Origin of the sequence: Streptomyces sp. NPDC015532 (assembly GCF_043078065.1) — a bacterium.
GTDB lineage: Bacteria > Actinomycetota > Actinomycetes > Streptomycetales > Streptomycetaceae > Streptomyces.
Genome location: NZ_JBIBSY010000024.1, coordinates 1 through 111,855, shown reverse-complemented (window position 1 = coordinate 111,855; position 111,855 = coordinate 1). Strand labels below are relative to the sequence as shown.

The window sequence follows — 111,855 nt, the reverse complement described above, 5'->3', positions numbered from 1 at the left end:
GCGTCGGTGGCGACGGGCATCGATGTACCGGCACGGCCCCTCGCGTCGGATCCCGGGTGCGGGTGCGTTGTGGTGGCCGGTTCGGATTTCAGCCCCGGGAGGGGGAGTTTCAGCCTCTCCGGCGTTTGATGAGCTGGGTCTGGGGCGGAGCCCCGGGTGTGGGACGGGTAGGGGCGGAGGGGGCGAAAGAGTGCCTGTGGCCAGGGGGCGGAGAAAACTTCGGGTTTGGGGGATTGAGTTGGTTCTGCGGGGGCAGGCGATCCCTACCCCCACGGGATCCGGTGCTGTCGGGAAGGGGGGAGATCCCTTCCCGGAGTGCCCGGTAACCCCTTTGGCGGTCGCCGAGTTCACCCTCTCCCGAGCTCGGCGACCGCCTGCCCGGGGGATCCACGGGCCATCTGTGGGGTGGGCCACACGGACCCTGACGTCCGGCGTCCCGGATGCGCGATAGCCTGGCGGCGGATCTCTCTTGACGCCGAGAGATCGATCATCGGGACCTTTGATCGATCATTGCGGTGGTTGCAGGGGACGATCCTGCACCCGGGGCAGGGACGCCCCACCGCCAGCTGTCATACGGAGAACGCCATGACTCGCACTCCCGTGAACGTCACCGTCACCGGCGCGGCCGGCCAGATCGGTTACGCCCTGCTCTTCCGCATCGCCTCCGGCCAGTTGCTCGGCGCGGACGTGCCGGTCAAGCTGCGCCTCCTGGAGATCACGCCGGCGCTGAAGGCCGCCGAGGGCACCGCCATGGAGCTCGACGACTGCGCCTTCCCGCTTCTTCAGGGCATCGACATCACGGACGACCCGAACGTCGCCTTCGACGGCGCCAACGTCGGTCTCCTCGTCGGCGCCCGCCCCCGTACCAAGGGCATGGAGCGCGGCGACCTGCTCTCCGCCAACGGTGGCATCTTCAAGCCGCAGGGCAAGGCCATCAACGACAACGCCGCGGACGACGTCAAGATCCTGGTCGTCGGCAACCCGGCGAACACCAACGCGCTGATCGCCCAGGCCGCCGCTCCGGACGTACCCGCCGAGCGCTTCACCGCCATGACCCGTCTGGACCACAACCGCGCGCTGACCCAGCTCGCGAAGAAGACGGGCACCACGGTCGCCGACATCAAGCGACTGACCATCTGGGGCAACCACTCCGCCACCCAGTACCCCGACATCTTCCACGCCTCGGTCGACGGCAAGAACGCCGCCGAGGTCGTCAACGACGAGAAGTGGCTGGCGGAGGAGTTCATCCCGACCGTCGCCAAGCGCGGTGCGGCGATCATCGAGGCCCGTGGCGCGTCCTCGGCCGCCTCGGCCGCGAACGCCGCCATCGACCACGTGTACACCTGGGTCAACGGCACCGCCGAGGGCGACTGGACCTCCATGGGTATCCCGTCGGACGGTTCGTACGGCGTGCCGGAGGGTCTCATCTCCTCCTTCCCCGTCACCACGAAGGACGGCCGCTACGAGATCGTCCAGGGCCTGGACATCAACGAGTTCTCCCGCACCCGCATCGACGCCTCCGTCAAGGAGCTCGAGGAGGAGCGCGAGGCGGTCCGTTCCCTCGGCCTGATCTGATCCGGCGCGAACCGAGCCGAGCCTGACCGGTAGGGGTCCGGCCCGGCGGTGTTCGCTCCACCGCGACACGCGCGATGCCCGGGTGGTGAATCACCATCCGGGCATCGGTGTGTCCGGATCCGGTCGTTCCGCCGTCCGGGGGCGTCCGGGTCGTCGCGCAGGGGTGTTCGGGCGTACGGAAAGTACGTATCGAACGTATGTGCTTTGTCGGCATAAAAAGGGGTGCTGACGGCGGAAACCTCACTATCGTCGTTACGTACGGTCCGCCGGGGGGCATGGGCGCGGCAGAGGTTCGGCGGGAAGCGCGCCGAGATCGGGCCGTCGGGTGGGGCCGACGGGGAGCGGGGGGTGACGGGATGGCGCAGCGATGGGACGCGGACCGTCGGCAATGGGTCGACGACGGTACGGGCGGGACCGACGGTGGGGTCCAGGACGGTGTGGACGCCGGCGGAGCGCCGCCGGCCGGGGATCAGTGGTGGGCGGCGGCCACGCAGGCGGGTCCGCTGCGGCCTGATTCCTATCCGCCTGCGGGTTCCATGCCGCCACAGCCGCCCCAGCCGTCGCCGCAGCAGCAACAGCAGCAGCAACAACAACAGCAGCAATGGGCCCAGGCCCAGGCTGCCTGGTCGCACCAGCAGTCACAGCCGCAGACGTGGCCCGGTGGCGTTGTGCCGCCCGGGGGCGGCGGCCCGCGGGGCTCCGGTGACTCGCGGCGGCTGCTCCTGGTGATCGTGGCCGTGGCCGTGCTGGCGGGCGGTGTGGGCGGCGGGCTGTGGGCGTTGACCCGGAGCGACTCGGCGAGGCATCAGGGCGCGCACCCCTCCACTCCCTCGGTCACCGTCACGGCGCCGCAGCCCGGCGCGACCCCGGGCACCTCGAACAACTCCGGCGGCGAGGGCGTGTACACCGCCCCGGCCGTGACCACCGCCCCGGCACCGGCTCCCGGTTACAGCCGCTCGGTCGATCCGGTCGGCTACACCGTGGACGTGCCGGACGGCTGGGCGCGCGAGGAGAAGCAGGGCAAGCTGGCGCCCGTCGTCACCTACACGGCACCTGACGGAAGCCGCAGGCTCCTGGTGTTCGAGATCATGGAGCCCTCGGCGGCGGAGTCCTCGGCGCAGGCCGAGAGCATCGCGAAGGGGGCCAAGGACTACCAGTACCTGGACCGGCGGACCGGCACCGGCTGGACGGAGTTCAGCTACAGCTACTACGACAAGCGGTACGGGGCCACCCAGACCATCGACCACCGTTTCCAGGCCGCCGACGGCACGCCGTACGCCATCGTCGCGAGCGGTCCGCCGGGCACGGACATGACCGGGCAGCTCACGACGGCCGTGAACTCCTTCTGCCCGACCGGGTCCGCCTGCGCGAACCTCGCCTGACGCCGACCGGCCGACCGGTCGCCCCTGGCGCGGGATGTCGGCCGCGTATGCGTCGAGGCAGGCGCGGGTGTCGGGAGAGACGCCGTCGGCCTTGTCTCCTTTCGGGGGGTTTTTCCGTGATCCGGCGCACTTCGGATGCCCGATCGCGCATGCGGCCGGGGCCGAGGGGCAGGTGCTCACAGCTCACGGGGGCGACACCCACGTGACGCAGGGGGACCGCACAGGAACGGAAGGCAACACCGACCATGGCCGGACTGCAGGCAGAACAGACCATCCACGTGGGCGGCGAGTGGCGCGCGGCGCTCTCCGGCGCGACGCGCGAGATCCTCGACCCAGCCGATGCCGAGCCGTTCGCCGTGGTCGCGGAAGGGGACGAGAAGGACGCGGACCTCGCGGTCGCCGCCGCGCGCAGCGCCTTCGACGAGGGGCCCTGGCCGCACACCCCCGTCACCGAGCGCGCCGCCCTGCTGCGCCGCGTCGCCGGCCTCCTCGTCCGCGACCGCGAGGAACTCGGCCTGCTGGAGAGCCGGGACGCGGGCAAGACCCTGGAAGAGGGGCGCGTCGACATCGACTGCGTCGCCGACGCCTTCCGCTACTTCGCCGACCTCGTGGTGGGGGAGGGCGGCGGCCGCGTGGTGGACGCCGGTTCGTCCGACGTCCACAGCGTCGTCGTGCACGAGCCCGTCGGTGTGTGCGCGCTGATCACGCCGTGGAACTATCCGCTGCTGCAAGCCAGTTGGAAGATCGCTCCGGCCCTCGCCGCCGGCAACACCTTCGTGGTCAAGCCCAGCGAGATCACCCCGCTGACGACCGTCGCCCTGCTCCGGCTGCTGGCCGAGGCGGGCCTCCCCGACGGTGTCGCCGGTCTCGTCACCGGCCCCGGACACTCCGTCGGCGCCCGTCTCGCCGAGCACCCCGACGTCGACCTCGTCTCCTTCACCGGAGGCCTCGCCAGCGGTACGAAGGTGGCGCGCGCCGCCGCCGACACGGTCAAGAAGGTCGCGCTCGAACTCGGCGGCAAGAACCCCAACGTCGTCTTCGCCGACGCCTGTTCCACCGAGAAGGGATTCGACACCGCCGTCGACCAGGCCCTCAACGCCGCCTTCATCCACAGCGGTCAGGTGTGCTCGGCCGGTTCGCGGCTCATCGTCGAGGAGACCCTGCGCGAGCGTTTCGTCGCCGAACTCGCCCGCAGGGCAAGCGCGATCAGGCTCGGCCGCGGCACCGAGGACGGTGTCGAGTGCGGCCCGCTGGTCTCCGAGCAGCAGCGCGCGAAGACCGAGGCGTACGTCGCCTCCGCGCTGGCCGAGGGCGCGGTGCTGCGCGCCGGCGGCAAGCGGCCCGAGCCGTCCGACGTCCGGCCCGCCACCGGCTGGTTCTACGAGCCGACCGTGCTCGACCAGTGCCACCGCGGCATGCGCGTCGTCCGCGAGGAGGTCTTCGGGCCCGTCCTGACCGTGGAGACGTTCACCACCGAGGACGAGGCCGTCGCGCTCGCCAACGACACCGAGTACGGCCTCGCGGGCGCTGTGTGGACCGCCGACGCCGGCCGCGCCCGCCGTGTCGCGGGGCGGCTGCGGCACGGCACCGTCTGGATCAACGACTTCCACCCCTACCTCCCGCAGGCGGAGTGGGGAGGCTTCGGCCGCAGCGGCGTCGGGCGCGAACTCGGTCCCGCCGGACTCGCCGAGTACCGGGAGACCAAGCACGTCTACCAGAACCTCGCGCCCGCGCCCGTCCGCTGGTTCGCCGGCTGACTCCGGCACCCGGCAAGCCCCCCACCTTCACGGCCTTTTGGAGTACCCCTTCATGTCCCAGCACGAGAACACGTACGACTACGTCGTCATCGGCGGCGGTACGGCGGGCTCCGTGATCGCGTCCCGCCTCACCGAGAACCCGGATGTCAGCGTCGCCGTCATCGAGGGCGGCCCCAGCGACGTGGGACGCGAGGACGTCCTCACCCTGCGCCGCTGGATGGGCCTGCTCGGCGGGGAACTCGACTACGACTACCCGACCACCGAACAGCCGCGCGGCAACTCGCACATCCGGCACAGCCGCGCCCGGGTGCTCGGCGGCTGCTCGTCGCACAACACGCTGATCGCGTTCAAGCCGCTGCCGTCCGACTGGGACGAGTGGGAGGCGGCCGGCGCCAAGGGCTGGGGCGCGGCGCCGATGGAGGCGTACTGGACGCGGCTCCTGAACAACATCGTCCCGGTCGACGCGAAGGACCGGAACGCCATCGCGCGGGACTTCGTGGACGCCGCGCGGTCCGCTCTCGGTGTGCCGCTGGTCGAGGGCTTCAACCGGCAGCCGTTCACCGAGGGCGCCGGCTTCTTCGACCTCGCGTACCACCCGGAGGACAACAAGCGGTCGAGCGCCTCCGTGGCGTATCTGCACCCCGTGATGGACGAGCGGCCCAACCTGACGCTCCTGCTGGAGACCTGGGCGTACAAGCTGGAACTGGACGGGAAGCGCGTCACGGGCGTGCACGTCCGCACGAAGGACGACGAGGAGGTTCTCGTCCGCGCCCGCCACGAGGTCCTGCTCTGCGCGGGCGCCGTCGACTCGCCGAGGCTGCTGCTGCACTCCGGCATCGGGCCCGCCGGTGATCTGGAGGAGCTGGACATCCCCGTCGTCCACGATCTGCCGGGCGTCGGCGAGAACCTGCTCGACCACCCCGAGTCGGTGATCGTCTGGGAGACGAACGGGCCGATCCCGGAGAACTCGGCGATGGACTCCGACGCGGGTCTGTTCGTGCGCCGTGACCCCGAACAGCCGGGCCCCGACCTGATGTTCCACTTCTACCAGATCCCCTTCACGGACAACCCGGAGCGCATCGGCTACGAACGTCCCGCGCACGGCGTCTCGATGACGCCCAACATCCCCAAGCCACGCAGCCGCGGCCGTCTTTACCTCACCAGCGCCGACCCGACCGTCAAACCCGCCCTCGACTTCCGGTACTTCACGGACGAGGACGACTACGACGGCCGCACCCTCGTCGACGGCATCCGGATCGCCCGTGAGATCGCCGCGGCCGAACCGCTCGCCGGCTGGCTCAAGCGGGAGGTGTGCCCCGGACCCGACGTCACCGGTGACGAGGAACTGAGCGCGTACGCACGCCAGGTCGCGCACACCGTGTACCACCCGGCGGGCACCTGCCGGATGGGCGGGCTCGGTGACGAACTCGCCGTCGTGGACCCCGAACTGCGCGTCCACGGCCTCGACGGCATCCGGATCGCCGATGCCTCGGTGTTCCCGGCCATGCCCGCCGTGAACCCGATGGTCGGGGTGCTCATGGTCGGGGAGAAAGCCGCCGACCTGATCGGAGGTGGCGCGCGATGAACACGCCCACCGGCGCCCAGGGCGCCACCACCGCCGACCGCCCTGTCTTCTCCGTACGCGGCCTGTGGAAAGTGTTCGGCCCGAAGGCCGACCGTGTCCCCGGCGACCCCGCACTCGCCTCCCTCGACGCCGCCGCCCTGCGGGCCGCCACCGGCTGCACCGCCGCCGTCCGTGACGTCGGCTTCGACGTGCGCAAGGGCGAGGTCTTCGTCGTGATGGGCCTGTCCGGTTCCGGCAAGTCCACCCTGGTGCGCTGTCTCACCCGGCTGATCGAACCCACCTCGGGAAGCCTCGCGATCGACGGCGAGGACGTCCTCGCGATGGACAAGGGCCGGCTGCGCGAACTGCGCCGCCACCGCGCCGCGATGGTCTTCCAGCACTTCGGCCTGCTGCCGCACCGCACCGTCCTCGACAACGTCGCCTACGGCCTGGAGATCCAGGGCGTCTCGCGCGAGGAACGCCGGGCGAGGGCCGCCGAGGTCGTCGCCAAGGTCGGCCTGGAAGGCCTGGAGCAGCGCAGACCGGGCGAGCTGTCCGGCGGTCAGCAGCAGCGTGTCGGGCTGGCCCGCGCGCTCGCCGTCGACCCCGAGGTCCTGCTCTTCGACGAGCCGTTCAGCGCGCTCGACCCGATGATCCGGCGTGACATGCAGGAGGAGGTCGTCCGGCTGCACCGCGAGGAGGGCCGCACGATGGTCTTCATCACCCACGACCTGACCGAGGCCCTGCGTCTCGGCGACCGCATCGCACTGATGCGCGACGGGCGGATCGTCCAGCTCGGCACCCCCGAGGAGATCGTCGGCTCCCCGGCCGACGCCTACGTCCGCGAGTTCGTCCGGGACGTGCCCCGCGAGCAGGTCATGACCGTCGGCACGGCGCTGCGGGCAGGGGACTGCGGCGGGCCGGACCACCCCGGCGCGCTCACGCCCGGCACCTTGGTCGCCGAGGCCATCAAGACCGTGTCCGGCAGCGGGCGCGCCGCCTGCGTGGTCCAGGACGGCCGCTGCCTCGGCGTCGTCGACCACGAGCGGCTGCTCGCCGTCGTCGCCGGAACGGACCTGCGCGCCGAAGCGAGGACACACGCCGAAGCGGACCTGCGTGCCGACGCGGGCCTGGGTGCCGGAGCGGAGCCAAGCGCCGGGGCCGACCTGGGTGCCGGAGCGGACCCACGTGCCGGGGCGGGTCCGCGGACGGAGGCGGTGTGATGGCCACAGTCACCGCGTCCGCTCCCCGTACCGTCCTGCCCGCCCGTCTGCGGCACCCCGCCGTCGGCAAGCTCGTGCTGCTCACCGTCCTCGCGGCGGTGCTCGTGCCCCTCGCCGACGCCCGCTGGTCCAGCGGAAGCTGGCCGCACGCCCTGACCGTCGACCTGACCGGACCGCTCGGCAGGGCCGGCGACTGGATCATCGACAACCGCGACAGCCACCCGCTGTTCCTGTACTTCTTCGGCTACGTCAGCAACGCCGTCGTCCTCTCCGTACGCGCCGTCTATCTGCTGCTCCTCGCGGGCGGCTGGGCCGGGGTGACCGCTCTGGCCGCCCTCGTGGCCTGGCGGGCCGCCGGAGTGCGGCAGGCCCTCGGCACCGGTGCCGCGTTCCTCGTCTGCGGACTGCTCGGCATGTGGGTGCCCACCATGCAGACGCTGGCGGTCATGGTCGTCGCCGTGCTCGCCTCCGTCGCGCTGGGCGTGCTGCTCGGCCTCGCCGCCGGGCTCTCCGACCGCACCCACCGCGCACTGCGCCCCGTCCTCGACACCATGCAGGTGCTTCCGGCGTTCGCGTATCTGCTGCCCGTCGTGCTGGTCTTCGGCATCGGTGTTCCGGCGGCCGTGCTCGCCACCGTCGTCTACGCCGCCCCGCCCATGGCCCGTCTCACCGCGCTCGGCCTGCGCGACGCGGACGAGGGCGTGATGGAGGCCGTCGCCTCGCTCGGGGCCACGGCCCGCCAGCGTCTGTTCACCGCCCGCCTTCCACTGGCCCGCAGGGAACTCCTCCTCGGCCTCAACCAGACGATCATGATGGCGCTGTCCATGGCCGTCATCGCGTCCGTGATCGGTGCCGGTGGCCTCGGCGACCGCGTCTACCAGGCCCTCGCCTCCGTCGACGTGGGCGCCGCACTCGCCGCCGGCATCCCGATCGTCCTGCTCGCCGTCGTCCTCGACCGGGTCACGGCCGCGGCGGGTGAGCGGCTCGGGGCGGCCCGCGAGAACACCTCCCGGCTGTACGGGGCGCTCGCCGCCGTGGCCGTCCTCGCCGTCGTGCTCACCGGCCGCCTCGCGGGCCGGACGGAATGGCCCGACGCGTGGGCGGTGAACATCGCCGAGCCGGTGAACCACGCCGTCGACTGGATGACCGGCCACCTGTACTCGGGCGTCCCGTACGTCGGCGGCACCGCCGACTGGGCGGGCCACTTCACCACCTGGGTCCTCGACCCGCTCCGGGACGGACTCCAGTGGCTGCCGTGGTGGGCCGTCCTGCTGACCGTCGCCGCCCTGGCCTGGCTGATCGGCACCTGGCGCACCGCCCTGACCGCCGTCCTCGCGATGGCCGCGATCGGCGTGCTCGGCGCCTGGAAGCCGTCCCTCGACACGCTGTCGCAGGTCCTCGCGGCCGTCGCCGTGACCCTCGTGATCGGCTTCGCCGTCGGCGTCGCGGCAGCCCGCAGCGAACGGTTCGAGCGCCTGCTGCGGCCGGTCCTCGACGTCTGCCAGACCATGCCGCAGTTCGTCTACCTCATCCCCGTGGTCGCGCTGTTCGGCATCGGTCGCGCCCCCGCCGTCGCCGCCGCGGTCGTCTACGCGCTGCCCGCCGTGGTCCGCATCACCACCCAGGGGCTGCGCGCCGTCGACCCGGCCGCCCTGGAGGCCGCCCGCTCGCTCGGCGCGACCCCCGCGCAGCAGCTGCGGCAGGTCCAGCTTCCGCTGGCGCGGCCCGCGCTGCTGCTCGCCGTCAACCAGGGCGTCGTCCTGGTCCTCGCCGTCGTCATCATCGGCGGTCTGGTCGGTGGTGGCGCGCTCGGCTACGACGTCGTGTTCGGTCTGGCCCAGGGCGACCTGGCCACCGGACTGGTCGCGGGCGCCGCGATCGTCTGCCTCGGCCTGATGCTCGACCGGGTGACCCAGCCGACCGGACGCCGCGCGAAGAAGGGAGCCTGACATGCGAGTTCGTACGACATCCGCGGTGGCCGGCGCCTCGGCCCTGCTGCTGCTCACCGGCTGTGGCGCCGCCGACATGACCAAGCAGGCCTCGCCCTTCGCGAACGCCCGGGGCGCGAAGACGGTGACCCTGTCCGTGCAGTCCTGGGTCGGCGCCCAGGCCAACGTGGGCGTGGCGCGGTACGTGCTCGAACACGAGCTGGGCTACCGCGTCGACACCGTCCAGGTCGACGAGGTGCCGGCCTGGGACGCGCTCAGCCAGGGCCGCGTCGACGCCATCCTGGAGGACTGGGGCCACCCGGACCAGGAGAAGCGCTACGTCACCGACAAGAAGACGATCGCGCCCGGCGGCGACCTCGGAGTGACCGGGCACATCGGCTGGTACGTCCCGACGTACTTCGCGAAGCAGCACCCGGACGTGACCGACTGGAAGAACCTCGACAAGTACGCCGACCGGATGCGCACACCCGAGAGCGGCGGCAAGGGACAGCTCCTCGACGGCTCCCCGTCGTACGTCACCAACGACAAGGCGCTGGTGACCAACCTGAAGCTGAACTACCAGGTGGTGTTCGCCGGTTCCGAGGCCGCGCAGATTACGCAGATGAAGCAGTTCGCGAAGGAGAAGAAGCCCTTCCTCACGTACTGGTACTCCCCGCAGTGGCTGTTCGAGAAGGTGCCCATGACCGAGGTGAAGCTGCCCGCCTACAAGGAGGGCTGCGACGCCGACGCGGCGAAGGTCGCCTGCGCCTACCCGCACACCCCGCTGCAGAAGTACCTGAACGCCGACTTCGCGAGGACCGGTGGCAGGGCGGCCGCCTTCCTGAAGAACTTCAAGTGGACCACCGAGGACCAGAACGAGGTCTCCCTGATGATCGCCAACGACAGGCTGACGCCCGAGGAGGCGGCGAGGAAGTGGGCGGACCGCCACCGGTCGACCTGGCGGGCGTGGCTGCGCCCGTGACGGCCGCCGCGACCTGAGGCGAGCCGCCGCGCGGCCAGGACCTGTCCGACAGCCCTAGCGCAGCTTCGCCGCGATGTCTTCGAGCGCCTCGGTCGCCCGGCGTTGCAGACCGGGGCCGAACGTGACCCGTGTGGCGCCCAGTTCACCCAGTTCGGCGGGAGAGGTCCCGTCGAGCCGGGCGAACGCGTTCAGGGGGCCCTGGACACCGGACCGCAGCAGCGGGAGCACCTGGGCCGGGGCCCCGATCGGATACACGCAGTCCGCTCCCGCGGCGACGTAGAGCGCGGCCCGCTCGATGGCCCGCTCGGGATCCCCGTCCCCGTACGCGAAGACATCGATACGGGCGTTCACGAACAGCAGGTCCGCCGCCGCGCTCCGCACCTCGGCCAGCCAGTCGGCGTGCCGGGCCGCGTCCTTGAGGACCCCGCCCTCGGAGTCCTCAAGGTTGCAGCCGACGGCCCCCGCCTCCAGCAGCCGCTCCACCAGCTCTCGGGGCGCCAGCCCGTAGCCGCCCTCGACGTCCGCCGACACCGGCACGTCGACCGCGCGGGCGATCCGCGCGACGGCCGCGAACATCTCGGCGGCGGGCGTCTCCCCGTCCGCGTACCCCAGCGACGCGGCCACCCCGGCGCTGGGTGTGGCGAGCGCGGGGAACCCCGCGTCCGCGAACACCCGGGCGCTCGCCGCGTCCCAGGGCCCGGGCAGCACCAGCGGATCACCCGGCACGCGTCCGTGGTGCAGCGCCCGGAACCGCCCGGCCCCGCCCGCCACTGGGTGTTCCCCGGCCTGCCGGGCCGTCACTTGTGCCCGCCCGGCCGGTAGTGGCCGGGCACCATGCGGCAGGTCACGGCGAACCGGTTCCAGGCGTTGATCATCGTGATCGAGGCGATCAGCTGGACCAGGTCGGCCTCCTCGAAGTGCCGGGCCGCGCGCTCGTACACCTCGTCCGGCACGAAGCCGTCCGTCAGGACCGTGACGGCCTCGGTCAGCTCGATCGCCGCGAGCTCCTTCTCCGTGTAGAAGTGCCGCGACTCCTCCCACGCGCCGAGCTGCACGATCCGCTCCACACTCTCGCCCGCCGCGAGCGCGTCCTTGGTGTGCATGTCCAGGCAGAACGCGCAGTGGTTGAGCTGCGAGGCGCGGATCTTCACCAGTTCGAGGAGCGTGGGGTCCACCCCGCGCCGGGCCGCCGCGTCGAGCCTGACCATCGCCTTGTAGACCTCGGGGGCGAGCTCGGCCCAGGCCAGCCGGGGGGCGTGCTCGGGCGCGTACGGCGCGGTGGCGGCGGGCGCCGCGGAGGCGGTGGGAGGGGAGCCGGCGTCGGTCGCGGGGGCTGTCGGGGTGGGCTGGGTAGTCATGTCCTGCGTCGTCATGCCATCGACCCTACGAGGGGAGTAGCCCAGGGGTATGGTCCATTCCCATGGGGAAAACATGGGCCACTCTGGGTGTCGACCTCCATGTCGAGCCGACCGGGTCCGGTATCCGCAAGGGGCTGACGGAGGCGCTGCGCGAGGCCGTCCGCAGCGGCCGGCTGGCCCCCGGGACCCGTCTCCCGTCCTCCCGCTCCCTCGCCGTCGACCTCGGCGTCGCCCGCAACACGGTCGCCGAGTCCTACGCCGACCTCGTCGCCGAGGGCTGGCTCACCGCCCGCCAGGGCTCGGGCACCCGGGTCGCCGAGCGGAGCGTCGTACGGCCGGCGCCCCAGGCCGCGCCGCGCCGCCGCGAACAGGCCCGTCCCGCCTACGACCTCGTCCCCGGCCGACCCGATCTCGCGTCCTTTCCGCGCGCCGCCTGGCTCAAGGCGGCCCGCCGCGCCCTGACCCGCGCCCCGCACGAGGCCCTCGGCTACGGCGATCCACGCGGCCGTCCCGAGCTGCGCACCGCCCTCGCGGGCTATCTCTCCCGCGCCCGGGGCGTCCGCGCCGACCCGGAGCGCATCGTGATCTGCTCCGGCTTCTCGGACGGCCTCACCCTGCTCGGCGCGGTCCTGCGCCGCCGGGGGCTCCGCTCGATCGCCGTGGAGTCGTACGGGCTGGACGTGCACTGGACGCTCCTGCACCGGTCGGGGCTGCGTACGGTCCCCCTGCCGTTCGACGAACTGGGCACCGACACCCGGGACATGACGGGTGCGCGGGCCGTACTCCTCACCCCCGCCCACCAGTTCCCGATGGGCGTGCCGCTGCACCCGGACCGCCGGGCCGCCGTCATCGCCTGGGCCCGCCGCACCGGCGGGCTCGTCCTGGACGACGACTACGACGGCGAGTTCCGCTACGACCGGCAGCCCGTCGGCGCGTTGCAGGGACTGGATCCCGGCCACGTGGTCCACCTGGGCACCGCCAGCAAGTCCCTGGCCCCCGCGCTGCGCCTCGGCTGGCTCGTCCTGCCGCCCTCGCTCGTGGACGAGGTGGTCTCCCTGAAGGGGGAGGGAGGCTGGTCCACCGGGGCACTGGACCAGCTGACCCTGGCGGAGTTCATCACCTCCGGCGCCTACGACCGGCACGTCCGCGCCGCCCGCCTGCGCTACCGGCGCCGCCGCGACGCCCTCGTCACGGCGCTCGCCACCCACGCCCCGGAGGTGCGCGCCACCGGTATCGCCGCCGGACTGCACGCGGTGCTCCGGCTCCCGCCCGGCACCGAGGGGCCGGTCGTCCAGGCCGCCGCCTTTCAGGGCCTGGCCGTCCACGGCCTCTCCCACCACCGCCATCCGCAAGCGGTCGTCCCGCACCGGGACGCCCTGGTCGTCGGCTACGGGACCCCGCCGGATCACGCCTGGTCGGGCGCCCTGGACGCCCTGTGCCGGGCCCTTCCCTGAAGACGCGCTCCCTGAAGACGCGCTCCCTGAAGACGCGCTCCCTGAAGACGCGCTTCCTGAAGACGCGCTCCCCGAAGACTCACGGCACCGGCACGGACGGCTTCGTGGCCGGCGCCTCGCCGAACCGCGCGAGCGCCAGGGCCCCCGCCACCGCCACCGCGAAACCGAGGACCGCCAGCCAGGTGAACCCCTCGCGGGTACGGTCGCCCAGCCACACCACGCCCACCAGCGCGGGCCCGATGGTCTCCCCGATGACCAGCCCGGCGGTGGCCGTCGTCACCGAGCCCCGTTCCAGGGCCGTGGTGAGCAGCAGGAACGCCGCACCGCCGCCGACCAGCAGCGCGTACGTCGCCGGATTGGCCAGCAGCGTCACCGGATCGAGGTCGGCGATCAGCCGTACCGCCACCTCCACCACCCCGAACCCGAACCCCGAGCCGAGTCCCAGCGCGAGCGCCCGCCCCCGGTCGGGCAGCCGTCCGCCGACGAGCGCCAGCACCAGGACGGCCACGGACGTCCCCAGCATCGCGTACTTCAACGCCAGGGACCCCGTCCGGTCGCCCTCCGCGCCGGACGCCAGACCCAGCATCGCGAGACCGGCGCACACCACCGCCACCGCGCCCCACTCGACCCCGCTCAGCCGCACGTGCAGCAGTCGCGAGGCGACCACCGCCGTGACGGCCAGGCTCGCCGCGAGGGCCGCGCCGACCGCGTAGATCGGAATCGCCCGCAGCGCGACGATCTGGAGCAGGAACCCGACCCCGTCGAGGCCCAGTCCCGCCAGATAGCGCCACTGCCGCAGCGCCCGCAGCAGCAGGACCGCCGCGCCGCCGGCTCCGCCGTCCGTCCCGCCCTCGCCCGCGGCCCGCGCGGCCATCGCCTGGAGAACCGTGGCCGTACCGAAACACACCGAGGCACCAAGGGCGCACATCATTCCAAAGAGCACGAAGCGACTGTAGGGGACGGCGCATCGCCGGGGGCCGCCGTGGACGCACCGAGTGGGATCTCTAATCTGTCCACCTCAATCAAAAGCGATCGGCTTGGATCAAACGGGGGAACGAACATGGCAGACGTACGGCGCCAACTGCGCTCGGGCACGGTCGTCCTCGGCGGCATGGGACTTCTCGCGGCGACGCTCACCGCCTGCTCCTCGGAGCCCGACAAGCGGTGCGTCGACCGTGACAGCTACCGCCGCGGCAAGGGCTACGAGGTCGTCGCCGACAAGTACTGCAAGTCCTCCACGAGCACGCACCACGTCGGCTGGTACTACGGCGGCGACAAGAAGAGCAGCCGGGTCCGGGACGGTTCCTTCGTCAAGCCCAGCGGCTCCGGGAGCTCCGGCGGTTCGGGCGGCGGCGTCCACCGGGGCGGCTTCGGCGGCGGCAAGGGCGGCTCCGGCGGCTGACCCGCGGTCCTGGGGCCGGAGCGCGTGCTCGGGCCCCCGACCGGACGCCGAGACGGAGAACCCACCCGCCCGCCGAGACGGAGAACCCCGCGCCCCATGGAACGCCGCACCATCACCCCCCGCCCCGGCTGGCAGCAGACCGTCGAGCGGCAGGGACTGATCTACCCGCTCACCCGCCACCCCGACGACTCACTGCGCCCCTACTGGGACGAGAGCGCCTACTACGCCTTCTCGCTGCCCGAGGTGGAGGCACTGGAGGAGGTCGTCGAGGAACTGCACGTCATGTGCCTGACGGCGGCCGGTCACATCGTCGAGCGGGGCCGCTTCACCGACCTCGGCATCGACGATCCCCGGGTCGCGGCGGCCGTCGCCGAGGCCTGGCACCGGCGCGGCGAACTCCCCTCCGTCTACGGCCGTTTCGACCTCCGCTACGACGGAACGGGCCCGGCGAAACTCCTTGAGTACAACGCCGACACGCCGACCTCCCTGGTGGAGGCCGCCGGCCCGCAGTGGTTCTGGATGGAGGACCGCTTCCCCGGCGCCGACCAGTGGAACTCCCTCCACGAACGCCTCGTGGCGGCCTGGAGGAAGCAGGCCGCCCTCCTCCCGCCGGGCAGCCCGCTGCACTTCGCGCACTCCGCCGAGGACGAACTCGGCGAGGACCTGATGACGGTCGCCTACCTGAAGGAGACCGCCGAGCAGGCGGGACTCGACACGGACTGGATCTCCATGGAGGAGATCGGCTGGGACCCGCTCTCCGGCCGCTTCGTCGACAACCGGCTCGGGTTCATCCGCGCCTGCTTCAAGCTCTACCCCTGGGAGTGGCTCACCACCGACGCGTTCGCCGGCCACGTCCTGGACACCCTCGACAACGGCGGCGGCACCGGTACGACCCTGTGGATCGAGCCCGCCTGGAAGATGCTCCTCTCCAACAAGGCCCTCCTCGCCGTCCTCTGGGAGCTCTACCCTGGCCACCCGAACCTCCTGCCCGCCTATCTCGACGGCCCCCGCGAGCTGGCCCGTACGAACGGCTACGTCGCCAAGCCCCTGCTCGGCCGCGAGGGCGCCGGTGTGACGATCCACGAACCCGGCGCCGCCCCCGCCGTACGCGAAGAGGCCTGCTGCTACCAGGAACTGGCGCCTCTCCCGTCCTTCGACGGCAACCGTGTCGTCCTCGGCGCCTGGGTCGTCGAGGACGAGTCGGCGGGCCTCGGCATCCGGGAGTCCTCCGGCCCGATCACGGACGAGTACGCCCGCTTCCTGCCCCACGTGATCCTCTAGGGGCGCCGTTCGGGGCGCCGCTCGAAGCGTTCCGGGTCCGGGCGGGCGCCCGTGACGGGACCTAGGCCCCCAGCACCGCCCGCAGCTGGGTCAGGCCCCAGGCCAGGTCCTCCTCGGTGATGACCAGCGGCGGGGCGATCCGGACGGTGACGCCGTGGGTGTCCTTGACCAGGACACCCCGGTCCATCAGCTTCTCGGAGATCTCCCGGCCCGTGCCGTGCTCCGGGGCGATGTCGACGCCCGCCCACAGCCCGCGCCCGCGCACCGCGGTGACATGACCGGAGTCCTTCAACAGGCCCAGTTCACGGTGCAGATGCTCACCGAGCTCGGCCGCCCGCCGCTGGTACTCGCCCGACCGCAGCATCGCGATCACCTCCAGCGCCACCGCGCAGGCCAGCGGATTCCCGCCGAAGGTCGACCCGTGCTCGCCGGGCCGGAACACCCCCAGCACGTCCGCACTCGACACCACCGCCGACACCGGCACCACTCCGCCGCCGAGCGCCTTCCCGAGGACGTACATGTCCGGCACGACACCCTCGTGCTCGCACGCGAACGTCCGGCCCGTGCGCCCCAGTCCCGACTGGATCTCGTCCGCGACGAACAGCACGTCGCGCTCCAGCGTCAGCTCCCGCACGGCCGGCAGATAGCCGGCCGGCGGCACCAGCACCCCCGCCTCCCCCTGGATCGGTTCCAGCAGCACGGCCACCGTGTTCTCCGTGACCGCCGCCCGCAGGGCCGTCAGGTCCCCGTACGGCACGATCTCGAATCCCGGTGTGTACGGGCCGAAGTCGGCCCGGGCCTCCGGATCCGTCGAGAAACTGATGATCGTCGTCGTACGCCCGTGGAAGTTGTTGCCCGCGACCACGATCTTCGCCATCTCGGCCGGGACGCCCTTGACCCGGTACCCCCACTTCCGGGCCGTCTTCACCGCCGTCTCCACCGCCTCCGCCCCGGTGTTCATCGGCAGCACCATCTCCATGCCGCACAGCGAGGCCAACTCCCGGCAGAAGTCCGCGAACCGGTCGTGGTGGAACGCCCGCGACGTCAGCGTCACCCGGTCGAGCTGCGCCTTGGCCGCCTCGATCAGCCGCCGGTTGCCGTGGCCGAAATTCAGCGCCGAGTATCCGGCCAGCATGTCGAGGAAGCGGCGCCCCTCGACGTCCGTCATCCAGGCCCCGTCCGCCGTCGCCACGACGACCGGCAGCGGGTGGTAGTTGTGCGCGCTGTGCGCGTCGGCCGAGGCGATGTACGCCTCCGTCGTCTCCCTGGCATCCATGGTGGTCACGGGATCTCCGTTCTCTGTCGAGCGGCACCGGGGGAGCGGCGCGGTCCTCCCCGGCGCGCCGCACGGCGCGTTCTCCCCGGGCCCGGACTCGTGCCGCCCGCGCGCAGGTGGGCTTCCGGCCTCCTTCCTATCGTCGCTCGCATGGTGGACCGGGGACCCCGGTGATCCGGCGCGCCCGGTAGGCTGACCGGCGGGGCCGTGACTGGCGCGCTGGGATGGGACCGACCATCGGGGAGCGGCACCCGCGCTGTGGCTTCCCCGGGGTGATCCCGGACCTCTGGACGGAGAGGCAGGCCGTCGTGAGGGGCCCGGAGTGTCCGGGCGAGGAGTCGTGGCAACCGAGTGCCGTGCGCCTGGGCCGACCCGTGAACGCTGAAAGCAACGTCCGGAGGCCGTCATGCCTGAGCCCCTTTCCACCGAGTCCACCGCCTTCCGCAGCGCCCTCGACGTGATCCGGGCCGTGGAGCCCCGCGTCGCCGACGCGATCAGCCAGGAAGTCGCCGACCAGCGCGACATGCTGAAACTGATCGCCTCCGAGAACTACGCCTCCCCGGCCACCCTGCTGGCCATGGGCAACTGGTTCAGCGACAAGTACGCCGAGGGCACCGTCGGCCGCCGCTTCTACGCCGGCTGTCGCAACGTCGACACCGTCGAGGCCCTCGCCGCCGAGCACGCCCGCGAACTCTTCGGCGCCGAGCACGCCTACGCCCAGCCGCACTCCGGCATCGACGCCAACCTCGTCGCCTTCTGGGCCGTCCTCGCCGCCCGCGTGGAGGTCCCGGCTCTCGCCAAGGCCGGCGTCCGCAACGTCAACGACCTCTCCGAGGCCGACTGGGCCGAACTGCGCCAGGCCTTCGGCAACCAGCGCATGCTCGGCATGTCCCTGGACGCCGGCGGCCACCTCACCCACGGCTTCCGCCCGAACATCTCGGGCAAGATGTTCGACCAGCGCTCCTACGGCACCGACCCCGCCACCGGTCTCATCGACTACGAGGCCCTGCGCGCCTCCGCCCGCGAGTTCAAGCCGCTGATCATCGTCGCCGGGTACTCCGCCTACCCCCGCCTGGTGAACTTCCGCGTCATGCGCGAGATCGCCGACGAGGTCGGTGCCACCCTCATGGTCGACATGGCGCACTTCGCCGGCCTGGTCGCGGGCAAGGTCCTGACCGGCGACTTCGACCCGGTCCCGCACGCCCAGATCGTCACCACCACCACGCACAAGTCGCTCCGCGGCCCGCGCGGCGGCATGGTCCTGTGCGACGAGACCCTCGCCGAGCAGGTCGACCGCGGCTGCCCGATGGTCCTCGGCGGCCCGCTTCCCCACGTCATGGCCGCCAAGGCCGTCGCGCTCGCCGAGGCCCGCCGCCCCGAGTTCCGCGGCTACGCCCAGGCCGTCGTCGACAACTCCCGTGCCCTGGCCGAGGGCCTGATGCGCCGCGGCGCCACCCTGGTCACCGGCGGCACCGACAACCACCTCAACCTCATCGACGTGGCCTCCTCCTACGGCCTGACCGGCCGCCAGGCCGAGTCCGCCCTGCTCGACTCGGGCATCGTCACCAACCGCAACGCGATCCCCGCCGACCCGAACGGCGCCTGGTACACCTCCGGCATCCGCATCGGCACCCCCGCGCTGACCACCCGCGGTCTCGGCGCGACCGAGATGGACGAGATCGCCGGGCTGATCGACCGGGTCCTCACCGCCGCCGAGGCCGGCACCACCGCCAAGGGCGCCCCGTCCAAGGCGCAGCACGTCCTGGACGCGAAGATCTCCGACGAGATCGCCCACCGCGCGAGCGACCTGCTCACCGGCTTCCCGCTCTACCCGGAGATCGACCTCGGCTGACGCACCGCACCGGGGCCGGATTTCTCCGGCCCCGGACTGCGGACACGGCCTAGACCTCGACCAGTTCCTGGCGTGGTTCCCGCAGCGGTTCGGCGTCCCCGGCGTCCCCGGCGTCCCCGGTGTCCCCGGTGTCCCCGGTGTCCCCGGCGTTCACCTGCCGGACCTTCGCGCGGCGGATGAACCACGTGGCCCCGGCGCCGAGGGCCAGGCCCGCCGCGAGTCCGGGTACCGCCCATACCGCCGGGTCCGGCTCCACCCGGACGGCGGACGCGGCCGGCCCGGAGCCGAACAGTCTTCCCCCCTGCGTGAGCTGGTCGAACACCGAGAGCGGCGCCCGGTGCCAGCGGAAGTCGCCGCCCACGAGGTCGGGAGCCAGATCCGACCGCACCCACGGCGCGCCGTCCGCGGTGAGGAACACCTGGTCCTGGCGTTCGATGGCGACGTCACCCCCGGCACCCGTGACTCCCCAGATCACCGTGACCTCAGGAACGGGAAGGCGGCCGTCCGCCCACTCGCCGGGCGTCTTCTTCGGCCCCGTGTACCGGGGGGACAGCAGCCGCCACAGCCGTCCGAAATCCGGATCGCCGCTGTGCAGGGTGGTCGTCCGTCCCGTGTCACCGGCGACGGTCAGGACGATGTCCGGGCTGTCGCCCGAGGAGCCCTGCGCGGCGTACTCCGCGCTCTCCCGGACCGCCGACGCGACCATCGGTGTGTTCGCCGGGGGGCCGGCCAGGGCGGACGGTGCCGCCGACACCACCGCCGCGGCGGTCGCCCCCAACGCCCCCATCACCGTGACCAGTTCACGAAGCCCGCGCATGGAACCCCCAAACGGCCGACGCAGAGCCGGCCCGCACACCGTTGTGCCAATTTCTGGGTGCGCCGAAGGACCCGCCGGGGGTTCCCCTCGACGGCGACGTCCGAGCAGCGCTCCACCCTGCCGAATACGGCTACCTGGGCGGACCGGCATTGTTAAGCGCCCGTGACGCCGAAAGCACCCCCTCCAGGCAGAACGTCATCTCACCGTTGCACTTCCATGACGGCGAGTGTCCGAAAGCCGCTCAGGTGAGCGAAACGGTCACCGTCTGTGCTGCCGGGTCGGGGCTCGGGAGGGCACGGTTCCCCCGGAACCGCGGCGCCGACGCACCCGGGTCACGTCTCTTTCCGGCCAGTTCCGGAGCGGGCCCCGGTACCTGAGAGAATGGTGAACATGGCCTCTGACAGTCCTCGCGTGCTCTCCGGAATCCAGCCCACGGCAGGCTCGTTCCACCTCGGCAACTACCTCGGCGCCGTCCGTCAGTGGGTGGCGCTCCAGGAGTCCCACGACGCGTTCTACATGGTCGTCGACCTGCACGCGATCACGATTCCCCAGGACCCCGCGGACCTGCGTGCCAACACCCGGCTCGCGGCGGCGCAGCTCCTCGCCGCGGGACTCGACCCCGAGCGCTGCACGCTCTTCGTCCAGAGCCATGTCCCCGAGCACGCGCAGCTCGCCTGGGTGATGAACTGCCTCACCGGCTTCGGCGAGGCCTCCCGCATGACCCAGTTCAAGGACAAGTCCGCCAAGCAGGGCGCCGACCGCGCGAGCGTGGGCCTCTTCACGTACCCGGTCCTCCAGGTGGCGGACATCCTGCTGTACCAGGCCCACGAGGTCCCGGTCGGTGAGGACCAGCGTCAGCACATCGAGCTGACCCGCGACCTCGCGGAGCGCTTCAACGGGCGCTTCGGCGACACCTTCCGGATTCCCAAGCCGTACATCCTCAAGGAGACGGCGAAGATCTTCGATCTCCAGGACCCGTCGATCAAGATGAGCAAGTCGGCGTCGACGCCGAAGGGCCTCATCAACCTGCTCGACGACCCGAAGGTGACCGCCAAGAAGGTCAAGAGCGCGGTCACCGACACGGACACCGTCATCAGGTACGACGCGAGCGCCAAGCCGGGTGTCAGCAACCTGCTGACCATCTACTCGACGCTCACCGGCACGGGAATCGGCGAACTGGAGGAGAAGTACGTCGGCAAGGGCTACGGTGCGCTGAAAACGGACCTCGCCGAGGTCATGGTCGACTTCGTGACGCCGTTCCGGGAGCGCACCCAGCAGTATCTGGACGACCCCGAGACGCTCGACTCGATTCTGGCCAAGGGCGCGGAGAAGGCGCGCGCCGTCGCCGCCGAGACGCTCGCCCAGGCGTACGACCGGGTCGGATTCCTGCCCGCCAAGCACTGACGGCCGAGGCCACCGCCGTGCGCGGGGCCGCGCCCCGGCCCTCCGGCGGCGGCACGGCCCCTACCACACCACCTTCGGCAGTCAGTACGAGACGAGCGCGACACTCCTACACACGCCGATTGCGGGTCATACCGCCGTACAGTCGAAAGCCGGGGGCGGGCCGAGCGATCGTCCCCTCCCGCGCAGCACCACCGAACAGCCCTGACCATCGACAACGACAGGAGACGACGTGGGGACCGTAACGATCGGTGTGTCGATCGCGGTCCCGGAGCCTCACGGCAGCCTGCTCCAGGAGCGGCGCGCGGGCTTCGGCGACCCCGCGGCTTGCTGCATTCCCACGCACGTCACGCTGCTGCCGCCGACCGAGGTCGAGGAATCGGCGCTGCCCGCGATCGAGGCGCACCTCGTCGAGGTCGCCGCCGCCGGGCGCCCGTTCCCGATGCGGCTGTCCGGCACCGGCACCTTCCGCCCCCTGTCACCGGTCGTGTACGTCCGCGTCGCCGAGGGCGCCGAGGCCTGCACCTGGCTCCAGAAGCAGGTCCGGGACGCCTCGGGCCCCGTCGCCCGCGAGCTCCAGTTCCCGTACCACCCGCACGTCACCGTGGCGCACGGCATCGACGACGAGGCGATGGACCACGCCTTCGAGGCCCTCTCCGGGTACGACGCCGGGTGGCCCTGCACCGGATTCGCCCTCTACGAGCAGGGCGCCGACGGTGTGTGGCGCAAGCTCCGCGAGTTCGCCTTCGGCGGCGCGGTGGTGCCCCCGCAGGCCACCTCGCCCGAGCGGGACACCACACTGCCGGCGCTCTGAGGTCCCCGGAACGTCAGAGCGGCAGCCGCCTGAAGACCGCGCGCGGCGTGTGCCGCAGCGCGGACATGACCATCCTCAGGGCCCCCGGCACCCACACCGTCTCGGAGCGGCGCCGCAGCCCCAGTTCGATCGCCGCGGCCACCGCCTCCGGAGTGGTCGACAGCGGCACCTCGGGCAGATGGGCCGTCATCCGCGTACGGACGAACCCGGGGCGTACGACCATGACATGCGCGCCGGTTCCGTGGAGGGCGTCGCCCAGGCCCTGCGCGAAGGCGTCCAGGCCCGCTTTGCTGGAGCCGTAGATGAAGTTCGAGCGGCGGGCGCGTTCGCCCGCGACAGAGGACAGCACCACCAGGGAGCCGTGCCCCTGCGTCTGCAGCGCCCGCGCGCACACCAGGCCCGAGGACACCGCGCCCGTGTAGTTGGTCTGCGCGACCCGGACCGCCGCGACCGGTTCCTTCTCGTCCAGAGCCTGGTCGCCGAGCACCCCGAAGGCCATCAGCACCACGTCGATGTCGCCCTCGGCGAAGACCTTGCCGAGCACGGCCTCGTGGGACTCGGGATCGAGGGCGTCGAAGGCGAGGGTACGGACGTCCGCGCCGAGCCCGCGCAGCCGCTCGGCGGCCTCCTCCAGGGCGGGGGCCGGCCGTCCGGCGAGCCACACCGTGCGGGTCCGCCGGGTGATCAGCCGGCGCGCCGTGGCCAGCGCGATCTCGGACGTGCCGCCGAGGACCAGCAGGGACTGGGGGATACCGAAGGCGTCCTTCATGACAGCGAGCTCCTAGAGACGGGGAACCGGAGGGGCGGGCGGGAACGGGCGCTCTGCGGGCCGGGAACGGCGCCGGGGCCCTCTACAGGCCGAGCCGGCGGGACAGGTCGGAGGTGAAGACCCCCCGTGGGTCCAGCTCCTGGCGCAGCGACCGGAACGCGCCGAGCCGCGGGTACATGACGTCCAGCAGTTCGGGCCGCAGCCGCGCGTCCTTGGCGAGGTACACGCGTCCGCCGGCCTCCGCCACCTCCTCGTCCAGCTCGTCGAGGAAGGCGCCGAGGCCCGGCAGGCCCGCCGGGATGTCCAGGGCCAGGGTCCAGCCGGGCACGGGGAAGGACAGCCAGCCCGGATCGCCCTCGCCGAAGCGCTTCAGGACGGCGAGGAAGGACGGGCAGCGGCGTTCGGAGATGCGCCGCACGATCCGTCGCAGGGTCTCCTCCCGGCCGTGTCCGACGACGAACTGGTACTGGACGAAGCCGCCGCGCCCGTAGACGCGGTTCCAGTGCGGCACCCCGTCCAGGGGGTGGAAGAAGGCCGGGATCGGCTGGAGTTCACCGGTCCGCAGCCGGGGCGCCTTGCGGTACCAGAGTTCGTTGAAGAGGCCCACCGTCGTCCGCCCGAGGAGTCCTTCGGGTACGAAGGCGGGGGCCGCAGGCAGGCGCGAGGGGCGGAACGCCAGCGGGTGTCTGCGGGCCCGCGGGGGCAGCGCGTCCAGCGGCGCGTGCTCGCCGCGGGTCAGGACCGCGCGCCCCGTCCCGGCCCCGCGCGCGAGGAGGTCGATCCAGGCCACCGAGTAGCGGTACCGGTGGTCGGTGGCGGTGAGGCGGGCCATCAGGTCGTCCAGGTCCGCCGCGCGTTCGGTGTCGACGGACATCAGGGCGGTCTCCACCGGCTGGAGGCGGACGGTCGCCGTCAGGATCACGCCGGTCAGACCCATGCCGCCCGCCGTGGCGTCGAACAGCGGGGTGCCGGGCCCGACCGTCCGGATCTCGCCGTCCGCCGTCAGCAGCTCGAAGGACAGGACGTGACGGGCGAAGGAGCCCGACACATGGTGGTTCTTGCCGTGGATGTCCGCGCCGATCGCGCCGCCCACGGTCACGTAGCGGGTCCCCGGCGTCACCGGCACGAACCAGCCGAGGGGGAGCAGGACCTCCATGAGCCGGTGCAGGGACACCCCCGCGTCGCACAGGACCGTGCCGCCGCCCACGTCGATGGCGTGGATCCGGTCCAGGCCCGTCATGTCGAGCACCGCCCCGCCCGCGTTCTGCGCGGCGTCTCCGTAGGCCCGTCCGAGCCCCCGGGCGATCCCGCCCCGGGCCCCGCACTCCCGGACGGCGGCCGCCGCCTCCCCGTAGGTGCGCGGGCGGACCAGACGGGCGGTGGTCGGGGCGGTGCGGCCCCAACCCGTGACGGAGACGGAGTCGGCAGGCATGACCGTGACCGTAGCGCCGCCGAGGGTGCGCAACGGGGCAATCTACCCAGCGCTCCCGGCTCCTCACCGAAATGGGTGATTAATGGGATGTCGTCCAAGATTGCCGTAGTTCTGCGACCGCTCCCTAGAAGAGTGGGATCGCATGGACGACCTTGACGACCGTGACGAGATGGATCGGCGGCCTGACGGCATGGACCGTCCACCGCACGACATGGACCGCCGGGTGCTGTCCGTGCTCCACGCGTACGGCGGGGACCCGCGGGTCGCGGCCGTCGCGCGCGCTCTGTCCTGGAGCGGGGAGCACGGCGCCCTGTGGCTCGCCGCGGGGCTCGCCGGGGCGGCCGCCGACCGGGGGCGGCGCGGCGCGTGGCTGCGCGCGACGGCGCTCACCGCCGGCGCGCACCTCGCGAGCATGGGGGTGAAACGGATCGTGCGCCGCCCGCGTCCCACGCACGTGGCGCCCCGGGTGGGAACGGCGGGACGGCATTCCTTCCCCAGCTCGCACGCGGCCTCCGCGACCGCCGCGGCGGTCGCGTACGGCGCGCTCGGCGCGTACGCGGTCCCGCCGCTCGCCGCCGCGATGTGCCTCTCGCGCCTCGTCGTCGGCGTGCACTACCCCACGGATGTCGCCGCCGGCGCGGCCCTGGGCGCCGCGGCGGCCGGACTGGGCGCCCGCTGGATCGGGACGGGCCATGGCTGAGCACACGGCGCTTCTGGAGCGCACCCCGGCCCTCGCCCCGCCGCCGCGGAGCCTGACCGGGCTGCTGCGGGGCCTCGTCAGGACCGCGCGGCCCCGCCAGTGGGTGAAGAACGTGCTCGTCGTGGCCGCCCCGGCCGCCGCCGGCCGGCTCTTCTCGCTGCACGCGTTCAGCCAACTCGCGCTGGTCTTCCTGCTGTTCACGGCCTGTGCCGCCGCCGTGTATCTGATCAACGACGCCCGGGACGCCGACGCCGACCGCGCCCACCCGGTCAAGCGCCACCGTCCGGTCGCCGCGGGCCAGGTCCCCGTCCCGGCCGCGTACGCCGTCGGCGGCACCCTCGGGGTCCTCGCGCCCGCGGCCGCCGCCTGGTTCTGCTCGCCGGCCGTCTGCGCGCTGCTGACCGCGTACATCGGCATGCAGCTCGCGTACTGCGTGAGCCTGAAGCACGTGCTCGTCGTCGACCTCGTCGTCGTCACGACCGGGTTCCTGATGCGGGCCATGATCGGCGGCCTGGCCCTCGGCATCCCGCTCTCGCGCTGGTTCCTGATCACCACCGGCTTCGGGGCGCTGTTCATGGTCTCGGCGAAGCGTTACTCCGAGGCCGTGCAGATGGCGGGCACGGCGGGCGCCACGCGCGCGCTGCTCACCGAGTACACGACCGGCTACCTGCGTTTCGTGTGGCAGCTCGCCGCCGGGGTCTCCGTCCTCGGCTACTGCCTGTGGGCCCTGGAGGAGGGCGGAGTGCCGAGCACCGGACTGCTGCCGTGGCGTCAGCTGTCCGTGGTCGCCTTCATCCTGGCCGTCCTGCGCTACGCGGTCTTCGCCGACCGGGGCACGGCGGGCGAGCCGGAGGACGTGGTCCTGCGCGACCGTCCGCTCGCCCTCATCGGCCTGGTGTGGCTGGCCATGTACGGACTGGCCGTGGCGAACTGGTGAGCGTCACCGAGGACCGGCCCGGTCGCGGTCTCCTCGCCGGCCGCGGGACGGACCCCGGGGCGACCGCCGCCCCGGGGTCCGCGGTCACGGAACCGTCGGAGGCCCCCGGACGGACCCGTCCCCGGAAGCCGTTCCTGCGCGAGCTCCTCGGGTTCGCGGCGGTCGGCGCCCTCGCCTACGCGGCCGACCTCGGCCTCTTCGTCTGGCTGCGCGGCCCGGCGGGTCTTGACCCCCTGACGGCCAAGTCGCTGTCCTTCGTCGCGGGCTGCTCGGTGGCGTACGCAGGGAACGCGCTCGGCACCTACCGGCACACGGCGGCCCGGGGCCCGCGCCCCTGCCTGGTCTTCTTCGCGGTGAACATCGCGGGCGCGCTCGTGCAGTTGCTGTGCATCGCCGTCAGCCACTACGGGCTCGGGTTCACCTCCCCGCGCGCGGACACCGTCTCGGGCGCGGGAGTCGGTATGGCGCTGGCCACTGTCCTGCGTTTCTGGGGTACCCGGTCACTGGTTTTCCGAGGCGAGGGCAGAGTCGGATCATGGACTGGCTGAAAAAGATTCCCGGCGTGGGGCCCCTGGTCGTACGCCTGATGGCCACGCACGCGTGGCGGTCGTACGAGCGACTGGACCGCGTCAAGTGGACGCGGCTCGCCGCGGCGATGACGTTCATCAGCTTCGTGGCGCTGTTTCCGCTGCTGACCGTGGCCGCGGCGATCGGGGCGGCCACGCTGAGCGCTCAGCAGCAGAAGGACCTCCAGGACAAGCTCGCCGAACAGGTGCCGGGCATCTCCGACCAGCTCGACATCAACGGCCTCGTCCAGAACGCCGGCACCATCGGGCTCGTCGCCGGCGCTCTGCTGCTGGTCACCGGCATCGGCTGGGTCGGCTCGATGCGGGAGTGCCTGCGCGCGGTCTGGGAGCTGCCCGACAGCGAGGAGAACCCGTTCCTGCGCAAGCTCAAGGACGGCGGAGTCCTCGTCGGCCTCGGCGGCGCCGTGCTCGCGACCATCGTGGTCTCCACCCTCGCCTCCACGGCGATGGGCTGGTCGGCACGGCACCTGGGCCTCGACGAGAACGGCTGGGGAAGCACCCTGCTCCAGGTCGTCGCCTTCGCGGTGGCCGTGCTCGCCGACTTCCTCGTCCTGCTGTACGTCCTCACGCTGCTGCCCGGTGTCGAGCCGCCGCGCCGCCGGCTGATCGTCGCCGCGCTGATCGGCGCCGTCGGGTTCGAGCTGCTCAAGCTGCTGCTCAGCGGCTACATGCGGGGCGTGGCGTCCAAGAGCATGTACGGCGCCTTCGGGGTGCCGATCGCGCTGCTCCTGTGGATCAACTTCACCTCGAAACTGCTCCTGTACGCGGCCGCCTGGACGGCGACACCGAGCGAGGGGCAGGACCGGGAAGCGGCGGGCGACGACGCGCCGGCGGGTCCGGACGGGCCGGCCGGCGGACGGGAACCGGCCGGCCCGCGGGACCGGAGGGACCCGGGGGCTCCGAAGAACGCGAAGGAGAACCCCGGGACCCGCGGGGTCAGCGGCGACGGCGCATCAGGTCCGGCAGCGGCCAGCGGCGGTTGACCAGGAAGACGCCCGCCCCGAGCAGGGCGAGACAGCCGCCCGCCACGCCGAGCGCGATACCGATGCCGCTCGAACCGCCCTTCGCGGGGGTGGAGGCCGCCACCGGCTTCGTGGAGGCGTGCGCGGTGCCCGTGCCGGAACCCGTGCCCGGGCTCGCCCCGCCCGAGGCGTTCGCGCCCGGCTGAGCCGTGGTGTCGACACCCTTGGGCGCGACCAGTTCGCCGACCGGCTCGACCTTGTCCGCGGACTGGAATCCCCAGTCGAGGAGCTGCGCGGCCTCCTTGTAGACCTCGTTGTGCTCCTTCTTCTCCGGGTTCATGACCGTGACGAGCAGGACCTTGCCGGCGCGCTCGGCGACACCGGTGAACGTGGCGCCCGCGTTGGTGGTGTTGCCGTTCTTCACCCCCGCGATGCCCTGGTACGCGGTGATGTCGCTGTCACCGGTCAGCAGCCGGTTGGTGTTCTTGATCTCGGAGGACGCGCGCCCGGCCGTGCCCTTCTTGTTCTTGGCCGTCGCGCCGGGGAACGTGGCCCGCACCGTGGAGCAGTACTCCCGGAAGTCCTTCTTCTGGAGCCCCGAACGGGCGAACAGCGTCAGGTCGTAGGCCGATGACACCTGGCCCCTGGCGTCGTAGCCGTCCGGGCTCACCACGTGCGTGTCGAGGGCCTGGAGGTCGTCGGCGTGCGCCTGCATGTCCTTGACCGTCTCGCGGACGCCGCCGTTCATCGCGGACAGCACGTGCACGGCGTCGTTGCCGGACTTCAGGAAGACACCGAGCCACAGGTCGTGCACGGTGTACGTCTCGTTCTCCTTTATGCCCACCACGCTGGAGCCCGCTCCGATGCCCGCCAGGTCGGCGGGGGCCACCTTGTACGAGGTGGTCCTCGGGAACTTGGGCAGCACCGTGTCGGCGAACAGCATCTTCAGGGTGCTCGCCGGGGGCAGCCGCCAGTGCGCGTTGTGCGCGGCCAGGACGTCACCGGACTCGGCGTCGGCGACGATCCAGGAACGCGCTGTGATGTCCGGGGGCAGGACGGGAGCGCCGCTGCCGAGGTTCACCTGGTTGCCGGGCCGGGCGAGCCGCTCGCCGCCGAGGCTCGACATGGTGGCCGGGGGTGTAGCCGACGGGGAGTCCGTGGGGCCTTCCGCCGGACTCGCCTCGGGGCTCGCGGTGGGGCTCGCGTCGGCGGTGACGGCGAACACGGGCGCAGCGGAGGAAAGGGTCAACAAGGTGGCGGAAGCGATCAACAAGGATCGCTGAATGGTCTTTTTCGAGACGGGCACGATCGAGAAAGTACAGGGGTTGTGACCGGAATTCCCGTCACCGTTCAGGGGAGCCGCTTCGCCCTCTCCACCCCGGCGCCGGATCACGGTGGGCGACGGCGATACTGAACGCATGAAGCTCAGCCGCCCCGTGTCCTGGTTCCTGCTCGCCTTCGGGGTATGGAGTTGGGTCATTTGGGTCACTTTCGCTAAGAATCTCTGGGAAGACGCCAGTGGGCTCGCGTTCGACGACGCGGGCGATCCGACGGCGTACTTCTGGGTGCACCTGACGCTCGCCGTCGTGTCGTTTGTCCTTGGGACGGTCGTCGGGGCCATCGGGTTGCGCGGCGTACGCGCTTTGCGCCAGACGTCATAACGGGGGATACGGCGTCATGGTCATCTTGTTCGTGTTGGTGGGTCTGACCGTGCTGGCCGTGCTCGGCGGACTGCACTGGTACGCCTGGCGCCGGCTGGTGCGGGACACCACGAGCGGCCCCGGACCGGTCCGCCGGCTGGGCACCGCGCTCTTCGTCGCCGGACCGCTGCTGATGGTCGGTGCCATCGTGAGCGAGCGGGCGGGGGCTCCCTTCCTGCTCCAGCAGACGCTGTCCTGGCCCGGGTTCCTGTGGATGCCGCTGGGCCTCTACCTCGTACTGGCGCTGCTGGCCGGGGAGTTCGTACGCCCGGTCCTGCGATGGGCCCTGGAGCGCCGGTCCGCCCGACGGTCGGAGAGCGACGGAGCGGCGCCCCCCGGCGCGCCCGACCCCGTGGCGTCACCGGAACCGGCCGGATGGGTGGCGTCGCCGGAGCCGGGCGAACCGGTGGCGTCGCCGGAGCCGGGCGAACCGGCGAGGTCCGCGAAACCAGCGGGATCGGTGGGGCCCGCGGAAACGGTGGGACCTGCGGGACCGGCGGGATCGGTGAGGTCCGTGGAGTCGGCGGGAGCCGTCCGGGCGCCGTCGCGGCGGCTGTTCGTCTCCCGGGTCGTGGGTGGCACCGCCGCGGCCGTCGCCGTGGGGACCGTGGCGCACGGGACGTACGGCGTGCTGCGCGGGCCCAGGGTGAAGCGGGTCACCGTGCCGCTCGCCAAACTGCCCCGGTCCGCCCACGGATTCCGGATCGCCGTCGTGAGCGACATCCACCTCGGGCCGTTGCTCGGACGCGGATTCGCCCAGCAGGTCGTCGACACGATCAACGCCACACAGCCCGATCTGATCGCCGTCGTCGGTGACCTGGTCGACGGCAGCGTGAAGAACCTCGGCCCCGCCGCGGCGCCCCTCGCCCGGCTGCGCGCCCGGCACGGCTCCTACTTCGTCACCGGGAACCACGAGTACTTCTCCGGAGCCGAGCAGTGGATCCGGGAGGTCCGGGAGCTGGGGATCCATCCCCTGGAGAACGCGCGCACCGAACTGGCCGGGTTCGACCTCGCCGGCGTGAACGACGTCCAGGGCGAGAGCGAGGGGCAGGGACCCGACTTCGGCAAGGCGCTCGGAGACCGCGACACGACACGAGCCTGTGTGCTGCTCGCACATCAGCCGGTACAGATCCATGATGCGGTACGCCACGGCGTCGACCTCCAGCTGTCCGGACACACCCACGGCGGACAGCTGTGGCCGGGCAACCTCATCGCGGCCGCCGCCAATCCGACGGTCGCCGGCCTGGAGCGCTACGGCGACACACAGCTCTATGTCTCCCGGGGCGCGGGAGCCTGGGGGCCGCCGACCCGCGTCGGCGCGCCCTCCGACATCACGGTCGTCGAGCTGGCCTCGCGCGAAGCCTGAGAATTCCCTGTGAAGAGAGGCGGAAAAGATCATTTTCGCCGGTCCTGAGCACTCTTCCCGATTCCCTTCCCCCGGCCGAAACTCCTGTGGTTAGGTGATCCGCGTCACTAGGGGAGTGGCGTGCGGGGCGCCTGGGGAGGGCACCGATGCGATCGGTTCGCTTATGGATACTGGCGGCACTGCTCGTCCTGGCGGGCGCCGGTGTGGCCGGCTGGCAGCTCCTGCCGACGAAGGGGAACGACGACCGCACCATCACGGTGGGCACCACGGACGCCGTCACCTCACTCGACCCGGCCGGCGCCTACGACGCCGGATCCTGGGCTTTGTTCAGCAATGTCTTCCAGTCGCTGCTCACCTTCGAGCCCGGCGGCGCCAAGCCCGTTCCGGACGCCGCCAGGAGCTGCGCGTTCGTGGGCACGGGACTGCGCGTCTACCGCTGCACACTCCGTGACGACCTGACGTTCCCGAGCGGGCGCGCCGTGACCGCGGCGGACGTGAAGTTCTCCTTCGACCGGGTCAAGCGCATCAACGACGAGGTCGGGCCCGCCTCCCTCCTCTCCACCCTGGGCAGCGTGGACGCGAGCGGCCGGACCGTCACCTTCCGGCTCTCCTCGCCCGACGCGACCTTCCCGTTCAAGCTGGCGACCGGCGCCGGGTCGATCGTCGACAGCACCCGCTATCCCCGGCGCAGCCTGCGCACCGGTACCGGCGCCGACGGCACGGGGCCCTACGTCCTGAAGGCGTACACGCAGGGCGCGAAGGCCGTCCTCGCCCCCAACCCCGGCTACAAGGGCGCCGTCGATGACCTCGGCAAGCCCGTCGTGCTGCGCTACTACGCCAACTCGGCGGCGCTCCAGGTGGCCTGGAAGGCGAAGGAGCTCGACACCGTGGCCCGTCAGCTCCCGCCCGCCGTGCTCGCCAAGCTCTCGCCGAGCGACCCCGCGCAACGCGTCACCGAGGCCGACGGCGCCGAGACCCGCAACCTCGTCCTCAACGTGCGCGAAGGGTCTCCGCTGCACGACCGGCGGGTCCGCCAGGCCCTCGCCTCGCTGGTCGACCGCGAGACGCTGGTCGACCGGACGTACCGGGGGACCACCGACCCGCTGTACGGGCTGATACCGGCGGGGATCACGGGGCACGCGACCTCGTTCTTCGACACCTACCCGAAACCCGACCCCAAGAAGGCGCGGGCCCTGCTGACCGAGGCCGGGGTCTCCTTGCCCGTGCGCTTCACCTACGGGTTCGCCGAGGGGCGGGGTGCCGCGGGTGAGGAGGCGACCGAGCTCAAGCGGCAGGTGGAGGCGGACGGGCTGTTCAAGGTCACGACCGAGGGGTTCGAGTGGACCGAGTTCCAGAAGAAGTACGCGGAGGGCGGGCTCGACGCCTGGGCGGTCGGCTGGGTCGCCGACTATCCCGACGCGGACACCTTCGGCGCGCCGCTCGTCGGCACCGGCAACAGCATGAAGAACGGCTACGTCAACAAGGATGTCGACCGTCTGATCAAGGAGACCCAGCGGGACGCCGACCGAAGCCGTACGGCGGAGGCGTTCCGGCGGGTTCAGGCGCAGGTCGCCCAGGACGTCCCGCTGATCCCGCTGTGGCAGCGCAGGGACTACGTCATCAGCAGTGAGGACATCAGCGGCGGCGAGTACCTGTCCGACGGGACCGGCGTCTTCCGCCTCTGGCAGCTGAGCTGGCTGTGACGAGCGCCCCGGTGTCCGGGGCGCTCGGGGCCGGTCCTGTCAGGGGTGCGGAGTGGATCCGTACGCCGTCAGGAAGCGGTCGCGGAACGAGCTCATCTTCCACACCGGGGCGTCGTGCTCGGGCCGAAGACCGTCCGTCCAGCCCCAGTCGGTGATCCTGTCGAGCACCTTCGGGTCCTTGGCGACGATCGAGACGGGCACGTCACGGCTGGCGTGGTCGCCGCTGACCCGGGCGATCGGCTGGTGGTCGCCGAGGAAGATCAGGACGGTGTTCTTGTTGCCGTACTTCACCAGGTAGTCGATGAGGCTCGTCACCGAGTACTGGATGGACTTGCCGTACTCCTCCTTCGACTTCTGCGAGCTGGTGATGATGTCGCCGGGCTGCTTGCCGGCCTTCTGGATGGCGTCGTAGACCGAGCCGTCGCCGACCTGGTCCTGGGGGACCGTCCTGGGGATGGGCGCCCAGGGCTGGTGGCTGGAGGTCAGGATGATCGTCGACATCAGCGGCTTGTCGTGCTTCTTGCTGTGCACCAGGCGCTCGAACGCGGTCAGGGCGTACTGGTCGGGCATGGTCGACCAGCTGAACTTCGGCCCCTTGTAGCCGAGATGCTGGGCGTCGTAGAGCTTGTCGATGCCGTAGAAGTTCTGCTCGGGCCAGCCCTTCTGGATGCCCGGCATGACACCCACGGTGTCGTAGTCGCCGGTCTTCTTGAAGGCGCTGATCAGGGTGAGGTGGTCGCCTGCGGTCACGGTGCGGTAGCGCTGCTGGTTGTTGATCCACAGACCCGACAGGAACGTCGAGTGGCCGAGCCAGCTGCTGCCGCCGTAGGTCGCCGAGGTGAGCCAGCCGCTCTTCGCCGCGAAACCGGCCTGGGTCAGCTTCTCGTTCTCCGCGGTCAGGGTCGCGTCGACGCCCGGCGCCATGACCGGGTCCTCGATGGCGCTGCGGCCGTAGCTCTCGATGAACGTGATGATCATGTCTTTGCCGCGCAGGTCCGTGAGCAGCTGACCGGGCGGCGTGTTCGCGAAGGCGTCCTTCTTGGCGATCTTGGCGAACGCGGCCTCGTCCCGCAGTGTCTGCCGCACGCGCGCCGCCCGCTGCTGGACGACCAGGGCGACGTGCTCGGAGGCGATGGGCACCCCGGTGACCTGCACGCCGAGCGCCGCGCAGGTCACCCAGGTTATGGCCAGCACCAGGGTCGTGCGGGTCGCCGTCTCGGTGTTCCTGGCCACCAGGTTGCCCAGCCGGACGACGGAGAGCGTCATGAGGGCCGGCACGGCGATCACGAGCCCCACGGCCAGTGCCGCGATGCCGAGCGCGCCGCCGTGGCCGAACGTGTCCTGGAGATAGGCGTGGGCGTCGCTGAAGAGCGACCAGTCGAGGACGACGTTGAAGCCGCGCCCGAGGTATTCGTTGAAGCCGATGTCGAGGACGTTCAGGATGGTCAGCACGCCGAGGCCCACCCCGGCGGCCACCGACAGCGCGATCCGCGGCCGGCGGGGCAGGACGATCAGCAGCGCGGCGCCGAAGATCGCCTCCACCGGGAGACGCAGGAACTCGGCTGGCCGGAACTCGGCCGCCTCGCTCGGCATGAGCAGCGCGAACAGGACGAACACGGCGGCGACGAGGGTCGTCGTCCAGGCGAGGACGCGGGCGACGACGGGATGCCGGTCCCGCCACCCGCGCCACCGGCCGCGCACCGGGGGCTCGTCTGCGGGAGGCTCCTCCCCGCCACCGGCCCCGTCGGCGGACGTCTCGCCGTCGGTCACCGCGGGGTCCGCCTCTTCACCGGGGACGGCTTCCGCCGGAGTCTCCCGCGATTCCCCGGAGCCGATCGAGGTGGCCCCCTCGGTCGCGGGGGCCTCGGGGGCCGCCCCGGCCGCTGCCTCTCCCTCACCCGAGGCGGCGGCGTCCTCGTCCGCGTCCGTCTCTGTGCCGGTGCCTGTGCCGGTGTCCGCGTCGGCGGCCGTGTCCGCGAGCGGCTCCGGCGTCGGCTCGTCGCGCGGAGGCGCCGCGTCCGTGTTCGGCACCTGTCGAGAGCTCGTGTTGAACGACAACCCGGCGGTCCTTCCGTGCGATGCGCGGTGGTGGCGTGGCGGGTCGGCCCGAAGCGACCGACGCGCCCTCGTCGTGGTGTACGGGGCCGCGGCGGCCCGTGTTCAACCGCCTCGGTCAGCTTCTGCCCAAGTCTGTTTCCGCAGGTCACAGCGCTGTATGCGGAGGGTTCCCGACCGGCACGGCAGGCTCCGGAGCGACACCGGTCCCGCCCGGCCACACCCACCCCGCCCGCGCTGCCGATCCCACCGCGCCGGAGCCGCACCCACACCCTTGCCGCCGCCGGAGAGCCGCCCGCCCGCGCGCTGCCGCCCGCGTGTCGCCCCTGTACCCCGCCCGCACCCCTCCGGTGCGCTGCCGATCCCACCGCGCCGGAGCCGCACCCACACCCTTGCCGCCGCCGGAGAGCCGCCCGCCCGCGCGCTGCCCCCGCGCCGCCGCCCGCGCGTCGGCCCCGGGTCCCGTCCGCGCGTCGCCGCCGCGCCCCGTCCGCGTCAGCGCACCGGCAGGGTCACCGTCACCGCCAGACCCTCGCCCGGGGCCGTCCGTACCGCGACGCTCCCGCCGTGCGCTCTCACCACGCCCTCCACGATCGCCATGCCGAGCCCGCTGCCCGCACCGCGGCCGGCCCGGAAGAAGCGGTCGAAGACGCGCGCCGCGTCCTCCTCCGCGAGCCCGGGCCCCTTGTCGGCGACACACAGCCGCAGTACGCCGTCCGAGCGCTCCAGGGCGAGCCGCACGGGCACGTCGTCGGGTGTGTGGGTGCGTACGTTGCCCACGAGATTGCCCAGCACCTGCCGCAGCCCCGACTCGTCGGCCCGCACGAGCAGCGTGCCGTCGGCGGCCACGGTCACCGGGCGGCCGGGCTGCTGGGCGCGCAGATCCGCGGCCGCGTCCCGCACGAGCCGGCTCAGGTCGACGTTCCTGAAGCGCAGTTCGGGCCGCTGGTCGAGGCGGGCCAGGATGAGCAGCTCGTCGACCAGCCGACCCATGCGGTCGGTCTCCGCGTTCATCCGGTCCCAGGCCCGTCTGCGCTCGACGGGATCGGTCAGCATCCCCTTCTCGTAGAGCTGGAGGTAGCCGCGGATCGCCGCCAGCGGGGTGCGCAGCTCGTGCGAGGCGTCCCCGACGAACCGGCGGAGCTGGGCGGCGCTGTCCTCGCGTGTCCGGTAGGCCGACTCGACCTGGTGCAGCATGGAGTTGAGCGCTAGCCGGAGCTGTTCGACCTCCTGGGTCGGATGATGACTGGAGGGGACGCGCCGGGTCAGATCGCCCTCGGCGATGGCGGACGAGGTCTCCACCATGGCCTCCAGCGGCAGCATCCGGCGGCGCACGCTGAACATCGTCAGACACGCGAGGAGCGCCAACAGCAGGGTTCCCACGGTCAGATCGAGCTTGAGCGCCTTGGCGATGCCCTTGTGCAGTCCGTCGGTCGAGGTGGCGAACAGGACGTAGGTCCCGTCGGCGAGACGGGCCCCGGTCGCCCGGTAGGCGGCGCCGCGCACGGTGATGTCCCGCGGGTCGCCGCCGCCGGCGAGCGCGGCGGGGTCGTCCACGGCGGCCGCGAACGCGCGCTGTGTCTCACTGGGCTGGAAGCCGGCCACCTCGACGGCCTTGCCGTGCCGGTCGACGGCCGCGAAGACCGAGTCCGGGTTCGCCGAGTCGTCCACCGCGGGGCCGATCCGGTCGTGCACGAACGCGAGGGCGCTCAGTGAGTCGATCTGGCGCATGGTGAGCTGCGAGACGCCCAGTGAGTCCCGGGTCTTGAGGAGCTGGGCGTCCACCTGGTCGAGCAGATAGTGCCGCATGCCCATCAGGCTCACGGCGGTCGCCACCACGATGCCCAGCGCCAGCAGCCCCACGTTCGCGATCGTCAGCTGGCCGCGCAGCGAGTGGATGCCGTGCCGGCGGCGGTGGGGGCGGCAGCCGGGCCGGGCGGGCAGGTTCACGCGAGCCCGTATCCGACGCCCCGGCGGGTCTGGATCACCGGAGGGCCCAGCGGTTCGAGCTTGCGCCGCAGGTAGCTGATGTACGTCTCGACGACCGTCGATTCGGCCGGGTGCTCGTACTGCCAGACATGGCGCAGGAGTTGCTCCTTGGGCACGATCCGGCCGCCGTTGCGGACGAGGAAGCGCAGCAGCGCGTACTCGGTGGGGGTGAGCTCGACCGTGGTGCCCGCGCGGTGGACGCGGTACGTCGTCTCGTCCAGCTCCAGGTCGCCGTAGCGCAGGGGCGGGCGCTGCGGCAGGACGTCCTCGGACCGGGTGCGGCGCAGGACGGCGGTGATGCGGGCGACGACCTCGTCGATGTTGAACGGCTTGGTGATGTAGTCGTCGCCGAAGCCGAGCGCGCCGACGATCTCGGCGGGCGCGTCCCGCGCGGTGAGGAAGACGACGGCCAGGTCCGGCTGCCGCAGGCGCAGTTCACGGCCGAGCGCCCGGCCGTCGCCGTCCGGGAGCATCACGTCGAGCAGGGCCGCGTCGGGGCGGGTGCGCTCGGCGAGGGCGAGCGCCTCGCGGACGCATCCCGCGGTCATCACCTCGAAGCGGTGGTAGCGCAGCGCGATGGTGAGGACGTCCGCGATGCTCGGCTCGTCCTCGACGACGAGGACGGTGGCTCCCTCGTGAGCGGTCATGTCCCCAGTATCGGACGGGCTGTTGATGGTGGGGGCCGTTCGCGCCTTGGAGTTCCTTGAGAGTCATGGGCGGGTCGTGTCCACCCGCGCGCGGGGCCGCCGATCCTGGTGCCAGGACCTGGGGGACCGACCGACTAAGGAGCGTTGAAGTGGCGGTATTGGCACGGTGGTGCTATCGGCACCGGCTGGTGGTCCTGTTGCTGTGGGTGGGTGCGCTGTTCGGTCTCGGCTTCGCGGCGACCACCGCGGGCACGGACTACGCGAACGTGTTCTCCCTTCCGAACACGGACTCCAAGCGTGCGTACGACCAGATGGAGAAGGCCTTCCCGGACAGCGCGGGGGACACCGACACGGTGGTGTGGAAGGTCGCGGACGGCACGGTCAGGGACGCCTCCGTGCGCGACCGGATCCAGCCCGTCCTGGACGAGATCGCCGGCATGAAGGGCGTGGGCCAGGTCGCGGGTCCCTACCGGGGTGAGCGGGGCGCCGCCCAGATCAGTCGCGACGGCACGATCGCGTACGCCCAGGTCACCTTCACCGAACAGGCGAACGCCGTCCCCAAGGAACTGGTGCAGGAGGTCGTCGACACCGCGCAGGGCGTCGAACGGGCGGGACTCCAGGTGGAGTTGGGCGGACAGGCGATCCAGCGGGTCCAGGAGCCGCCCACCGGGCTCGCCGAGATGGTCGGCATCCTGGCCGCGGCCGTCGTCCTCTTCCTCGCCTTCGGTTCCCTCTTCGCCATGCTGCTGCCGATCGGCATCGCGGTCTTCGGGGTCGGTACGGGGCTGTTCTCCACGCAGTTGCTCAGCCACACCACGGACATCCCGGACCTGGCCCCGCTGCTGGCCACCCTGATCGGCCTCGGCGTCGGCATCGACTACGCGCTGTTCATCGTCACCCGGCACCGGCGCGGTCTCCTGCGGGGCCTGGAATCCGAGGAGTCGGCGGTCGTCGCCCTCAACACCTCGGGCCGGGCGGTGCTGTTCGCGGGCGGCACGGTGTGCATCGCGCTCGCGGGCATGCTCGTGACCAACCTGCGTTTCCTGGACGGTGTGGTCATCGGCACGTCCCTGACCGTCGTGTTCAGCGTGCTCGCCGCCACCACGCTGCTGCCCGCGCTCCTCGGACTGCTCGGCACCCGGGTGCTCAGCCGCCGCCAGCGGCGCAAACTGGCGGAGCGGGGCCCGGAGCCGGAGCGGGCGAGCGGTGCCGCGGCACGCTGGTCGGTGAGCGTGCAGCGTCGCCCCCGTACGATCGCGGTCATCGCGCTGGCCGTGATGGCGGTCCTCGCCCTCCCCGTCCTGTCGCTGCACCTCGGCGCAACCGACCAGGGCAACGACGACGGCACGACGACGACCAGGCAGGCGTACGACCTGCTCGCCGAGGGCTTCGGACCCGGTTTCAACGGCCCCTTGCAGGTGGTCGTGACCGGCGGGGACACGGACGCCCTGGCGAAGAGCATCGGCGGCACCCCCGGGGTGGCCGCGGTCGCCGCGCTGCCGCCCGCCAACGGCGTGACGGTGATCCAGGTGGTGCCGACGACCTCACCGCAGTCGGTGAGGACCGACGACCTCATCGACACCCTGCGGGACCGGGTGATCCCGGACGCCGGGGCGAGCGCCCACGTCGGCGGCGTGACCGCCGTGTCGAAGGACTTCGCCACGATCACCGGCGACCGGCTGCCCTGGTTCGTCGCCACGATCATCGGCCTCGGCTTCCTGCTCCTGCTGATCGCCTTCCGCTCTCTGGTGGTCCCGCTGACGGCCGCCCTGATGAACCTGATCGCGGCCGCCGCGTCCTTCGGCGTCCTGGTCGCGATCTTCCAGTGGGGCTGGGGCCTGGAACTGCTGGGCCTCGGCAAGGAGGGTCCGATCAACGCCTTCCTGCCCGTCATCATGCTCTCGCTGCTGTTCGGCCTCTCCATGGACTACCAGGTGTTCCTGGTGAGCCGCATGCACGAGGAATGGGTGCACACGAAGGACAACGCGCGCGCGGTGCGCGTCGGGTTGGCCGAGACCGGCCGGGTCATCAACTCGGCCGCCCTGATCATGGTGTGCGTCTTCCTCGCCTTCGTCCTCAGCGGTGACGCGGGAGCGGCGATGGCGGGTGTCGGGCTCGCGGCCGCGGTCGCCCTGGACGCCTTCATCCTCCGTACGGCCCTGGTCCCCGCGGCGATGCATCTGCTCGGCAACTCCAACTGGTGGCTGCCCGCTGCCCTGGACAGGCGGCTGCCGCATCTGGCGGTGGAGCCCGCCGAGGGGCCGTCCGGTGACGCCGCGGCTCCGGTCCGGGGCGGAGCCTCGGCCGTGCACGGCTTCGTCCGTGACGCGGAGGGCGAGGCGGTCGACGGGGCCGTGCTCACGCTGCTGTCGAAGGGAGGCCGTCAGCTGGACCGGGTGAGCTCGCTGGCCGACGGTTCCTACATCGTCTCGGTCCCGGCCCCGGGGACGTATCTGCTGTCGGCGACGGCCCGTTCGTACGGCGCGCGGGCGCACCACGTCGTCGTCACGGACGAGCCGCTGGTGCACGACGTGGAGCTGGTCCAGGGAGAGGTGGACGCCGACGCGGTCAACTGAGGCCGCCGGACGCCGGATCTTCCCGGCGCGGGGGGCGTCCGCCTCGGCGGGCGCCCCTCAGTCCGTTTCCCCCGCCGGGCCGGCCGGCCCTCGGTCCGTCTTCTTCGCCGGGTCGGGCAGTGCCTTCGTCATCCCCGGCAGGAAGTCCGTGAACAGCTCGTGCACCTCGTGGACGAGGGGCCGCAGCAGACGGAAGCGGGCCAGTGAGACGCCGCGCGCCGTCAGACGCGCGCCGCGCTCGGCGAGCCGGTAGCTGCGCTCGCGGCTCTCGGTACGGTCGAAGACCCAGTACAGGACGAGCCCCATCTGGGAGAGCCACATCAGCTCGGGCAGCACCTCGCGCAGTTCCTCCGGCACCTTGGTCTTCGCCCCGGCGAGCACTTCCTTGTGGACGCTGATGGCCTCCGCGCGCGCGTGCTCCGACTCGGGGGAGAAGGGGCTGAGCGGACTGTCCGGATCGGCGGCGTTCTTGAAGAACTGCACGGCGAACTCGTGGTACGGCGTGGCGATGTCCAGCCACACCTTCAGGACACCGCCGAGGCGGGCCTCCAGGTCCGTCTCGCGGTCCAGCACCCCCCGGACCGCCTCCCGGTGTTCGGCGGCGATCCGGTCGTAGAAGCCCTGGATCAGGTGTTCCTTGCCGCCGAAGTAGTAGTACGCGTTTCCGACGGAGACCCCGGCCTCCTGGGCGATGGCGCGCATCGTCGTCTTGTCGTACCCCCGTTCCTGGAAGAGCCGCATCGCGGTCTCCAGGATCAGGGCCCGGGTCTGTTCGCTTTTCGCCGGGCTCTTCGCCTCCTTGCCCGGGGACTTGGCGGGCTCGGAGGCCGCGGTGGGCTCGGAGGAGCCGACGGGGCCGGGGCTGTCTGTCGGTGCTGGCACGGGACGAGCCTAACGACCGGGAACCGTCGCGCATGCGCCGCTGTCGCAGGCGGGCGGCTCGAAGGTCCATCCGGCGGTCGGGTCGTAGCTCCATCCGTCGCCCCACTGGTACGCGCCGCCGCCCCATCGCCGCTGGGACGTCCGGAACGCCTGCGCCTCGCGCCACTTGGCGGCGGCGAGGGTCGCGCCCCTGGCCAGCCTCGCCCCCGTGGGCGTGCTCAGCCGGTGGGCCAGCGCCCGGTACTCGCGCAGCGCCCACAGGGTGACGATCCAGGCGGCGGTTCCCTGGTAGACCTGCCCGGCGTCCCCCACGACGGTGATCTCGTCCAGGGTGGCGCGGTGGTCGAGCCGTGGATAACTCCGGGCGGCCTCCTCCGAACCGGCCGGCACGAACCGCAGCGGTACGAGCTGCGCCTGCCCGGCGAGCCACTTCTTCAGGAAGGCGCACAGCGAGCAGCGCGCGTCGTAGAGGACGGTGAGCCCGAGGACCGGGACGCGCGCCGCGTCCCGGTCACGGGTGGCCGGTGCGCCGGTCACCTGTCTCACGCCCCGGTCGCGGGGGCGACCCAGTCCGTCGGCCGGACCGGCGGAGTCTGCTCGCGCTCCATGACACCCCGCCGCCGGATCCTGTTGAGGGCGTAGACGTTGCCCAGGTGCATGACGCCGAGCACCAGCAGGACGACACCCAGCTTGGTCGACAGGGCCTCGAAGATCTCGCGGGCGTCGGTGATCTCGTCGCTCTGGTGCAGATAGAGGGCGACGAAGCCCAGGTTGACGAGGTAGAAGCCCACCACCAGCAGGTGGTTGACGGCGTCGGCGAGCTTCTCGTCGCCGTGCAGGACGTCCGACAGGAAGATCCGTCCGTTGTGGCTCAGCGTGCGCGCCACCCAGACCGTCAGCGCGATGCTGACCAGCAGATAGATGACGTAAGCGACGACCGTGAGGTCCATGTCCCCACCCCTTCTTGAACGCGTTCAAAACGCTGTCTGGGATGAATGTAGACCTCCTTTTGAACATGTTCAAGTCGGATCGGGAGGGGGTGCAGGAAGGGCTCGGACCGCACGGCGGCCGCGCGGCGGCCGGGGGTGGGACGCGAGGGACCGCCCCGCCTATCGCAGGGCCTCGCGGGCGAGTTCGGGCCGCTTGGTGTAGTCCGTCAGTCCGATGACGTTGCCCCAGGGGTCCGCGATCTCGACCGTCCAGCCGGTGGCTCCGGAGAAGGGCCGGTCGAGGGTGGCGATGCCCGCGGCGGCCAGCGAGCGGGCCGCGGCGCGGGCGTCCGGCACCTCCAGCCACAGCCGCGGCGACGCCCACGGCGGAGGGCGGTGGCTCAGCTCCTCGTCCAGCCGCAGCAGCACCCCGGGCGTCTCCTTGCCCACCTTCAGCACCGCGATCCCGGCCTCGTCCAGCCGGAACGCCGGCGGAAACCCGGCGCGCTCGTAGAAACCCACGGCCTCGCCGATATCCCCGACGGGAAGCAGCACGTTGTCGAGCCCGAGCAGCTCGAACATCTCCTGTGACGCGTCATCTGACATGCCATCAGACTAGGAGTGCGGGGCGCCGGGACGCCGAAGGGCCGACCGCGGGCCGAACATGTGATCACCCGTTGAGGCGAAGCGCTCTCCGTGCCCCGGGCCGCCGGATCGGGGCTGGTGACCGATTGTCAGTGGCGGCTCGTACTGTCGTCCGCATGGGAATGGTGATGTTCGTCGACGAGACGACCAGTGGGGGCCGGGGCGCGGGCTGGGGGCTCGCGATCGCCGAGGAGCGGCTCTCGGTGCGCGAGTTGATCCGGCGGCGGGTCTTCCAGGAGGCCGCCGAGTACAACGCGGACATGCCGGAGGTGTTCCAGGGTCTCGTGCAGCCCGAGAACGCCGAGCGCGTGCTGAACGGCTACGCGCTGCGCACGCCCCGCCTGATCGACCCGGAGGCACAGACCGAGCTGGCGCTCCGGGCCTTCGCGGGGAACGGCTTCCTGGTGCTCGTCGGGGAGCGTCAGGTGACCGACCTCGACGAGGAGATCGAGCTGGCCCAGGGCACCGAGGTCACCTTCCTCAAGCTCGTCGCGCTGGTGGGGGGATGACGATGGGCGGGACCGGACGGTGGGGGCAGCGGATCCGTGAGCGGGTGGCCGAGGGCAACATGGGGGAGCTCACCACCGAGCTCCTCAAGATCGCCGTGGCCAACAGGAATCACTGGGGCGGGGGCTGGGACGAGGTTCTCGACGCGCTGCGGCCCCTGTCCGCCGAGCAGCGGACCAGGCTGTCCGGCGCGCTGGTGGAGCGCTATCACTCGGTCGGCAGGAAATCCGCCGCGCAGATCAACGTGCTGACCCTCGTCGGCGTCGTCTCCCGCGGTCTTCCCGAGGACCCGCTCGCCGCCGAGCGGTCGCTGTATCTCGACGCACTCGGCCGGCAGTACGACTGCGGCTACGGGGTGCGCATGGACGTGCTGGCCGAGGCCGAGCTGGCGGCCGGCCGCCGGCTGACCCCCGCCGCCGTCGCGGCGTTCCGCCGCGCGGGCGTGGAGGGCTACCGCCCCGCATACGTCGTGGAGTTGATGAAGAAGATCACGGAACCCGTCCTCAACGTCGGCGAGGAATGGGCCGAGCGGGCCATGAGGGACGGCTCCGGCCCCGACTGGCAGGCGCTCCTCACCCACCTGACGACCGCCACCGCCTCCAAGCCCTCCGCCAGGTGGGACAAGCGCGCGCGGGCCCTGACCGAGGACCTCGGCGCCGACCGTGTCCGCGCCGCCGCGGTGTCCTGGCTCGCCCTCGTCGGCCGCCCCCGGACGTTCCCGCTGGACGCCCGGTTCTCCAGCCCCGACGTGAACGACGCCTACGACCCCTGCAACGCCAACGCCCTGCGCGGCCTCGCCTGGCTGGTCTCCCTGCTGCCGCCCCACCCCGACACCGCCCGGGGTCTCGGCACGCTCGTCGAGGCCTCTCTGAAGAAGGTCTTCGGCCTCGGCCCACGCAGCCCGAAGGTCGCCAACGCCGGTGTGTTCGCGCTGTCCCGCCTCGGCGGCGAGTCCGCCCTCGCCGAACTGGCCCGGCTGGCCGCCCGGGTGACGTACAAGAGCACGGCGAAGCTCCTCGACGGCGCGCTTCGGGCGCGGGCCACCGTCCTCGGGCTGAGCAGGGAGGAGATCGAGGAACTGGCCGTCCCGGCCTACGGGCTCACCGAGGTCGGGCGGGCGCGTCACACCCTCGGTGAGATCACCGCGCTTCTCGACATCCAGGGCTCACGCGCCGTGCTGGGCTGGCGCAACGCGAGCGGCAAGGCCGTCAAGAGCGTGCCCGCGGCGGTCCGGCGCGACCACGCCGAGGAGCTCAAGGAACTCAAGGCGGCCGTCAAGGACATCGACAAGATGCTCTCGGCGCAGACCGAGCGCCTGGACCGGCAGTTCCTCGGCCGGCGCACCTGGGCGTACGACACCTGGCGCGAGCGCTGCCTCGACCACCCGCTCCTCGGCACCCTCGCCCGCCGGCTCCTGTGGACGGTCGACGGCGCGCCGGTCGGGTTCGCGAACGGCGAGCTGTCCACCCTCACCGACGACCCGGTGACGTCGGGCCGGGAGGTCACCCTCTGGCACCCGGTGGGCCGCGAAACCGCCGAGGTCGTCGCCTGGCGGGACTGGCTGGAGCGGCACGAGATCACCCAGCCCTTCAAACAGGCCCACCGCGAGATCTACCTCCTCACCGACGCCGAGCGCGCGACGGGCACGTACTCGAATCGCTTCGCCGCGCACGTCGTGCGCCAGCACCAGTTCAACTCCCTGGCCGCCGTCAGGGGCTGGCGCAACAAGCTCCGCCTCTGCGTCGACGACGAGGCACCTCCGGCCACCCGGGAACTGCCCCGGTGGGGGCTGCGCGCCGAATACTGGATCACCGGCGACGGCGAGTACGGCACGGACACCACCGAGTCCGGCACCTATCTGCGGCTGCGGACGGACCAGGTGCGGTTCTATCCGCTGGACGCTCCCGAGAACTCGGCGCACTGCTGGGGCGGCGAGTACCGTATGCGGCCGCGCGACGGAGAGGACCCGGTGGAGCCCCTGCCCCTCACCGCGATCCCGCCCCTCGTGCTGTCCGAAGTCCTGCGCGACGTCGACCTGTTCGTCGGAGTCTCCAGCATCGGCAACGACCCGGCCTGGCAGGACGGCGGCCCGGGCGGCCGCTTCCAGGAGTACTGGACGTCGTACGGCTTCGGCGACCTGACCGAGACCGCGCAGACCCGCCGGGCCCTCCTCGACCGGCTGATCCCTCGGCTGGCGATAGCCGACCGCTGCACCCTGGAGGGCCGCTTCCTGCAGGTGAAGGGCGAGCGGCACACGTACAAGATCCATCTGGGCTCGGGCAACATCCTGATGAGCCCGAACGACCAGTACCTGTGCATCGTCCCGAAGTCCGCCGCGGGAGGACCCCGGGCCGGCTATCTGCCCTTCGAGGGCGACGGGATGCTGGCGGTGATCCTCAGCAAGGCGATGCTGCTGGCCAAGGACACGGAGATCGACGATCCCGCGATCCTGAGCCAGTTGTGACCGGCGAGCCGGTCCGGGGCCGCCCGCCACGAGGCTCTCGGCCACGTCGAGGGACGCCTTGGCGCCGAGAGCACCCGCACGCGTGTGGGCCCCGCTCCCGGAGGAAGCGGGGCCCACACGACGTACAGGCTGAAGAGGACGACCTCAGAAGCGGCGCGTGATCAGCGCGCGCTTGACCTCCTGGATCGCCTTGGTGACCTCGATACCGCGCGGGCAGGCGTCCGTGCAGTTGAACGTCGTGCGGCAGCGCCACACACCGTCCTTGTCGTTGAGGATCTCCAGGCGCTGCTCCCCGGCCTCGTCACGCGAGTCGAAGATGAAGCGGTGGGCGTTCACGATGGCGGCCGGACCGAAGTACTGGCCGTCGTTCCAGAACACCGGGCAGGACGACGTGCACGCCGCGCACAGGATGCACTTGGTCGTGTCGTCGAACCGCTCGCGGTCCTCGGCCGACTGCAGACGCTCGCGCGTCGGCTCGTTGGTGTCCTTCGTGATGAGGAAGGGCATCACGTCGCGGTACGCCTGGAAGAACGGGTCCATGTCGACCACGAGGTCCTTCAGCACCGTCAGGCCCTTGATGGCCTCGACCGTGATCGGCTTCTCGGGGTTGAGGTCCTTGATCAGCGTCTTGCAGGCCAGACGGTTCTTGCCGTTGATCCGCATGGCGTCCGAACCGCAGATGCCGTGGGCGCAGGAACGGCGGAAGGTGAGCGTGCCGTCCTGGTCCCACTTGATCTTGTGCAGCGCGTCGAGGACACGCTCCTTGGGGTCGATCTGGAGCTGGAAGTCTTCCCAGACCGACTCCGCCGAGACCTCCGGGTTGAACCGGCGGATGCGGAACGTGGCGGTGATGTAGGGGGAGTCGGCGAAACCGGGCTCGGGTGCGCCCGCCGCGTCCGCCTTGTCCAGAGTGGGAGTAGCCATCAGTACTTACGCTCCATCGGCTGGTAGCGGGTCTGGACGACCGGCTTGTAGTCGAGACGGATGGACTCGGTGCCGTCGTCGCCGACCTCGCGGTACGCCATGGTGTGGCGCATGAAGTTGACGTCGTCGCGGTTCGGGTAGTCCTCGCGGTAGTGACCGCCGCGGGACTCCTTGCGGGCGAGCGCGGAGACGGCCATGACCTCGGCCAGGTCGAGCAGGTTGCCCAGCTCGATGGCCTCCAGCAGGTCGGTGTTGAACCGCTTGCCCTTGTCCTGGACCGAGACGTTCTTGTAGCGCTCGCGCAGCTCCGCGATCTTCTCGACCGCCGTCTTGATCGTCTGCTCGGTGCGGAACACCATCACGTTGGCGTCCATGCACTCCTGAAGCTCCAGGCGGATCGCGGCGACCCGCTCGGTGCCCGTGGAGGAGCGCAGCCGTTCGACCTGCGACACGACCTGCTCGGCCGGGTTCTCGGGCAGCTCGACGTAGCCGGCCTTCGCCGAGTACTCCGCGGCCGCGATGCCGGCCCGCTTGCCGAACACGTTGATGTCCAGCAGCGAGTTCGTGCCGAGACGGTTGGCGCCGTGCACGGACACACAGGCGACCTCACCGGCGGCGTACAGGCCCGGAACGACGGTGGTGTTGTCCGAGAGGACCTCACCCTGGACGTTCGTCGGGATGCCGCCCATGGCGTAGTGCGCGGTGGGCTGGATCGGGATCGGGTCCGTGTAGGGCTCGATGCCGAGGTAGGTCCGCGCGAACTCCGTGATGTCGGGCAGCTTGGCGTCGAGCTGCTCCGGCGGGAGGTGCGTGAGGTCGAGGTAGACGTGGTCGCCCTCGGGACCGCAGCCGCGGCCCTCACGGATCTCCGTGTAGATGGAGCGCGAGACGACGTCACGGGACGCGAGGTCCTTCATGACCGGCGCGTACTTCTCCATGAAGCGCTCGCCGTCCTTGTTGCGGAGGATGCCGCCCTCACCGCGGGCGCCCTCCGTCAGCAGGATGCCCATGCGCCAGATGCCGGTCGGGTGGAACTGGAAGAACTCCATGTCCTCCAGCGGCAGCCCGCGACGGTAGACGGCCGCCTGGCCGTCACCCGTCAGGGTGTGCGCGTTGGAGGTCACCTTGAAGAACTTGCCGGTGCCGCCGGACGCGTAGATCACGGACTTCGCCTGGAAGACGTGGATCTCGCCGGTCGCGAGCTCGTAGGCGACGACGCCCGCGGAGTGCTTGACCCCGTCGACCTCGACGATGAGCTGGTCGAGGACGTAGAACTCGTTGAAGAACTCCACGCCCTCCTTGACGCAGTTCTGGTACAGCGTCTGGAGGATCATGTGACCGGTGCGGTCCGCGGCGTAGCAGGACCGGCGCACCGGGGCCTCGCCGTGGTTGCGGGAGTGACCGCCGAAGCGGCGCTGGTCGATCGTCCCGTCGGGCGTCCGGTTGAACGGCAGGCCCATCTTCTCCAGGTCGAGGACCGAGTCGATGGCCTCCTTCGCCAGGATCTCGGCGGCGTCCTGGTCGACCAGGTAGTCACCGCCCTTGATCGTGTCGAAGGTGTGCCACTCCCAGTTGTCCTCTTCCACGTTGGCGAGCGCGGCGGCCATACCGCCCTGCGCGGCGCCCGTGTGGGAGCGGGTGGGGTAGAGCTTCGTCAGCACGGCGGTGCGGCTGCGCTTCGTCGCCTCGATGGCGGCGCGCATGCCGGCGCCGCCGGCGCCGACGATGACGGTGTCGTACTTGTGGATCTTCATCAGTGGTTGCCTCAGCCCGTGCCTAGCGGATGTTCGGGTCGAAGGTGAAGATCACCAGCGTGCCCAGCAGGATCGTGAACACCGTGGCGGTGTACAGCAGGCCCTTCAGCCACAGGCGCGTGTTCGCGCGCTCCGCGTAGTCGTTGATGACGGTACGCAGGCCGTTGGAGCCGTGCAGCATGGCCAGCCACAGCATCGCGAGGTCCCAGGTCTGCCACCACGGGCTGGCCCAGCGGCCGGCCACGAAGGCGAAGCCGATCTTGGAGACGCCGCCGTCGAGGACGAGCTGGATCAGCAGGTGACCGAGGACCAGGACGACCAGGACGATGCCGGACAGGCGCATGAAGAGCCAGCCGTACATCTCGAAGTTGCCGCGGGTCGACTTCGGGGTCTTCTTGGTGCGCTTGCGCGGCGCCTCGATGAACGGGGCCGGGTTGTCGACGCTGTAGGCCGAGTATTCTCCGGCGCCCTCCACGGGGCCGATGCCGGAAGCGGCGGTGTCAGTAGTGGACATCTGCGTCAGCTCCCGAATACTTCGCGGAATGCGTGACCGAGGACGGGGTAAAGAGCCCCGAACATCAGCACGACCCAGATACCGACGACGGACCAGAGCATCTGCTTCTGATAGCGCGGGCCCTTGGACCAGAAGTCGACGGCGATGACACGCAGGCCGTTGAGCGCGTGGAAGAGAATGGCGGCCACGAGGCCGTACTCCAGCAGCGCGACGATCGGCGTCTTGTACGTGGCTACGACCTTGTCGTAGTCCTCGGGGGAGACACGGACGAGAGCGGTGTCCAGCACGTGTACGAACAGGAAGAAGAAGATGAGGACGCCGGTGACTCGATGAGCCACCCAGGACCACATTCCTTCCCGGCCGCGGTACAGCGTTCCAGCCGGCACGGAAGAACCCTCCGGGAGCGGGGATTGGGGCCGCGCCGGCTTCTCTGTCGGTCGGGCCCGGCCGGGTACGGTCCACCGGCCCCGGCCATCGTAGCGACGTGTTGTCGGAACGCTTACAGCGGCCCTATCAATGTGATCAAACTGGCAATCAATCAGGCACGTTCGGGCTATTCCGGGCGCCGGAAATCGGTGGTTCGCGGCTCATGGGCGAACTGACGGACGAGCCGGGTCAGTCTGCCGCGGGCCAGTCTGCGCAGTTCGTCGGCGGTGATGACCCGCTCCTCCTCCGGGTCGTTCGCCAGGCGTGACCGGATTCCGCCGAGCACCTGGTCGAGCGCCTCCCCCGGAGTGAATTCGTCCAGACAGATGACGAACACGTGTCCGAATCTGCTCTCGTACGCGGCGTGCGCGGCGCTCAGCGCGGTGTGGGCGGCGGAGTACGCGCCGTCCGGGAGCGGCGTGAGCGATTCGCCGGCCAGGGCTTCCGCCTGGTCGGCGGGGGTCAGGTCGTACGCCGCCTCGTCGGCCGCGGCCAGCAGCGCGCCGAGGTCCGGGTAGGGGCGGTGATCGGCCAGACGGTGGACCCAGCGCAGGCTGCCGCAGCAGGTGAGCAGGGCACGGGTGACCTCTCCGGTGGGTGCGGAGTTGAACCCGTCGAGGCGGACCGGGGACGGAACCGCGCTCTTCTGCTCGGGGAGGGCGACCTGGCCGGGGAGGCGTGGGAGACGGTGCGACGTCAGCGTGGATCCTCGGCGTGGGGGTGGGACGCGCGACGTCCGGTGAGCGTGACGTGCGTGCGATACGTGTGTTTCGGCAGGGGCGTGAGTGAAAGCTGTGCTGCTCACGCTATCGAGGCGTGTCGAGACCTGTCCGACGGATGCCCGGATTTCACCCGCACGGGAGAGTTTCGGAGCGTGTGGTGGACGGTTGCGCTGACGGTCGGGGCAGAGTTCGCGGTGGGAGTGGGGAGCCGGTCCGGTGAAGTGTTCCGATGGGGTGAAAGAGGTGGACACCTCGCCGGGGGAGTACACCTGAGGGAGTACCGGCCCGGCGACGGGCCGTGGAGTGGGCGCCGCGAAGCGGGCGCCGTGATGTGAGCGCCGCCAAGCGGGCGCGGTGAGACGAGGGTGGCGGAGTGAGTGGTGGCAGGCGGCGTGCGCCGCGGCGGCGGACAGCACGGAACGGGCGGGCCAAACTCGTCGCGAGCGGTCTGGCGGTCGCCGGTGTCGTCGCGGTGGCCGTGGCGGTCTGGCCCGACGGGGGCGGTCGGCCGGCCGGGTCGAAGGTGCCGTCCGGTGACCGGTCGCAGGCGGTGTCCGTCGCCAGTCCCTCGCCGACCCGGAGCTACCCCCTCTCCAAGGCGCCTCGCACCATCCCCGCCGTACGCGAGCACACCGCGGCCCACGGCCCCGGCTGGCGCCCGGCCTCCGGTGCCCGGGTGGTCGTGGACGACAACGGCCTCGCCGACGAGGGCAAGCTGCTCGCCGGTGAACTCAAGCTGACGTACGCGGGGCGGGCCGCCGCCAGGGCCGGCGACGTCGAGCTGGGACTGGACAAGGGGACCGCGGGCCCGGAGTCGTACACCCTCACCGTCAGGAACGGCCAGGTCAGGATCGCCGGTCCCGCCGAGGCCGGTGTCTTCTACGGCACACGCACCCTCGAACAGGAAGTGCGCGGCGGCGGTACGGCGCCGGAGGGCGTCGTGCGCGACCGGCCCGCGAAGCCGGTCCGAGGGTTCATGCTCGACATCGCCCGCAAGCACTTCACGGCGGCCTGGATCGAGGACCGGGTGCGCGAGCTCGGGGACCTGAAGTACAACCAGCTCGGCCTGCACTTCTCCGACGACCAGGGCTTCCGTATCCAGTCCGACACGCACCCCGAGATCGTGTCGCGGCAGCATCTGACGAAGGCGGAGGTGCGCCGGATCATCGCCCTCGCGAAGAGCAGGCACATCACCGTCGTGCCCGAGATCGACTCGCCGGGCCACCTCGGCGCGGTCATCGCGGCACACCCCGATCTCCAGCTCCGCAATGTGTCGGGCGTCCCCATCCGCGGCGCCGTCGACATCTCCAAGCCCGCCGCGGCGCAGATCGTCGACGACCTGCTCGACGAGTACGCGGATCTCTTCCCCGGCGCCGACTGGCACCTCGGCGGCGACGAGTACCAGGCCCTGACGGTGGCGAACCCGGCGGCGTCCTTCCCGCAGCTGGTCACCGCGGCGAGGAACAGGTACGGGGCGGGCGCGGGCGTCGCCGACCTCACCACCGGCTGGCTGAACGACCGCGCCAAGCTGATCCGCGGGCACAACCGGACGGCGCGGGCCTGGAACGACGGGTTCTTCCGCGGCGGCACCGTCCAGGCCGACGGCAGCCTCCAGGTGGCGTACTGGACGGGCAAGGAGATCGGGGCCCGGCAGCCGGTGGAGTACCTGAGCGCGGGCCGCAAGGTCATCAACTACAACGACGAGTACCTGTACTACGTCCTCGGCGAACCCCAGACCTTCGTCTACCCGACCGGGCAGCGCATCTACGAGCAGTGGACGCCCCTCGTCCTGCGCGGAACCACCCCGGTCCCCGCGAAGTACGACCCCCAGATGCTCGGCGGGTCCTTCGCCGTCTGGTGCGACCTCGCGAACTCCCAGACGCAGGAGCAGGTCGCGGCGGGCATCCGCATGCCCTTGCGCGCCCTGACCCAGAAACTCTGGGACCCCCGCAAGCCCGTTCTCTCCTGGAGCCAGTTCACCACCCTGGCGGACAAGTTGGGCTGAGCGACGCCGGCCCGCCGGAACGGGACTGGTCAGCGGGCCGGCGGGGCTCCTCGGAAGGACTGGACGCGACAAGGTAAGGAACCTTATCTTCCGCTTACTTGTTCGTATGCCGGGCGTGACCTCTGGGGAGGGGTGCGTCCGGCTTCCTGTGCCGTCACCGTGACGTGACGGCAGATCTGGGGGGTCTCATGACCATGCCACCGTCGCCGCAGCCCGCTGAGCAGGGGAGCGCCGCACGGCCTCCTCTGGCCCCGCTGCCGCCGCTCCCTTCGCCGCACGGTCCCGCCTGGCTGCGCTCGCCGGTCGCCCTCGGAAGGGCCACCGCCGCGCTGCTCGGCCTGGTGATCGCCGCCGACCTCTTCGCGGTCTGGGCGGACCACAACGTGTACGACGTGGCGAGCACGGTCACGATCGCCCTCGTGGGTGGCGAGTCGGTCGACTCCCTCGTGCGACGGGCCGATCAGGCGGACGCGCTCAACACCGCCGCCGCGTACGCGCAGACGGGCGCCCTCGTGGTGGCCGCCGCCGTCTTCCTGGTCTGGTTCCTGCGGGTCCGCGTCAACGCCGAGGTCTTCAACCCCTTCGGGCACGCCCACTCCCGGTCCTGGGCGGGCTGGAGCTGGTTCGTGCCGTTCGTGAACCTGGTGCGCCCGCGTCAGATCATGGCCGAGATCTGGGATGCCAGCCGCCCCGCGGGCACCCGTAGCCGGCTCGGACTCGTCAACGCCTGGTGGACGTTCTGGATCATCGGGCTGGTGGTGGGCCGCTTCACCACCGTCGCCGCCGGCAAGGCCGAAACGGCCCAGCAGATCCAGGACGCCGCCTTCCAGCTCATGGTCGCCGACGGCCTCGACATCGTGGCCGCCGTCCTCGCCATCGTCGTCGTGCTCAAGCTGACCGGGATGCAGGTCCGCAAGGCGCAGGGAGACCCGGTCGCGGCCGAGGGCTGACGCATGCCGGACGCCCGCCGGCCCCGGTGCGCGTTTTTGGCCGAAAACCTGTTCATTCCGCTGCTCGACCGGCAGGGTGGGCTCGCACTGTGACACTCCTGGTCCGTTGCACGCAGTAAGGGGAAGTGCGGGCTCCGTAAGGCAAGGGCGCCCTGTCGAGTGCATTTCGAGGGAGTCAGGATGAGTCTGGTGGAACTGATCGCCCGGGCCGACGAACGAGGTCTGGCAGCCAGTGGTCTGGCTTGTTTGGATCGGTGTGTACCGCTGCTCGGCGGTGACGACGACGTCCTGCGGCCCCTGTGGGCCAGCCTGGCGGAGGCGGACACCTGGGCCGAGTGGGGAACGCGTCTGGAGGAGGCGCGGGCCAAGCTGGACGGGGAGGACCCCGAGCCGGCCGTGACCGACGAGGACCATGCCGCCGAGCTCGCCCGCGGGATGCTCGAATCGGTCCCCGCGAAGCCCTCCGAGGACGAGCTGCGGGCCTGGTCCGACGCCTGCTCGGTGGCGGCGCTCCAGGTGCACCGGTTCCTCGACCACGCCGACGACGCGGAGGCGTGCGTGACGGCACGCCGTGAGGGGCGCACCGAGGGCATGTCCCCCCTCGTCGCCGCCGAACTGCGCCGCCAGGTCTCCGTCCTGGAGCTGCTCGCCGAGCACGGCACGGGCGGACTGAGGCTCGCCCTGGACGCGTCGACGGAGGGGCGGCGCGTCCTGCGAGCGGTGGTCTCCCGCAGGGCACGCGGACGGGCCTAGCCCGGACCAGCGCGCGAGGGTGCGCCGGAGGCGGTACGGCTCCGGCGCACCCCAAACCTTGTTCCTGAGGGGTTTGTGTGATCGTTCCGGGGCGGAGATGGCGGTCCTGGGCCGGTGTCGCGAACCCCCGCTCGAACGCGTGACGAATCCGGCCGCCGTCGCGCTCTATCGGGTGTGAACGCAACTCAAGCAACGCGGCCCTCGGCCGCGACGAAGCCCGTTCGCTGGGCGGCCGACACGGTCGCGGTCATGCGTGAGGGCGCCCGGCTTCGCCTCGACTACTCGGCACAGAGCCTGTGGCGCGTCGACCGCGTGATCGACGAGATACGCCGGGACGGCGCCCCGTACGCCGCCGTCGAGAGCGTGCTGCGCGGATTCGGGGCGTACGCCGGTGAGGTGGTCGCCCGTCACACCGGTGCCGAGTGGTGGGAGACCGGCGGCGAGCACTGGCTCCGTACGCCCGACGGACGACTGTGGGACCCGATCGACGAGGCCCGCCGCTGCTACGCGGGCGACGGCTCCCTGCGCCTGCTGTGCCGCGAGGCCGCCCGCTGACAGGTGCCCGAGGTCCCGCCGGCCGGGTGGCACCGGGCCCGCGGCGTCCGCTGCCGGTGGCCGGCCGGTCCGGCCGGCCCGGGAGAGTGTCTGACGCACTGTGACATTTCCGTGGGGCCCGACGCTGATGACCATGAGGGTGTCGGCGCGGACGGCCGCGCCGACAGGCACATTCGGGCGAACTCGGTGCGAACGAGGACAGTGTTGGGCCAGGGAGGGGAACCCCGCCGCGCGCAGCCGTACGACGCGGAACTGGGCGTGGCCGTGGCGCGGGCGCAGGCGGGGGACGAGGTCGCCTTCGCGACCGCGTACCGGATCGTGCAGCCCGGACTGCTGGGCTACCTGCGCGGCATCGTCGGCGACGACGCCGAGGACGTGGCGTCCGACGCCTGGCTGGAGATAGCCCGGGACCTGGGACGTTTCCGGGGGGACGGCGCGGGGTTCCGCGGCTGGACCGCGACCATCGCCCGGCACCGGGCGCTGGACCATCTGCGGCGGCTGCGGGTACGGCCACGGGGAACCGCCCTGGAACAGGACGCGCTGGACCTGCCGGGCAGGCACAGCACGCAGGACGAGGCACTGGAGAGCCTGTCCACCGAGTACGCCCTCGAACTGCTCGCGGGGCTGCCGCGCGAGCAGGCCGAGGCCGTGCTCCTGAGGGTGGTCGTCGGCCTCGACGGACCGGCCGCGGCACGGGTGCTCGGCAAACGCCCCGGCGCGGTGCGCACCTCCGCCCACCGGGGCCTGAAGCGGCTGGCGCGCCAGCTCGGCGTCGCGGGTGTGACGGATGAGGAGCCCCGGACGCTGGGGGAATCGGGATGAGCAGTACGTCCGGAACGGCCGGCACCGCGCCGTCGTCCGGAACCGGGTCGTCGTACGGCGGAAGGAAGTCGACCGGTGTACGGATGGTGCACGGCGGACGGCCGCCGCGCGGAGGACGGCTGCGGCACGTCGGGCCGCGGCCCGCGGCCGGGGCGCCGGACGGGGTGTCGTCCCGCGGACGCGAGAGGTCGTGTGGAGCGCGGGCGTCGTACGGCGTGGGGCGCGGAGCGGAGTCCTGGTACGGCGAGGAGTTGCAGGGCGCAGCGGCAGGCGGAGAGGGAACCGGACGTGGAACCGCACAGGGAACCGGACGCGCAACCGGGCACGGGTGAACGGCACGTCGGCGACGGCGTGGACACGGGCCCTCGCGTCGCTCCTTTGGCGGACCCCGGCGGCGGAGCGACCCCGCTGGAGGGGCTCCTCGCCGCGGCGATGCGCGGTCGGGCGGACGGCACGACGGCGCAGACGCGGGCCGTGGCCGCCTTCGTCGCCGCGCGGGACGGCGGAGCGCACACCGCGCGCACCCGGCGGCGGGACGACTGGCGCCCCAGGGAGCAGGGGCGGCCGAGCCGTTCGCTGCGAGCCGTGTTCGCCGTACTGCTGGCCGGTCTGACACTGGGCGGCGTCGCGGTTGCGGCCATCGGACCGGTCTCCCGCGACGAGTCCGGGCAACGGGACGGAGCCGTGGCCCGTTCTTCCGCAGGCGCGCCCGGCCGGTTCCCGGAGGCCGTGGCGACGGTCGGTCCCGGTGCTCCCGGCACCCTCGCCACGGGCGGCTCCGTGAGCCGTCCGCCGTGGTCCCGGGACATGGAGGCCCACTGCCGTGCGTACGTGTCGGTGAGGGGCCGGGGCGACGCCCTGGACGCGCGGGCCTGGCAGCGGCTTGCCGCGGCGGCCGGAGGCGAGGACAGGGTCGAGGCGTTCTGCGCCGGGCAACTGGCCGCGCACGCCGGGACGAAGGGCGCGCGGGGGGCGGGGAGCGCGGAGAACGCGCAGGGCGCGAAGGACGCGGGGACGTCCGGGAACGCGAGCGGGACGCCGGTTTTGCGGAGCCCGGCCGCGACACCGAAGCCGGCGAAGTCCAGGAGCGGGCGGTAGTCCAGGAACGAGCGGTCGCCCAGGCGCGAGCGGCAGGCGCGCGAGGCGGCGGTGGCAGGGGGGCGAGCGGGGCCGGAGGGCCACCGGGCCGGGCGCGGACCGGCTGCGCCGGGGCGGGGCCGGCCGCGAGGGTGACGGGCGTGTCCGCCGGGTGGCGGCAGGCGTCCCCGCCGATGGCAACGGCCGGGGCCGCCACCCCCCACAGGAGAGGCCCCGACCGTCGCGCGGCACGGGCCGCGCGGCGACCCGTACTCTCTACAGCGCCGTGACTGCGTTTTGTGTCACACCTCGCACGGTCACCATGTAGTTGCACGTTGTACGAACATGGACGGGGAGCTGTTTCAGGCCGTAACGTGCCTTTCGCGCCGGTGCGGGGAGAGGACGACCGCAACCACGAGGGACCTGGGCCACGACTGTGCGGGCTCGGGGACCCCGACCACGTGGGGCCCGGGACCAGAACCGCGTGGGGCGGCAGACCACGACCACGCGGACCTGAGACCACGAACCGTCCATCGAGGAACGCACGACGGCGAGAACCCGGTCCGCGAGAGCGACACCGGTCGAGGCGCAAAGAGGGGCGCGGGGGTGCTGGGGGACGACGCGGAGCTGACCGCCGCGGTACTTGCCGCACAGGACGGGGACGAGACCGCGTTCCGGACTGTGTACCGAGCGGTGCACCCACGCCTGCTCGGATACGTTCGAACGCTGGTCGGTGAGCCGGACGCGGAGGACGTCACGTCCGAGGCCTGGCTCCAGATCGCCCGCGATCTGGAGCGCTTCAGCGGGGACGCGGACCGCTTCCGCGGCTGGGCGGCGAGGATCGCCCGCAACCGGGCGCTCGACCACATACGCATGCGCGGGCGCCGTCCCGCGATCGGCGGCGACGAGACCGAGCTGACCGGCAAGGCGGCCGAGTCCGACACCGCGACCGAGGCGATGGAGGCGTTGTCCACCGGCAGCACCCTCTCGCTCATCGCCCAGCTCCCGCAGGACCAGGCGGAGGCCGTCGTCCTGCGTGTCGTGGTCGGCCTCGACGCCAAGTCGGCCGCCGAGACCCTCGGCAAGCGCCCCGGAGCCGTTCGGACGGCCGCGCACCGGGGTCTGAAACGGCTCGCGGAGCTCCTCGGCACCGATCCGGAATCCGTCGGCGCGCTCGACGCCGTTCCCCCGCAACGAGGTTCCCGCACCCGTGCGGTGACGTCCGCCGGTGTGACGCATACGCGTTCGCGGGCGCAGAAGGACATGTGATGGCCGACGAGCAGTACAGGTGGCTGGACCGGGACGCCGCGGAGCGTCTGCTGAACGGGGAGCCGCTGGAAGCCGTCGCCCCCGGCACACGTGAGCAGGTGGACCGCCTCGCCGCGGCCCTTGGCGCACTCGCCGTCGAACCCGAGCCGACCAGCGACGAACTCCCGGGCGAGGCAGCCGCGTTGGCCGCGTTCCGCAAGGCGCGCGCGGACGGCGACGGCGTCGTCGCGCCCCGCGGCCACCGCCGCGCGCGCCCCGCGGCGCACGCCGCGGACGCCGGTCTCGTACGGATCGGACGCCCCGCCACGCACGGACGCCGGACGCGCTGGGGACGGCCCACCCGGTTCGGGCTCGCCGCGGTCCTGGCCGTCGGGATGCTCGGCGGGGTCGCGGTCGCGGCCGGAACCGGAGTCCTGCCGACCCCGTTCACCCGTGAAGACCCGGGCCCGGCCGCGACGGCCACGGCCGCACGGACCCCGGACCGTCCGCTCGTCTCGGCCCCGCCCTCGCCGTCACCCCGAGTCTCCGGCGGAAACGGCGCCCTGGCGCCGGTGCCTGACGGTCCGTCGGGCGAACCCTCCGAGAACGCCTCCTCGTCCGCGGGACCCGACTACGCGAGTGGTCTGCCCCGTCCCGGCTCCACCGGGAGCGTCGACCGCCCCCGCGACTGGTGGGCCCGGACGCGTTCGTACTGCCGTGACGTCCTCGACGGCAAGGACCTCGACGCGGACCGCAGGCGCGCCCTGGAGCATGTGGCGGGCGGCGGCACCCGGGTGAGGCTGTACTGCTCGGGCGTCCTCGGCCGGGGGCCGGGCGTGGGCGCCGGCGACGGCTCGGGCGACGACGGCGGGCAGGGGTCCGAGCACGGCTCCGGCCAGGACGATCAGGGTGACTCGGGCGGCGGTGACGACGACGGCCACCACATAGGGCCGGGCGGAAACCATCCCCGGGACAACGGTGTCGGCGCTCCGACCGTGCTGCGCCCGGGACTGACCCGGCTCCTGCCGGTCGCACCGACGTGGCACCCGCTGCCGAGCGAGGCGCCGCGGACGACCCCCGGCCCGTCGGCCGGTACGACGCCCTGAACGGCCCTTCCCGCAGGCGCTGATCGGACGGCGGGCTTCCCGGCCGGCCCGCTGTCGCGTCGTCAGCTCTGCCGAGGGCGCGCCGCCACACCGTCAGCTCTCCGGCCGACGCGTCTCGGTACCCCTCTGACCTGCGTTTTCGTATGTCGTTGAAAGTTTTATCGGCTGGGTGTGACATTTTCGGCGGCCGCGACGCAGTACGTGATGAGCCGACTGGTCATCGGCCGTAGCACGGAGCCGGGGTTCCCCCCGTACCCATGGCTCTGTGCAACTGGCGCGGGTGGGACACGTTCCCCCGGTCCCACCCGCGCCCCACTCCCTCTCGCCCCGCACAGAGGCCCGTCACCAGTAGACGACGACCTTGTCGCCCGTGCGGACCTGCGCGAACAGCGCCGCCACCTTGCCCTCGTCCCGCACGTTGACGCAGCCGTGCGAGGCGCCGTAGTAGCCGCGGGCCGCGAAGTCCGAGGAATAGTGCACCGCTTGGCCACCGCTGAAGAACATCGCGTACGGCATCGACGTGTGGTAGAGCGTCGACACATGGTGGCGTGACTTGAAGGAGACGCTGAACACCCCTTCGCGGGTGGGCGTGTACTGCGAGCCGAACCGGACGTCCATCTCCGAGACCGTCCTGCCGTCGATCATCCAGCGCAGGGTGCGGCTCGTCTTGCTGACGCACAGCACACGGCCCTTCATGCAGCGCGGGTCGGGCTTCGCGGCCGGCTGCCCGCCGTAGGGATACAGCTCCCAGGCGGCCGGTTCGTGCGTCATCCTCCGCAGCCGCTGCCAGGTCACGGCGTCCAGATCACCGGTGCGCGGCAGCCCCCGCTTGCCCTGGAACCCCTTCACGGCCGCGACCGTCCGGGCGTCGTACGTCCCCGTCGGCGGGGTGATCAGCCAGGCGACCTGGTGCAGCCGGGCCTGCGCCCTGCGGACGTCGTCACCCCGGTCGCCCCGGGACCAGAGGACCTTGGCCGGCGCGGCGGCGGGCCCGTCGTCGCCCTTCCCCGCACCCGCGGAGCCGGAGGTGCCGTCCTCCCCCTTCGACGGGGAGGCGGGCTTGCCGTCGTCCTTCCCCTGCGCTCCGGAGGCCGGAGAGGACGAACCGGCGATCCTCACCGGCGGCTTCTTCCCCTCCGCGTCCACCGCGTGCGCCGTACAGCCGCTCACCACGGCGAGCGCCGCGAGCGCGGCCAGCGATCTTTTCAAGCCAGTCGTACGCATCCGGACCCCTGTTCCACCCGTCCTGTCGTGCACATCAGGCCCCCGTTCCGCCGTCATGTCACCTGAGATGCTCCCCGCGGGTGACCGGTTGCGAACTGGGCGGCATGTTGGAAGAGAACCACGGAACGAGCCGCCGTACGGCGCAAGAGCGGCGGGAAACGAGCGCGCGGAGGAGTCTGTCGGACAACGTCCCGGCGCGGGTCCCTCCATCGGGTGCGCGCCTGCCGCTACGCTCCGTAGCCGAGGTCGCATTCCTGTCATCGGGCCGCTCCACGGGAGGCACAGCAATGACGCGCGAATCCGAGTCCGGACTGCCCATCGCACCGGTCTACGGCCCCGAGGCCCTGGAGGGCTGGGACCCGGCCGGGAAACTCGGCGCGCCGGGCGCGTATCCCTACACGCGCGGTGTCTACCCGTCGATGTACACGGGCCGCCCGTGGACGATGCGCCAGTACGCGGGCTTCGGTACGGCCGTGGAGTCCAACGCCCGCTACCAGCAGCTCATCGCACACGGCACGACGGGCCTGTCGGTCGCCTTCGACCTGCCCACCCAGATGGGCCACGACTCGGACGCCCCGCTCGCGCACGGCGAGGTCGGCAAGGTCGGCGTGGCCATCGACTCGGTCGACGACATGCGTGTCCTGTTCGACGGGATCCCGCTGGACAAGGTCTCCACCTCGATGACGATCAACGCTCCCGCCGCGCTGCTGCTGCTCATGTACCAGCTCGTCGCCGAGGAACAGGGCGTCCCCGCCGACCGGTTGACGGGCACCGTCCAGAACGACGTCCTCAAGGAGTACATCGCCCGCGGTACGTACATCTTCCCGCCCAAGCCGTCCCTGCGGCTGATCGCGGACATCTTCAAGTACTGCGGGACCGAGATCCCGAAGTGGAACACCATCTCGATCTCGGGCTACCACATGGCCGAGGCGGGCGCCTCTCCCGCGCAGGAGATCGCGTTCACGCTCGCCGACGGCATCGAGTACGTCCGTACGGCCGTCGCGGCGGGCATGGACGTCGACGACTTCGCGCCCCGCCTCTCCTTCTTCTTCGTCGCCCGTACGACGATCCTGGAGGAGGTCGCCAAGTTCCGCGCCGCACGCAGGATCTGGGCCCGGGTGATGCGGGACGAGTTCGGCGCGAAGAACCCCAAGTCGCTGATGCTGCGCTTCCACACCCAGACGGCGGGCGTCCAGCTCACCGCGCAGCAGCCGGAGGTAAACCTCGTCCGGGTCGCGGTCCAGGGCCTCGGCGCCGTCCTCGGCGGCACGCAGTCGCTGCACACCAACTCCTTCGACGAGGCCATCGCGCTGCCCACCGACAAGTCCGCGCGCCTCGCCCTGCGCACCCAGCAGGTCCTCGCCTACGAGACGGACGTGACGGCGACGGTCGACCCGTTCGCCGGCTCGTACGTCATCGAGAGCATGACCGACGACGTCGAGGCGGCGGCCGTCGATCTCATGACGCGGGTCGAGGACCTGGGCGGCGCGGTCGGGGCCATCGAGCACGGCTTCCAGAAGGGCGAGATCGAGCGCTCCGCCTACCGGGTCGCCCAGGAGACCGACTCCGGCGAGCGCGTGGTCGTCGGCGTCAACCGCTTCCAGCTCGACGAGGAGGAGCCGTACGAACCGCTGCGCGTCGACCCGGCCATCGAGGCACAGCAGGCCGAACGCCTCGCCCGGCTCCGCGCCGAGCGCGACCAGAAGGCCGTCGACACCGCCCTCGCCGCCCTGAAGAAGGCCGCCGAGGGCACCGGCAACGTCCTGTACCCGATGAAGGACGCCCTGCGCGCCCGCGCCACGGTCGGCGAGGTCTGCAACGCCCTGCGCGAGATCTGGGGGACGTATGTGCCGACGGATGCCTTCTGACCTGCGCGATTCCTCCGTCCGGACGATCGGGGCCGGCGGGCCCGGAGCGTCCCGGTCCCCGAATCCGGCGGTGTCGTTCCCGGCTTCCCCGCGGACACGCTCCTCGACGGTGACTGACCGGCGAGACGCCCCTGCCCGCTGTCGTGGCCGCGTGCGACACTCGCTCTCATGCTTGGTGTCATCGATCTCCCCACCTATCTCGCGGGTCTCGTCCTGATCGTCCTCCTGCCGGGACCGAACTCGCTGTACGTGCTGTCCGTCGCCGCCCGCAAGGGTGTCCGTACGGGCTATACCGCCGCCGCGGGTGTGTGGTGCGGGGACACCGTGCTGATGACCCTGTCGGCGGCCGGTGTGGCGTCGCTGCTCCAGGCGAACGAGGTGCTGTTCAGCATCGTGAAGTACGCCGGTGCGGGATATCTGACCTGGCTGGCGGTCGGGATGCTGCGCGCCGCGCGGGCGATGTGGCAGGCCCGGCGGGAGCCCGTCGCCGAGAGCGCGGAGACCGAGGCGGAGGCGGGGGAGCGGCCGTTCCGGCGGGCGCTGGTGATCAGCCTGTTCAACCCGAAGGCGATCCTGTTCTTCGTGGCCTTCTTCGTTCAGTTCGTCGACCCCGGATATGCCTACCCGGCCCTGTCGTTCGTCGTGCTCGGCGCCTTCGCCCAGCTCGCGAGCGTCCTGTATCTGACCGCGCTGATATTCAGCGGTACGCGCCTCGCGGCGGCCTTCCGCCGGCGCAAGCGCCTCTCCGCGGGCGCCACGACGGCCGCCGGCGCCCTCTTCCTCGGCTTCGCGGTCAAGCTCACGCTCGCCGGAGCCTAGGACCTGTCCGGCCGGGGGTCGGTCAGCCGGCGCTCAGGCCCACCCGGGCCGCGTACTCCTCCAGGCCCCGCGCGTCGGTGCCCGCCCAGCCCACGTACCCGTCGGGGCGGACGAGGAAGACCCCGGTCCCGTACGGCCCGTACGACCCGATCCGCGCGGCGCGGACGCCGGGGAGCGCCGGTGCTTCCGCGTCCGTGCCGACCGCGAGCAGTGTCCAGTGCGCTCCCCGGAACACGTCGAAGAGGCGTACGCCGTCCACGGTTCCGTCGGGGGCGCGGTCGCCCGCCCGAAGGGCCTCGTCCGGCAGTCCCGTACGGGTCTCCACGGCGAGGGAGGAGCCGCGGTAGCCGAGGCCGAGCTGACGGGTCTCGTTGCCGCGGCGGGCCTCGCCGCGGTGGATCCGGGTGGACAGGCCGAGCATGTCGGCGGCGACGGGGAGCCGCTCCTCCTCGTAGGTGTCGAGGAGGGACGCGGGAGCCTCGCCGCGCAGCACCGCGCCGAGCTTCCAGCCCAGGTTGTAGGCGTCCTGGACGCTGGTGTTGAGCCCCTGCCCGCCCGCCGGTGAGTGGATGTGCGCCGCGTCTCCGGCGAGGTGGACCCGTCCGGCGCTGAAGCGGTCGGCCAGCGCCGTGCGCGGCCGGAAGTCCGAGGCCCACCGCACCTCGGTCACGGCCTCGGGCGAGAGGTGGGAGCGCGCGGCGACGGTCTTGCGGACGCCGTCGAGGGACGGGTCGACGTCCGTGCCCTCCGGGAACTGCGCCACGACCTGGAAGTCCTCCGTACCGGCGAGCGGGCAGATCGCCAGGAAGCCGCCGGTGCCCTCACGCGGCGGGAAGACATGCCAGTTGTCGCGGTCCAGCCCGGTGATCCGGACGTCCGCGACGAGCATCGGGTGCGGGTCGAGGGTCTCTCCGGCCATGGCGATCCCGAGCGCGCGCCGTACGGCCGAGCGGCCACCGTCGGCGGCGACGACGTACCGCGCGCGGACCGGCGGGCCGGAGGCGAACCCCACGGTCACACCGTTCCCGTCCTGGTCGGCGGAGACGACCTCACGGCCGAAGGCGACCCGGCCGCCGAGTTCCTGGAGCCGCGAGAAGAGGATCTCCTGCGTGCGCCACTGCGGCACCATCCACGGCGCGTTGTACGGCGAGTCGTCGCTCGGCTCGGCCGGGTCGAACATCTGGTGCTCACCCACGCGCTCGCCGTCCTGCCAGATCATCCCGACCGGGTAGCCGCCGCCCGCCGCGCGGATCGCGTCGAGGACGCCGAGGTCGTCGAAGACCTCCATCGTGCGCGGCTGGATCCCCTTGCCGCGGGAGCCGGGGAACAGCCCGTCGGCCCGCTCGACGACGAGGGCGTCCACACCCCGCCGGGCGAGATCGGCGCCGAGGGCGAGACCGGTCGGGCCGGCGCCCACGACGAGTACGTCCACGGTCACGTCCACAGCCATCTCCTTAACGCTGTTAAGTTCCATGCGGCGAGCATGCCCTTAACGGCGTTAAACTGTCAAGTGTGGTTACCCAGAGACCCCAGCGGTCCCCCAAGCTGGACAAGAGGCAGGTCGTCGAGACCGCCCTGCGGCTGCTCAACGAGACGGGCCTCGACGGCCTGACCCTGCGGGCCATCGCCAAGGAGCTGGACGTCCAGGCGCCCGCGCTCTACTGGCATTTCAAGAACAAGCAGGAACTGCTCGACGAGATGGCCACGGAGATGTACCGCCGGATGGTCGACGTCCCCGGAGCGGCGGAGGGCGACGGCTGGCGGGAGCGGCTCCTCGCCGCCAACCGCGGCCTGCGCGCCGCCCTGCTGAGCTACCGCGACGGCGCCAAGGTCTTCAGCGGTTCACGCTTCACGGGGACCCTGCACGCCGTCGAGATGGAGCGGACGCTGCGGCTCTTCACCGAGGCGGGATTCACCCTCACCCAGGCGGTCCGCGCGACGTCCACCACCTACGTGTACACGATCGGCTTCGTCACCGAGGAGCAGGGCGTCCAGCCGCTGCCGGGCGAGCGCCGCGAGGGGTACGACATGGACGAACGCGCGCGCCGCATGGCCGACTTCCCTCTGGCGGCCGCGGCGGGCGCGGAGATCTTCGAGGACTACGAGCGGCACTTCGAGGAAGGGCTCGGCCTGATCGTCGCGGGCATCGAGACGCGCTACGGGATCGGCTGAGCCCGACCGCGTCCGGCCGCTGCCCTCCCCGTCCCCGGCGCGCTACGGGCGCGGCCTCGACAGTGCCGTGCGGAGCCTCGGGGTGAGCCGGCTCTCCACGAACCGGTTGAGCAGCCAGGCGAGCAGCAGCATCGTGGCGACCGTGGCCAGGAACGTGCCGTACGACGGGATGTGCAGGGTCCGGTGACAGGCCTCGATGACGACCCAGCCCAGGTGTTCGTGGACCAGGTAGAACGGATACGTCAGCGCGCCGGCGACCGTCAGCCAGCGCCAGTTCGCCCAGTGCAGCCAGCCCAGTGCGATCGCCGCGACGGCGGCGTAGCCGAAGGTGACGACGAGGACGATGGCGAGGGACGAGCGGTCGGAGAAGAACTCCGGGTTCGGGGCGTGCCACAGGCGCTGGACCGCGTAGTGCTGGCCGATCAGCCAGCTCACGCCGACGATGCCCCAGGCGTACGCGTCACGCCGGTCGCGGTGGACGAGGTAGAGGCCGACGCCGCCGATGAAGTACGGGGCGTACTCCGGCATCAGGACCGTGGTGAGCAGTGGCTCGTTCACGCCCTGCGCGACGGCCGCGGCCAGGGTCCAGCCGGCGCAGAACAGGATCACGCGCTGCCGGTTCGCCCCCGGCAGCACGATGCACAGCGCGAAGAGGGCGTAGAAGCGGACCTCGGCCCACAGGGTCCAGCACACGCCGAGCACCCGGTCGACGCCCAGCGGCTGCTGGAGCATGGTGAGGTTGAGCAGCGCGTCGCTCGGCGAGACCGTCTTGTACGCCACCACGGGCAGGGCGAACACGGCCGTCACGATGATGATCGCGGCCCAGTACGCGGGCAGCAGCCGTGAGGCGCGGGACGCGAAGAAGGAGCGCAGCGGCCGGCCCCAGCCGCTCATGCAGATGACGAAGCCGCTGATCACGAAGAAGACCTGCACACCCAGGCAGCCGTAGGCGAACAGATGGTGCAGGGTGGGGAACTGATGCCTGGGCGAACTGCCCCAGGCCCGAACCACCTCGCCGTCCCGGCCGCCGTAGTGGTACCCCGCCACCATCAGGGCCGCGACGAGCCGCAGCCCGTCGAGGGCGCGCAGCCGGTTCTCCCGGGGCGCCGCGGGTCGGGGCGCGGCAGACGTCTCGGCAGGTGGCAGGACGGTACGGACCACGGTGCCGTTCGACGTCCCGCGGGCCTCCTCGGGCGTGTCGATCACAAGGTTCCCCTCGATGGGACTCAGCTGGCCCACAGCACGTTAGTCCGATAGTCGGGGATACTTGCGGCCTGGCGAGGCCGGTTCGCCGTCCTGCCCACGGGAGTTCATCTGTGGGACGCCCTCACGTTGAGGACTCTTCCGAATCGTGACAAATCGCCCTTGTGTGGGGCGGTCCCGAAAGGGAGCGGGCCCGGTCGTGTCCGACCGGGCCCCTGGTGTTCCGCGCGGGAAGCGGGGCCGCCTCAGCGGCCCACCGCCCGCTTCAGCGAGCGCGCCCTGCGGGCCACCCGGCGCACGGTCGCGTTGCGCGGGATGAAGGCGAGCTGGGCCGGGACCGCTCCGGGCAGGGCCAGCGAGGTCAGGCGCTTGCGTTTGAAGAAGCGCCAGGTGTCCTGGGTGAGCTGGTTCGTCAGATAGCTCTCCGCGGCCGGACGCAGGTCCGGGTAGATCTTCGGCTGCATCGCGAAGCCGACGGCTCTCAGCAGCCTCGTCAGGTCCGCCACGCCCATGCCGGGGCGCTGTTCGGTGACCGCCGCGCCGTCCGATAGGTCGGGCAACAGCGCGTCGACGATGGTCACCGGGACGCGGTTGCTGTTCTCGTAGGGGGTGAGCCGGTCCAGCAGCGGGCCGGTTCCGACGCGGGCGACCGGCAGGCCGTACAGCGCGGACGCCGTGAGCAGCGCCGTGGAGAAGCAGCCGACCACCAGAGCGGGACGCATCCGCTGGTAGAGGACCTCCGCGAGGACCGGGGTGTCGAGGACGGTGAGGTCGGCGCCCAGCCTCTCAGCCTCCTTCTCCAGCAGCCGCGACCAGCGCGCCGGGGCCGAGGGGTGCGGCTTGAACACCACGCGGGTGTGGCCGAGCGTCAGGGCCCCCTTCAGCATCCGTACGTGCAGTTCCTCCTCCTCCTCGGGGGTGAGGATCTCCAGGGCCGAGAGGTACTGGCCGAGCAGCAGGGCCGGCTCGTCGACCGACGGCAGCTCGTCACCGGTGTCGACGAGTTCCGCGAGCACCTTCACGAACGCGTCCGTGGGCACGATCTGCGGCTCGACGTCGAACTCGGTGAGCAGCAGCGGCTTCAGACCGGGGACCAGGTCCAGATGGAGCAGCCGGGTCACCCGGGTGCCGACCAGCGGGTCGATCTTGTTGCGGGTGGGGCCGTAGCTCATCAGACCGTCGGCGTACACCGTGACGGGCGCGCCCATGAAGATCTGGGAGACGCCGAGCGCCGGGTTGACCTGGATCGACTCCACGGCCAGTTCGACGTCGTCGTCACCGAGGTCCCAGGCGAGCCGCAGATGCCGCTCCCACAGGGGGACGTCGTCCGGCCGCGGAGCCCAGCCGCCCGGGTGGAAGGGGGAGATGGTGTCGTTCCACGAGATGACGTCGTCGAAGCGGCCGCGCAGCCGCTCGAAGCCGGGCATCCCGTCCACCGCGGACGTCGTCTCCGGCGTCGCCGTGTTGTTCGAGACGAGCAGGATGCGCCGGTCGGCGGGCCCGAAGCCGTCGGTGTCCAGGGCCGCGGCGAGCGTGGCCGTGCCGTACAGCGTGGACGCCATGAAGATCTGGGTGGTCACGCGGCCACCCCCGCGGCGGGCGCGGGCCGTCGGCGCAGCCGGCGCAGCCGGGTGGCGCGCTGGACGTCCATCGAGTCGAGGGCCTCGTCGAGCACACCCTGGGGCATTCGGCGCAGTGCGACGGCACTCAGGGACTTCAGTTTCCGTGCCACTGCCGGCTCGAACCTTTCGATGGATCCCAGATGGTGGGAAATAATCGCGCAATAGGTGCGCACGGCTTTGGGCAGGAGCTTTTCCGCGTCCCGGTCCTCGGCCGTTTCCGCCACGACCTGGTCGAACGCGCGAATGAAATCGAGTTGGCGCACGTCCCCGATCTGAGTGAGGGAGGAGGCGACGCCGCGCCGGTAGAACACCCCGAGCAGGCCCACCGTGGCGAAGGATTCCGCCTCCCGGTGCAGCTTCCAGATCCACGGCCGGTCCTCGGCCGTGCGCAGACCGTCGGTGAAGTGGAGCAGTCCCCGGTCGACCAGCCGGCGGTGGTAGACGCCCGCCCAGGCGTAGGCGTAGTCGACGGAGGTGGAGCGGTCGGAGGGGAGGATGGCGTCACGGGGGTTCAGGACGACTCCGCGACGGCCGTGCGGAACACGGTGGACGGTGCGGGCCCGCGCGGTGCACTGGACATGGTCCGTACGGACGAAGTCGCAGCCCAGGTCCTCGATGGAGGAGACGAGTTGTTCGTAGTATCCGGGGGCGAGCCAGTCGTCCCCGTCGAGGAACGTGAGGTACTCGCCACGCGCTGCGTCGATCCCGGTGTTGCGGGCGGTGGCCAGTCCTCCGTTCTTCTCGTGTCTGACATACACCGCACCCGGGAGCTCGCGCTCGGCGCGCGCGAGGATGTCCGGTGTCTCGTCGCGCGAGCAGTCGTCGACGAGAATGAATTCGAAATCCTGGCGCGCGTTGGCACGCAGGCTCTTCAGGGTGTCGGGCGCGTATTGCTGCACGTTGTAGAACGGCACGATGACGGAGAGCTTGACCACCCCTGTGACGTTAGGGGGCGGCCCGGCATTCGTCTTTACCGTTGGTGAGATGCAAGGTGAACGACGCGTGGCGGTACCGTGAACCACGTCGTTTTCTCAGCCGTTCCCTGGCCGATTCCCCATTCGTCGACGCGCTGTTAACCGTTTGTTGTATTCAGGTTGGGCCGCTCCTCGGAATGGCTTCCTAGCGTCTAGGACGTGCCAGCAAGTACCTCGAAGTCGCTGCGGGTGGCCGTCCTCGCGGATTCCGACACCCGGTGGAAATGGGGCTCGCTCACCGCGAGCCGCCTCTCCCCGGCAGGATCGGACATCCGCCTCGACGGATTCCTCCTGCGCGGCCGTGCCACCCCGACCGCCCGCCAGCTCGAAGAGGTCGGCGTCCGCGCGGACTCCCTCCGCGAGGTCACCGCCCTCGAATTCCTGCGCGAGCTGGGCCAGGAGGACCGCGTCTACGACGTGGTCGTCCTCGCCCTGGTCGGCGGTGCCGTCCAGGCGGTCCTGCACGGCCTGTCCCACGCCTGGGACGGACGGGCGAAGCGGCCCCTGGTCGTCACCGGCTATGTCGGCGTCGTCTACGAGAAGCTCGCCGACGGGCTGCTCCTGCGGCACGGCGCGGATCTCGTCCTCGCCAACTCCCGCCAGGACGCGGACCGCTTCCGGGCCGTGTACGAGGGCGTCGGCGCCGACGCCGGATCGGTGACCGAGGTAGCGCTGCCCTTCCTCGGCGGGGCCGCCTACGCGGAGCACGACCCGGCCGCGAAGCCGGGGCGGCCCCACACGGTCGTCTTCGCCGCCCAGCCCTCCGTGCCGGAGAGCCGCAAGGACCGTACGTACCTGCTGGACCGGCTCATCGGCCACGCGCGGCTGCACCCGGACCGCGAGGTGCTGCTCAAGCTGCGCTCCAAGCCGGGCGAACACACCACGCACATCGAGGAACTGCCGTACCAGAAACTGGTGCAGAAGGCGGACCCGCCGGCCAACTTCCGCCTCGTGTACGGGCACATGGGCGAGGTCCTCGACCGCACCGACCTGCTGGTCACCATCAGCTCCACCGCGGCCCTGGAGTCCCTGCACCGCCGTATCCCCACCGTCGTCCTCAGCGACCTCGGGGTGCGCGAGGCGCTCGGCAACCACCACTTCGTGGGCTCCGGCTGCCTCGCCTCCTGGGACCAGCTCGACGCGGGGCACCGGCCGGTTCCCGACGCGGACTGGGTGGCCCGGCAGGGCGTCGCCGCCGAGGGAGACGCGTACGAGACCGCCTTCGACGCCGCCCGGACACGCCTCACCGAGCTGCTGGCGGCGGACAGGCTGCCGCCGCTCGCCCCCTACTACACGCCCGTCACCGCGCCCGGCTATCTGCCCGGCATCCTCGCCCGCCACCACCTCGCCCCGGACGGCGGCCCGCTGCCCGGCGCCCCGGCGGCGGACCGGGAACCCAGCCCCGTACGGCAGTTCGTGCGCCGGGCCGCCCGCGGCGCCTACCGCCACGGCGTCCAGCGCGTGGCACCGGTGATCCGGCGGATGGGCGACCTGTGAGCGCCCCGACAGCGGGCTGCCCGCGGTCCCTCACCCCCCACGCCTTCCTCACCTCCCTCGTCTCCCTCGTCAAGGAGCACAGCGCATGACCAACTCCGAAGCGGGCCAGGCCGCGCCGGTGCGCCGCGTACTCGCGGTGATCCCCGCGCGCGGCGGCTCCAAGGGCGTGCCCGCCAAGAACCTCCTGCCGGTCGGCGGTGTGCCGCTGGTGGCCCGCGCGGTGCGCGAGTGCCGCGCCGCCCGCCTCGTGACCGACGTCGTCGTCTCCACCGACGACCAGGCCATCGCGGCGGCCGCCCGCCAGGCCGGCGCCGAGGTCGTGCTGCGCCCCGCCGCCATCGCCGGGGACACCGCCACCTCCGAGGCCGCCGTCCTGCACGCCATGGACACCCACGAGGCGCTGCACGGCTCCCCGGTCGACGTCGTGCTGCTCGTCCAGTGCACCAGCCCGTTCATCATCCGCGAGGACGTGGACGGCGTCGTGAACGCGCTCGTCGCGAACGGAGCGGACACGGCGCTGACCGTGGCCCCCTTCCACGGCTTCGTGTGGCGCGACGGGGACGACGAGCCCGCCGCCGCGGTGGCCGTCGAAACCGGGCGCGCGGCCGTCGACGGCGGCACCGACACCCTGGTCGAGGACACCACGGTCAGTGGCGGCTACGGCGTCAACCACGACAAGTCCTTCCGCCCGCGCCGCCAGGACCGCCCCCAGGACCTCCTGGAGACCGGAGCCGTCTACGCCATGGAGGCGAACGGCTTCCGGATCGCCAGGCACCGGTTCTTCGGCCGCACCGAACTCGTGCGCACCGACCCGGCCCGCGTGCTGGAGATCGACGACCCGCACGACCTCGCCCGCGCCCGGGCCCTCGCGCCGCTCTTCGACGCGAACCGGCCCGGCACCCTCCCGACCGCCGCCGACATCGACGCGGTCGTCCTCGACTTCGACGGCACCCAGACCGACGACAGGGTGCTGATCGACTCCGACGGACGGGAGTTCGTCTCCGTGCACCGCGGGGACGGCCTCGGTATCGCGGCCCTGCGCAAGAGCGGGCTGACGATGCTGATCCTGTCCACGGAACAGAACCCGGTCGTCGCCGCCCGGGCCCGGAAGCTCAAGATCCCGGTCCTGCACGGCATCGACCGGAAAGACCTCGCACTGAAGCAGTGGTGCGAGGAGCAGGGCATCGCGCCTGAGCGCGTGCTCTACGTCGGCAACGACGTCAACGACCTCCCCTGCTTCGCCCTCGTGGGCTGGCCGGTGGCGGTCGCGAGCGCCCACGACGTCGTGCGCGGCGCCGCACGCGCGGTCACCACCGTCCCCGGCGGCGACGGCGCGATCCGAGAGATCGCCAGCTGGATCCTCGGCCCTTCTCTCGACTCCCTCGACAAGTAAGGAACGTCTCACCATGAGCAACTCCCGTCTGCGCACCTTCGGTTCGAAGACCGCCGGCCCCGGCCGCCCCGTCTACGTCGTCGGCGAGATCGGCATCAACCACAACGGCGAGCTCGAGAACGCCTTCAAGCTGATCGACGCCGCCGCCGAAGCCGGCTGCGACGCCGTCAAGTTCCAGAAGCGCACCCCGGAGATCTGCACCCCGCGCGACCAGTGGGACATCGAGCGCGACACCCCCTGGGGCCGCATGACCTACATCGACTACCGCCACCGGGTGGAGTTCGGTGAGGACGAGTACCGCCAGATCGACGAGTACGCCAAGAGCAAGAACATCGACTGGTTCGCCTCCCCGTGGGACACCGAGGCCGTCGCCTTCCTGGAGAAGTTCGACGTCCCGGCCCACAAGGTCGCCTCCGCCTCCCTGACCGACGACGAGCTGCTCCGCGCCCTGCGCGGCACCGGCCGCACGGTCATCCTCTCCACCGGCATGTCGACGCCGAAGCAGATCCGCCACGCGGTCGAGGTCCTCGGCAGCGACAACATCCTGATGTGCCACGCCACGTCGACCTACCCGGCGCAGGCCGAGGAGCTCAACCTCCGCGTCATCAACACCCTCCAGGCCGAGTACCCGAACGTCCCGATCGGCTACTCCGGCCACGAGACGGGCCTGCAGACCACGCTCGCCGCCGTCGCCCTCGGCGCCGCCTTCGTCGAGCGTCACATCACCCTCGACCGCGCGATGTGGGGCTCCGACCAGGCCGCCTCCGTCGAGCCGCAGGGCCTCACCCGCCTCGTCCGCGACATCCGCACCATCGAGGCCTCCCTCGGCGACGGGGTCAAGAAGGTCTACGACTCCGAGCTCGGCCCGATGAAGAAGCTGCGCCGCGTCACGGGCGTCATCGCCGAGGCCGAGATCGCCGCGGCCGCGGGCGAGCCCGTCACGGTCTGAACGCCCTGAATCCCTTACGACGGGACGGTCGTACCTCGATGAGCCCCCGCGCCGGTTCCGCCGGCTCCCCCACTCTCGCCTTCGTCGAGAGCCCGGTACAGCTCCTGAACGTGCTGGAGTGGGCGCACGCGCATGCCCACAACGGTGCGGCGCCCGGCGCGGGGCTCACCCTCGTCGTCCTGTCCCCCAACGACCCGATGACCCGCGGCCAGCTCCGCCGGATGGCGGAACTGGCCCGCGACGAGGGCCACGCGGTCCGCTGGGAGGAGGCGCGCGGCGGCACCACGGCCCCCTTCCACACCATCGGGGGACTGGCACCGATGCTGCGCCGGGCCCGGCGGATCGTCATGGGGGACCCGTTCTCCCGCTATGTGCAGCTTCTGCTGACCATCACCAGGGCGCGCGACCTGGTCGTGGTGGACGACGGCACGGCGACGATGGAGTTCGTCGCCCAGCTCGCCCGCGGTGAGCGCCTGGTGCGCTGGCACCGGCGCGGTGGCCGCCCCGGCCCCCGGGACGTGCTCTTCGCTCCCGTGTCAGCCTTGGCCCGCCGCCGGCTGACGCCCAGCGAGCGCCGTACTGTCGAGGTGTTCTCCTCGATGCCGATCGCATCGGCGCCGGACGGTGTCACGATCACCGCCAACGACTTCGCCTGGACCCGGGACCGGTTCGGCCCGCCGCGCCTCACCAAGGGCGCCGACCTGGTCGGCACCTCGCTCGTCGAGACGGGCGTGGTCGACCCGGACCGCTACGTGGAAGCCGTCCGCGCGCTCGCCAGGGCGCACGGCGCGACCCGCTATTTCGCCCACCGCCGCGAGAGCGCGGAGAAACTGCACCGGCTGGCCGCCGAGACGGGCCTGGAGATCGTCCGCCCGGACCTGCCGCTCGAACTGATCGCCCGGCGCGGCCCCATAGGCCGCACGATCCTGAGCTTCCCGTCCACGGTCGTCCACACACTGCCGCTCGCGCTGGCCGGCACCGAGGTGCGGGTCGCGGTCTGCGACATCGACCCCGCCTGGCTGACGGAGAACGCCTCGCCGAGGGCCCAGGGCTTCCTGTCCGGGGTCACGGGGACCGCCCGGGACGTCCACCGCCTCTCGGCGGTCACCACCATCTAGTTCACGCGCCACGAGCCCGGGCCGGTTCACGAGCACGGGCCGGAGCCGGTTCACGCGCCACGAGCCGGCCCTGCCGTCCGTCGCGCCTGTCCCGTCGGACAGGACCCTCCCGCCCGGAGCGGCGGCACCCGCACTCCGGGCCCCCGTATCACGGACCGTGACTCCCTCGTCGCGAACCGGTGACGGGTTCGGGACCCGGGTGCGGTGGTGTGAGACCGTGGAGACCACGAAGGGGAATGGTTCCGGTCACACCCGGCGTTCCCCGGTGCACGGCGGCGGGCGAACCCCTGCCGCGTCGGATCACGGCCGGTCACCCGCATCCGTTCAAGATCCAAACGCCCGAAAAGACGGGCGAGTTTACCCATCCTCGTAGCCGACCATGCGCCGCGCGGCCAGATTTTCTTCCCCTAACGGGCTGAACTTTTGTTGATCGTGGGTTAGTTGGCCGCCCGATCGTCCTACCCTTCAAAGGGTGAACCAACTGATGTCCCGAGAGTCCGAGGCCGATCTCCCCGGGGAGCCGCTGCTCCCGGGCGCGCTGCCCGAGGCACTGCGCGCCGAACTCGTGGCGTTCCGCCGCGACCTGCACATGCACCCGGAGCTCGGCAACCAGGAGTTCCGCACCACCGCGGCGATCAAGGCGCGCCTGGAGCAGGCGGGCCTGAAGCCGCGTGTTCTCTCCATCGGTACGGGACTCATCTGTGACATCGGGGACGCGGACGACCGGCGCCCCATGCTGGCGCTGCGCGCCGACATCGACGCGCTGCCCATCCCGGACACGAAGAGTGACTGCGCCTACCGCTCGACCGTGCCCGACCGCGCCCACGCCTGCGGGCACGACGTCCACACGGCGGTCGTGCTCGGCGCCGGTCTCGTCCTCGCCGACCTGCACGCCCAGGGCCTGCTGCCCCGGCGCGTCCGGCTGATCTTCCAGCCCGCGGAGGAGGTGCTGCCCGGCGGCGCCCCGGACGTGATCGAGTCGGGCGCGCTCGAAGGAGTCGGGCGGATCGTCGGCGTGCACTGCGACCCGAAGGTCGACGCGGGGCGCATCGGATTGCGCCACGGCGCCATCACCTCGGCGTGCGACCGGCTCGAAGTCGCACTCGACGGCGCGGGCGGCCACACCGCACGCCCCCACCTCACCACCGACCTCGTCACCGCCGCCGCGCGGGTCGTGACCGACGTGCCGGCGCTCGTCGCCCGGCGCGTGGACGCCCGCAGCGGGCTCGCGGTGACCTGGGGGCGCATCGAGTCGGGGCACGCCTGCAACGTCATCCCCCAGCACGCCGAACTGTCCGGCACTATCCGCTGCCTGGACCTCGACGCCTGGCGGGCCGCCCCCGATCTCGTCCACGCGGCCATCGACGAGATCGCGAACCTCTACCGTGCCAAGTCCGAGATCAACTACATCCGGGGTGTCCCGCCGGTCGTCAACGACCCGGCGGTCACCGAACTGCTCCGCGACGCCATGACCGCCCGGCGCGGTTCGCAGTCCATCGAGGACACCGAGCAGAGCCTCGGCGGCGAGGACTTCTCCTGGTATCTGGAGCACGTGCCCGGCGCGATGGCCCGGCTCGGGGTGCGACGTCCCGGCGACCGTGCCACCCGCGATCTGCACCGGGGCGACTTCGACGCCGACGAGCATGCGATCACGGTCGGCGTCGAGATGTTCACCGCCGCGGCCCTCCTGAACCAGCCCTGAATCGGCGCCCGTGAGCGCGGTGGACACGGTCGGGTGACTCCGGTCGCGTCCCCCGCGCCCCGGCAGTAGCGTGGGCCGCAGTTCTTCGACAACAGTCACTCCGTGATGCGGGAATCACCCGCTCCGTCACAGGGGGTCCGTCCTGCGGATTCGCCGGTGACGGCGGTGGTGGGCACTGCGTCCCCGAACACGGCTTTCGGCCGCGTGGTTCACAAGGACGTAACCGGCCACCGGCACGAATGGATAACGGCCAGGCGGAACCCCGTTCCCTGGACGGTCTACGCGCGTTAATGTGCGCCGAACTCAGCACCCACTGCGGGGCTTTGGAGAATGGGGAACTTCAGATGCGTCGGATAGCCAGCCTGACCCGAATCGCGGTGGGGGTCGCGTCGCTCGCACTCGCCGCCACCGCCTGCGGCGGGACCAGCAGCGACAGCAACAGCAGCAGCAACAGCAGCGAGAGCGGCGGCACCAAGGGCCTCGCCATCGCGTACGACGTCGGTGGCAAGGGCGACCAGTCCTTCAACGACGCCGCGTTCGCCGGCCTGGAGAAGGCGCAGAAGGAGTTCGGCTACAAGACGGCCGACGTCGAGCCCACCGACAACGAGACGGACGCCGACAAGCAGCAGCGTCTGGAGTCGCTCGCCAAGCAGGGCTACAACCCGGTCATCGGCATCGGCTTCGCCTACGGCCCCGCGCTGGAGAAGGCGGCCGCGAAGTTCCCGAAGACCACCTTCGGCATCGTGGACTCGGTCGTCGAGGGCAAGAACGTGGCCTCCCTGGTCTTCGCCGAGCAGGAGTCCTCGTACCTCGCCGGTGTCGCCGCCGCCAAGGCCACCAAGAGCAACACCGTCGGCTTCATCGGCGGTGTGGACGTTCCGCTGATCCACAAGTTCGAGGCCGGCTACACGCAGGGCGTCAAGGACACCAAGCCCGGTGTGAAGGTCCTCTCGCAGTACCTGACGCAGACCGCCGCCGAGGGTGGCTTCTCCAGCCCCGACAAGGGCAAGGCCGCCGCCGAGGGCCAGATCGAGAAGGGCGCGGACGTCCTGTACTCCGCGGCCGGCCTCTCGGGTCAGGGTGTCATCGAGGCCGCCTCCAAGGCGGGCGTGTGGGCGATCGGCGTCGACTCCGACCAGTACAAGCAGGAAGCGCTGGCGGCGTACAAGGACAAGATCCTGACCTCGGCGCTCAAGGACGTCGGCGGCGCGGTCTACACGCTGTCCAAGTCGGTCCACGACGGCAAGCCGCTGAACGGCACGCAGACCTTCGACCTCAAGGTCAACGGTGTCGGCCTCGCCGACAGCAACCCGAAGATGGCGGAGATCGCCGGTCTCACCGCCGCCGTGGACAAGGCCAAGGCGGCCATCATCGACGGCAGCATCAAGGTCAAGACCTCGTAGTCGTGTGAGCGGCGGCTGACCGCGACGGGCTCCCGGCCCGCCTCCGGCCCGCCTCTCCCCGCCGAAGCGGGCGAGCACGATCGAAGTACCGCGGAACGGGCGGGCACCCCAGGTGCCCGCCCGTTCCGCTGTCCGCGCACAGGGTCACCCTCCGCCACCTTCCCTCCGTGATCGACGTGTCCCGGGCCCGTTCGCACGTGGCGTCGAGCACAGCCGGATAACAAGGTGGACAGAAGGGGTTTTCTAGTTGGTCTACGCGCGTTAATCTGCGGCGAAGCCAGCGCCGAAGCTGAACCGTCAGGCGCTGAACGACAGGAGCACATGTAATGCGCCGGGTTACCCGCATCGCGCTCGCAGGTACTGCGACCGCCTCTCTCGCCCTCGCTCTGTCCGCCTGTGGCGGCACCTCGACCTCCTCGGACTCCTCGGACTCCAAGGGCGGTAACAAGGGTCTCGCCATCGCGTACGACGTCGGCGGCAAGGGCGACCAGTCCTTCAACGACGCCGCGTTCGAGGGTCTGAAGAAGGCGAAGGGCGAGTTCAAGTACGACACCGCCGACGTCGAGCCCACCGACGGCGAGACGGACGCGGACAAGACCCAGCGTCTGGTCTCCCTGGCCAAGCAGGGCTTCAACCCGGTCATCGGCATCGGTTACGCCTACGGCCCGGCCGTCAAGGCCGCCGCGGCGAAGTTCCCGAACACGACCTTCGGCATCGTCGACGACTCCACCGTCGAGGCGAAGAACGTCGCGGACCTGGTCTTCTCCGAGCAGGAGGCCTCGTACCTGGCCGGCGTCGCCGCCGCCAAGGCCACCAAGACCAACACCGTCGGCTTCGTGGGCGGCGTGGACGTTCCGCTGATCCACAAGTTCGAGGCGGGCTTCGAGCAGGGTGTCAAGGACACCAAGCCGGGCGTCAAGGTCCTCTCGCAGTACCTGACGCAGACCGCCCAGGAGGGTGGCTTCTCCAGCCCCGACAAGGGCAAGACGGCCGCCGAGGGCCAGATCGAGAAGAAGGCCGACGTCGTCTACGCCGCGGCCGGTCTGTCCGGCCAGGGTGTCATCGAGGCAGCCGCCGCCAAGAAGGTCCTGGCCATCGGTGTCGACTCGGACCAGTACCAGCAGGAAGCGCTGGCCCAGTACAAGGACTCGATCCTGACCTCCGCCACCAAGGATGTCGCCAAGGCGGTCTACAACCTGGCGAAGTCGGTCGAGGACGGCAAGCCCGAGAGCGGTATCGTTCGGGGCGATCTGAAGTCCGGTGAGGTCGGCCTGGCCGACTCCAACCCGGCCTACAAGAGCAACACCGCGATCCAGGACGCCGTCAAGGCCGCCCAGGAGAAGATCATCAGCGGTGCGATCAAGGTCAAGACCAGCTGACGAGCAGTACCTCAGGAGCAGCCAATGCGGTCCCGGGGAAGTTCGGGCAAGTCTTCGTGCCGGCCGGCACGAAGAGGCGCCTGTTCTGCCCCGGAGCCGCTTGGTAACCGCGGGGTTACGTCCGCTCAACGGGATACGAGGAGTGTTGCTCCACGTATCCCGTTCTCGCGGCCTGTGGCCCCTTTCGTTGCCGTAGGGGCGCTACGCGCGTAGACGACCCCCTTTCCCTCAGGAGAGTGCGCCATCAACGCGTCCAGCAGCCCTCCGGCCGGCGCGGTCAACGGTCAGGCGACCGCTGTCGAACTCGCCGGGATCACGAAGCGATTCCCTGGCGTCGTGGCCAACCACGACATCCACCTCAGCGTCCGCAAGGGCACCGTGCACGCCCTCGTCGGCGAGAACGGCGCCGGCAAGTCGACGCTGATGAAGATTCTCTACGGCATGCAGAAGCCGGACGAGGGCACCATCGCCGTCGACGGCGAACAGGTCACCTTCTCGTCGCCGGGCGAGGCCATCGCCCGCGGCATCGGCATGGTCCACCAGCACTTCATGCTGGCCGACAACCTCACCGTCCTGGAGAACGTCGTCCTCGGCAGCGAGAAGCTGTACGGGATCGGCGCCAAGGCCCGCCGCAAGATCGTGGAGCTCTCCGAGCGCTACGGCCTCGGAGCCCGCCCCGACGTCCTCGTCGAGGAGCTCGGTGTCGCCGACCGGCAGCGCGTGGAGATCCTCAAGGTCCTCTACCGCGGTGCCCGCATCCTCATCCTGGACGAGCCCACCGCCGTCCTCGTGCCGCAGGAGGTCGACGCGCTCTTCGACAACCTGCGCGAACTCAAGGCCGAGGGCCTGTCGGTCATCTTCATCTCGCACAAGCTGGGCGAGGTCCTCTCCGTCGCCGACGACATCACGGTCATCCGGCGCGGTACGACGGTCGGCACCGCCGTGCCGTCCGAGACGACCCCGCGCCAGCTCGCCGAACTGATGGTCGGCAGCGAACTGCCGACGCCCGAGACGTCCGAGTCGACGGTCACCGACCAGGCCGTGATCGAGGTCGAGGACCTGACGGTCTTCGCCAAGGGCTCGGTGTCGATGGGCAAGGGCTCGGCCGCCCTGCTCATGGACCAGGTGGAGCGCGGCGAGGTACGGCTCGTGCTCGACCACGTGACCTTCACCATCCACGCCGGTGAGGTGATGGGCATCGCGGGTGTCGAGGGCAACGGCCAGACCGAGCTCATCGACGCGCTGATCGGCCTGAAGGCCGCCGACGCCGGTGTCATCCGCTTCGCGGGCGACGACATCACCGGGCTGTCCACGCGCAAGCGCCGCGAGAACGGCATCGGCTACATCCCCGAGGACCGCCACCGCCACGGCCTCCTCCTGGAAGCCCCCCTCTGGGAGAACCGCATCCTCGGCCATGTCACCGAGACGCCCAACGCCAAGGGCATCTGGATCGACATCAAGGGCGCCCAGCAGGACACCCGCCGCATCGTCGAGGAATACGACGTGCGCACCCCCGGCATCGACGTCACCGCGGCCTCCCTGTCCGGCGGCAACCAGCAGAAGCTGATCGTCGGCCGCGAGATGAGCCACAAGCCGAAGTTCCTGATCGCCGCCCACCCCACCCGTGGTGTGGACGTCGGCGCGCAGGCGCAGATCTGGGACCAGATCCGCGCGGCCCGCCGCGAAGGACTCGCCGTCCTGCTGATCTCCGCGGACCTGGACGAGCTCATCGGCCTGTCCGACACGCTCCGGGTGATCTACAACGGCAAGCTGGTCGCGGACGCGGACCCGGCCACCATCACCCCGGAGGAGCTCGGCTCGGCCATGACCGGCGCCGCCTCCGGACACCTGGAGAACGAGGAGCTCGCCGAAGCGGCCGAGCTCGAAGAGCCCGCCGAGAACCCGGCGGACGCCCCGGAAGACGAGGCCCGCTGATGAAGAAGTTCGACAAGGAGCGCCTGCTCCTCGGGGTGGCCGGACCGGTCATCGCGCTCGTCGTCGCCGTGGCGCTGACCTCGGTCGTGCTGCTCGCCTCGGGCAAGAACCCGATCGAGCCGTACACGATCATGTTCCAGCAGGCGACGTACTCCGACATCCAGGTCCTGATCATCAACCAGGCCTCGCTGTACTACATCGCGGCGCTGGCGGTGGCCATCGGCTTCCGGATGAACCTGTTCAACATCGGTGTCGACGGCCAGTACCAGCTCGCCGCCATGATGGCCGCGGTCGTCGGCGCGCACGTCGCGCTGCCGGCCGTCCTCCAGGTCCCGCTGCTGATGCTGACCGCCATCTGCACCGGCGCGTTCTGGGCCGGTATCGCCGGTGTCCTGAAGGTCACCCGCGGGGTCAGCGAGGTCGTCGCGACGATCATGCTGAACGCGATCGCGACCTCCGTCATCGCCTACCTGTGGCTGCCCGACGTCTTCGGCGTCAAGCTCGGCAACAACAACACCACCGGCGAGATGCACAAGTCCGGCTGGATCCCCGGCTTCAGCATGGGCGACGCGGGCGAGATCTACGGTCTGGTCGTCCTCGCCGTGATCCTCGGCATCGGCTACTGGATCGTCCTCAACCGCACCCGCTTCGGCTTCGACCTGCGCGCCTCCGGCGCCTCCGAGTCCGCCGCCGCGGCCAGTGGTGTCGACCCCAAGCGCATGGTGCTCACCGCGATGCTCCTCTCCGGCGGCATCGCCGGTCTCGCGGGTCTGCCGATCCTCCTCGGCGACACCCACACGTACAGCCTGAACTTCCCGACCGGCATCGGCTTCCTCGGTATCGGTATCGCGCTGCTCGGCCGCAACAGCCCCGTCGGCATCGCCTTCGCGTCCCTGCTGTGGGCCTGGCTCGACAAGTCCTCGCCCGAGCTCGACTTCCACGGGTACGACAAAGAGATCGCGGTCATCATGCAGGGCCTGATCGTGATCGCGGTCGTGGTCTCGTACGAGGCCGTGCGCGAGTGGGGTCTGCGCCGCCAGCAGCGCCGCGTCGGCGCCGAACTCGCCGCGGGCAACGTCCTCGGCGGAACCGACAACACCAAGAAGGAGGTGGCGGGCCGATGACCACCGCAACCGACGTCAACCAGCCCACGCTGCAGCCCGGGGCTCCCAAGAGCCGTCGGATGTCGCTCCCCGTCCTCCTGCTGGTGATCGCGGGCGGCCTGGCGCTGACCTCGATCGTCCGCATCATCACCGGCGCGGACGGCATCACCAACGTCAGCCAGATGTCGACCGCGCTCGAACTGGCCGTCCCGATCGGCCTGGCCGGTCTCGGCGGTCTGTGGGCCGAGCGCGCCGGCGTCGTCAACATCGGCCTCGAAGGCATGATGATCCTCGGCACCTGGTTCGGCGCCTGGGCCGGTTACCAGTGGGGCCCGTGGACCGGCATCCTGGTCGGCGTCATCGGCGGCGCCGTCGGCGGTCTGCTGCACGCGATCATGACGGTCAGCTTCAACGTCAACCACATCGTTTCCGGTGTGGCCATCAACATCCTGGCGCTCGGCGTCACCCGTTACCTCTCCCCGCTCGCCTTCGTGGGCGTCCCGGGCGGCTCGGCCAAGCAGTCCCCGCCGGTCGAGTCCCTCGGCCAGTTCACCGTGCCGGGGCTGTCCGACTGGCTCGCCACCCTGAACTCCAAGGGCTGGTTCTTCGTCTCGGACATCGCGGGTCTGCTCGGCGGCCTGGTCACCGACGTCTCCTGGCTGACCCTGATCGCCATCGCGCTGATCCCCGCCACCTGGTGGATCCTGTGGCGCACCCCGTTCGGCCTGCGCCTGCGCTCCTGCGGTGAGAACCCTGTCGCCTCCGAGTCGCTCGGCGTGAACGTCTACAAGTACAAGTACATCGCCGTGATCATCTCCGGCGGTCTGGCCGGCCTCGGCGGAGTCTTCCTCTCCATCGTCGCCAACCCCTTCTACCTGGAGGGCCAGACAGCCGGCCGCGGCTACATCGGTCTCGCGGCGATGATCTTCGGCAACTGGATGCCCGGCGGGCTCGCCCTGGGCGCGGTCCTGTTCGGCTACACCGACAGCCTCAACCTGCGCGGCGGCTCCGAGAACGTCCACGCCCTGCTGCTGCTCGGCGCCATCCTGCTCGTCATCGGCGCGATCTGGCTCGTGGTCAAGAAGAAGTACGTGTCCGCCGTCATCACCCTGGTCATCGGCGTCCTCGTGTTCCTCTGGTACGCCACGACCAACGAGGTGCCCAGCCAGATCGTCTCCGCCACCCCGTACGTCATCACCCTTCTCGTCCTCTCCCTGTCGGCGCAGCGCCTGCGCATGCCGAAGGCGGACGGCCTGCCGTACCGGAAGGGACAGGGGAAGTGACGGCCGCCGGCGCGGACTCCGCGGACGTCGACTGGGAGGAGCTGCGGCAGGTGGCCCGTACGGCGATGACCCGTGCGTACGCCCCCTACTCGGACTTCCCCGTCGGCGCCGCCGCCCGCGTCGACGACGGCCGGATCGTCTCCGGCTGCAACGTCGAGAACGCCTCATACGGCCTCGGCCTGTGCGCCGAGTGCGGTCTGGTCTCCGAACTGCGGGCCACCGGAGGCGGCCGGCTGACGCACTTCACGTGTGTCGACGGGCAGGGCGAGATCCTCGTCCCGTGCGGACGCTGCCGGCAGCTTCTCTTCGAGTTCGGCGGGGAGGAACTGATCCTGGAGACGCCGGGCGGGTTCGTGCCCCTGTCCGAGATGCTGCCGCAGGCCTTCGGGCCGGGCCATCTCACCAAGTAATGCCCCGCGGCCCCTCCGACCGGCTGACGCCGGGGAGGGGCCGCTCATCTTTCGGAAGGAACCCCATGGCCATGGACGCCGTCTCCGTCATCCGCACCAAGCGGGACCGTGCCGAACTCAGTGATCCGCAGATCGACTGGGTCATCGACGCGTACACCCGCGGCGAGGTCGCCGACTACCAGATGGCCGCCCTCAACATGGCGATCCTGCTCAACGGCATGAACCGCCGTGAGATCGCCCGCTGGACGGCCGCGATGATCGCCTCGGGCGAGCGCATGGAGTTCTCCTCCCTGTCCCGCCCGACCGCCGACAAGCACTCCACCGGCGGCGTCGGCGACAAGATCACCCTTCCGCTGGCCCCGCTCGTCGCCGCCTGCGGTGCCGCGGTGCCCCAGCTCTCCGGGCGCGGCCTCGGCCACACCGGCGGCACCCTGGACAAGCTGGAGTCGATCCCGGGCTGGCGCGCGCTGCTGTCCAACGAGGAGATGCTGCACGTCCTCGACACCACGGGCGCCGTCATCTGCGCGGCCGGCGACGGACTCGCCCCCGCCGACAAGAAGCTCTACGCGCTCCGCGACGTCACCGGCACGGTCGAGGCCATCCCGCTCATCGCCTCCTCCATCATGTCCAAGAAGATCGCCGAGGGCACCGGCTCGCTGGTCCTCGACGTGAAGGTCGGCACCGGCGCCTTCATGAAGACCATCGAGGACGCCCGCGAGCTGGCCTCCACGATGGTGGGCCTCGGCACCGACCACGGAGTGAAGACGGTCGCGCTCCTCACCGACATGTCGACGCCGCTCGGCCTGACCGCCGGCAACGCCCTGGAAGTCCGCGAGTCCGTCGAGGTCCTCGCCGGCGGCGGCCCCGCCGACGTCGTCGAGCTCACCATCGCCCTGGCGCGCGAGATGCTCGACGCGGCCGGGATCAAGGACGCCGACCCGGCGAAGGCGCTCGCCGACGGCTCCGCGATGGACGTGTGGCGCCGCATGATCGCCGCGCAGGGCGGCGACCCGGACGCCGTGCTGCCGACCGCCCGGGAGACCCACGTCGTCAGCGCCCCGGCCTCCGGCGTGCTGACCCGCCTCGACGCGTACGACATCGGCATCGCCGCCTGGCGCCTGGGCGCCGGCCGTGCCCGCAAGGAGGACCCGGTGCAGGCCGGCGCGGGTGTCGAGCTGCACGCCAAGCCCGGTGACACCGTCACGGCGGGCCAGCCCCTGCTGACCCTCCACACGGACACCCCGGACCGCTTCGACTACGCGCTCCAGGCCGTCGAGGGCTCGTACGACATCGCCGCGGCCGGCACCGACTTCAAGGCCGCGCCGATCGTGCTGGACCGCATCGCCTGACCTGCGTTTTTCTCCTACGGATGAACGGGACCGGCGGACCTTTGCCGGTCCCGTTCGGCATGCCGCCAGGACAGGCTCCAGGACTGAGCGGAGCCCCGGGGCGCGGATCGCGGCCCGCTTCCGGGCCGCCCCGCGATGAGTTCGGGGCCCCCGGCCGGTCTACTGAGCGTGGATTCCGTCAAACCGGCCGTACTCGTGCTGCCCGGACTCGTCACCCCCGGCGAGGTGCCCGGGCTCTGCGAGGCTGTCCGGGCGCTCCTCGCGACGACCGGCGCCGGGGTCGTGGTCTGCGATGTCGCGGGCCTCGGGCCGCCCGGCCTCACCGCCGTCGACGCGCTGGCCCGCATGGAACTGGCGGCCCGCCGGGCGGGAGGCCGCATACGCCTCGCCGGCCCGGACCCGGCCCTGCGCGCCCTACTCGACCTCGTCGGCCTCCGCTTCGATACCTGCGCCGGCGCCGGTCCCCCCGACTCCCCGGTCTCCGGGAGCCTCGGCCCTCCCGGACCCGTCGAGGTGGAGGGGGAGTCCGAAGAGCGGGAACCAGCGGGCCGTGTCCAGGAAGCAGTGGAACCCGGCGATACGGCCCTTTGAGATCTCCAGCGCCTGCACCGCCCAGGGCGTGTAGCCGCCCGCTTCCTCGTCCGGCTTGTACTGGGCGAAGCCCGGCAGGCCGTTGACCTCGACCGGGATCAGGCGCGATCCGGCGCAGGCGGCGCCCAGCGTCGTCATGAAGCCGGTGATGTCGTCCGTGCCGCGCAGCCACAGGTCGAACGGCGGCATCGTCATGATCGCGTCCTCGTGCAGGAGCGCCGTCAGGGCCGTCATGTCGTACCCCTCGAACGCCGCCACATACCGCTCCAGGAGCTTCTGCTGCTCCTCGTCGAGCGGGTCCGAGGTGGCGGCCTCCGCACCTGCTCCCTCCCTCTCGGCGAGGGTGGCGCGGGCCCGCTGGAGCGCGCTGTTGACCGACGCGACCGTGGTCCCGAGCAGCTCGGCGACCTCGCTCGCCCGCCACGCGAGGACCTCGCGCAGGATGAGCACCGCGCGCTGCTTGGGAGGAAGCTGCTGGAGGGCCGCCATGAAGGCCAGGCGCACCGACTCCTTGGCGACCGCGGCCTCCGCCGGATCATCGGTCGCCGGCAGCACCCGGCCGTCGGGCATCGGCTCCAGCCAGGTGTTGTCCGGTCGCGGGGTGAGCGCGGCCTGGGCGAGCGGTGAGGGAGCCGTGAGATCCATCGGACGAGCCCTTCGGTTGCCCGCGTTGAGCATGTCCAGGCACACGTTCGTCGCGATCCGGTACAGCCAGGACCGCATCGAGGAGCGGCCCTCGAACTTGTCGTAGCTGCGCCAGGCGCGGACCATCGTGTCCTGCACCGCGTCCTCCGCCTCGAAGGACGAGCCGAGCATGCGGTAGCAGTACCCGGTCAGCTCGACGCGGTGCTTCTCCAGCCGGACGTCCAGGTCCGCCGTCGTCGCCGTACCCTCGCTCATCGCCAACCCACCCCTGTGGCCTTTTTGATTCGCGCGTCATCGCGCCGGCACTTCGGAAGCTACCGCAGCCCACTGACAATGGCTGGCGGAGCGGGGAAAGCGGCAGGTCACAGGGGGTGTTCCGGAAGGTGATCCGGGCCTGGTGTCCGGCCGGGGCCTCAGCGGTCCCCGGCCGGAACCTCAGTGGGCCGGCACGGGCACGCGGCGCGCGGCGGTACGGGCCGCGCGGGAGCCGAACAGGGTGATCGAGACGACTCCGAGCACCGCGAGCAGCCCCATGGCCACCGTGCCCGCCCACCCCCCGGCGTGGAAGGCGACCGCGCCCAGCGTGCTGCCGGCGCTGGAGCCGATGTAGTACGCGGACTGGTAGAGGGCCGAGGCCTGCGCCCGCCCCGTCTTCGCGGTGTGGCTCACGGACGAGGACGCCACCGCGTGGCCCGCGAAGAAGCCCGCGGTGATCAGGACCAGCCCGAGCAGGACCAGCGCCAGGGAACCGGCCAGGGACAGGAGCAGACCCGCGGTCGTGGTGGCGCCCGCCAGATAGAGGGACCCGCGGCGGCCGAGGCGTCCGGCGAGACGGCCCGCCGTCGACGCCGAGACCGTGCCGACGAGATAGACCAGGAAGACCGAGCCGACGATGCCCTGCGGGAGCGAGAACGGCGCCTCGCCGAGGCGGTAGCCGATGACCGTGTAGACCCCGCCGAACACCATCATGAACAGCGCGCCGATCGCGTACAGCCGGCACAGCAGCGGGTTCGCGAGGTGGTCGCGCACCGTGCGGGCCAGCACCCGGGGCCGCAGCGACCCCCGCGCGAAGTGCCGCGGTGCCGGAAGCAGCATCCGGAAGGCCACCGCGCAGCCCACGGCGATCAGACCGATCGTGCCGACGGCCACCCGCCAGCCCCATTCCTGTGCCACCCAGCCCGTGATGATCCGTCCGCTCATCCCGCCGACGCTGTTGCCCGCGACGAACAGACCGATCGCGGTGATCAGCGCCTTGGGACGGACCTCCTCCGCCAGGTACGCCGTCGCCGACGCCGGGAGTCCCGCGAGCGCCGCGCCCTGTACCGCCCGCAGCACCACCAGCGCGCCGATGGAGGGCGCGAAGGGCACCAGCAGGCCCACGGTGACCGCCACCGCCAGGGACGCCGTCATCACCGTACGCCGTCCGAAGCGCTCCGACAGCGCGCTCATCGGCAGGACGAACAGCGCGAGCCCGCCCGTCGCGGCCGACACCGTCCAGCTCGCCCGGCTCGCGCTCACCGCGAAGTCCGAGGAGATCAGCGGGAGCAGTGCCTGGGTGGAGTAGAGGAGCGCGAAGGTCGCGACGCCCGCGAGGAAGAGCGCGAAGCTCATCCGGCGGTAACCGGGCCCGCCGGGGGCCATGCGGGAGTCCGCGCCGTCGGCGGCGGTGGGGACGGTGGTGGGAGCGGAGACGGTGACGGGAACGGAGGCGGCGGCGCCCGCGGTGACGGGCGCCCCGGTACTGGCGGAAGGCATGCCTCGAACCTAGGGACCCGTCGTTCATCCGTCCAATGCATGGAATCGCCATAATCGTTCCCATGGCGCATCAGCAGAGGTCACAGGCTCACCTGTCACCGTTCAGTGACACAGAAGACGGCGCGCACTTCGCGCGACTGCTCGCCCCGCGCCTGGCGTACTTCGCCGGTGTCGCCCGCACCGAGCACGTCACCCGGGCCGCGGAGCAGATGGGGGTCCCGCAGTCGACCTTGTCCAGGGCTCTGGTCCGGCTCGAACAGGACCTGGGCGTCGACCTGTTCGCGCGCCATGGCCGGACGGTGTCGCTGACCCCGGCCGGCCGCACCTTCCTCGCCTCCGTGGAACGGGCCCTCGCGGAGGTCGAGCGCGCCGCCGACGAGGTGCGCGCGGACGCCGACCCGGCCACCGGCAAGGTCGCCTTCGGCTTTCTGCACACGATGGGATCGGAGACGGTGCCGGGGCTGATCCGCGCGTTCCGCGCCGATCACCCGGGCGTCCGCTTCAGTCTCGTGCAGAACTACGGGGAGGCCATGCTGGAGCGGCTGCGGTCGGGCGAACTGGACCTGTGTCTGACCTCGCCCGTGCCGGACGCGCCCGATCTGGTGGGCCGCCGGCTCGACGAGCAGAAGCTCCGTCTGGTCGTGCCCGCCGACCATCCGCTCGCCGCGCGCCGGCGCATCCGGCTCGCCGAGGCCGCCGACGAGACCTTCGTGACCCTGGAGCCCGGCTACGGGATGCGCCGCATCACCGACGATCTGTGCCAGGAGGCCGGGTTCCGGCCGCGCATCGCCTTCGAGGGGGAGGAGGCGGAGACGCTCCGGGGGCTGGTCGCCGCCGGCCTCGGCGTCGCCCTGCTGCCGCCACCGGCCGTCGCCCGTCCGGGAGTCGTCGAACTGACGGTCACCTCTCCGCGCGCCGTGCGCGAGATCGGCGTCGCCTGGCTGGACGGCCACCCGGACACCCCGCCGGTGGCCGCCTTCAAGAAGTTCCTGCTCTCCCGCCGCGGCCACCTGCTGCCCGACTGAGCCCCCGGGCGCCCCGCGCTAGCGCCGCAACGACTGCCCGAAGCCCGCCGCGAGCGGCATCCGCAGGCCGAGCGGCGGCGGCGCGGCGAAGGCGTCCTCGACCGGGCGGGAGAAGGCGTGGCCGAACAGCGAGCCGAGGACGAAGTCCTCCGCGAGGGCGAGGACTTCGTGCCGGTGCTGGTGCAGCGCGTGCCCGTCCGAGTGGACCTCGAAGCGGCAGATGCCGCGGTTGGCCTTCTTCGCGCGCGCGGCGAGCCGGAAGGACAACTCCGGGTCGGTGCGCGCGTCGTTGGTGCCGTGCACGATCAGCACGCGCCGGCCGGCGAGCTGTTTCACCGGTTCGGGTGGCGCCGCGACATCGTCCTCCGGCAGCCAGGGTGCCAGCGCCAGCACGGAGTTGACGGCCGTGTGCCCGCCCGCGCGCAGCGCCGCCCGGCCGCCCATGTCGACGCCCGCCAGGCACACGGGCACGTCGCCGTAGCGGCGGACGACCTCGTCCGCGGCCCAGGACGCGTCGGCCGCGAGATGGGCCTCGCTGCCGTTCCAGCCGCGTACCCGGTAGTGCACCACGTGGCCGACCAGGCCTTCCGCGCGTCCGGCGCGGGTCAGCCGGCGCCCCAGCGCGCGTACGGAGGCGGTCGCCATCATCGGTGAGGGTCTGCGGGCCGAGGTCTCCTCGCCGCCCGGCAGCAGCAGAACAACTCCGCTGACCGCCGTCGGCTCCGGACCGAGCGCCCTCCCCAGCCGGGCCCTGCGAACCGGCGTCGCTTGCTGTGCCATGACAGAACAGTCTCAGAAGCCAGGGTGTACGCCACCCGTCCGCACGGTCACCGTTACGTATCGACGGATTCGTACAACAGGAGATCTACGCGCGTAGGGGCTAGAGTGCGGAAATGACGAGCCAGATCCGGAACACCCCGAGCTCGGAGCAGATCCGCCGGGCGCCCAAGGTCCTGCTGCACGATCACCTCGACGGGGGCCTGCGCCCCGGCACGATCGTCGAACTCGCCCGCGAAACCGGCTACTCCGGCCTCCCCGAGACCGATCCCGGCAAGCTCGGGATCTGGTTCCGCGAGGCCGCCGACTCCGGTTCGCTGGAGCGGTACCTGGAGACCTTCGCCCACACCTGCGCCGTCATGCAGACCCGCGAGGCCCTGGTGCGGGTCGCCGCCGAGTGCGCCGAGGACCTCGCCGAGGACGGCGTCGTCTACGCCGAGGTTCGGTACGCGCCCGAGCAGCACCTGGAGAGCGGGCTCAGCCTCGAAGAGGTCGTCGAGGCGGTCAACGAGGGCTTCCGGGAAGGGGAACGGCTGGCCCGCGAGAACGGCCACCGCATCCGGGTCGGCGCCCTGCTGACCGCGATGCGGCACGCCGCCCGCGCCCTGGAGATCGCCGAACTCGCCAACCGCTACCGCGACTCGGGCGTCGTCGGGTTCGACATCGCGGGCGCCGAGGCCGGCTTCCCGCCCACCCGGCACCTCGACGCCTTCGAGTACCTCAAGCGGGAGAACAACCACTTCACGATCCACGCCGGCGAGGCGTTCGGTCTGCCGTCCATCTGGCAGGCCCTCCAGTGGTGCGGCGCCGACCGGCTCGGGCACGGCGTCCGCATCATCGACGACATCCAGGTGCGCGAGGACGGCTCGGTGGAACTCGGCCGACTCGCGTCGTACGTCCGCGACAAGCGCATCCCGCTGGAGCTGTGCCCCAGTTCCAACCTCCAGACCGGCGCCGCGGACTCGTACGCGGCTCACCCCATCGGGCTGCTGCGGCGCCTGCATTTCCGCGCCACGGTCAATACCGACAATCGCCTCATGTCGGGAACGAGCATGAGCCGGGAATTCGAGCACCTTGTCGAGGCGTTCGGTTACTCGCTCGACGACATGCAGTGGTTCTCGGTCAATGCTATGAAGTCAGCATTCATTCCTTTCGATGAACGCCTCGCCATGATCAATGACGTGATCAAGCCCGGATATGCAGAATTGAAGTCCGAATGGCTGTTCCAGCAGACCGCCTCCACCAGCGGTTCTGTGGGACAACAAGCCTGAGCGCGGCGAATGCGAAGCGGCCGGGTCTTCACGTCTTCTCCATGACTCGGCCGCTTTTCGACGTTTGCGGAGGGTGCGATCACGTGTTTACGGTTCTGGACCGCTCACATATCGTCTCACCCACCCCAAGGACGCATTCACGATGAAGCAGTCTGCTGCCAAGACTCTCGGTGTCGCCGCTCTCGGCGCCGCTTTCGCCGCTGTCGGCGCGGGTGCCGCGAACGCCGCCCCGGCCGTGCCGGACGCCTCCTCGGCACTGGACACCGTCACCAGGACGCTGCCCGCCGAGAACGTCGCCTCGGCGCTGCCCGGTACCGCCCAGGCGCTCGCGCAGGGCCAGAGCGCCGTCGGCACGGGTATGACCGCCGCGAAGCCCGCCGCAGCGCGTCTGCTCGCCGACAGGCCGACCGCGCCCGTGGGCGGACTGCTCGGAGGACTGCCGCTCCAGGGGCTGCCCACGCACGGCCTGCCGGTCAACGGGGTTCCGCTGGGCTGACGTTCTCCGTCGGACGGAGGCCCCCGCCTGTCCGAGCGCGGGGCCTTTCGGACGTACGGGGACGGGCCGCGGGCAGCGCGGCCGCACCCGCTCCGGCTGTACGAACGCCGGTGGGGCACACCCTCCTCGGGTGCGCCCCACCGGCGTTCGCCGTGTCTCGCGCCGGCCGCCGCCGGGCGTCCGCCCGGGTCACCAGGCGTTGCGGGAGACCTTGTCCTCGGACGGGAAGAGGATCCACAGGGCTATGTAGAGCAGGAACTGGGGGCCGGGAAGCAGGCAGGACAGGACGAAGACGACCCGCATCGTCGTCGCCGAGGTGCCGAAGCGCCGTGCCAGCGCAGCACAGACTCCGCCGATCATGCGGCCGTTCGTGGGGCGGGCAAGGGCGGTCATGGTGGCTCCTTCGCGAACCGTCGTCGAGCGCCGGCGGTCCGGCCTCGTCGTTGTCATCGGTGCCTTCACCGATGTCCTCAACGTTACGAGGACGACGTGCGCGAGACCTCGCTCCAGGGAGCGATCCCGACCCTGGGAATCGTCGGGGTCCGACCCTGAGCGACGTCCTCCCGGGGGACGGCCGCGCGGCGCCGCGTCTCGGCCCTGCGGCGGAGACGGGCCCTGAGGGCGGGCACGACCGCGAGATGCGCGAGGGCCACACCGAGGGTGTTGAGCATGATCGAGTCGATGTCCACGACCTGACCGGGCACCCCGGTCTGGAGCAGTTCTATGCCCAGCGAGAGCAGCACGCCGGCGGCGGCCGTCCGCAGGAGCGAGCCGAGGGGGGAGACGGCGAGCCTGCCCCCCGCCATCGGGAGCAGCACGCCCAGCGGGGCGAGCAGGCCGAGGCCCGCGGCGATACGCCGGGCGGCCACCTCGGGACCCAGTGCGAGGTCGGCTCTGATACCCGCGAAGGGCCGCAGATTGGCGGCGCTGACCCAGGGGACATCCAGCGGACGCAGCGTGATCCAGGCGACGAGCGCCAGATGTGCGACGAGGAGGACACCTCCTGCCACACGGACGCGGGTGACGGCGCTGCCGTCCTCTGAACCATGACGCTGCACGCCCCCCAAGACGCGGGGTCCGGCACGATCGGTTCCGCTGCGGTGGTTTTCGGCCCCGCAGCGTTACGAACTCCGGACAGCCGTCGACGTCGGGGACGTGTCGCCGGGCGCGGCGCGCATCTCGGGCGTGCACTCGTAACTGCGCAGGCCGGCGGGGGCGGGGCCGCCGAGGACGACGCTGCCGTCGTCCCGTGCCGCGGCCGAGTCCGAGAAGGTGCAGACGATCTGGGCGAGGGCCGTCCTGGTGAGGTCCTGCGGAGGGGTGCTCAGCCGCAGCGTGTCCTCGGGGTCACCTTCGCGGGGCCCGCTGACCGTCATGCCGCCGCGCACGTCCGTCGTGTAGCCGGCCTGCTCCTCGGGCGTGGACGGTGCCTCGGCGAGTTCGTCCAGCAGTGCCTGGGCCACCAGGGCCCGGCGCGCCGACTCCGCCGTGCCGTCCGCGATGCGCACCGACCGGTCGACCGTGACCAGTTGTTCCGAGCAGAGCAGGAAGACCTGGACCGGCACCCCGTGCGAGGACTGGGTGGCGATGTCGGGGCCGGAGAGCGCGCAGGGCACGCGGGAGGGCGCCGGACCGAAGTCGGTGGGCACCTGCGTGGGGCGGATACCGCACCCGGTGAGCAGCACGGCGAGCAGCGCCGCGGCCGTCCAGGGCCGCACCCCGCCCGGCCGCCCGGTCCGGAACGAGCGTCCCGGCCACGCGGAACCCGCCGCCCGCCGCCGCGCGCGGTCCGCGGAGCCGACGGCCCGAGGACCGGCGGTGTCCGTGGAGCCGGCGGCCCGCCGGCCGGCGTTCTCCGTGGGGCCGGGATGCCGTTGGCCGGTGTTCTCCCGGGAGCCGGGGGGACGGGAGGGGTGGGGAACCTTCGGGGCCGTGGGGTGTGCGGTGGTCATCCGGCGGTGCCTTCCGTGCCGTTCCCGTGCGCGGAGGCGTCACGGCCCCGCAGGTCGTCGGCGAGCAGTTCCGACGCGCCCTGCGGCAGGCGCAGCGTGAAGACCGCCCCGCCCCCGGGCACGTTGGCCGCGGTGATCTCGCCGCCGTGGATGTGCGCGTTCTCCAGGGCGATGGAGAGGCCGAGGCCGCTGCCCTCGGAGCGCGGCCGGGACGCGCTGGCCTTGTAGAACCGGTCGAAGACGTGCGGCAGGACGTCCTCGGGAATGCCGGGACCGTGGTCCTGTACCTCGATGACCAGTTCCTCGCCCTCGCCCTCCCTGCGCACCGACACCCGGACCGGTGAACCACCGTGCTTGAGCGCGTTGCCGATCAGGTTCGCCAGGATCACGTCGAGCCGGCGCGGGTCGAGCCGCGCCATCATGCCGCGTTCGGCGTCCAGTTCGACGGCGTCCAGCCAGGCGCGCGCGTCGATGCACGCGGTGATCTGGTCGGCGATGTCCACGTCGTCGAGGATGAGCCGGGCGGTGCCCGCGTCGAAGCGGGTCACCTCCATCAGGTTCTCCACGAGGTCGCCCAGGCGCCGGGTCTCGCTGACGACCAGCCGTACGGCCGGTTCGATCATCGGGTCGACACTGCCGGTCTCCGCGTCCAGTTCCTCTTCGAGGATCTCGGTGACGGCGGTGATCGCGGTGAGCGGCGTCCGCAGCTCGTGGGACATGTCCGCGACGAACCGGCGGGACGCCTCGTCCCGCGCGCTCATGTCCGCGACCCGTTTCTCCAGCGCCTCCGCCGTCCGGTTGAACGTCCTTGACAGATCGGCGAGTTCGTCCGTGCCGGAGACCCGCAGCCGGGTGTCCAGCTTTCCCTCGCCGAGCCGGCGGGCCGCGATGCCCAGCCGGTGGACCGGCTTGAGGACCGTGGTCGCGGCGGCCTGGGCGAGCAGCGCCGAGCCGATCAGCGCGAGCCCGGTCGCGATCCCCAGCGACCAGGCGAGGGAGTTGAGGTCCTTGGCCTCCGGCTCCAGGGACTTCAGCATGTAACCGGTCGTGGAGCCGTCGATCACCCGGGCCCCGCCCACGAGGTACGACTTGTCGTGCTGGGTGATCCGCTGCCAGTACAGGTGGTACGCGGACTTGTTGGTCGAGGTCAGCGCCTGCTGCTTGTTCACCGCCTTCTGGAGGGACTTGGGTACGTCCTCCAGCGTGAACGTGTCCAGCTCGGAGTTGCCGGTGATCATCTTGCCGTCGGCGGCCTCGGCGGTCAGCAGCACACTGAAACGCTGGCTGCTGTTCGCCATCTGCCCGGCCGTGCGCTGGAGTTCGTCCTGCGCCGGATGCACGGGCAGCATGCTCGCGTGGTTGCGCATCTCCTGCTGGAAGTCACGCAGCACCGCGTCCTGGGTACGCGTCAGCACGGCCTCGCGGTTGAGCCAGTACGCGATGCCCGACGCGGACACCGCGGCGGTGAGCGCGACGAGTCCGAACACCACGACCAGCCGCAGCCGCAGGCTGGTGAAGCGCAGACCGGACAGCAACGCCTTGCGCGCCGCGGCCCAGCCGCGGAGCTTGTCCTGCGGTTTGGTCACTGAGGATTGTCCAGCCGATAGCCGACGCCGCGCACGGTACGGATCAGGGTGGGCGAGGACGGCACGTCCTCCACCTTGGCGCGCAGCCGCTGCACACAGGCGTCGACCAGGCGGGAGTCGCCCAGGTAGTCGTGCTCCCACACCAGACGCAGCAACTGCTGCCGGGACAGGGCCTGTCCGGGCCTGCGGCTCAGCTCCAGGAGCAACCGCAGCTCGGTGGGCGTCAGTTGCAGATCCTCACCGTTCTTGGTGACGGTCATGGCGGCACGGTCGATGACCAGTGAGCCGAACGACGCCGAGTCGTTCGCCTCCCGCTCGCCGCGGCGCAGCACGGCGCGGATCCGGGCGTCGAGCACCCGGCCCTGCACCGGTTTGACGACATAGTCGTCGGCGCCGGACTCCAGTCCGACCACGACGTCGATGTCGTCGCTGCGCGCGGTCAGCAGGATGATCGGCAGTTGGTCGGTGCGCCGAATGCGTCGGCACACCTCGAATCCGTCGATGCCGGGCAGCATCACATCCAGCACGATCAGATCCGGTCGCTGCTCGCGCAGCAGCTTCAGACCGTCCTCACCGGTGGCAGCGGTGGCCACCCGGTGTCCCTGGCGCGTCAAAGAGAGCTCCAGGGCCGTACGGATGGCGTCGTCGTCCTCGATCAGCAACAGGGAAGGCACGAACGTCATTCTGGCCCATGTCATGCTCGGGTATCGACTGTTGGAGCGCTCCCACTCGTCTCCCGGGCACAACGAACGCCCTCGCGGGTGGCGCCGGAGGCCCAAGTGGTCGTCTGCGTAGTCGTACCGCTCTTCTCTGTGATCGCGCTGTGCCGCGCCCGGGGGCGGGCCCTGTGACAGGTCTGTGACAGTCGGCGGACACGGCCATGAAGTGGGCCCGGCAAGCTTTTCGACACAAGGCAGGACGCACGACGGAACGAACCGAAGATCCGGGACTCCACGACGGGGGGCGCGAGATGAACACGCTGCACAGCACCAGCACTAGCGCAGTTGTCACGCGGCTCCACGACGTCAACCGGGCAGCGGAGAAGTCCGGGGTTGTGAGCGGGCGGGGGTGCGCTCGCAGCGCCGGGCGTCAGCACACCGCGTACATGACGGTGGTTGACGCGTTCACGGGGGAGAACGCCACGGCGTCGGCCGCCGTGGGCACGACGGGGGAGAAGGCTCACGGGGGAGCCGCGTACGGGGAGGGCTCGGGGGAGCGTCGTTCCGGGGCGGGGAACGTGGAGGCCGAAGCGGCTTTCACGGCCTACGTCCAGGAGCGCCGTGCCTCCCTGTACGCAACCGCCTACCACCTGACCGGTGACCGCTTCGAGGCCGAGGACCTGCTGCAGAGCGCGCTGTTCTCGACGTACCGGGCCTGGGACCGGATCACTGACAAGGCCGCGGTCGGGGGCTACCTCCGCCGCACCATGACGAACCTGCACATCAGCGCGTGGCGCCGCCGCAAGCTGAACGAGTACCCGACCGAGGAACTGCCGGAGACGCCCGGTGACACGGACGCGATGCGCGGCACCGAACTGCGCGCCGTCCTGTGGCAGGCGCTGGCCCGGCTGCCCGAGCTCCAGCGCACGATGCTGGTCCTCCGTTACTACGAGGGCCGCACCGACCCGGAGATCGCGGAGATCCTCGGCATCAGTGTCGGCACGGTGAAGTCCAGCATCTGGCGCTCGCTCCGCCGGATGCGCGAGGACGAGGTCCTCAGCTTCGGCCGTGACGAGGAGGAGTCCTTCGGGGAGCTTGTCGCCTGAGGGGCCGGGGGGAGCGGTAACAAAGAGACGGGGGCCGGTTCCGGGGGGAGCCGGTGACGGGGACGTCGGTTCCGGGGGGAGCCGACGCCGAACGGGGTCACGGGAAACGGGTCACGGGGGAGTCGACCGTTTCACGGGGGACCACGGGGGAAACGAAGAAGGTCCAGGCGGTCGGGGGTCCGCTTGGGCCTTCTTCTTGTTTCCGGGAGGCCGGCGGGCGCGGCCCTGGCGTGAGCCGGGAGCCCGCTCGCCGGTGCGTGACCGAGGGGTGCGGGGTTAGGCGGTCGCCGTGGGCGCCGACGCCTGGGGTGCGGACGTCCGGGGCGCGGCCGAGGCGGCCGCCAGCCGGCCGAGCGCCTCCTCGCGGTCGCAGGGGTGGGCACCCAGAGCGGTCTGGCGCGCCACGATGGAACGCTCGGAGCGCATCAGCCGCCAGCCGCGCCGCAGCAGGAAGGGCACCGACTTGCGGCCCTCCTTCAGATCCCGCACGAAACGGCGCCTGAACGTGGTCACTGCGCCTCGGGACAGGCACAACGCGTCGGCCAGGACACCGAGTTCGCGGCAGCGCTCGACGATCTCGGCGGCGAAGATCCCCTCCGCGATGAACAGCGGCGCCCCGTCGATGCTCAGGGCCTCGGCTCCGGTACGGGCGCTCAGGGAGATGTCGTAGACGGGGATGTTCGTACGTCCCGTACGGCACAGTTCCTCGATCGCGGCGAGGGCGGTGTCCGCGTCCCACGACCGCGGGTGGTCCCAGTCGATGTCCTCGCTGCCCTCGACCTGGGGCAGCGTCGGGTCCGTGGCCTCTTTGTAGAAGTCGTCGAGGCGGAGCACGGGGAGGCCGGAAGCGGCGGAGAGAAGGGACTTCCCGGAGCCGGAGGGGCCGCAGAGCAGCACCACGCGGGCGGGTATCGGGAGAGGGGAACCCAATGGTCTGTACCTTCTGTGACGGGTCCGGCGGCGCCGCGCGTCGGCGCGGCTCCCGGCCATTATCCCCGGCTTTGCCGAATGTGCGGACGGATGTCGCGCGGATGTGACGAGTGGCGCTGATATGCCTGTTGACCCGCAGGGGCGAATCCGTCGCCGGGGCCACCCGGGGCGGCACCCCGTCAACTACTCTGCGTGTCGCAGCAATCGCACTCCGCTCTTCACTCTCCGCTAGTCAAAGAGGAAAACCTGATGGCGCGACACGCAGCCCAGCGGAACACCCTGGCCCGTACGACCGCGCGGATCACCGCGGCGGTCGGCGTGGTCGCTGCCGGTGCGGCCGCGGCCACCCCGGCCTTCGCGGACACGGCTCCGTCCCTGGACGTCGTCCACACCCGGCCCGCCTCGCTCGGCAGCCTCGACCCGCAGGCCGGACTCCGGTCGCTGACCGGGACCGTGGGGTATGTCACGGGTCCCGTCGAGGGCCTCAAGCCCAACCCGCTGGCCGGCACCGGTGTGGACCCGCTCGACAACGGTGTGGGCACCCAGCTCGCGGACTTCAAGCCGCTGTCCTCCAAGGCGCTCACCGGGCCGGTGGCGCAGGCCCAGTCGATCGGCGACGTTCCGGTGCTCGGCCAGGCGACCGGCCTCCTGCGCTGAGCCTCGCGCACGGCCGTCCGCGGCCCGTGGACAGGAAAGAGCCGCGCTCCCCCTGGACGGAGGGGAAGCGCGGCTCCTTCGTGCGCGGGGCCCCGGGGACACGGATCGGGGCCCCGACATCTGTGCGCGTGGTCGCGCGGTGGTGCGGGTGGCTCAGTAGGACGAGCCCGAGGCGCCCAGGGAGCCCGTGGGGTGCCAGACCGTCTTCGTCTCCAGGAAGGCCGTGAGGCGCTCGGTCCCGGGAGTCCGCGCGTAATCCACAGCCTGTGGACGAACGACGCGCTTCAGGTTGTCCGCGGCCGCGATCTCCAGCTCCTTGGCCAGCACCTCGTCCGCGCCCGCCAGGTCGATGGCGTTGACGTCCTGGTGCGCGGCCAGCGGGGCCGCGATCTCCGCGGTCCGGCCGGACAGGATGTTCACGACACCGCCCGGCACGTCGGAGGTGGCCAGCACCTCGCCCAGCGACAGCGCCGGGAGCGGGGACCTCTCGCTGGCGATCACGATCACCGTGTTGCCGGTGGCGATCACCGGGGCGATCACCGACACCAGGCCGAGGAACGACGACTCCTGCGGGGCGAGCACGGTGACGACACCGGTCGGCTCCGGCGAGGACAGGTTGAAGAACGGGCCCGCGACCGGGTTGCCGCCGCCCACGACCTGGGCGATCTTGTCGGTCCAGCCCGCGTACCAGACCCAGCGGTCGACGGCCGCGTCGACGACGGCGGCCGCCTTCGCCTTCGACAGACCCTCCGCGTCGGCCACTTCGCGGACGAACTGCTCCTTGCGGCCCTCCAGCATCTCGGCGACGCGGTACAGGACCTGGCCGCGGTTGTACGCGGTCGCACCGGCCCAGCCGCCGAACGCCTTGCGCGCGGCGACGACCGCGTCACGGGCGTCCTTGCGGCTCGACTGCGGAGCGTTCGCCAGCCACTTGCCCTTGGAGTCGCTCACCTCGTACACCCGGCCGCTCTCGGAACGCGGGAACTTGCCGCCCACGTACAGCTTGTAGGTCTTGAAGACGCCCAGACGCTGCTGCTCGGACTTCTCGGCTGCACTCATTTATCGCTCGCCCTCCGGGCTAGACGGGGCGAGGTACGCCTCCAGGCCGTGCCGGCCGCCCTCGCGGCCGAAGCCCGACTCCTTGTACCCGCCGAACGGCGAGGTCGGGTCGAACTTGTTGAACGTGTTGGACCAGACGACACCCGCGCGGAGCTTGTTCGCCACGGCGAGGATCCGGGAGCCCTTCTCGGTCCAGATGCCCGCCGAGAGGCCGTACGCGGAGTTGTTGGCCTTGGCGACCGCCTCGTCCGGGGTGCGGAACGTGAGGACGGACAGCACCGGACCGAAGATCTCGTCGCGGGCGATGGTGTGCGCCTGGGTGACGTTCGTGAAGAGCGTCGGGGCGAACCAGTAGCCGGAGGCGGGGAGTTCACAGGCCGGGGACCAGCGCTCGGCGCCCTCCGACTCGCCCTGCTCGACGAGCGAGGTGATCCGGGAGAGCTGTTCGGCGGAGTTGATCGCACCGATGTCCGTGTTCTTGTCGAGCGGGTCGCCGAGGCGCAGCGTCGACAGACGGCGCTTGAGCGAGTCGAGCAGCTCGTCGTGGATCGACTCCTGGACCAGCAGACGGGAACCCGCGCAGCAGACCTGGCCCTGGTTGAAGAAGATGCCGCTGACGATGCCCTCGACGGCCTGGTCGATGGGGGCGTCGTCGAAGACGATGTTCGCGCCCTTGCCGCCCAGTTCGAGCGTGACCTTCTTGTGCGTGCCCGCGATCTGGCGGGCGATCGCCTTGCCGACGGCGGTGGAGCCGGTGAAGGCCACCTTGTCCACGTCCGGGTGCTCGACGAGGGCCGCGCCCGCGTCGCCGTACCCGGGAAGGATGTTGACGACGCCCTTGGGCAGGCCCGCCTGGCGGCAGATGTCCGCGAAGAACAGCGCCGTCAGGGGCGTGGTCTCGGCGGGCTTCAGGACGACCGTGTTGCCGGTCGCGAGGGCCGGCGCGATCTTCCACGCCAGCATCAGCAGCGGGAAGTTCCACGGGATGACCTGGCCCGCGACACCCAGCGGGCGCGGGTTCGCGCCGAAGCCCGCGTGGTCGAGCTTGTCCGCCCAGCCCGCGTAGTAGAAGAAGTGCGCGGCGACCAGGGGGAGATCGGCGTCCCGGGTCTCCTTGATCGGCTTGCCGTTGTCCAGCGTCTCCAGGACGGCCAGTTCGCGGCTGCGCTCCTGGATGATCCGCGCGATGCGGAACAGGTACTTGGCGCGCTCGGAGCCCGGCAGCGCGGACCACTTCTGGAAGGCCTTGCGGGCGGCCTTCACCGCGCGGTCGACGTCCGCCTCGCCCGCCCGGGCGATCTCGGAGAGGACCTCTTCGGTGGAGGGGGAGACGGTCTTGAAGACCTTGCCCTCGGCGGCCTCGGTGAACTCACCGTCGATGAACAGGCCGTAGGAGGGCGCGATGTCGACGACGGAGCGGGACTCGGGCGCCGGTGCGTATTCGAATGCGGAAGCCATGATGGATCAGTCCACCGTCACGTAGTCGGGGCCGGAGTAGCGGCCGGTGGCCAGCTTCTGACGCTGCATCAGCAGGTCGTTCAGGAGCGAGGAAGCGCCGAAGCGGAACCAGTGGTTGTCCAGCCAGTCCTCGCCCGCGGTCTCGTTCACCAGGACGAGGAACTTGACGGCGTCCTTGGTCGTGCGGATACCGCCGGCCGGCTTCACGCCGATCTGCACGCCGGTCTGGGCGCGGAAGTCGCGGACGGCCTCCAGCATCAGCAGCGTGTTCGCGGGCGTCGCGTTCACGGCCACCTTGCCGGTGGAGGTCTTGATGAAGTCGGCCCCGGCCAGCATGCCGAGCCAGCTCGCCCGCCGGATGTTGTCGTACGTCGACAGCTCGCCGGTCTCGAAGATGACCTTCAGCCGGGCGGCGCCCGAGGCCTCCTTCACGGCGACGATCTCGTCGTACACCTTCAGGTACTTGCCCGCGAGGAACGCTCCGCGGTCGATGACCATGTCGATCTCGTCGGCGCCCGCGGCGACGGCGTCGCGCACGTCGGCCAGCTTCACCGGGAGCGCGGCGCGGCCGGCCGGGAACGCGGTCGCGACCGAGGCGACCTTCACCCCGGAGCCGGCGACGGCCTCCTTCGCGACGGCCACCATGTCGGGATAGACGCAGACCGCCGCCGTGGTGGGCGTCGTGCGGTCGGTCGGGTCCGGGCGGACCGCCTTGGCGCCGAGTGCCCGGATCTTGCCCGGGGTGTCCGCGCCTTCCAGCGTCGTCAGGTCGACCATCGAGATGGCGAGGTCGATGGCGTACGCCTTCGCGGTGGTCTTGATGGAACGGGTGCCGAGCGAGGCGGCGCGCGCCTCCAGGCCGACCGTGTCGACGCCGGGCAGCCCGTGGAGGAAGCGGCGCAGCGTGCTGTCGGACGCGGTCACGTCGCCGAGTGCGTGGGTGGGGGCACCACCCTGCTCGAGCGGAGCCGAGAGCTTGGGGGAGGGTGCAGAGGTGGGCATGGTCACCAGACGAGCATATCTACGCGCGTAGCGGCTGTACAGCCCTGGCTACGACCGAGGGATTTTTTGCCCGTGGGGCAGGTCGCCGGGCTGACGTGCGGAACGGTCCCTCCGCCTACTCGCAACGAACCGGACCCCCCGTTTCTTCCGCCCCCGACCCCAAGCCTTCCTTCGCCCCCGCCGCCCCTGCCCGTCCCACCCCGGGGCTCCGCCCCAGACCCCGCTCCTCGAACGCCGGAGGGGCTGGATGTTGTCCCCGTACCTGAAAGGCGGCACGCAGTGAGGCGGCCTCCCGGGGCTCCGCTTCAGACCCCGCTCCTCAAATGCCGGAGGGGCTGGATGTGGTCCCCGCACCTGAAAGGCGGCCCGCAGGGAAGCGGCCTCCCGGGGCTCCGCCCCCAGACCCCGCTCCTCGAACGCCGGAGGGGCTGGAATTCACGCCGGTGAGGGGCTGCGCCAATCGGCGAACCGGCGAACCCGCAGCGAACTGCCGGAACCACCACGCACCCGCAGTCGGCCACGCGCGGGAGGGGCCGTGCCGGTACATCGGATGCCCGTCGCTTACGTCCGGATCGAGCAGCGGCTCCCCAGGAGACTCAGTCTGATCCAACGGCGACGGGCGGATGTACCGGCACGGCCCCGCCCCCCCACCGGAGCCGCACCGCACCCGCACCGCACCGCACCCGCACCGCACCGCACCCGCACCGCACCGGACCCGCACCGCACCCGCACCCGCAACGCACCCGCGAACGCCAGCGCCAGCGAACCCGCACGGCCTATCCGGCGTGTGCGTCGATCTGCCAGCAGGCCGCTGTGAAGCGGACCTCCGTGCCGTGGACGAACGGGTCGAACGCGGTGCGGACCGATGAGACGACCCGGGCCCGGGTCGTCTCGTCCGCCTCGCGCAAGGCGATACCGACCGGGCCGAACCGGCTGAAGTACGGCGTCAGCTCCTTCTCCGGCATCACGCACGCCGCGTCGACGGCCCGGATGCCGACCCCGCCCCAGCCGCTCTCCTCCAGCAGACGGCGCACCTTGTCCGCGTCCGCCAGGGCGAACTGCCCCGGAGCGCCGGGATCCCGCGCGGGCAGGTCCGGCATGAGCGGCGCCGCGGCCCGCTCGGCCGTCGTCATGAACGGGTTCTCCGCGATGTCGCGCCAGACGATGAACCGCAGCACGGCGTTCTCCTTCGCGGCCCGCCGCAGGTTGCTGAAGGCCCGCACCGGGTCCGGGAAGAACATGACCCCGAAGCGGGAGACGACCCCGTCGAAGGAAGCGGGCTCGAAGGCGTGGTCCTGCGCGTCGGCGCGAATGAACGAGGCCTCCGCGCCCTCCCGCTCGGCACGGACCCGGGCCGCCTCCACCATCGACTCCGAGATGTCGACGCCGACGCACCGCCCCCGGGGACCGAGCCGGCGCGCGACGGCCACCGTCGTGCCGCCCGTACCGCAGCCGACATCGAGGACCCTTTCCCCCTGCCCCGCCGGAAACGCCTCGACGAGCAGCCGCTCCAGCGGCGCGAACAACGCGTCCACCATGTCCTGGGCCTCGACCCAGGCGTTCCCCGCCGGGCCGTTCCAGCGCGCCACCTGCTCCTTGCCCACCGTGCCGCCCGCCCCGCGCTCGGATTCCATCACGCCTCCTGTGGATGCCTTGCCCTCATGGCCTGGAGATGACACCGTCCTTCTTCAAGCCGACTTGAGGTCAAGACGATGCCGGACCTGGACCTGGATATCGCCGAAGTGGCGCGCCGCGCCGGAGTGCCCGCTTCGACGCTGCGGTACTACGAGGAGCGGGGGCTCATCGCCCCGACCGGCAGACGCGGTCTTCGCCGGCAGTACGACCCCGCCGTGCTGGAACGGCTGGCGCTGATCGCCCTCGGGCGTTCCGCCGGGTTCTCGCTGGACGAGATCGGCCGGATGTTCGCGTCGGACGGACGCCCGCGCATCGACCCGCGGACCCTCCTCGACAGGGCCGACGAACTGGACCGGACGATCCGCGAGCTGGGGGTCCTGCGCGACTCGCTGCGGCACACCGCCGCCTGTCCCGCGCCCAGTCACCTGGAATGCCCGACCTTTCGCCGGATCATCGGGGCTGTCATGTCCGGCGCGGTCGCGGTGCCCGCGCGGCGGACGCCGGGGGCTCCATCGCGACCGTAGCGAGACCCCACCGAGCTCAAACGCGCGGCACATGTCGGGCACAATCGGAGCCATGACCACCCCCGACCACCAGTCACCCCTTCCGGACGCCTCGCGACCCGAGGCCAGGGACCGGATCTACCGGTCGCCCGCCGGTATCGCGGGCGGCGTCCTCCTGCTGCTCATCGTCGGCTGGCTCGGCTTCGACGCCCTGGTCTCCGGACACGGCCGCACTCCATGGCTGGCGCTCGCCGGAATGATCCTCGTCGTGCCCCTGGTCGCCGCCTTCACGCTGCGCCCCGCCGTCTACGCCAACGAGGACCGGCTGCGCGTCCGCAACCCGCTGCGGGTGATCGTGCTCCCCTGGAGCAAGGTCGCCTCGCTGCGCTCGCACTACTCGAACGAGGTGGTCGACGCCTCGGGCACGAAGTACCAGCTGTGGGCGGTGCCCGTGTCGCTGCGCGCCCGTAAGAAGGCGGCCAGGCAGGCGGCGCAGGGCGAGGCCGGCCGTGGAGGCGTCGGCCGTCCGTCGGCACTGGGCCGGGGGTCCGCCCTCGGCCGGGGCACGGCCACCGACACACCGGTCCGGCCCGAGACCGACCGGATCATGGACGATCTGCGCGAGCTGGCCGAGAACCGGGCCTCCGCGGAGGGCGCGCAGGGGGAGGTCACGGTGCGCTGGGCGTACGAGGTGGTGGGCCCCGCGCTCGCCGGCCTCGTGGTCCTGGCCATCCTGCTGGCCGTGGGCTGACACCTGGCCGGCGGCGGGCCTGAGCCGGACGGACGGCCGCCCGCCTGAAGGAGCGCCGCCGGGAGCCGGACCGGTTCCCGGCGGATCCGGACCCGGGCGGACGCGACCCGGACGACGAGCCGCGGCCGATGGGGCCCGGCCGGAACCGGTCGCCGACGCCGAGGGGCCCGCCGGAACCGGCGGGCCGGGTTTCCCCGCCCTCGGCCGGGGCGCCGAAGCCCGTCGGCCGGTCACCGGTGTGGGTTCCAGGGCTTGTCAGACAGGCCCTATGGCGCGCTCGGCCACACCAGGACCATGTACGCGCCGCAGTACGCCGAACCGAGGACCGCGGCCGTGAGGCACAGGGTCCGGAGGCGGCGGGAGGCGCGGGCCAGGTGCAGGGCCACGGGGAGCAGCAGCGGGAAGCCCGGGAGAAGGAAGCGGGCCCGCGGGAAGTAGACGCCACCGCTGCCGAGGACGATCAGCAGCAGGACCCCGGTGAAGACCAGGAGGGGAAGCGGCTGGCGGTCCCCCGCCGATAGCGCGTACAGCGCCACCGCCGCCAGCAGGGTCGCGGTCACCATCACCAGGAACAGCTCCGGTGAGGAGTTCTGCGCAAGGACCTCCCGCAGCCGCCGCACGGTCTCGGCGCCGCCGTCCCACTCGTTGTGCCACAGCCGCTGTACGGCGAGGTAGCCGTCCCAGCGGCCCAGCCTGAGGCCCACCCAGCCGACGTACGCGAGCCAGCCGGCCGGTGCCAGGACGAGCGCGGCGAGCGCCCGGACGGTGAAGCCGCGGCGCAGCGACAGCAGCGCGGCGACGGCCACGGCGGCGGCCACCGCGACACCGGTGGGCCGGGTCAGTCCCGCCAGCGCCGCGAGCGAGGCGGCCCACACCAGCCGGCCGGTGAGGACCGCGTACAGCGCCCACGCGGCGAGCGCGGTGAACAGCGACTCCGTGTACCCCATCCACTGGACCAGACCCACCGGCAGGGCCGCCCACAGCACGGTCAGCAGCACGCCGACGCGACGGCCGTGCAGGTGACTGCCCACCGCGTGGACGCCCCACGCGGCGAGGAACGAGGACAGGACCGCGATCGCCAGCCCGGTCGAGGCGCGCGAGCCGGGGGTCAGGACCGCGACGGCCTTGACCAGGACCGGGTAGAGCGGGAAGAAGGCCAGGTTGTTCGCGTCGAACGCGGTGCCCAGCTGGCGCGCGTACCCGTGGTCGGCGATGCCGAGGTACCAGTCCGCGTCCCACTGCGCCGCCAGGGCCGGCCAGACCCCGTGATGCCGTCGGTGCGCCCAGAGCGCGAGTACGGCCAGCCCGGTGAGGCGGACGGCCGTGTAGGCGAGGAGGGCGGGGGCGGCGTGCCGCAGGGCGGCGCGGACCGCGGTGAGGCGACCGGCCGCGCGGGGCGCGTGCCGGGCGGCCGGGACGCCGGGGACGGTCCCGCCCGGGGCGTCTCGGGGCGGGGCGGACGTCGGCCGGGAATCGGTCGAGGGCACGCGGCGGCTCCTGGGACTCGATGGTGCGCTGCCGGTAACCGTTCCTCGGTCGTCCGGTGGCGCACGGGAGCGCTGCGTCAACTGCCGTGTGGAAATCACCCGTAAGGAGGGCGGAGGTGCGTGTCAGGACTTCGGTGGGAGGCGGCGGACGGGCCGCCTCCCACCGGGGCGTGGGCTCAGATGCCGGCCGCGGCCGACAGGTCCCGCTTGATCGCCGTCAGCAGCCCGGCCGCCTTCGCGTGGGCCGCCGGGAGCTCGTCGTGGCCGCCGACGGGCACCACGACCTCCAGGTAGCACTTCAGCTTGGGCTCGGTGCCGCTCGGCCGGACGATGACCCGGGCGCCGTCCAGGGTGTAGCGCAGGCCGTCCGTGGGGGGCAGCGTGTCCGTGCCCTTCGTCAGATCCTCGGCCTTGGTGACGGCCAGGCCCGCGAGCTGGGTGGGCGGCCGCTCGCGCAGCCGGCGCATCGCGTTCGCGATGACCGACAGGTCCTCCACCCGCACCGAGAGCTGGTCGGTGGCGTGCAGCCCGTACGCGACGGCGATGTCGTCGAGGAGATCGAGCAGCGTCCGGCCCTGCTCCTTGAGCTCCGAGGCCAGCTCGGTGACGAGCAGGGCGGCGGTGATGCCGTCCTTGTCGCGTACGCCGTCGGGGTCGACGCAGTAGCCGAGCGCCTCCTCGTACCCGAACCGCAGTCCCTCGACGCGGGCGATCCACTTGAAGCCGGTGAGCGTCTCCTCGTACGGCAGACCCGCGCCCTCGGCGATCCGGCCGAGCAGCGAGGAGGAGACGATCGACTCGGCGAAGACGCCGCGCGCGCCCCGGCGCACCAGGTGCTCGGCGAGCAGCGCGCCGACCTCGTCGCCGCGCAGCATGCGCCAGTCGGCGCCGGCCTTCACGGCCACGGCGCACCGGTCGGCGTCCGGGTCGTTGGCGATGATCAGATCGGGTTCCGCCGCACGGGCCGCCGCGAAGGCGAGGTCCATCGCGCCGGGCTCCTCCGGGTTGGGGAAGGCGACGGTCGGGAAGTCCGGGTCGGGCTCCGCCTGCTCGGCGACGAGCACCGGCTCCGGGAACCCGGCCCGCGCGAAGGCCGCGAGCAGTACGTCCTTGCCGACGCCGTGCATCGCCGTGTAGACGGTGCGGGCGGTACGCGGCGAGCCCTCGGCGAGGACCGCGTCCGTACGGGCCAGATAGGCGTCCAGGACGCCCTCGTCGAGGATCTCCCAGCCGGATTCGGGGCGGGGCACGTCGGCGAGCGCGCGGACCGCGTCGATCTCGGCGGCGATCTCCGCGTCGGCGGGCGGGACGATCTGCGAACCGTCGCCGAGGTACACCTTGTAGCCGTTGTCCCGGGGCGGGTTGTGGCTGGCGGTGACCTCCACGCCCGCGACCGCGCCGAGATGCCGTATGGCGTAGGCGAGGACGGGGGTGGGCAGCGGCCGGGGCAGGACGGCGGCGCGCAGGCCCGCGCCCGTCATCACGGCCGCGGTGTCCCGGGCGAAGTCCGCGGACTTGTGGCGGGCGTCGTAGCCGATCACCACGAGTCCGCCGGTCTGCCCCTCGGCCTTGAGATACGCGGCGAGTCCGGCCGCGGCCCGGATGACCACGGAACGGTTCATCCGCATCGGCCCCGCGCCGAGCTCACCGCGCAGACCCGCGGTGCCGAACTGGAGCGTCCCGCTGAAGCGGGCGGTCAGCTCGGTGACGTCCGCCGCCTCGACGAGCTTCGCGAGTTCGTCACGGGTCTCCGCGTCGGGGTCCTCGGCCAGCCACGCCTTGGCCCGCGCGACGATGTCGTCCTGCACCTGGGGTGCACCTCTCTTCGGTCGTACGGTTCCGTGTGCCCGGGTCGTCGCGCCCCCGCGCCGGGGGCGGACACCCGTCGCCTACAGACGATCCAGCACCTGGGTCAGAAGTTCCCCCATACGCGCGGCCGAGTCGCGGCCCGCCTGGAGGACTTCCTCGTGGTTGAGGGGCTCGCCGGTCATGCCGGCGGCGAGGTTGGTGACGAGGGAGATGCCGAGCACCTCGGCGCCCGCCTCACGCGCGGCGATGGCTTCGAGGGTCGTCGACATGCCCACCAGGTCGGCGCCGATGACGCGGGCCATCCGGATCTCGGCGGGCGTCTCGTAGTGCGGGCCGGGGAACTGCGCGTAGACGCCCTCCTCCAGGGAGGGGTCGACCTCCTTGCACAGGGCGCGCAGCCGCGGCGAGTACAGGTCGGTGAGGTCGACGAAGTTCGCGCCGACGATCGGCGAGGTGGCCGTCAGGTTGATGTGGTCGCTGATCAGCACGGGCTGACCGGGGCGCATGCCCTCGCGCAGACCGCCGCAGCCGTTGGTGAGCACGATGGTCTTGCAGCCTGCGGCGACGGCGGTACGGACACCGTGCGCGACGGCGGCGACCCCGCGGCCCTCGTAGAAGTGGGTGCGGCCGAGGAAGACCAGGGCGCGCTTGTCGCCGATCCGGTACGAGCGGATCGTGCCGCCGTGGCCCTCGACCGCCGGCGGCGGGAAGCCGGGCAGCTCGGTGACCGGGAACTCGGCCTCGGGGGTGCCGAGGGCGTCCACGGCGGGAGCCCAGCCGGAGCCCATCACGAGGGCGACGTCGTGGGTCTCGGCGCCCGTCAGCTCACGCAGGCGCGTGGCGGCGGCGTCGGCGGCGGCGTGGGGGTCGCCCTGGATGTCGTCCGGAAGAAGAGATGCGTTCACGCGCAAGAGCGTAGCCGGTTTGGGCCTACGCGCGTAGATGACGGTGCTCACGGTCTTGCGATCGTTGTCTTGTCGTTTCCGACAAATGGGTGGAGAGGGAGGGCGGTGCGAGAGCCCCCCGCGACCGGGCGAGGCGGGCGGGCGGGAAGGGGCGCCGCGGAGCGGCGAGGCGGCCGAGGGCACCCTCGTGACGGAGCGGGGCGGGCGGATGGGTGGGGGAAACCGCCGCGGAGCGGTGGCGCGCACCGGGGTGAGCGGACCTCAGCAGGGTCGCTTGCGCAGTTCCATGACGTAGTCGTGCGGTGCGCCGGCCGACTCGGCGGCGTCCGCCAGTTCGCCCAGATAACGCGCCGAGGGCAGTCCCCCCTCGTACCCGTTCAGTACGTAGACCCACGCGGCTTCCTCACCCTCCAGTGTGTGCACGCGTACACGCATCCGGCGGTAGACGTCGAGGCCGACGCCCTCCCAGCGGTCCATGGAGTCCTCGTCCAGCGGCGCGATGTCGTACAGGGCCACGAAGACCTGGGACCGCGGCGCCTCGACGATCGTCGCGAGCGCTCCCTCCCAGCCCATGTGCTCGCCGCCGAAGGTCAGCCGCCAGCCGTTCAGCCAGCCCGTGGCGCGCAGCGGCGAATGCGGGGCGCGGCGCGTCATGAGCCGCGGGTCGAGATTGCCGGCGTACGCGGCGTAGAGCGACATGGGGTCGAGGGTACGGCAGGGGCACGTACGCCTCTCGCGTAACAAAGTGGCTCGGATGCGCCGTACTCGGGGCCCCTGGGCGGAAGCACCTTGAAGCGTGCGGGACAATGGAGTACGTGACTCGGATCGTGATCATCGGTGGCGGACCCGGCGGATATGAAGCGGCCCTGGTGGCCGCGCAGCTCGGCGCGGAGGTGACCGTCGTCGACTGCGACGGTCTGGGCGGGGCGTCGGTGCTCACCGACTGCGTGCCGTCGAAGACTCTCATCGCCACGGCCGAGGTGATGACGACCTTCGACTCCTCCTACGAGGAACTGGGGATCATCGTCGCCGACGACACCCCGCCCATGGAGCAGGCGGCCAGGGTGGTCGGCGTCGACCTCGGCAAGGTCAACCGCCGTGTGAAGCGCCTCGCGCTCGCCCAGTCGCACGACATCACCGCCTCGGTGACCCGCGCCGGCGCCCGGGTCCTGCGCGGCCGCGGACGGCTGGAGGGCATGCAGGCCCTGGACGGCTCCCGCAAGGTCGTCGTGAGCGCCGCGGACGGTACCGAGGAGACCCTCACCGCCGACGCCGTGCTCCTGGCCACCGGCGGGCACCCGCGCGAGCTGCCCGACGCGCAGCCCGACGGCGAGCGCATCCTGAACTGGACCCAGGTCTACGACCTCGACGAGCTGCCCGAGGAACTCATCGTGGTCGGTTCCGGTGTCACCGGTGCCGAGTTCGCCGGCGCCTACCAGGCACTCGGCTCCCGCGTCACCCTCGTCTCCAGCCGCGACCGCGTGCTGCCGGGCGAGGACCCGGACGCCGCCGCCGTCCTGGAGGACGTCTTCCGCCGCCGCGGCATGAACGTCATGGCCCGCTCCCGCGCCGAGTCCGCCAAGCGGGTCGGCGACCGGGTCGAGGTCACGCTCTCCGACGGCCGGGTCATCAGCGGCACGCACTGCCTGATGGCCGTCGGCGCCATCCCGAACAGCAGCGGGATGGGCCTGGAGGAGGCCGGCGTCCGGGTCCGCGACTCCGGGCACATCTGGACGGACAGGGTCTCCCGCACCACCGCCCCGGGTGTGTACGCGGCCGGTGACGTGACCGGCGTCTTCGCCCTCGCGTCCGTCGCCGCCATGCAGGGACGTATCGCCATGTACCACTTCCTCGGCGACGCGGTGGCCCCGCTGAACCTGAAGACGGTCTCCTCGAACGTCTTCACCGACCCCGAGATCGCCACCGTCGGCTACTCCCAGGCGGACGTCGACGCGGGCAAGATCGACGCCCGGGTCGTGAAGCTGCCGCTGCTGCGCAACCCGCGCGCCAAGATGCAGGGCATCCGCGACGGCTTCGTCAAGATCTTCTGCCGCCCCGGCACCGGCATCGTGGTCGGCGGCGTGGTCGTCTCCCCGCGCGCCTCGGAGCTCATCCACCCCATCTCGATCGCGGTCGACAACAATCTGACGGTCGAACAGATCGCGAACGCGTTCACCGTGTACCCGTCCCTGTCCGGCTCGATCGCCGAGGTGGCACGACAGCTGCACACCCGGAAGATCACGGGCGAGGGCTGACGCCTGCCGGTGACTCCCCGCTGGTCACGGGGAGTTGGTGACGCTGCGCAGGGAACGGGTGCCGCGAGTGGGCACGTATACCACTGAGCACCCCGCCATGCGAACAACTTCTGTTATTCGGCGCAAACTGCTGAAAGCAGACGGTCGTTGGGGTTACTGTCAGTTTCGTGTTCGCTGCAGAACGTCGCCAATTGATCCTCGAAATGGTGCGAGCGAATGGGGCCGTGTCGCTCCGTGAGCTCGCCCGCGTCGTCCAGACCTCCGAAGTGACCGTACGGCGGGACGTGCGCGCGCTGGAGGCAGAAGGACTCCTCGACCGCCGACACGGCGGTGCGGTATTGCCGGGCGGGTTCACGCGGGAGTCCGGCTTTCCGCAGAAATCGCATCTCGCGACCGCCGAGAAGACGGCCATCGCCGATCTCGCCGCGGGTCTCGTCGAAGAAGGCGAGGCCATCGTGGTGGGGGCGGGTACCACCACACAGGAGCTGGCCCGCCGGCTCGCGCGGGTGCCCGGTCTGACCGTCGTCACCAACTCTCTGCTGGTGGCCCAGGCGCTGGCCCATGCCAACCGCGTGGAGGTCGTGATGACCGGCGGCACCCTGCGCGGTTCCAACTACGCCCTGGTCGGCTCGGGTGCGGAGCAGTCCCTCCAGGGGCTGCGCGTCTCCCGGGCGTTCCTCTCCGGGAGCGGTCTGACCGCCGAGCGCGGACTCTCCACGTCCAACATGCTCTCGGCGTCCGTGGACCGTGCTCTCGTCCAGGCGGCCGCGGAGGTCGTGGTCCTCGCCGACCACACCAAGCTCGGGACGGACACCATGTTCCAGACCGTGCCGACCGACCTCATCACCCGCCTGGTCACGGACGAGCCGCCCGCCCATGACGACCGCGCGGCCACCGAACTCCAGGCCCTGGCCGATCAGGGCGTGCAGATCGCGGTGGCCGGGTCGTCGACGGGCGGTGCGGGAGGGGATCCGCTCCCGGCGGGGCGCCAGCCGCGTCGGGACGTACCGCTCCCGGGCCCGCGCCGGGGCCAGGTGGTCCCGGGCTCGGGACCGCAGCTACGGAGCGCGACGGTGATGGGGGACCAGCCCCCGGCCGAACGGGCACGAGTGGCCGATCTCCGACGCCGCTGAGCCGCGTCGGCGGGAGTGGCCGAACTCCTCGGCCGGACGACCGGTCAGGTCGGCTTGCGGCGTTGGACCGCGGGCCGGGTCGGCTCACGGCATCGGGCCGCGGGCAGATCGGTTCACGGCTTCCGGCCGCGAGGCGGATCGGCCTGAGGTGTCGGGCCGCGGATCGGCTATGGCATCGGGCTGGGTGGCCGGTGCCATCGGGCCGTCGGGCAGGTGGGCTCACGGTCTCGGGCCGCGAGCCGGTCCGGCTCACGGCTTCAGGCCGCGCAGCGTCAGGTTCAGCAGACGGTCGGCCAGCGCGGGGTCGGCCGCGGTTTCCTCCGACGCCAGCGCGATCGCGTTGGTCAGCTGGAGGAGATCACCGATCGAGACGTCGGGGCGTACGGCCCCCGACTCCTGGGCGCGCAGCAGCAGGGCGCCGCCCGCCTCCCGCATCGGGCCACTGCACCGGGCGAGGTGTGAACCCTCGTCCTGCGAGGCCGACATGAGGGCGCGTGCGAGCCCTCAGTACTCACCCGCGTGCGCGATGATCTCGCGCAGCCACTCCACCAGGGCGGTGCACGGCTGCGGGGCGTCGAGCAACTCCCGCGAGCGGGCCAGCAGATCGCTCACGGCGTCCTCGAAGACCGCGCTCATCAGCGCGTGCCGATTCGGGAAGTGCCGGTACAGCGTGCCGATTCCGACGCCCGCGCGCCGGGCCACGTCCTCCAGAGACGTGTCCGTGCCGCGCTCGGCGAACGCGGAGCGCGCCTCGGCGAGCAGCCGTCCGTAGTTGCGCCGGGCGTCCGCCCGCATCACGCGCGGCGCTCCCGGACCCGTGGCGGGTCCTGACGTGCCGGCCCGCTCCTTCGCGGTCGCGCCCACCATGCCTTCCACCTGACCTCTCCCGCCTCCCGGCAGCGCTCCAGAATGCCACCGGCGGCTCCAGGACGGACGCCCATGGGCTCGGCGCCGGACGGCTCGAAGCATCGTGGACGGTTGCGCGGACGGGGGTCCGAGCGCCGCCGCTGACGGGTTCCACCCCGCACGGGTTCCACCCCGCACGGTGAAGCGCCCGGCGGGCCGCAGATGCGGTTCGCCGGGCGCTTCGGACGCGATGACGGGCGCGTCACCCGATCGTTCCGCCCAGTCCTTGAGCTCGTCAGTCCTTGATCTCGCAGATGGGGGCGCCGGAGGTGACGGAGGCGCCGACCTCGGCGCTCAGGCCCTTGACGGTGCCGGAGCGGTGGGCGT

98 protein-coding genes and 2 pseudogenes are annotated in these 111,855 nt (G+C 71.6%); 56 read left to right on the top strand and 44 right to left on the bottom strand.

All coding sequences use genetic code 11. From position 1 onward, the window contains the following. Positions 1–585: 585 nt before the first annotated feature. The 7 genes from ACF07B_RS40635 to ACF07B_RS40605 all read left to right on the top strand — a co-directional run bounded on the left by ACF07B_RS40635 (position 586) and on the right by ACF07B_RS40605 (position 10,411). Positions 586–1,575 (top strand): malate dehydrogenase, encoded by a 990-nt coding sequence (locus ACF07B_RS40635; protein ID WP_392182640.1) that lies wholly within the window; start codon positions 586–588, stop codon positions 1,573–1,575. A gap of 356 nt (positions 1,576–1,931) precedes the next feature. Further along, positions 1,932–2,957, top strand: coding sequence for a hypothetical protein (locus tag ACF07B_RS40630; protein WP_392182639.1), 1,026 nt, complete (start codon positions 1,932–1,934; stop codon positions 2,955–2,957). A 245-nt stretch (positions 2,958–3,202) separates the two neighbouring features. After that, on the top strand, positions 3,203–4,714 hold the full coding sequence (locus tag ACF07B_RS40625) for an aldehyde dehydrogenase family protein (protein ID WP_392182638.1): 1,512 nt from the start codon (positions 3,203–3,205) through the stop codon (positions 4,712–4,714). Between the two features lie 52 nt (positions 4,715–4,766). After that, positions 4,767–6,299 (top strand): GMC family oxidoreductase, encoded by a 1,533-nt coding sequence (locus ACF07B_RS40620; RefSeq protein ID WP_369483439.1) that lies wholly within the window; start codon positions 4,767–4,769, stop codon positions 6,297–6,299. Continuing rightward, positions 6,296–7,501, top strand: coding sequence for a glycine betaine/L-proline ABC transporter ATP-binding protein (locus tag ACF07B_RS40615; RefSeq protein WP_392182637.1), 1,206 nt, complete (start codon positions 6,296–6,298; stop codon positions 7,499–7,501). Before ACF07B_RS40620 ends, ACF07B_RS40615 begins: the two co-directional genes overlap by 4 nt. Next, positions 7,501–9,450, top strand: coding sequence for an ABC transporter permease (locus tag ACF07B_RS40610; RefSeq protein WP_392182636.1), 1,950 nt, complete (start codon positions 7,501–7,503; stop codon positions 9,448–9,450). The genes ACF07B_RS40615 and ACF07B_RS40610 overlap by 1 nt, the downstream gene beginning before the upstream one ends. A gap of 1 nt (position 9,451) precedes the next feature. Next, complete coding sequence (locus ACF07B_RS40605) at positions 9,452–10,411, top strand: ABC transporter substrate-binding protein (protein ID WP_392182635.1); 960 nt, start codon at positions 9,452–9,454, stop codon at positions 10,409–10,411. Positions 10,412–10,465: 54 nt separating this feature from the next. Here ACF07B_RS40605 and ACF07B_RS40600 read toward each other — a convergent pair whose 3' ends face one another. Both ACF07B_RS40600 and ACF07B_RS40595 read right to left on the bottom strand, forming a co-directional pair. Then, positions 10,466–11,182 (bottom strand): isocitrate lyase/phosphoenolpyruvate mutase family protein, encoded by a 717-nt coding sequence (locus ACF07B_RS40600; RefSeq protein WP_392182634.1) that lies wholly within the window; start codon positions 11,180–11,182, stop codon positions 10,466–10,468. Between the two features lie 26 nt (positions 11,183–11,208). After that, on the bottom strand, positions 11,209–11,769 hold the full coding sequence (locus ACF07B_RS40595) for a carboxymuconolactone decarboxylase family protein (RefSeq protein ID WP_392182645.1): 561 nt from the start codon (positions 11,767–11,769) through the stop codon (positions 11,209–11,211). A 62-nt stretch (positions 11,770–11,831) separates the two neighbouring features. On the opposite strand from ACF07B_RS40595, the gene ACF07B_RS40590 reads away from it, so the two are divergent. Further along, positions 11,832–13,223 (top strand): PLP-dependent aminotransferase family protein, encoded by a 1,392-nt coding sequence (locus ACF07B_RS40590; protein WP_369483448.1) that lies wholly within the window; start codon positions 11,832–11,834, stop codon positions 13,221–13,223. Here the strand turns inward: ACF07B_RS40590 and ACF07B_RS40585 are convergent. Together ACF07B_RS40585 and ACF07B_RS40580 are read right to left on the bottom strand one after the other, a co-directional pair. Continuing rightward, positions 13,175–13,306 (bottom strand): pentapeptide repeat-containing protein, encoded by a 132-nt coding sequence (locus tag ACF07B_RS40585; RefSeq protein ID WP_392182633.1) that lies wholly within the window; start codon positions 13,304–13,306, stop codon positions 13,175–13,177. The two genes, ACF07B_RS40590 and ACF07B_RS40585, sit on opposite strands and share 49 nt — an antisense overlap. Then, positions 13,303–14,154, bottom strand: a complete 852-nt coding sequence (locus tag ACF07B_RS40580; protein ID WP_369483463.1) for a hypothetical protein — start codon at positions 14,152–14,154, stop codon at positions 13,303–13,305. Before ACF07B_RS40580 ends, ACF07B_RS40585 begins: the two co-directional genes overlap by 4 nt. A 129-nt stretch (positions 14,155–14,283) precedes the next feature. On the opposite strand from ACF07B_RS40580, the gene ACF07B_RS40575 reads away from it, so the two are divergent. Together ACF07B_RS40575 and ACF07B_RS40570 are read left to right on the top strand one after the other, a co-directional pair. Next, the gene (locus ACF07B_RS40575) at positions 14,284–14,625 is read left to right on the top strand and encodes a hypothetical protein (protein WP_384239519.1); all 342 of its coding nucleotides are present in this window, start codon (positions 14,284–14,286) and stop codon (positions 14,623–14,625) included. A 96-nt stretch (positions 14,626–14,721) separates the two neighbouring features. Beyond that, a complete protein-coding gene (locus ACF07B_RS40570) occupies positions 14,722–15,906 on the top strand; it encodes a glutathionylspermidine synthase family protein (protein WP_392182632.1) in 1,185 nt (394 codons plus the stop codon). A 61-nt stretch (positions 15,907–15,967) separates the two neighbouring features. On the opposite strand, the gene rocD is transcribed toward ACF07B_RS40570, so the two are convergent. Then, complete coding sequence (gene rocD, locus ACF07B_RS40565; RefSeq protein ID WP_392182644.1) at positions 15,968–17,182, bottom strand: ornithine--oxo-acid transaminase; 1,215 nt, start codon at positions 17,180–17,182, stop codon at positions 15,968–15,970. A gap of 406 nt (positions 17,183–17,588) precedes the next feature. On the opposite strand from rocD, the gene ACF07B_RS40560 reads away from it, so the two are divergent. Further along, on the top strand, positions 17,589–19,034 hold the full coding sequence (locus tag ACF07B_RS40560; RefSeq protein ID WP_369483452.1) for a glycine hydroxymethyltransferase: 1,446 nt from the start codon (positions 17,589–17,591) through the stop codon (positions 19,032–19,034). Between the two features lie 49 nt (positions 19,035–19,083). Here the strand turns inward: ACF07B_RS40560 and ACF07B_RS40555 are convergent, their stop codons facing one another. Continuing rightward, complete coding sequence (locus ACF07B_RS40555) at positions 19,084–19,851, bottom strand: hypothetical protein (protein WP_392182631.1); 768 nt, start codon at positions 19,849–19,851, stop codon at positions 19,084–19,086. Between the two features lie 390 nt (positions 19,852–20,241). Here ACF07B_RS40555 and trpS point away from each other — a divergent pair, with 390 nt between their 5' ends. Together trpS and ACF07B_RS40545 are read left to right on the top strand one after the other, a co-directional pair. Continuing rightward, positions 20,242–21,255: a tryptophan--tRNA ligase gene (gene trpS, locus ACF07B_RS40550; protein WP_362407438.1), complete on the top strand. Its 1,014-nt coding sequence runs from the start codon at positions 20,242–20,244 to the stop codon at positions 21,253–21,255. A gap of 229 nt (positions 21,256–21,484) precedes the next feature. Beyond that, entirely contained in the window at positions 21,485–22,066 is a 582-nt protein-coding gene (locus ACF07B_RS40545) for a 2'-5' RNA ligase family protein (RefSeq protein WP_362407435.1), read from the top strand. Positions 22,067–22,079: 13 nt separating this feature from the next. Here the strand turns inward: ACF07B_RS40545 and ACF07B_RS40540 are convergent, their stop codons facing one another. Both ACF07B_RS40540 and ACF07B_RS40535 read right to left on the bottom strand, forming a co-directional pair. Then, the gene (locus ACF07B_RS40540) at positions 22,080–22,835 is read right to left on the bottom strand and encodes a decaprenylphospho-beta-D-erythro-pentofuranosid-2-ulose 2-reductase (RefSeq protein WP_369483454.1); all 756 of its coding nucleotides are present in this window, start codon (positions 22,833–22,835) and stop codon (positions 22,080–22,082) included. A gap of 82 nt (positions 22,836–22,917) precedes the next feature. Then, positions 22,918–24,267, bottom strand: a complete 1,350-nt coding sequence (locus ACF07B_RS40535; protein ID WP_392182630.1) for an FAD-binding protein — start codon at positions 24,265–24,267, stop codon at positions 22,918–22,920. A 169-nt stretch (positions 24,268–24,436) separates the two neighbouring features. Between ACF07B_RS40535 and ACF07B_RS40530 the strand changes: the two genes are divergently transcribed. The 4 genes from ACF07B_RS40530 (at position 24,437) to ACF07B_RS40515 (ending at position 27,474) form a co-directional block, all read left to right on the top strand. After that, positions 24,437–24,967 (top strand): phosphatase PAP2 family protein, encoded by a 531-nt coding sequence (locus ACF07B_RS40530; protein WP_384239533.1) that lies wholly within the window; start codon positions 24,437–24,439, stop codon positions 24,965–24,967. Continuing rightward, complete coding sequence (locus tag ACF07B_RS40525; protein WP_384239528.1) at positions 24,960–25,904, top strand: decaprenyl-phosphate phosphoribosyltransferase; 945 nt, start codon at positions 24,960–24,962, stop codon at positions 25,902–25,904. Before ACF07B_RS40530 ends, ACF07B_RS40525 begins: the two co-directional genes overlap by 8 nt. 134 nt (positions 25,905–26,038) lie before the next feature. Next, a complete protein-coding gene (locus ACF07B_RS40520; RefSeq protein ID WP_392182643.1) occupies positions 26,039–26,452 on the top strand; it encodes a GtrA family protein in 414 nt (137 codons plus the stop codon). Next, positions 26,440–27,474 (top strand): YhjD/YihY/BrkB family envelope integrity protein, encoded by a 1,035-nt coding sequence (locus ACF07B_RS40515; RefSeq protein ID WP_392182629.1) that lies wholly within the window; start codon positions 26,440–26,442, stop codon positions 27,472–27,474. The genes ACF07B_RS40520 and ACF07B_RS40515 overlap by 13 nt, the downstream gene beginning before the upstream one ends. Here ACF07B_RS40515 and ACF07B_RS40510 read toward each other — a convergent pair. Next, on the bottom strand, positions 27,428–28,759 hold the full coding sequence (locus ACF07B_RS40510) for a D-alanyl-D-alanine carboxypeptidase family protein (protein ID WP_392182628.1): 1,332 nt from the start codon (positions 28,757–28,759) through the stop codon (positions 27,428–27,430). The two genes, ACF07B_RS40515 and ACF07B_RS40510, sit on opposite strands and share 47 nt — an antisense overlap. A 112-nt stretch (positions 28,760–28,871) precedes the next feature. On the opposite strand from ACF07B_RS40510, the gene ACF07B_RS40505 reads away from it, so the two are divergent. From ACF07B_RS40505 to ACF07B_RS40495, 3 genes are all read left to right on the top strand, one after another. Continuing rightward, complete coding sequence (locus tag ACF07B_RS40505) at positions 28,872–29,114, top strand: SCO4848 family membrane protein (RefSeq protein WP_362407419.1); 243 nt, start codon at positions 28,872–28,874, stop codon at positions 29,112–29,114. Positions 29,115–29,130: 16 nt separating this feature from the next. Continuing rightward, a complete protein-coding gene (locus ACF07B_RS40500) occupies positions 29,131–30,519 on the top strand; it encodes a metallophosphoesterase (RefSeq protein ID WP_392182627.1) in 1,389 nt (462 codons plus the stop codon). A 146-nt stretch (positions 30,520–30,665) separates the two neighbouring features. Beyond that, entirely contained in the window at positions 30,666–32,222 is a 1,557-nt protein-coding gene (locus ACF07B_RS40495; protein ID WP_392182626.1) for an ABC transporter substrate-binding protein, read from the top strand. Positions 32,223–32,261: 39 nt separating this feature from the next. Here the strand turns inward: ACF07B_RS40495 and ACF07B_RS40490 are convergent, their stop codons facing one another. The 3 genes from ACF07B_RS40490 to ACF07B_RS40480 form a co-directional block, all read right to left on the bottom strand. Then, positions 32,262–34,280, bottom strand: coding sequence for a sulfatase-like hydrolase/transferase (locus ACF07B_RS40490; protein ID WP_392182625.1), 2,019 nt, complete (start codon positions 34,278–34,280; stop codon positions 32,262–32,264). A gap of 492 nt (positions 34,281–34,772) precedes the next feature. Then, positions 34,773–36,227 carry a sensor histidine kinase gene (locus ACF07B_RS40485; protein WP_392182624.1) on the bottom strand — a complete coding sequence of 485 codons (1,455 nt, stop codon included), beginning with the start codon at positions 36,225–36,227 and terminating at the stop codon, positions 34,773–34,775. Continuing rightward, positions 36,224–36,913 (bottom strand): response regulator transcription factor, encoded by a 690-nt coding sequence (locus ACF07B_RS40480; RefSeq protein ID WP_362407404.1) that lies wholly within the window; start codon positions 36,911–36,913, stop codon positions 36,224–36,226. The genes ACF07B_RS40485 and ACF07B_RS40480 overlap by 4 nt, the downstream gene beginning before the upstream one ends. Positions 36,914–37,071: 158 nt before the next feature. Here ACF07B_RS40480 and ACF07B_RS40475 point away from each other — a divergent pair, with 158 nt between their 5' ends. Beyond that, complete coding sequence (locus tag ACF07B_RS40475; protein WP_392182642.1) at positions 37,072–39,489, top strand: MMPL family transporter; 2,418 nt, start codon at positions 37,072–37,074, stop codon at positions 39,487–39,489. 57 nt (positions 39,490–39,546) lie between these two features. Here ACF07B_RS40475 and ACF07B_RS40470 read toward each other — a convergent pair whose 3' ends face one another. From ACF07B_RS40470 to ACF07B_RS40455, 4 genes are all read right to left on the bottom strand, one after another. After that, positions 39,547–40,371 carry a TetR/AcrR family transcriptional regulator gene (locus ACF07B_RS40470; protein ID WP_392182623.1) on the bottom strand — a complete coding sequence of 275 codons (825 nt, stop codon included), beginning with the start codon at positions 40,369–40,371 and terminating at the stop codon, positions 39,547–39,549. A gap of 9 nt (positions 40,372–40,380) precedes the next feature. Continuing rightward, positions 40,381–40,908 (bottom strand): thiol-disulfide oxidoreductase DCC family protein, encoded by a 528-nt coding sequence (locus ACF07B_RS40465; RefSeq protein ID WP_392182622.1) that lies wholly within the window; start codon positions 40,906–40,908, stop codon positions 40,381–40,383. Positions 40,909–40,913: 5 nt separating this feature from the next. Continuing rightward, a complete protein-coding gene (locus tag ACF07B_RS40460; protein ID WP_392182621.1) occupies positions 40,914–41,321 on the bottom strand; it encodes a hypothetical protein in 408 nt (135 codons plus the stop codon). Between the two features lie 159 nt (positions 41,322–41,480). After that, complete coding sequence (locus tag ACF07B_RS40455) at positions 41,481–41,906, bottom strand: VOC family protein (protein ID WP_362407395.1); 426 nt, start codon at positions 41,904–41,906, stop codon at positions 41,481–41,483. Between the two features lie 155 nt (positions 41,907–42,061). On the opposite strand from ACF07B_RS40455, the gene ACF07B_RS40450 reads away from it, so the two are divergent. After that, positions 42,062–42,454, top strand: coding sequence for a hypothetical protein (locus tag ACF07B_RS40450; RefSeq protein WP_369483301.1), 393 nt, complete (start codon positions 42,062–42,064; stop codon positions 42,452–42,454). Continuing rightward, on the top strand, positions 42,451–44,916 hold the full coding sequence (locus tag ACF07B_RS40445; protein ID WP_392182620.1) for a DUF4132 domain-containing protein: 2,466 nt from the start codon (positions 42,451–42,453) through the stop codon (positions 44,914–44,916). Before ACF07B_RS40450 ends, ACF07B_RS40445 begins: the two co-directional genes overlap by 4 nt. Positions 44,917–45,060: 144 nt before the next feature. Here ACF07B_RS40445 and ACF07B_RS40440 read toward each other — a convergent pair whose 3' ends face one another. From ACF07B_RS40440 to ACF07B_RS40420, 5 genes are all read right to left on the bottom strand, one after another. Then, positions 45,061–45,840 (bottom strand): succinate dehydrogenase iron-sulfur subunit, encoded by a 780-nt coding sequence (locus tag ACF07B_RS40440; RefSeq protein ID WP_339131059.1) that lies wholly within the window; start codon positions 45,838–45,840, stop codon positions 45,061–45,063. Continuing rightward, on the bottom strand, positions 45,840–47,594 hold the full coding sequence (gene sdhA, locus ACF07B_RS40435; protein ID WP_392182619.1) for a succinate dehydrogenase flavoprotein subunit: 1,755 nt from the start codon (positions 47,592–47,594) through the stop codon (positions 45,840–45,842). The genes ACF07B_RS40440 and sdhA overlap by 1 nt, the downstream gene beginning before the upstream one ends. Positions 47,595–47,616: 22 nt before the next feature. Beyond that, positions 47,617–48,108, bottom strand: coding sequence for a succinate dehydrogenase hydrophobic membrane anchor subunit (locus tag ACF07B_RS40430; protein WP_328448995.1), 492 nt, complete (start codon positions 48,106–48,108; stop codon positions 47,617–47,619). 5 nt (positions 48,109–48,113) lie between these two features. Further along, on the bottom strand, positions 48,114–48,494 hold the full coding sequence (gene sdhC, locus ACF07B_RS40425) for a succinate dehydrogenase, cytochrome b556 subunit (protein ID WP_078943667.1): 381 nt from the start codon (positions 48,492–48,494) through the stop codon (positions 48,114–48,116). A gap of 167 nt (positions 48,495–48,661) precedes the next feature. Continuing rightward, entirely contained in the window at positions 48,662–49,234 is a 573-nt protein-coding gene (locus ACF07B_RS40420; protein WP_392182641.1) for a 2-oxo-4-hydroxy-4-carboxy-5-ureidoimidazoline decarboxylase, read from the bottom strand. 395 nt (positions 49,235–49,629) lie between these two features. Between ACF07B_RS40420 and ACF07B_RS40415 the strand changes: the two genes are divergently transcribed. The 8 genes from ACF07B_RS40415 to ACF07B_RS40380 all read left to right on the top strand — a co-directional run bounded on the left by ACF07B_RS40415 (position 49,630) and on the right by ACF07B_RS40380 (position 57,772). After that, entirely contained in the window at positions 49,630–51,261 is a 1,632-nt protein-coding gene (locus ACF07B_RS40415) for a glycoside hydrolase family 20 protein (RefSeq protein ID WP_392182618.1), read from the top strand. A 188-nt stretch (positions 51,262–51,449) separates the two neighbouring features. Further along, positions 51,450–52,211: a DUF4328 domain-containing protein gene (locus ACF07B_RS40410; protein ID WP_392182617.1), complete on the top strand. Its 762-nt coding sequence runs from the start codon at positions 51,450–51,452 to the stop codon at positions 52,209–52,211. Positions 52,212–52,391: 180 nt separating this feature from the next. Continuing rightward, complete coding sequence (locus ACF07B_RS40405) at positions 52,392–52,964, top strand: hypothetical protein (RefSeq protein WP_369483306.1); 573 nt, start codon at positions 52,392–52,394, stop codon at positions 52,962–52,964. A gap of 174 nt (positions 52,965–53,138) precedes the next feature. Beyond that, positions 53,139–53,519, top strand: a complete 381-nt coding sequence (locus ACF07B_RS40400; RefSeq protein ID WP_362407371.1) for a hypothetical protein — start codon at positions 53,139–53,141, stop codon at positions 53,517–53,519. Between the two features lie 204 nt (positions 53,520–53,723). Then, the gene (locus tag ACF07B_RS40395; protein ID WP_392182616.1) at positions 53,724–54,341 is read left to right on the top strand and encodes an RNA polymerase sigma factor; all 618 of its coding nucleotides are present in this window, start codon (positions 53,724–53,726) and stop codon (positions 54,339–54,341) included. Between the two features lie 288 nt (positions 54,342–54,629). Then, positions 54,630–55,439 carry a hypothetical protein gene (locus ACF07B_RS40390; RefSeq protein ID WP_392182615.1) on the top strand — a complete coding sequence of 270 codons (810 nt, stop codon included), beginning with the start codon at positions 54,630–54,632 and terminating at the stop codon, positions 55,437–55,439. Between the two features lie 585 nt (positions 55,440–56,024). Beyond that, positions 56,025–56,687 (top strand): RNA polymerase sigma factor, encoded by a 663-nt coding sequence (locus tag ACF07B_RS40385; protein WP_362407362.1) that lies wholly within the window; start codon positions 56,025–56,027, stop codon positions 56,685–56,687. Then, the gene (locus tag ACF07B_RS40380) at positions 56,687–57,772 is read left to right on the top strand and encodes a hypothetical protein (protein ID WP_392182614.1); all 1,086 of its coding nucleotides are present in this window, start codon (positions 56,687–56,689) and stop codon (positions 57,770–57,772) included. Before ACF07B_RS40385 ends, ACF07B_RS40380 begins: the two co-directional genes overlap by 1 nt. A 342-nt stretch (positions 57,773–58,114) precedes the next feature. Here ACF07B_RS40380 and ACF07B_RS40375 read toward each other — a convergent pair whose 3' ends face one another. After that, a complete protein-coding gene (locus ACF07B_RS40375) occupies positions 58,115–58,996 on the bottom strand; it encodes a L,D-transpeptidase family protein (protein WP_392182613.1) in 882 nt (293 codons plus the stop codon). 287 nt (positions 58,997–59,283) lie between these two features. On the opposite strand from ACF07B_RS40375, the gene ACF07B_RS40370 reads away from it, so the two are divergent. Together ACF07B_RS40370 and leuE are read left to right on the top strand one after the other, a co-directional pair. Then, complete coding sequence (locus ACF07B_RS40370) at positions 59,284–60,864, top strand: methylmalonyl-CoA mutase (RefSeq protein ID WP_392182612.1); 1,581 nt, start codon at positions 59,284–59,286, stop codon at positions 60,862–60,864. Positions 60,865–61,032: 168 nt separating this feature from the next. Beyond that, a complete protein-coding gene (gene leuE, locus ACF07B_RS40365) occupies positions 61,033–61,683 on the top strand; it encodes a leucine efflux protein LeuE (RefSeq protein ID WP_384233906.1) in 651 nt (216 codons plus the stop codon). 22 nt (positions 61,684–61,705) lie between these two features. Here leuE and ACF07B_RS40360 read toward each other — a convergent pair whose 3' ends face one another. Next, positions 61,706–63,133 carry an FAD-dependent oxidoreductase gene (locus tag ACF07B_RS40360; protein WP_392182611.1) on the bottom strand — a complete coding sequence of 476 codons (1,428 nt, stop codon included), beginning with the start codon at positions 63,131–63,133 and terminating at the stop codon, positions 61,706–61,708. Between the two features lie 62 nt (positions 63,134–63,195). Between ACF07B_RS40360 and ACF07B_RS40355 the strand changes: the two genes are divergently transcribed. Then, on the top strand, positions 63,196–63,855 hold the full coding sequence (locus ACF07B_RS40355; protein ID WP_369483315.1) for a TetR/AcrR family transcriptional regulator C-terminal domain-containing protein: 660 nt from the start codon (positions 63,196–63,198) through the stop codon (positions 63,853–63,855). 42 nt (positions 63,856–63,897) lie between these two features. Here the strand turns inward: ACF07B_RS40355 and ACF07B_RS40350 are convergent, their stop codons facing one another. From ACF07B_RS40350 to ACF07B_RS40340, 3 genes are all read right to left on the bottom strand, one after another. Then, positions 63,898–65,061, bottom strand: coding sequence for an acyltransferase family protein (locus ACF07B_RS40350; RefSeq protein ID WP_392182610.1), 1,164 nt, complete (start codon positions 65,059–65,061; stop codon positions 63,898–63,900). Positions 65,062–65,303: 242 nt separating this feature from the next. Continuing rightward, entirely contained in the window at positions 65,304–66,638 is a 1,335-nt protein-coding gene (locus ACF07B_RS40345) for a polysialyltransferase family glycosyltransferase (RefSeq protein ID WP_392182609.1), read from the bottom strand. After that, positions 66,635–67,615 (bottom strand): glycosyltransferase family 2 protein, encoded by a 981-nt coding sequence (locus tag ACF07B_RS40340; RefSeq protein ID WP_362406425.1) that lies wholly within the window; start codon positions 67,613–67,615, stop codon positions 66,635–66,637. Before ACF07B_RS40340 ends, ACF07B_RS40345 begins: the two co-directional genes overlap by 4 nt. 198 nt (positions 67,616–67,813) lie before the next feature. Here ACF07B_RS40340 and ACF07B_RS40335 point away from each other — a divergent pair, with 198 nt between their 5' ends. The 13 genes and pseudogenes from ACF07B_RS40335 to ACF07B_RS40275 form a co-directional block, all read left to right on the top strand. Continuing rightward, a complete protein-coding gene (locus tag ACF07B_RS40335; RefSeq protein ID WP_392182608.1) occupies positions 67,814–69,151 on the top strand; it encodes a DUF6716 putative glycosyltransferase in 1,338 nt (445 codons plus the stop codon). An 85-nt stretch (positions 69,152–69,236) separates the two neighbouring features. Further along, entirely contained in the window at positions 69,237–70,544 is a 1,308-nt protein-coding gene (locus ACF07B_RS40330; RefSeq protein WP_392182607.1) for a cytidylyltransferase domain-containing protein, read from the top strand. Between the two features lie 13 nt (positions 70,545–70,557). Next, a complete protein-coding gene (locus ACF07B_RS40325; protein WP_392182606.1) occupies positions 70,558–71,493 on the top strand; it encodes an N-acetylneuraminate synthase family protein in 936 nt (311 codons plus the stop codon). A gap of 38 nt (positions 71,494–71,531) precedes the next feature. Further along, entirely contained in the window at positions 71,532–72,611 is a 1,080-nt protein-coding gene (locus ACF07B_RS40320; RefSeq protein WP_392182605.1) for a hypothetical protein, read from the top strand. 484 nt (positions 72,612–73,095) lie between these two features. Next, complete coding sequence (locus ACF07B_RS40315; protein ID WP_369483335.1) at positions 73,096–74,313, top strand: M20 family metallopeptidase; 1,218 nt, start codon at positions 73,096–73,098, stop codon at positions 74,311–74,313. A 344-nt stretch (positions 74,314–74,657) separates the two neighbouring features. Beyond that, positions 74,658–75,716, top strand: a complete 1,059-nt coding sequence (locus tag ACF07B_RS40310) for a BMP family protein (protein WP_369483321.1) — start codon at positions 74,658–74,660, stop codon at positions 75,714–75,716. A gap of 326 nt (positions 75,717–76,042) precedes the next feature. Beyond that, entirely contained in the window at positions 76,043–77,095 is a 1,053-nt protein-coding gene (locus ACF07B_RS40305) for a BMP family protein (RefSeq protein WP_392182604.1), read from the top strand. Positions 77,096–77,338: 243 nt separating this feature from the next. Next, positions 77,339–79,030, top strand: coding sequence for an ABC transporter ATP-binding protein (locus tag ACF07B_RS40300; RefSeq protein WP_384237123.1), 1,692 nt, complete (start codon positions 77,339–77,341; stop codon positions 79,028–79,030). Beyond that, positions 79,030–80,154 carry an ABC transporter permease gene (locus ACF07B_RS40295; RefSeq protein ID WP_392182603.1) on the top strand — a complete coding sequence of 375 codons (1,125 nt, stop codon included), beginning with the start codon at positions 79,030–79,032 and terminating at the stop codon, positions 80,152–80,154. Before ACF07B_RS40300 ends, ACF07B_RS40295 begins: the two co-directional genes overlap by 1 nt. After that, complete coding sequence (locus ACF07B_RS40290; protein WP_392182602.1) at positions 80,151–81,416, top strand: ABC transporter permease; 1,266 nt, start codon at positions 80,151–80,153, stop codon at positions 81,414–81,416. The genes ACF07B_RS40295 and ACF07B_RS40290 overlap by 4 nt, the downstream gene beginning before the upstream one ends. After that, positions 81,413–81,826 (top strand): cytidine deaminase, encoded by a 414-nt coding sequence (locus ACF07B_RS40285; RefSeq protein WP_392182601.1) that lies wholly within the window; start codon positions 81,413–81,415, stop codon positions 81,824–81,826. The genes ACF07B_RS40290 and ACF07B_RS40285 overlap by 4 nt, the downstream gene beginning before the upstream one ends. Positions 81,827–81,891: 65 nt before the next feature. Next, positions 81,892–83,175 carry a thymidine phosphorylase gene (locus tag ACF07B_RS40280; protein WP_392182600.1) on the top strand — a complete coding sequence of 428 codons (1,284 nt, stop codon included), beginning with the start codon at positions 81,892–81,894 and terminating at the stop codon, positions 83,173–83,175. Between the two features lie 135 nt (positions 83,176–83,310). After that, positions 83,311–83,550, top strand: a pseudogene (locus ACF07B_RS40275) (hypothetical protein); the annotation flags it as partial. 39 nt (positions 83,551–83,589) lie between these two features. Here the strand turns inward: ACF07B_RS40275 and ACF07B_RS40270 are convergent. Together ACF07B_RS40270 and ACF07B_RS40265 are read right to left on the bottom strand one after the other, a co-directional pair. Beyond that, the gene (locus tag ACF07B_RS40270) at positions 83,590–84,666 is read right to left on the bottom strand and encodes a sigma-70 family RNA polymerase sigma factor (protein WP_392182599.1); all 1,077 of its coding nucleotides are present in this window, start codon (positions 84,664–84,666) and stop codon (positions 83,590–83,592) included. A gap of 180 nt (positions 84,667–84,846) precedes the next feature. After that, positions 84,847–86,166: an MFS transporter gene (locus tag ACF07B_RS40265; protein ID WP_392182598.1), complete on the bottom strand. Its 1,320-nt coding sequence runs from the start codon at positions 86,164–86,166 to the stop codon at positions 84,847–84,849. Between the two features lie 62 nt (positions 86,167–86,228). On the opposite strand from ACF07B_RS40265, the gene ACF07B_RS40260 reads away from it, so the two are divergent. Further along, on the top strand, positions 86,229–87,191 hold the full coding sequence (locus ACF07B_RS40260) for a LysR family transcriptional regulator (protein ID WP_392182597.1): 963 nt from the start codon (positions 86,229–86,231) through the stop codon (positions 87,189–87,191). Between the two features lie 18 nt (positions 87,192–87,209). Here ACF07B_RS40260 and ACF07B_RS40255 read toward each other — a convergent pair whose 3' ends face one another. After that, positions 87,210–87,971 carry an alpha/beta hydrolase gene (locus ACF07B_RS40255; protein WP_392182596.1) on the bottom strand — a complete coding sequence of 254 codons (762 nt, stop codon included), beginning with the start codon at positions 87,969–87,971 and terminating at the stop codon, positions 87,210–87,212. Between the two features lie 113 nt (positions 87,972–88,084). Here ACF07B_RS40255 and ACF07B_RS40250 point away from each other — a divergent pair, with 113 nt between their 5' ends. Together ACF07B_RS40250 and ACF07B_RS40245 are read left to right on the top strand one after the other, a co-directional pair. After that, positions 88,085–89,239 carry an adenosine deaminase gene (locus ACF07B_RS40250; RefSeq protein ID WP_392182595.1) on the top strand — a complete coding sequence of 385 codons (1,155 nt, stop codon included), beginning with the start codon at positions 88,085–88,087 and terminating at the stop codon, positions 89,237–89,239. Positions 89,240–89,381: 142 nt separating this feature from the next. Further along, complete coding sequence (locus ACF07B_RS40245) at positions 89,382–89,735, top strand: ATP-binding protein (RefSeq protein WP_392182594.1); 354 nt, start codon at positions 89,382–89,384, stop codon at positions 89,733–89,735. 189 nt (positions 89,736–89,924) lie between these two features. On the opposite strand, the gene ACF07B_RS40240 is transcribed toward ACF07B_RS40245, so the two are convergent. The 5 genes from ACF07B_RS40240 to afsQ1 all read right to left on the bottom strand — a co-directional run bounded on the left by ACF07B_RS40240 (position 89,925) and on the right by afsQ1 (position 93,947). Next, positions 89,925–90,128 carry a PspC domain-containing protein gene (locus tag ACF07B_RS40240; RefSeq protein ID WP_326785877.1) on the bottom strand — a complete coding sequence of 68 codons (204 nt, stop codon included), beginning with the start codon at positions 90,126–90,128 and terminating at the stop codon, positions 89,925–89,927. A gap of 83 nt (positions 90,129–90,211) precedes the next feature. Next, positions 90,212–90,793 (bottom strand): VanZ family protein, encoded by a 582-nt coding sequence (locus tag ACF07B_RS40235; RefSeq protein ID WP_369486449.1) that lies wholly within the window; start codon positions 90,791–90,793, stop codon positions 90,212–90,214. Positions 90,794–90,856: 63 nt separating this feature from the next. Next, on the bottom strand, positions 90,857–91,453 hold the full coding sequence (locus tag ACF07B_RS40230; RefSeq protein ID WP_369486451.1) for a hypothetical protein: 597 nt from the start codon (positions 91,451–91,453) through the stop codon (positions 90,857–90,859). 230 nt (positions 91,454–91,683) lie between these two features. Further along, entirely contained in the window at positions 91,684–93,273 is a 1,590-nt protein-coding gene (locus ACF07B_RS40225; RefSeq protein ID WP_369486448.1) for an ATP-binding protein, read from the bottom strand. Then, entirely contained in the window at positions 93,270–93,947 is a 678-nt protein-coding gene (gene afsQ1, locus ACF07B_RS40220; RefSeq protein WP_037625670.1) for a two-component system response regulator AfsQ1, read from the bottom strand. Before afsQ1 ends, ACF07B_RS40225 begins: the two co-directional genes overlap by 4 nt. Before the next feature lie 296 nt (positions 93,948–94,243). Here afsQ1 and ACF07B_RS40215 point away from each other — a divergent pair, with 296 nt between their 5' ends. Next, on the top strand, positions 94,244–95,038 hold the full coding sequence (locus ACF07B_RS40215) for a SigE family RNA polymerase sigma factor (RefSeq protein WP_392182593.1): 795 nt from the start codon (positions 94,244–94,246) through the stop codon (positions 95,036–95,038). Between the two features lie 276 nt (positions 95,039–95,314). On the opposite strand, the gene ACF07B_RS40210 is transcribed toward ACF07B_RS40215, so the two are convergent. Then, on the bottom strand, positions 95,315–95,968 hold the full coding sequence (locus ACF07B_RS40210; protein ID WP_392182592.1) for a uridine kinase: 654 nt from the start codon (positions 95,966–95,968) through the stop codon (positions 95,315–95,317). 249 nt (positions 95,969–96,217) lie between these two features. Here ACF07B_RS40210 and ACF07B_RS40205 point away from each other — a divergent pair, with 249 nt between their 5' ends. Next, positions 96,218–96,625 (top strand): hypothetical protein, encoded by a 408-nt coding sequence (locus ACF07B_RS40205; protein ID WP_392182591.1) that lies wholly within the window; start codon positions 96,218–96,220, stop codon positions 96,623–96,625. Positions 96,626–96,778: 153 nt separating this feature from the next. On the opposite strand, the gene ACF07B_RS40200 is transcribed toward ACF07B_RS40205, so the two are convergent. The 4 genes from ACF07B_RS40200 to ACF07B_RS40185 form a co-directional block, all read right to left on the bottom strand. Then, positions 96,779–97,684: an aldehyde dehydrogenase family protein gene (locus ACF07B_RS40200; RefSeq protein ID WP_392182590.1), complete on the bottom strand. Its 906-nt coding sequence runs from the start codon at positions 97,682–97,684 to the stop codon at positions 96,779–96,781. Beyond that, positions 97,685–99,142 carry an aldehyde dehydrogenase family protein gene (locus ACF07B_RS40195; RefSeq protein ID WP_384237121.1) on the bottom strand — a complete coding sequence of 486 codons (1,458 nt, stop codon included), beginning with the start codon at positions 99,140–99,142 and terminating at the stop codon, positions 97,685–97,687. It lies immediately after the preceding gene. A 6-nt stretch (positions 99,143–99,148) separates the two neighbouring features. After that, on the bottom strand, positions 99,149–100,144 hold the full coding sequence (gene deoC / locus ACF07B_RS40190; protein ID WP_369486450.1) for a deoxyribose-phosphate aldolase: 996 nt from the start codon (positions 100,142–100,144) through the stop codon (positions 99,149–99,151). A gap of 776 nt (positions 100,145–100,920) precedes the next feature. After that, positions 100,921–101,778: a class I SAM-dependent methyltransferase gene (locus ACF07B_RS40185; RefSeq protein WP_392182589.1), complete on the bottom strand. Its 858-nt coding sequence runs from the start codon at positions 101,776–101,778 to the stop codon at positions 100,921–100,923. 78 nt (positions 101,779–101,856) lie between these two features. Between ACF07B_RS40185 and ACF07B_RS40180 the strand changes: the two genes are divergently transcribed. After that, a complete protein-coding gene (locus ACF07B_RS40180) occupies positions 101,857–102,303 on the top strand; it encodes a helix-turn-helix domain-containing protein (RefSeq protein WP_392182588.1) in 447 nt (148 codons plus the stop codon). Positions 102,304–102,355: 52 nt separating this feature from the next. Beyond that, positions 102,356–103,033, top strand: a complete 678-nt coding sequence (locus tag ACF07B_RS40175; protein WP_392182587.1) for a PH domain-containing protein — start codon at positions 102,356–102,358, stop codon at positions 103,031–103,033. Between the two features lie 266 nt (positions 103,034–103,299). Here the strand turns inward: ACF07B_RS40175 and ACF07B_RS40170 are convergent, their stop codons facing one another. From ACF07B_RS40170 to ACF07B_RS40155, 4 genes are all read right to left on the bottom strand, one after another. After that, on the bottom strand, positions 103,300–104,520 hold the full coding sequence (locus ACF07B_RS40170; RefSeq protein WP_392182586.1) for a hypothetical protein: 1,221 nt from the start codon (positions 104,518–104,520) through the stop codon (positions 103,300–103,302). Positions 104,521–104,696: 176 nt separating this feature from the next. Further along, a complete protein-coding gene (locus ACF07B_RS40165; RefSeq protein WP_392182585.1) occupies positions 104,697–106,328 on the bottom strand; it encodes a phospho-sugar mutase in 1,632 nt (543 codons plus the stop codon). An 81-nt stretch (positions 106,329–106,409) separates the two neighbouring features. Beyond that, complete coding sequence (locus tag ACF07B_RS40160; protein WP_384240547.1) at positions 106,410–107,234, bottom strand: purine-nucleoside phosphorylase; 825 nt, start codon at positions 107,232–107,234, stop codon at positions 106,410–106,412. A gap of 261 nt (positions 107,235–107,495) precedes the next feature. Further along, on the bottom strand, positions 107,496–107,933 hold the full coding sequence (locus ACF07B_RS40155) for a gamma-glutamylcyclotransferase (RefSeq protein WP_261709132.1): 438 nt from the start codon (positions 107,931–107,933) through the stop codon (positions 107,496–107,498). 107 nt (positions 107,934–108,040) lie between these two features. Between ACF07B_RS40155 and ACF07B_RS40150 the strand changes: the two genes are divergently transcribed. Together ACF07B_RS40150 and ACF07B_RS40145 are read left to right on the top strand one after the other, a co-directional pair. Further along, positions 108,041–109,489, top strand: coding sequence for an NAD(P)H-quinone dehydrogenase (locus tag ACF07B_RS40150; protein WP_369486439.1), 1,449 nt, complete (start codon positions 108,041–108,043; stop codon positions 109,487–109,489). Between the two features lie 167 nt (positions 109,490–109,656). Beyond that, on the top strand, positions 109,657–110,622 hold the full coding sequence (locus ACF07B_RS40145; RefSeq protein ID WP_362406515.1) for a DeoR/GlpR family DNA-binding transcription regulator: 966 nt from the start codon (positions 109,657–109,659) through the stop codon (positions 110,620–110,622). Positions 110,623–110,871: 249 nt separating this feature from the next. On the opposite strand, the pseudogene ACF07B_RS40140 reads toward ACF07B_RS40145, so the two are convergent. Continuing rightward, positions 110,872–111,417, bottom strand: a pseudogene (locus ACF07B_RS40140) (TetR/AcrR family transcriptional regulator). Positions 111,418–111,855: the final 438 nt, after the last annotated feature.

Coding starts and splice junctions, on each gene's coding strand:
- ACF07B_RS40635 (WP_392182640.1), top strand. CDS start 586: ATGACTCGCACTCCCGTGAACGTCACCGTCACCGGCGCGGCCGGCCAG.
- ACF07B_RS40630 (WP_392182639.1), top strand. CDS start 1,932: ATGGCGCAGCGATGGGACGCGGACCGTCGGCAATGGGTCGACGACGGT.
- ACF07B_RS40625 (WP_392182638.1), top strand. CDS start 3,203: ATGGCCGGACTGCAGGCAGAACAGACCATCCACGTGGGCGGCGAGTGG.
- ACF07B_RS40620 (WP_369483439.1), top strand. CDS start 4,767: ATGTCCCAGCACGAGAACACGTACGACTACGTCGTCATCGGCGGCGGT.
- ACF07B_RS40615 (WP_392182637.1), top strand. CDS start 6,296: ATGAACACGCCCACCGGCGCCCAGGGCGCCACCACCGCCGACCGCCCT.
- ACF07B_RS40610 (WP_392182636.1), top strand. CDS start 7,501: ATGGCCACAGTCACCGCGTCCGCTCCCCGTACCGTCCTGCCCGCCCGT.
- ACF07B_RS40605 (WP_392182635.1), top strand. CDS start 9,452: ATGCGAGTTCGTACGACATCCGCGGTGGCCGGCGCCTCGGCCCTGCTG.
- ACF07B_RS40595 (WP_392182645.1), bottom strand. CDS start 11,769: ATGACTACCCAGCCCACCCCGACAGCCCCCGCGACCGACGCCGGCTCC.
- ACF07B_RS40590 (WP_369483448.1), top strand. CDS start 11,832: ATGGGGAAAACATGGGCCACTCTGGGTGTCGACCTCCATGTCGAGCCG.
- ACF07B_RS40580 (WP_369483463.1), bottom strand. CDS start 14,154: ATGATGTGCGCCCTTGGTGCCTCGGTGTGTTTCGGTACGGCCACGGTT.
- ACF07B_RS40575 (WP_384239519.1), top strand. CDS start 14,284: ATGGCAGACGTACGGCGCCAACTGCGCTCGGGCACGGTCGTCCTCGGC.
- ACF07B_RS40570 (WP_392182632.1), top strand. CDS start 14,722: ATGGAACGCCGCACCATCACCCCCCGCCCCGGCTGGCAGCAGACCGTC.
- rocD (WP_392182644.1), bottom strand. CDS start 17,182: ATGGATGCCAGGGAGACGACGGAGGCGTACATCGCCTCGGCCGACGCG.
- ACF07B_RS40560 (WP_369483452.1), top strand. CDS start 17,589: ATGCCTGAGCCCCTTTCCACCGAGTCCACCGCCTTCCGCAGCGCCCTC.
- ACF07B_RS40555 (WP_392182631.1), bottom strand. CDS start 19,851: ATGCGCGGGCTTCGTGAACTGGTCACGGTGATGGGGGCGTTGGGGGCG.
- trpS (WP_362407438.1), top strand. CDS start 20,242: ATGGCCTCTGACAGTCCTCGCGTGCTCTCCGGAATCCAGCCCACGGCA.
- ACF07B_RS40540 (WP_369483454.1), bottom strand. CDS start 22,835: ATGAAGGACGCCTTCGGTATCCCCCAGTCCCTGCTGGTCCTCGGCGGC.
- ACF07B_RS40535 (WP_392182630.1), bottom strand. CDS start 24,267: ATGCCTGCCGACTCCGTCTCCGTCACGGGTTGGGGCCGCACCGCCCCG.
- ACF07B_RS40530 (WP_384239533.1), top strand. CDS start 24,437: ATGGATCGGCGGCCTGACGGCATGGACCGTCCACCGCACGACATGGAC.
- ACF07B_RS40525 (WP_384239528.1), top strand. CDS start 24,960: ATGGCTGAGCACACGGCGCTTCTGGAGCGCACCCCGGCCCTCGCCCCG.
- ACF07B_RS40515 (WP_392182629.1), top strand. CDS start 26,440: ATGGACTGGCTGAAAAAGATTCCCGGCGTGGGGCCCCTGGTCGTACGC.
- ACF07B_RS40505 (WP_362407419.1), top strand. CDS start 28,872: ATGAAGCTCAGCCGCCCCGTGTCCTGGTTCCTGCTCGCCTTCGGGGTA.
- ACF07B_RS40500 (WP_392182627.1), top strand. CDS start 29,131: ATGGTCATCTTGTTCGTGTTGGTGGGTCTGACCGTGCTGGCCGTGCTC.
- ACF07B_RS40495 (WP_392182626.1), top strand. CDS start 30,666: ATGCGATCGGTTCGCTTATGGATACTGGCGGCACTGCTCGTCCTGGCG.
- ACF07B_RS40480 (WP_362407404.1), bottom strand. CDS start 36,913: ATGACCGCTCACGAGGGAGCCACCGTCCTCGTCGTCGAGGACGAGCCG.
- ACF07B_RS40460 (WP_392182621.1), bottom strand. CDS start 41,321: ATGGACCTCACGGTCGTCGCTTACGTCATCTATCTGCTGGTCAGCATC.
- ACF07B_RS40455 (WP_362407395.1), bottom strand. CDS start 41,906: ATGTCAGATGACGCGTCACAGGAGATGTTCGAGCTGCTCGGGCTCGAC.
- ACF07B_RS40450 (WP_369483301.1), top strand. CDS start 42,062: ATGGGAATGGTGATGTTCGTCGACGAGACGACCAGTGGGGGCCGGGGC.
- ACF07B_RS40445 (WP_392182620.1), top strand. CDS start 42,451: ATGACGATGGGCGGGACCGGACGGTGGGGGCAGCGGATCCGTGAGCGG.
- ACF07B_RS40440 (WP_339131059.1), bottom strand. CDS start 45,840: ATGGCTACTCCCACTCTGGACAAGGCGGACGCGGCGGGCGCACCCGAG.
- sdhA (WP_392182619.1), bottom strand. CDS start 47,594: ATGAAGATCCACAAGTACGACACCGTCATCGTCGGCGCCGGCGGCGCC.
- ACF07B_RS40430 (WP_328448995.1), bottom strand. CDS start 48,108: ATGTCCACTACTGACACCGCCGCTTCCGGCATCGGCCCCGTGGAGGGC.
- ACF07B_RS40410 (WP_392182617.1), top strand. CDS start 51,450: ATGACCATGCCACCGTCGCCGCAGCCCGCTGAGCAGGGGAGCGCCGCA.
- ACF07B_RS40405 (WP_369483306.1), top strand. CDS start 52,392: ATGAGTCTGGTGGAACTGATCGCCCGGGCCGACGAACGAGGTCTGGCA.
- ACF07B_RS40380 (WP_392182614.1), top strand. CDS start 56,687: ATGGCCGACGAGCAGTACAGGTGGCTGGACCGGGACGCCGCGGAGCGT.
- ACF07B_RS40375 (WP_392182613.1), bottom strand. CDS start 58,996: ATGCGTACGACTGGCTTGAAAAGATCGCTGGCCGCGCTCGCGGCGCTC.
- ACF07B_RS40370 (WP_392182612.1), top strand. CDS start 59,284: ATGACGCGCGAATCCGAGTCCGGACTGCCCATCGCACCGGTCTACGGC.
- leuE (WP_384233906.1), top strand. CDS start 61,033: ATGCTTGGTGTCATCGATCTCCCCACCTATCTCGCGGGTCTCGTCCTG.
- ACF07B_RS40360 (WP_392182611.1), bottom strand. CDS start 63,133: ATGGCTGTGGACGTGACCGTGGACGTACTCGTCGTGGGCGCCGGCCCG.
- ACF07B_RS40330 (WP_392182607.1), top strand. CDS start 69,237: ATGACCAACTCCGAAGCGGGCCAGGCCGCGCCGGTGCGCCGCGTACTC.
- ACF07B_RS40325 (WP_392182606.1), top strand. CDS start 70,558: ATGAGCAACTCCCGTCTGCGCACCTTCGGTTCGAAGACCGCCGGCCCC.
- ACF07B_RS40320 (WP_392182605.1), top strand. CDS start 71,532: ATGAGCCCCCGCGCCGGTTCCGCCGGCTCCCCCACTCTCGCCTTCGTC.
- ACF07B_RS40315 (WP_369483335.1), top strand. CDS start 73,096: ATGTCCCGAGAGTCCGAGGCCGATCTCCCCGGGGAGCCGCTGCTCCCG.
- ACF07B_RS40310 (WP_369483321.1), top strand. CDS start 74,658: ATGCGTCGGATAGCCAGCCTGACCCGAATCGCGGTGGGGGTCGCGTCG.
- ACF07B_RS40305 (WP_392182604.1), top strand. CDS start 76,043: ATGCGCCGGGTTACCCGCATCGCGCTCGCAGGTACTGCGACCGCCTCT.
- ACF07B_RS40295 (WP_392182603.1), top strand. CDS start 79,030: ATGAAGAAGTTCGACAAGGAGCGCCTGCTCCTCGGGGTGGCCGGACCG.
- ACF07B_RS40290 (WP_392182602.1), top strand. CDS start 80,151: ATGACCACCGCAACCGACGTCAACCAGCCCACGCTGCAGCCCGGGGCT.
- ACF07B_RS40280 (WP_392182600.1), top strand. CDS start 81,892: ATGGCCATGGACGCCGTCTCCGTCATCCGCACCAAGCGGGACCGTGCC.
- ACF07B_RS40270 (WP_392182599.1), bottom strand. CDS start 84,666: ATGAGCGAGGGTACGGCGACGACGGCGGACCTGGACGTCCGGCTGGAG.
- ACF07B_RS40265 (WP_392182598.1), bottom strand. CDS start 86,166: ATGCCTTCCGCCAGTACCGGGGCGCCCGTCACCGCGGGCGCCGCCGCC.
- ACF07B_RS40260 (WP_392182597.1), top strand. CDS start 86,229: ATGGCGCATCAGCAGAGGTCACAGGCTCACCTGTCACCGTTCAGTGAC.
- ACF07B_RS40255 (WP_392182596.1), bottom strand. CDS start 87,971: ATGGCACAGCAAGCGACGCCGGTTCGCAGGGCCCGGCTGGGGAGGGCG.
- ACF07B_RS40250 (WP_392182595.1), top strand. CDS start 88,085: ATGACGAGCCAGATCCGGAACACCCCGAGCTCGGAGCAGATCCGCCGG.
- ACF07B_RS40245 (WP_392182594.1), top strand. CDS start 89,382: ATGAAGCAGTCTGCTGCCAAGACTCTCGGTGTCGCCGCTCTCGGCGCC.
- ACF07B_RS40240 (WP_326785877.1), bottom strand. CDS start 90,128: ATGACCGCCCTTGCCCGCCCCACGAACGGCCGCATGATCGGCGGAGTC.
- ACF07B_RS40215 (WP_392182593.1), top strand. CDS start 94,244: ATGAACACGCTGCACAGCACCAGCACTAGCGCAGTTGTCACGCGGCTC.
- ACF07B_RS40205 (WP_392182591.1), top strand. CDS start 96,218: ATGGCGCGACACGCAGCCCAGCGGAACACCCTGGCCCGTACGACCGCG.
- ACF07B_RS40200 (WP_392182590.1), bottom strand. CDS start 97,684: ATGAGTGCAGCCGAGAAGTCCGAGCAGCAGCGTCTGGGCGTCTTCAAG.
- ACF07B_RS40195 (WP_384237121.1), bottom strand. CDS start 99,142: ATGGCTTCCGCATTCGAATACGCACCGGCGCCCGAGTCCCGCTCCGTC.
- deoC (WP_369486450.1), bottom strand. CDS start 100,144: ATGCCCACCTCTGCACCCTCCCCCAAGCTCTCGGCTCCGCTCGAGCAG.
- ACF07B_RS40185 (WP_392182589.1), bottom strand. CDS start 101,778: ATGGAATCCGAGCGCGGGGCGGGCGGCACGGTGGGCAAGGAGCAGGTG.
- ACF07B_RS40180 (WP_392182588.1), top strand. CDS start 101,857: ATGCCGGACCTGGACCTGGATATCGCCGAAGTGGCGCGCCGCGCCGGA.
- ACF07B_RS40175 (WP_392182587.1), top strand. CDS start 102,356: ATGACCACCCCCGACCACCAGTCACCCCTTCCGGACGCCTCGCGACCC.
- ACF07B_RS40155 (WP_261709132.1), bottom strand. CDS start 107,933: ATGTCGCTCTACGCCGCGTACGCCGGCAATCTCGACCCGCGGCTCATG.
- ACF07B_RS40150 (WP_369486439.1), top strand. CDS start 108,041: ATGGAGTACGTGACTCGGATCGTGATCATCGGTGGCGGACCCGGCGGA.